Raw genomic sequence first — 109,452 nt, forward strand, 5'->3', positions numbered from 1 at the left:
ACCGCCAGCGACGCCCGCACCAAACTCCGACACCTCTACCCCGAATCTTAGAAGCGACGCTCTACTAGTAGACCGTCGCGGCTATTTCGCGCCCGGCGATGCCCAGGCACGCACCTCGCTGCGTTGGCGACGCTCAACAGACACCCGGTATGCCTTCGCATCGCCGCCTTGCGATGCACGCACCTGGACGCCGCCCGAACCCACGCTTTAGCCGCGACGGCCTACTAGCTAGAAAATGGTCGCACCCGGAAGTAGCTGACGAAAACCGCCAGCACAGAAATCAGCACTGTCAGCCAACGCCTCGTAAAGTGCACTACGCCAGTGATTGTATCCATGCCTGCCGGAACAGGAGTCCCTGATCGTTGCGAGAAAGCCCGCAACAGCTAGAGTTCCACCACTGTCAAATTCGTTGTCAAGCGCAATTGCAAGGTCGCCGATTTCATCGTATGCTTCCTGAACAAAAAACTGCCGCAAGTCCAGCTGAATAAAAGTGAATAGCGCAATGCTAATCATCTCTCGTGGCGCTCCGCATTGCTCGTCAATGAAGTAATCAATATCGACAATATCGTCGATCTTCGTAGTAGCGCGTAGGAGTCGGCGGTCGGGCACTCTGTCATAGTAGGGATGGAAAAACCTGTGGATTGGACTGACGCGCTGCGTACTCGACTTCCTGCGATTGCACCGGTCACAGATCGGCACAAGATTCCTCGCAAGGATTGCAAAGTGCGGCAGTGAGGTTTTAGGCAGATGATGATCTAGGGCTGCCGTCGGCGCGCGATTACAGTAGGGACACCGGTCATTCGAGCCCATCCCGAGTAGCTTTTGCCTCAAATCATGAAGCGGTCGACCAGTATCCAGCAGACGAAAATTATCCTTTAGAGCTTGCGGAGCGTCTTCGACCAATTGGCCAGCAACTCCAGTCCCGAACGCAATGTCTTCGTATCGATCGTATGCATCGTAGACGACCGACTCGCTGGCCCTAAGAAGGTCACTTTCCACGTCCTTACGCCGATCGATGCACTCTCGAAAGTCGGCGCGATCATCCCTACTTGGCTTCGGGAGAGACCGCACCTAAGACGCCCGTTCCCGCTGGATCTTCATAATGTAAGTGCGCGCCTGATTGCTCAGCCGCGTGCCGAACATCTGCTCGATGTCCGCCATTGGAAACTGTGCGAGCCTCCTTAGAATTGCGTGATGATCCGTAGCGCTACTATCCAGATTGAACACCGTGCGGGTCAAGAATCCGACATTCTCCCCGAATGTTTCCGACTCTGGAGACTGCACAATTGTCGCGGTATCATTGCGCTTAAGCACGGAAACATAGCGACTCGGCACCTCCTGAAGCACGACCGGGGAATGTGTTGCCACGACCGCAAAGGAATCGCGCTGATCTAAGGCCTCGCTAACCGATCGGAGAAGTGCAGCAAGGAGGGGTGGGTGCAGATGCGACTCGGGCTCGTCAATCAAAATCAAGGACCGAAGTTGCAGGTTCGCAACCAGTTGTGTCGCAATGTTGAGAACAATCTTGTGACCGGTACTCAACCTGGAAAACTGCAGCCGAATGTCGGATAGACTTGTATCTTCTTCGGCGTGAATGTACTCTGTCAACCCGACTCGGGCGAATGAAGGTTCCTGTTTGAGTCGGTCAAAGACCTGAACTAGGATATCTCTTTGGCGCCCATTGCGGGCATTTTTCAGCGCAGAAAAGAAGTCGTCCGTAATCTCATCCGGACTCTTGAGCGTATAGGCTCCGTCCGGACCGCGCTTGCGCAACCCGCAATATGTGTAACCGAACGAACGGGGATCACCTTTGTCGGGGATCTCAAATATGTCGAATGCGCTATACGAAATCGCAACTACCGCACCGAATGCCGGGTCATATTCAGGGAACCGCCCACTAAACTTGCGCGTCTCAGGTTCAAGCCGACGCTGGGCGTCAGAAGACGCTATCATCGCCAAGTTCGCAAGTAGTCGAGTCTTCCCCGTGCCATTGTAGCCAATGACGGCGTTGATTCGCGAGGGCAGATGCTCCCTATCTGCAAACACGAACTCAATTGTAAAGTCGTCCCCGCCCACGCTGTTCTCAAATGCAAACGCGAGTCGCGTTTTCGATGGGCCGTCCGGTCCATGCTGGTCGGCTAGAAGCGCCGGCGCATCGACGATCGCCCGTTCAGCCGATCCAAACCTCAGAAGTCCCTTTCGATAGGAATTCTCGTTCTTGAAGACCTCTTGAAGTGTTGGATACAGCACTACATCGCGCAGTCCGGCTAGGGTCTGACGCAGGAGCGTATCACCGGATCCCGCAAGCGCTTCATAGTAGGTGTATTCCTGCCCTAGCGAACAGAAACCCTCCGGAAGGGTTTCAAACTCGACTCCAATATCCAGTGGCGCACCGGACTCCAGTCCGAGACTTGTAATCTTGACATTTCCCGCTGCTATTACATCATGATTTTCGAGATGGACCTCAAGCTTATAGAGCACGTTATACCCGTAGTCGTTCCACGTGTCGGCGTACAGCACCGCGAACGGGCGCGACCCGTAGGGCAAGGTCATGCCCACGTTTTGGACGACGAACCTCATCGGTGGGCCCAGGCGTGAGAGGACGTGCTCATGCAGCGCATCATGACAGTAGACGCCTGACTGTGGTCCATTTGGCCGCGAGATCTAGGCGAGCAGGTGACGGGTTCTGCGCCGGCGCCCGGAGTCAGCACACCAGGAAGACGGCGACGGTCAACGGCGCGAGGCCCCCGCCAGGCGCTGACGGCCATCCGCGTCGGCATATCCCGACGTACGGGAGCTACAGTCGGCACACTCCTCATCTCCCGCATCGCTACAGCTGCCGCAAGGCGGTCACAGAGGCTCAAGGCGCCCACCTCCCCCACCGCCCACGAGCCAGGAATGAACACACCCAACATCCCCACGCACCGACCTCCCGATCTAGAGACGTCACAGTGCCGGTGATCCTGGGGAGGATGCGAGATCCGGCCGCCAGGGATGACGTGTGACCGATGAAGATCACGCTACCAGATCGTTCGAACTTATGTTCGAATCTCCGCTCCTGGTTGCTCCGGCCTGCTCCCGTCTGCCATGTGCGTCGTTGCTGACGCGGCGACCCGAGTGGCACTTGCACTCGACGGAGCGGCGGCCATCTGGGAGAGATCGGGGAGACGATCTTGTTGCGGGCAACATCGGCGAGCCACTCTGACCGACGCGTCCCGCGGCTCCGACCAGCGGGGACGAGGTTCGTGGACGTGCGTTCGCGGCACGGACCTAATTCGGGACGAAGAGGTCGCAGGTTCAAATCCTGTCACCCCGACCATGTTTTCGCAGCTCAGGGCCGGTATCCCCCACGGGAGACCGGCCCTTTGTCGTGCCGGGCCCAGCAGTCGCTGACCGCGCCAACCCCGTAGCCACCGCGCCGATGTCGAGACGTCGGCGCCGTGGCCATTTGGTTGGCGCCGTCGGGGCGCCCCGCCAGGGCAGCCGTCCGATCAGTCCGGCAGCACCGAGGTCGTGATGACCCGGACCAGCCACTGCTCGAACACCGCGGCCGGCCAACCACGCTCGAGCACCAGCCGCCGGTAGGCCGAGCCGTCGTTGTGCGCCCAGCACACGTCGGCGGCCGCCTCGGGCGTCACGCCGGCCCGGAGCCCGCCGACCCGTTGCAGGTGCTCGACGAACTCCCGCGCCCCCTGGAGGCGCTCCGCGTCGGCCATCGCAAGCAGTGCCGCGGCATCCGGGTCGACATCGGCCGCGGCCGCGAGCACCCGGCCGATCGGAGCCGAACGGACCTGCACGTCGACGACCATGGCCACCCAGAGCCGGACCGACTCGGCCGGGTCGGTGCTGGCCAGGATCTGGCGGACGGCCGCGCGCTGCGCCATCGGCACCGGTTCGTCGTCGCCGGTCAGCGACCGGTCCCACGCGAGGTGGAGCAGCGCGGACTTGCCACCGACGGCGTTGAAGACGGTCTTGCGGCTCACCCCGGCGGCGGCGGCGACCGCGGCCAGGGTCGTGGCGGCGTAGCCGTGGCGGACGAACAGTGCGGCCGCGGCCTCGACGACCACCTGCCGGGTCTCGCGCGCCTGGCGGGCCCGCAGCTCCGACCGGTACCGGCGCCGACCGGTGTCCGTCTCGCTCATCGTGCTCCTCGCAGGGCTTGACGAACCCCTCTATTTCAGTTGCACTCTGTGGGTAATGAATTTCTCGAGGGTATCTGACGAGGTGACGAGATGCACGTCGCGATCATCGGCTCGGGACCGACCGGCCTGTTCCTCGCCGCAGCACTGGCCCGCCGCGGCCACCGGGTCACCGCCGCCGACCGCGACCCCGGCCCGGACGGCGGGGCCGGCTGGCGCCGCCGCGGCGTGATGCAGTTCCACCACGCGCACGCCTTCCGGCCGCAGGTCGACGAGGCGCTGCGGGCCGAGCTGCCCGAGGCGCACGCCGCCTGGCTGGCCGCAGGCGCCGAGCCGATCACGTTCGAGCTTCCGGGTGGCCAGGTCGTGCCCGGAGGGATGCGGTCGCGGCGGGAGACGTTCGAACGCGCGCTGCGCGCCGCCGTGGCCGGACAGCCCGGGGTGGAGCTGCGGTGCGCTCACGTCGACGGCGTGACCCTGGACCGCTCCGGACGGGCGACCGGTCTGCGGATCGGATCCGAGGTCGTGGCTGCGGACCTGGTCGTCGACGCCTCCGGCCGGAACGGTCGGGCCACCCGCTCCCTGCGCGGGCCGGCCGCCGTGACCGGCGCGACCGGGATCGCCTACGTCGACCGGCAGTACCAGCTCCACCCCGGTGCCGAACTCGGTCCGATGACCAACCAGCTCGCCTGGCAGGCCGACCTCGACGGCTACCAAGTGATCGTCTTCCCGCACGAGCACGGCACCTTCACGGTCCTGATCCTGCGCCCGGTCGACGACCCGGACCTGGTCCTGCTGCGCCACGAGCCCGCGTTCGAGGCGGCCTGCCGGGCGGTGCCCGGGCTGTCGAGCTGGACCGACCCCGGGCGCTCCCGGCCGATCAAGCCGGTACTGGCCGGGGGCGCGATGGTCAACCACTATCAGGGCCAGGCAGATCGGGACGGCGCGATCCGGCCGGGGCTGGTCTTCGTCGGGGACGCGGTGTGCACCACCACGCCGAACTTCGGACGCGGGATCACCACGTCCCTGCTGCAGGCCCGCGAACTGCTCCGCCTGCTCGACGAGCACCGTGTCGACCCCGACCCGGTCCCGGCGAGGTTCGACGCCTGGTGCGAGGCGCACATGCGGCCCTGGGTCGAGGACCACGTACGGATGGACGAGGCGACCCGGCGCCGCTGGGCGGGCCACGACATCGACCTCACCCGCCGCATCCCGTCCGATCTGATCATGGCGGCCGCGGCGGTCGACCCGGAGATCGGGCCCGCGATCGGCAGGTACCAGGGCATGCTGGCCGGGCCGGACAGCCTGGACGCGGTCGAGCCGAAGGCCGCCGCGGTGTACCGGAGCGGGTGGCGGCCCACGCCTGCGGAGGGGCCGGACCGGCGCGAGCTGGCCCGGGTGGTCCGCGGCGCGTTGGCCCCGGCCTGACGGGCGGCTCGGTGGCGGAACCGGCGGGCCGGTGGCGGGTTCAGTCCTGCGACAGATGATCGAAGGGGCGGACCTCGATGCGTCCGCGGCAGGCCTCGGCGCACCTCGCGGCCCAGGCCAGTGCCGCGTCGAGATCGGCGACGCGGATCACCCAGAACCCGCCGAGCTGTTCCTTCGTCTCGGCGAACGGACCGTCGGTCATCGTGGTGGAGCCGTCGTTCACCTCCACGACGGTGGCGCTCCCCGACGGCAGCAGCCCGCCGGCGAAGACCCACACGCCACCGGACCGCATGTCGTCGTTGACGCGTCCGACCCGGTCGTAGGAGGCCTCCCGCTCGGCCTCGCGGGTGGGTGCTGGCACGCTCTCGTCGACCTGGATGGACAGCAGGTACTGCATGATCGATCGCTCCTTCGTTCAACAGCGGGACGAGCACGGCAGGGCGTCAGGCGCGCAGCCTGGCGGCGACCGCCGGGATCACGATCGCCGCAGCGACCAGGTGCGTCCCCATCAGCAGTGCCTTCGTCGAACCGGCGGCATCCGCGAGCAGGTCGGGCACCAGCGAGAGCGCGGTGAGCACCACGGTGGTGCGGATCCACGCCGTGCGGGGGCTGCGGGCGAACCGGCGCAGCACGAGTGCGATGAGCAGGCCGAGCACCGCGAAGACGACGGTCAGCGTCGCGAACCCGGCCGGCGGGATCGGGGCGCCGGAGACGGCCAGGCTGATCCCGACCGCCTGGCCGACGGTGGCGATGACCGTGGTGGCAGCCGCGGCAGCGACGGTGGCGACAGCCCCGCGCCGCAGCAGCGAACCCGCCGAGGGCGCGGTGGTCGTGGTGGCGGGAGCGGCGGTGTAGGTGGTGGCGGACATGGTGACCTCCGGTGGCTGGCCGACCGGCTCGTTGCCGGTCTCTCACCCCCGCTACGAACGGGCACGACACCGTTCGACATGTCCCGGAGAATTTTCTCGAAGATCTTTCAGGGGACCTGTCCGGCGGCCCGGCGGGTGGTCCGCACCACGCCGGGAACGAGACGCGGGGCGCGGGGCAGCTCTGCGCTGTCGCCGGACGCGCGGAACGCATCGATGGCCAGCGCGGCGAACCGCCGCGCCGCCGCAGCCCGGACCGACGGCGGCGCCGCAGCCAGCCCGCGCCCGGTGAGCAGCACGAGGATGAGGTCGTCGATGACGAAATCACGGCGCAGGCCCCCTGCCGCCTGGGCACGCCCGGCCAGCTCGACGAGCATCCGCAGCAGTGCGGCGCGGTGCGCAGCGAACGTGTCGACCTCCGGGCTCGCGGCCATGAACGCGTCCACGAATCCCTGGTTGTGGCTGTTGAGCACGGTGATCCGTTCGATGACCGAGCAGAACCCCCGCCACGGATCGGGATCGGCGCAGCCGTCGTCCACGATCCCGCGACAGCGCCGCAGCTCGTCGGCGAAGGCGTCGTCGACCAACAGCTGTTTCGTCGGGAACCGCCGGTACAGGGTCGCGGGCCCCACCTCGGCACGGCGAGCGATCTCGCGCATCGTGACGACACCGATCCCCCGCTCGGAGAACAGTGCCCGCGCCGCCTCGATGACCCGGTCACGGTTGTCCTGCGCATCGGCGCGCAGCTTCTGAGGCAATCGATCGATCATGTTTCTCACTTCGCAGAAGTGGACGCAGGCGTCCATTACCGTCGCCACGGTAGCGCACCGAACGACGAGAACGAGCAGGTGACGACAGTGCGAGCAGCGGCGATCCAACGGTTCGGCGACCCGGACGGGATAGCGGTGATCGAGGTGCCGGCCCCGGCCCCGGCACCCGGGCAGGTCATCATCGAGACCGAGGCGATCGGGGTCGGCGGCGTCGACGCGGTGATCCGCCGCGGGACGCTGCGCGGCTACGGGTTCAGCGAGGGGCTGATCCCCGGCAGCGAGGTGGCCGGGCGGGTCACGGCGGTCGGGTCGGGCGTCGACGCGTCGTGGGTCGGCCGCCGGGTGTGGGCGTTCACCGGCACGAGTGGTGGCTACGTCGAGCAGGCCGTCGCGCGGATCGAGGACGTCGTCGCCCTGCCCGTCGACCTGTCCTCGATCGATGCCGTGACCCTCGGGAGCGCGGCACCCGTGGCGCACTTCGCGCTCGCCCACGCGCACTTCGTTCCCGGCGAGTCCGTGCTCGTGCGCGGTGCGGCCGGCAGCATCGGGATCGCGACGGTGGAGCTCGCCGCACGTGCCGGGGCGAGCGCTGTCGCCGTCACGACGTCATCGCCGGAGCGCGGCAGGCGCCTGCGCGAGCTCCGGGCAACCCACGTGCTCGACCGCTCCGGAGCGGGTGACCCGGCGGCGCCGGCAGCCTTCGACGTGATCGTCGACATCGTCGGTGGGGCGCAGCTGCCGGCGTTCATCGACCGGTTGGCTCCCAACGGACGGTTCGTCGTCGTCGGCGTGGTGGCCGGCATGCCGCCCGGGGACTTCGGCACGCGGCTCACGGGCGCGTTCCAGCAGTCCCGCTCGTTCGCCACGCTCAGCCTCGACACCGTTCCGGTTCCCGAGCGCGACGCCGTGCGGGCCGCGCAGTTCGCGGCCGCAGCCCGCGGCGAACTGCACGCCGTCGTGCACGAGGTCCTCCCGCTGGACCAGGCCGCCGAGGCCCATCGCCGGATGGACCTCGGCAGCGTGTTCGGGAGGATCGTCCTCACGCCGTGACCCGTCGGTCGGTACCGGTCAGGAATCGAGAAGCACGGCCGAGCCACCGGCCCCTAACGTCATCCACCAGCGGAAACAAGTCCCCGCCCAGGCGGGGTGACCCTGGAGGAGAAGGCAGATGGCAGCGGACCAGCAGACCGGCAGGCGCACGGGGCCCGGGGCGTTCTCGCGGTGGATGCAGCACCGCATGAACGCCCGGATGAACGCGAAGGTGCGACGCGACAAGGGCACCTTCATGGGGATGGACGTGCTGATCCTGCACACCGTCGGGCGGCGCAGCGGGCAGCCGCGGGAATCCCCGCTGGCCTGGTTCCCCGACGGCGCGAACGCCCGGCTGATCATCGCGTCCGGAGGTGGGGAGATCCACCCGGACTGGCACGCCAACCTGACCGCGAGCCCCGACCAGGTGTCGATCGAGCTGCCCGGCCGGGCCGCCGTCGCGGTGACGCCGCAGGTGCTCAGCGGTGCCGAGCGCGAACAGGCCTGGCAGCGCATCTCGGCTGCGCAGCCCCGCATCGCGAAGTACCAGGACAAGTCCGACCGGGAGTACCCGATCGTCCGGCTCACGCCGCGCTGAGCACCACCGCGCCGCTCTCAGCGGCGCACGCGGTAGCGCAGGTGGGTGGCGTCCGGCGTGTCGATCACCCTGGCGATCTCCAGCTCGACCCGCTCCGGGAGCACGTCGAACAGTCGCCTGCCGGAGCCGAACAGCACCGGGATCTGGTGGATCTGCAGCTCGTCCAGCACGCCGGCGGCGAGTGCCTGCTGCGCCGTGTACCCGCCGAGCACCACCACATCCCGGTCGCCGGCCGCCGACCTCGCCTGCGCCATGGCACTGACGATCCCGTCGGAGACGTACGTGACCATCGGGTGGTTCGCCACCGACGGGCCCGGCGGCCGGTGGCTGGGCACGAAGATCGGGACTCCGTGGGCGTCGCCGCTCCAGTGATCCACCTGCTCGACGGTGCGCCGACCCGCGACGAGCGCCCCGGTGGCCATCGTCTCGCGCATGAAGTGCCCGCCCATGCCGTCCAGGTCGGCGATCTCGCCGTCCTGGTCGAACCCGTACCAGTCGTGCAGTCGCATGAAGCCGTCGCCGCCGGGGTTGCCCGGCTCGTCACCGGGTCCTGCGATGAACCCGTCGAGCGACATCGACATGTAGAGCACAGATGTAGCCATTGCGGCCTCCGGTGACGACGACCGGCCCGTTGCCGGTTCCTCACCCCTGCTACGAACGGCGTCGGCCGCCGTCGACATGGCCGGTCAGGAATTCTCCCGGCCCGGTCCCGCCGGGGCGAGCAGGGCGATCACCCTGGCCAGCTGCTCGGCGTAGTGCTCCAGGAAGTCGGCCGTGTCGGCGGCACGACCGAACAGCGCCCGCACGAGCTGCGGGTACACCGCCGGTGCCATGCCGGCGCTCATCATGATCAGCAACACTGCGGCCGGATCGAGTGCGGGATCGAGCTCGCCGGCCTCCTGCTGCCGGCGGATCCGGGCCACCTCCTCGCCCAGCCGGGCGGCGCGCTCGGCCTCCTCCTCCGGATCCGGGTCGCCCCGCGACTCCAGCCCTTGCGACTCCAGCCCTTCCCAGGCCAGCAGCTTCGCGCCCTGGTACATGGCGGGATCCTGCGCCAACGCCATGACCTGCTCCCGGACGTCGTCCTGGAGGGACCCGGCACCCGGCCGCAGCACCGTCTCCTGCGCGCGCCACCGCCTGCCGATCTCCTTGGCCAGCCCGGCCTTGCCGTTGAAGTAGTAGGCGATGAGCTGCTGGTTGACCCCGGCCGCCGCGGCGATGTCCGCCGTGCGCGCACCCGCGTAGCCCTTGCGGGCGAACTCGCCTGCGGCCGCGTCGAGTATGGCCTGCTTGGTGCGCTCGGGGTCGCGCTTGCGCTCGCCCGGCCGCGGAGCTCGGCGTGGTCCGGTCCTCGCAGCGGGCTCGGCCATTCCGACAGCCTACCGATCTCGGGCCTTGACAGTGTCATTCGAGCAATTGATTCATTCACCCGCGAAGCGGGCGCAATACTGAGGCGGTGAGGCAGCGTCCCGGGATCGCCTACGGCGCCAGGTGGCACCCCCAGCAGCGCGCGATCGACGAGCCGCTGCCGGCCGCCGACGCCGAGCGCCGCCACGGCGCGGGCGAGCCCTACGTCGTCCTGCTCGGTCCCGCGGGCCGGCCCCGGCACCTCGTCGAGGTCGACGGGTTGCACGCGCGGCTGCTCGCGTGGAGCTTCGACGAGCTGCAACGGCGCACGTTCCGCGTCGAGTTCCGACAGGCGGATCGCGACCGGATGGCGCTGCTCGAGATGACCGAGTGGCGCTACCCCGACGCGAGCGCGCCGGAGTTCGACACGGACGTACCGCGCTGCCTGACGACGTTCGGCTCGGAGATCACCCGGCCGGGACGGGATGCGCCGATCGTGCAGGCCATCGGCACGCCCACGCCGCCGTTCCGCGCGCTCGGGCCGGACGAGCGGTGGATCGCCGTGCCGCGGTTCGGGAGCTGGTCGGGGCCTGCCGACTTCCTGTCCGGTCTCCCGCAGCCACCGTTCCCCGTTCCGGAGCCCGTCGAGACGCTCCGGGACTTCGGTCCGCTACCCCACCCGCCCGCCCCGCCGCGGGCACCACAACCCCGCCCACCGATCGCGCCGCCCGTGTCGGAACCCGTTCGCGACTGGGCGCCGGGAGCAGCACGACCCGGGCCCGAGATGGTGACGATGTTCGGCCCACCCGCGCGCTACCTCCTCGAGGCCGGCGAATCCGAACCAGGCGAATCCGAACCCGGCGAGGAGGTCGTGGTGCAGGCCCGTGAGGTGGGCAGGCTGCAGCTGCCGACCGGCCGGCTCCTCGTCACCGATCCCGCCTACCTCGGCGCGGACTTGCAACCCCTCACCGTCGCGTTGCCGACCGGGAGCCACCCGGTGACGGTGGCGATCGCCACGTTCCCCGACCGGACCGAGAAACGGGTGGCGGGGTGCCGCATCAGCCTGCGGGAGGAGCCGGTGGCGTACTGGGAGCCGGCACTGCAACCCGGCCAGGACCCGAGCACCCTCGGTGACGGCCAGTACTTCGTGGTCGGTGTCGACTCGGGCGTGCTCGCCTTCACCGACGCGGTGATCCTCCATCACCGGCTCGATCCCAGCAGCGGGTGGTACGAGGTCCGGGGTGTCCGGGACGAGCTGCGGGACGAACTCTGGCGCGAGCGCAGCGTCGTGATGGAGGATCCGGACACCGCGACGAACATGATCGTGTTCCCCAGCGGTTTCGGTGACGGCGGCTATCCCGTCTGGATCGGCCGCTGCGCTGAGCACGATGTCGTGTGCGTCGTCGCCGACACGGAGGTCCTCGCCGGTTCGACGCTGGTCGGGCCCGTCGAGCCTGGGTGACCCCGCGATGCCCACGCCGACCCTGTAATGCGCTGTCGCCGGTCACCCGTGCGTCAGTAGCCTCGCCGGGCATGGACGGACGAGCGGGTTCCTTCGCGGTCAACCGCGCGAACTGGGACGAGCGGGCGCCCGCGCACGCCGCCTCGCCCGGCTACGCGTTCGAGCGGTTCGTGGCCGATCCGGGGTTCCTCAGCGACGTGGTCCGGTTCGACGTCCCCCGGCTCGGCGACATCACCGGGCTGCGCGGGGTGCACCTGCAGTGCCACATCGGCACCGACACGATCTCGCTGTCCCGGCTGGGCGCACGCATGACGGGCCTCGACTTCTCCGCCGCCTCGCTGGCCGAGGCCCGCAGGCTGGCCGCCGCGACGGGTGCGGACGTCGACTTCGTGGAGTCGGATCTGCACGACGCGCTCGCGGTGCTGCCCGCGGCCGGGTTCGACCTGGTCTTCACCGGCATCGGCGCCCTCTGCTGGCTCCCCGACATCCGCAGGTGGGCCGCGATCGTGGCCGCGCTGCTGCGCCCGGGCGGGCGGCTGTTCCTGCGCGAGGGCCATCCGATGCTGTGGGCGATCGACGACCGGGTCACCGACCGTCTCGTCGTCGGCTTCCCGTACTTCGAGACGCCGGAGCCGATCGTGTGGGAGGACGACACCACCTACGTCGAGACCGACGCGCAGTTCGTCCACAACGTCACCCACAGCTGGAACCACGGCCTCGGCGAGATCATCTCGGCGCTGCTCGAGCAGGGGCTGGCGCTGACGCAGTTCGTGGAACACGACAGCGTGCCGTGGGAGGCACTGCCCGGCCAGATGGAGCAGGTCGACCACAAGGAGTGGCGGCTGCGCGGCCGCCCCGAGCTGCTCGCGCACAGCTACACGCTCCAGGCCGTCAAACCCGGCTGACGCACCGCGGAAACAGGCCGTCACATCACGGTTTCAGGTCCGAACGCCCGGGGTATTGGTCCTTATGCGCCACGCCGAACCCCGCGAGCAGGCCGCGCAGGACGTTGCCCGGCTGCTCGACTCCCTGACCGGACTCCGCGCTGCCGTCGACCTCGCCGCCATGGCCGACACCGACGACACCGACACCTTGCGACGCCCGCGTCGCAGGTCACGTCATGATCAGGAAAGCCAGTAGGGCGCCGATCCCGGCCGGATCAGCGGTCACCCACGCCTCTGGCAGCCAGCGCCTCGCCGAGCTCGTCGGCGTAGCGCAGCGTCCGCACGAGGAACGGCACGGCGAAGGCCACCACCGACCGGCTCGCCCCGCGGGCTCGCTGCGCGTCGCGCACCTCCCCCGCGACGCGCGACAGGCCCGCAACGGCCTGCACCGTGAGGCCGACCATCAGGCCGACGCGATCCGGACGCACGCCGAATCTGCACAGCGGGCCCAGCCGGTGCTCGATCGTGGTGACGATGTCGTCGATCCGGGTGGTGAGCGTGAACAGGTTGGCGGCGGCCAGCGCGACGAAGATGCGCAGGCAGACCACGACGGCGCTGTCGCGCCCGATCAGCCACCACTGCAGCAGGAACATGACGACGACCAACGGTCCGATCGTCCGCACGGCCTGGCCGCAGCGGCGCAGCGGCACCCGGGCCACGGCGTAGGCGACCACGACACCGCCGCACATCCCGGCCAGCCACAGCGGCGACACCACGGCGAACGTCGCGGCCGCGAGGAGCAGCAGCGCCACGATCTTCCAGCCGACGCCGATCCGGTGCACCACGCTCGTGCCCGGCTCGTAGAGGCCCAGCGGGTTCATCCGACCAGGTCCCGGTAGAACCGCAGCGCCGGCTCCGGCAGGTCGTCGGCGACGACCCGGCCGCGGTCGAGCACGACGACCCGTTCGAAGCGCTCCAGCAGGTCGAGATCGTGGGTGACGAGCACGACCTGCTGCGGCAGCGCGTCGATCACCTCGGCGAAGTGGCGCTTGTTGCGCAGGTCGAGCAGCGTCGTGGGCTCGTCACAGACCAGCACCTCGGGTTCGAGCACGAGCATCGAGCACAGCGCGAGCAGCTGCTTCTGGCCCCCGGAGAGCTGGTGAGCCGGATGTTCGGCGTAGCCGTCGAGGCCGTGCTCGGCGAGCATCGCAGCGGCTCTGCGGGTGCGCTCGGCCTGCGGGATGCCGCGCCCGCGCAGCGAGAACGCGACGTCCTCACCGGCCGTCGGCATCACGATCTGGCTGTCGGGATCGGTGAACAGGAAGCCGACGCGCTCGCGGACCCGGCGGCCGTCGCGGACCGGGTCGAGCCCGCCGACGAGCACGCGCCCGCTGGTGGGCCGGACCAGTCCGTTGATCATGCGCGCGAGGGTGGACTTGCCGGAGCCGTTGGCGCCGACGAACGCGATGCGGCGCTCGTTCACGGTCAGCGACACGTCCGCGAGCACGACTCGCGAGCCGTACCGGTGTCCGATGGACTCGAACTCGATCACCGGACGACCTCCCACAGCGCGGCGACCCCGAGGCCACCCCCGGCCGAGAGTGCGGACAGGCCGAGCCGCGGCCCCGCCGTGCGCACCATCCGGCTGAACAACCGCACCACCAGTACCGCTCCGGACGCGCCCCACGGGTGGCCGAGCGCGATCGCGCCGCCGTCGGGGCTGACTACCTGCTCGTCGATACCGGCGGCATCGAGGCAGGCGAGCGCCTGCCCGGCGAAGGCCTCGTTGAACTCCACGCCGATCCCGGCGACATCGACCACGCCCGCCGTCAGCACCGCCCGCATCGCGGGCACCGCACCCAGTCCCAGCCGGTTCGGGTCGCAACCCGATGTCCGCGCCGCGACGAGCCGCAGGCCCGGCAGGCCGAGCCGGCTCCGTCGCGACTCGGTCATGAGCAGCACCGCGGCGGCACCGTCGCTGACCCCGCACGAGTTGGCCGCCGTCGCGGTGCCGTCGGGGGTGAACGCCGGCGGGAAGCGGGCCAGCCGCTCGACGGTGAAACCGGCCCGCGGACGCTGGTCGGAGGCGACGTCGTCGATCGGCACGAGCTCGGCGTCGAACCGCCCGGCCCGCTGCGCGGCGACGGCCCGAGCGTGGCTGCGCGCGGCGAACACGTCCTGGCGCTGCCGCGTGATGCCCGCCTCCGCCGCGACGAGGTCGGCAGCGGGTCCCATGTCCGGGTCGCCGATCGAGGCGGGCGCGAACGGCGCCCGCGCATACGGCGTGGTCGGACCGTCGCGCCAGGCCCGCAGCGGCGCCGTCGAGGCGCTCTCGACGCCGCCCGCCAGCACCACGTCGGCCTCGCCCGCGCGGATCATCGACGCCGCGGTCGTGATGGCCGCCAGCCCGCTCGCGCATTGCCGGTCGATCGTCATCCCCCCGACGCCGTCGCCGAGCCCGGCTCGCAGCGCCGCCACCCGCGCCGGGTTGCCGCCGGGCCCGAAGACGTTGCCGAGCAGCACGTCGTCGGCCGTCGCCAGGCCCGCGTCGGCGAGCACCGCGCGCAGCACGGGAGCCGCCAGCGCGTCGACGGTGTGGCGGCGCAACGCACCACGCGCGTTGCCGATCGGCGTGCGCCGCGCCGCGACGACCACGGGTGTGCGGTCCTCGGTCATGCGAGGGTCCGCGCCGGGAACGTGCCGTCGCGCAGCTGGTCGGTGACGACGGCGCGGGCCGGCTTGCCCGACGCCGTGCGGGGCAGGGCGGTGGTGGTGAGCCAGCGCCGCGGCCGCTTGGCCGGTTCCAGTCGCGCGCGGGCACCGGCCCGCAGGTCGCGCAGCGTCGGCGGGGCCGCCGGATCGATCTCGACGACGGCCGTGACGATCGCGCCGAGCGTGCGGTGCGGGCTGCCGGTGACCAGGACGTCCGCGACACCGGGCACGCTGCGCAAGGCCGCCTCCACCTCCTCGGCCGCCACGATCCGGCCGCCGCTGGAGACGGTGGCCCCGCCCCGGCCGTGCACCACGAGCGTGCCGTCGAGCGCGAGGGTGCCGAGGTCGTCGACGGTCGACCAGCCCGGATCGGCGGGGCGCAGCGCACCGCGCTCGAGGCGGCCCAGCACGGTCAGCGCGGAGCGGACCCAGATCCGGCCCTCCCGGACCTCGACGTCGACGCCTGGCACCGGACGCAGCCCGGCGCCGTCGCGCCGGACGGCGATCAGGGAGTGTTCGGCAGCCCCGTAGTACTCGACGAGCGCGCAGCCGGGCAGCAGCTCGGCGAGCCGCGCACGGACACCGTCGGTGAGGTGGGCACCGCCGCAGACGACGGTCCGCAGCGCGCACGCCGCCCGCAGCGCCGGGTCGGCGGCGAGCGCGTCGAGCAGCGTCGACAGCATCGCCGGCACGAGGTGCACGACCTCGGCGCCGTGCCCGGCCCGGGCCGCTTCGGCCGCCCGCCAGCGCGGCAGCAGCACCAGCGGGCGTCCTGCGTGCAGGGCGTGCAGCGCCCCGAACAGGAACAGCGACGAGCTGAGCGGCCCGGGGATCAGCACTGGACCCGTGCCGGGCAGCGGGAGCGCGGCGAAGCTGCGCAACCATGAGTCGCGGCTGCGGATCAGCACGCTCGGCCGGCCGCTGCTGCCCGACGTCGTCGGCAGGTAGAAGGGTGTGTGCCGGTCGCCGGCCGGGGCGATCGGCACCTGTGTCGGGGGCGGGGGCGATCCGTCGACGACCACGTCCGGACGCGCGTCGGCCAGCACGGCGTCGCGTTCCCGGGCCGTCCACGCGGGTTCGATCACGAGCGCCGCGGCACCGATGAGGTCGGCGCCGAGCAGCCACGGCAGGACGTCGGCCGAGTCGATCGCGATGCGCGAGCCCTCGCGCGCACCGCGCGCCGTCAGCTCCCGGGCGCCGCCGTGGGCCTGTCGCAGGAGCTCCGGTGGCAGCCGGGCACCCTCGATGATCGGCGGGGACGCGAGCGTCACGGCGCCTGCGACTCCTCGCGGGTACCGAGGAGCGTGCCGGGAAGCGCGCGGTGCACCACGGCCGCGACGAGCGCTGCCACCACCGCCTTGGCGATGTCACCCGGCACGAACACGAGCGACGACACCGCGGCCGCGCCGAGGTCACCGGTGTAGACGCCCAGCCACGGGATCCCGATCGCGTAGTCGACGAGGATGCCGGCGAGCGTCGCGACCAGCAGCATCGGCAGCTTCGGCCGCACCCGCGCGACGATGAGCCCGACCACCAGCGCCGAGAGGATCCAGCCGAGGATGAAGCCGCCGCTGGGCCCGATGAACGCTCCGATCCCGCCGCGACCACCCGAGAGCAGCGGCAGCCCGATCGCCGTGAGCGCCAGGAAGAGCACCACTGCCGCCACCCCGCGCCGGGCGCCGAGGATGCCACCGGTCAGCAGCGGGCCCATGTTCTGCAGCACGATCGGCACGGCCGAGCCGCCGACGTAGACGCCGGGGAAGATGCCCAGCACCCCGATGAACGCGGCGAAGACCACCGTCCTGGCCAGCTCGGCGGCGGGCAGCGCTGCGCGGGATCCGGACACAGTGGACTCCTCGGAGGACGGGTCGGCGGGCGTCGTCGCCCGCAACACGGTAGCCCGCGGAGGGAGCATCTGATCGAGACCGCGACGTACCCCACTCCCGACCCCGCAACCGGGACCGCGCCCCGATGACCGTCAGCCGCGCCAGCGGGCTCCCGTCACCAGGAGTGCCGGCTTGCCGCCGGCGCCGCACACCTCGGCACGGGCGCTCGCGAACCGCGATCCCGCGTGCTCCAGCTCCGCCCGGGCGGCGACCGCGGCCCCGTCGGTGGGCACCCCGCGCAGGAACGTGACCTCCAGGTCGGTGCCGGACGCGGCGAGCTGCGGGCGTTCGCCGGCGATCGCCGCGTCGACGGCGTGTGCGGCCAGTGCCGCGAGGACCCCGCCCTGCACGGCGTTGCCGGAGTTCCCGAGCGCCGGCAGCGCCGCCATGGTGGCGACCGTGGCGTCGCCTTCGGTGGCGGTCGCGACGCCCATCGCGGCCAGCGGGTCGGGCACGGTGCGGAACGGCTGCCTGGTCTCGCCGCTGTCGGACCGGGCGGTGAACATCGCGGAGCGACAGCTCACGAGCGCCACCGTGGCGCCGTCGTCGTCGTGAACGGTGGCCGTTGCCACGGCGAAGTCGGCACCGGAGTGCTCCACCCGCGCCACCGCCTCGAGCGCCGAGCCCGGCCGGGGGCGGCTGAGGCCGGTGAGGTGCATCGTCAGCGTGGTGATGTGCTGGTGCTCCGTGAGGGTGCTCGCGATGGCCACGCTCAGCGCCATGTCCCCGAGGACGAGCACCGGACCCGCCCCCTGCAGCACCGGCACCGGCAGCGGCTGGATCCGGCCGACCGACCGGCCGCGCTGCACGTCGGCCAGGCTCATGCCGAACGTGGCGGCCACCGGTGCGAGCGGCAGCGCGCCCGCCACGATCGCCTGCAGGCGCTCCATCGTCGAGATGCTCACCCTTCGCACACTACGACGGCGGTGCGACGATCAGGCCATGTTCAGCCGCCTCCACCACGTCCAGCTCGCCATGCCCGCAGGCGCGGAGGACGGCGCGCGGGCGTTCTACGCCGGCCTGCTCGGCCTGACCGAGATCGCCAAACCACCTGTGCTCGCCGCCCGCGGCGGGGCCTGGTTCGGCGCCGGCGGTGTCGAGCTGCACCTCGGGGTCGAGGCCGAGTTCCGGCCGGCCCGCAAGGCGCATCCCGGCATCGTCGTCACCGATCTCGACGCGCTCGGCGAGCGGCTGGCCGCCGGGGGCGTCGCCGCCGAATGGGACGACGGGTTCCCCGGCCACCGCCGGTTCTACGCGAGCGACCCGTTCGGCAACCGGCTCGAGTTCCTGCAGCCGATCGGGCCGTGACCAGCGGCCACGATCATCACGCTCGACGGGAAATCGGCGTTGGGTTACAGTGCGACTACTCCGATCGCGCTTCCCGGAAACTCGCCGCAGAGCGGGAGCGCCGCATCATGACGATGTCCCGGAGGGGCGGCTCGTTTCCTGCCGCCCTGCTGAGGAGTCTCCATGAACGTCGGAATCGGCCTGCCCGTCGCTGCCCCCGAGCAGTTGCTGACGTGGGCCCGGCGCGCGGACGCCGGCCCGTTCCGCACCATCGCCCTGCTCGATCGCGTCGTCTACGACAACCCCGAGCCGCTGATCGCGCTGGCCGCGCTCGCCGGCGTCACCACCCGCGTCCGGCTGCAGACCGAGGTGCTGCTGGCACCGCTGCACCGCACAGTCGTGCTCGCCAAGCAGGCCGCCACCCTCGACCGTCTCTCCGGCGGTCGCTTCACCCTCGGCATCGGTGTCGGCGGCCGGGCCGACGACTTCGACGCCGCCCGGGTCGATCTGAAGACCCGCGGCCGCCGCCTCGACGAGCAGATGCAGCGGATGCGCGGCTACTGGTCGGGCACCGAGGTCGGCCCCGTTCCCACCACCCCCGGCGGACCCGAGGTGCTGTTCGGCGGGTTCGCCCCCGCCGCCGTCGAACGCGTGGCGCGCTGGGGTGACGGCTTCCTCGGCGCAGCCGCGCCCCCGGCAGCGATGGGCGAGAAGTTCGCGGCGGTCGTCGACGCCTGGGAGCGGCACGGCCGGTCGGGCTCGCCACGGCTGGTGGCCCAGTTCAACGCGGTGCTCGGATCCGCGGACGTGATCGCGTCCGCCCGCGCGGAGATCGGGCGCTACTACGCGTTCGCGCCGTTCGTCGACCACATCGTCAACGGCCTGGTCACCACACCCGAGCAGGTGCGCAGCACGATCAGCGCCTTCGGATCCGTCGGAGCCGACGAGGTGATGCTGTACTGCTACGCCCCCGACCCGGACCAGCTCGACCGCATCGGTGACGCCATCACCGGCCGCTGAGGCTCATCTCGGAGGTTCGGGTCGGCCGACCCCGGCGCCGTACAGCACGCCCAGTGCGGCGCCGGGCACGATCAGCCACACCGGCCACGGGTAGATCCACTCGCCTGCTGTGACCATCACGAGCAGCCAGACCAGCAGGTTCACCGCGACGAGGCTGCCCCAGATGATCGTCAGCACGCGCATGGCGGTGCCGCCGCCGGTGTCGGAGAACGCCTGGCGGGAGCCGCCCGGTGCCGGGGCGGGTGCCGCTGCCACCACGGGCAGGTCGGCGGTGGCGCGCTCCAGATCACCGCGGGTCTTCGCCGACCACACGGCCTGCACCCGCTCGTCGAACTCGGAGAGATCGAGCTGCCCGACGTCGTGCGCGCGGCGCAGGTGCTCCTGGACGGTGCTGCGCTCGACGTCGGAGATCCGCATGTCCTGCGGCCGGACGGGCTCGTTCACATCCGCGATGATGGCACGACCGCCAGCGCCACGGGATGGGGCAGGATCATGCGATGTGACCTCGCACCCAGTCGCCCCGGTACCCGAGCGCCTCTTCGACGACGAGCGCGAGCAGCGCTGGCGGGCCCGCTTCACCGCCACCCGCATGTCCCGACCCGGATGGGCCCGCGACGCCCCCGACCGGTCGGTCTACACGTCCAACGCCAGCGGCACCACCGAGGTGTACGCGTGGGACCGGGCCACCGACACCCACCGCCAGGTCACCGAGCGCAAGAGCGGCACCCACTCCGTCACGCTGCCGCCGGACGGCGAGACGATCTGGTGGTTCGCCGACACCGACGGCGACGAGTTCGGCCACTGGGTGACCGAGCCCTTCGGCGGCCTCCCCGCCGGTGACGCGGCCGCACCTGCGGTCCCCGGGGTCGAGGACGGGTACCCCGCCGGGCTCGACATCGGCCGCACGCTGACGGTGGCAGGCACGTCCACCGACGCCGGCACGAGGATCTGGGTGCAGCGCGGCACCGAGGACGCTGCGGTGATCTACGCCCATGCCGAGGACGGCGGTGTCGGCGGCCTGTCCGAGGACGAGACGCTGCTGGCCATCAGCCACTCGGAGCACGGCGACTCCCGCCACCCGGCGGTGCGGGTCGTGCTCGTCGCCGACGGGAGCACCGTCGCGGAGAAGTCCGACGGGCCCGGGAAGGGCCTGTCCCCCATCGCCTTCGCCCCGGTTGCCGGCGACGGGCGGCTGCTGCTCGTGCACGAGCGCCGCGGCCGCGAGGAACTGCTGCTGTGGGACGTGCTGGCCGACACCGAGACCGAGCTCCTGCTGGACCTGCCCGGCGAGATCGCGGCCGACTTCTCCCCCGACGCCAGCTTCCTGCTGGTCTGGCACACCCACGCCGCCCGGACCAGGCTCCACTCCTACGACCTCGCCACCGGCGTGCTCACCGAGCTGCCGGTCGCGCCGGGCTGCGTCGGCTCCGCGGACGTGCGCCCCGACGGCACCGTCGAGTACACCTGCTCGTCGGCGGCCGAGCCCGCAACCGTCCGGGCGCTGCACCCCGACGGCACCGACCGCGTGTTGCTCACCCCGCCCGGCGACCGGGCCCCGGGCTCCGTCGCCGTCGAGGACCTGTGGGTGGAAGGGCCCGGCGGGCGCGTCCACGCGCTGGTGGCCCGCCCGGCCGACGTCACCGGGGCCGCTCCCACCGTCTTCAGCCTGCACGGCGGCCCGCACCACGCCGACGAGGACCGCTTCAGCGCGGTGCGCGCGGCCTGGGTGGAGGCCGGGTTCGTCGTCGTCGAGGTGAACTACCGCGGCTCCACCGGCTACGGCTCCACCTGGCGCGACGCGATCGAGGGCAAGCCCGGCACCACGGAGCTGGCCGACGTCGCCGCGGTGCTCGACCACTGCATCGCGGCCGGCATCGCCGACCCGGACCGCTGCGTCGTCGAGGGCTGGTCGTGGGGCGGTTACCTCGCGCTGCTGGCCGTCGGCACGCAGCCGCAGCGCTGGGCCGCGGGGCTGGCCGGGGTGCCGGTGGCCGACTACCTCACCGCCTACGCCGACGAGATGGAGCAACTGCGCGCGTTCGACCGCGCACTGTTCGGCGGCTCACCGGCGGAGGTGCCCGATGCCTACCGGACCGCGTCGCCGTTGACCTATGTCAGCGACGTCCGGGCACCGGTGCTGGTGCTGGCCGGGGAGAACGACCCGCGCTGCCCGATCCAGCAGGTGGACAACTACCTCGACGCGCTCGCGGCGCGCGGCGACGTGGCCTACGAGGTGAGCCGGTTCGACGCGGGACACGGCAGCCTGGTGGTGGAGGAGACGCTGCGCCACATCGCCACGGAGATCGACTTCGCGCGGCGGGCCGTGGGGTAGCCCGGATGGCACCGCGCTGTCCCCGTTGCAGGAAGGTGGCCTTCCTGCAACGCGAGAGCCTGCCGGGCCGCGCGAGTGATCAACGCCCACAGGTTCCGGTTGGATCATGAGCCAGTGCGCGCTCGACCACCGGCACGAGGAATGGGGTGGCGGCGGCTCAGACCGTCGCCTTCAGGTCCACCACGATGTTGCCGCGGGTGGCCTTCGAGTACGGGCAGACCTGGTGGGCGCCCTCGACCAGCTGGTCGGCGGTCTCCTGGTCCAGGCCCGGCAGGTGGGCGGTGATCACGGCGCTGACGCTGAAGCCGCTGTCGTCGCTGCCGATGCCCACCGCGGCGTCGACGGTGGTGCCCTCGGGAACGGCCACCTTCTTGCCCTTGGCGACCTGGCGCAGCGCGCTGTGGAAGCACGTGGCGTAGGCCGCCGCGAAGAGCTGCTCGGGGTTGGTGGCGCCGCCGGGGCCGCCCAGCGCGGGCGGCATCTTCACGTCCTGGTCGATGATCCCGTCGGACGACCGGACGTGGCCGTTGCGGCCGTCGCCCGCCGACGTCGCCGCTGCCGTGTAGATCGCGTTCGCCATGGGAGTCCCCCTCGATCGATTTATGTTGTGCACAACATATGCTCTTGGACCCCTCGCTGTCACGGCCCGGTAGCAGTGTGGAAACACACGGTGGCGACCATGGAGCCCGTGGCACTGTGGCGCATGCACGTGGAGCTCGAGGACCGGCCGGGCCGACTGGGCGAGTTGGCGATGGCGATCGGCTCCTGCGGCTGCAACATCGTATCGCTGCACGTGGTGGGCGAGCCGGCAGGTGATGGGGCCGTCACCGACGAGCTGCTGGTCAAGGTGCCTCCGACCGCCGACCCCGCCGCGCTCATCGAGGCCGTCCGGCTCGCCGGGATCCCCTGCACGCTCCTGGTGCGCGCCGACGCCACCGAGCTGTCGGACGCCGCCACCACGGCGCTCGCGCTGGCCCGGATGGTCGCTGCCGACCCGGCGAGCGCGCCGCGCGCCGTCGCCACCATGCTGCGCGCGCGCCTCGTCGACCCCGACGCGACCGACCCGCCCGGCCACACGCACACGCTGCGGGTCGGGAGCCAGCGCCTGCGGCTGTTCCGGGCCTGGCCCTTCACCGCCACCGAGCTCTCGCGCGCGGCCGCGCTGATCGAGCTGGCCGCCCAGCTCGAGATGCGCGCGCCCGCCCGGCCCAGCGACAGCGACACCGTGCTCCTGCTGCGCGACGGCTCCCAGGTGCGCCTGCGCGACGTCGAACCGTCCGACGGCCCGCTCGTGGCGGCGCTGCACGCTCGCTGCTCACCGGAGGCGCGCCGGTCGCGGTTCCTCAGCCCCACCCCGCACCTGCCGGAGGAGCAGCTCCGCGCGCTGCTGGGCAGCGATCACGGCCGCACGGTGCTGGCCGTCACGGTCGACGGGGGCAGCGCCGTCGGACTCGCCAACCTCGACCCGGCCGGACCGGCCCGTGCGGGCATCGCCGTGCTGGTGGAGGACGCCTGGCAGGGACGGGGGCTCGGCACGGCGCTGCTGCGCAGGCTCGCCGACATGGCCGCCGAACACGGCGCCGACGAGCTCATCGGCACGGCCCGCGCCGAGGACGTCGGCATCACCCGGCTGCTGCGCCGCGCCGGCCTGCGCCCGTCGGCCGAGCTGCTCGGCGACATGCTGCAGCTGCGGGCCCCGACGAGCACGGCCACGCTCGTCGGCTAGCCGATCCCAGCACGACGAACGGCCCTCTCGTCCGCCCGAGGTGGACGAGAGGGCCGTTCATGGTCTCGGAGTTCTTACGTCTCGATGCGCTCGCCGCTGTCGCCCGCGAACAGGTGCAGCCGCTCGGCGCTGGGCGCCAGGTGCAGCACATCGCCCTTCATCGGGGGCGTGCGGCCGCCGACCCGCGCGATGATGGCCCGGCGCTCGCCGGCGATCTCGGTGCTGCCGTAGACGTAGGCGTCGGCGCCGAGCTCCTCGACGACCTCCACCTCCGTGGCCAGGCCGGCGCCGGAGTCCACGACGATCATGTCCTCGGGGCGGACCCCGACGGTGACCGAGCGGGTGGCCCCGACCTGGTCGACGGCCGAACGCGGCACCCGCACGTCGGCGCCGCCGAAGTGCAGCACGTCGCCGTCGACGTCGACCGGGAGCAGGTTCATGGCGGGCGAGCCGATGAACCCGGCCACGAAGACGTTGGCCGGCTTGTCGTACATGGACCGCGGCGAGTCGACCTGCTGCAGGATGCCGTCCTTGAGCACCGCCACGCGGTCACCCATCGTCATGGCCTCGACCTGGTCGTGGGTGACGTAGACCGTGGTGATGCCCAGGCGGCGCTGCAGCGACGCGATCTGCGTGCGGGTGGACACGCGCAGCTTGGCGTCGAGGTTCGACAGCGGCTCGTCCATGCAGAACACCTGCGGCTGGCGGACGATCGCGCGGCCCATCGCGACGCGCTGGCGCTGGCCACCGGAGAGGGCCTTCGGACGCCGGTCCAGGTAGTCGGTGAGGTCGAGGATCTTCGCGGCCTCCGCGACCCGCTCGCGGATCTTGTCCTTCGACTGGCCGGCGATCTTGAGCGCGAAGCCCATGTTCTCGGCGACCGTCATGTGCGGGTAGAGCGCGTAGTTCTGGAAGACCATCGCGATGTCACGGTCCTTCGGCGGGACCCGCGTGACGTCGCGGCCGCCGATGAAGATCGATCCCTTGTCGATGTCCTCGAGCCCCGCGAGCATGCGGAGCGAGGTGGACTTGCCACATCCGGAGGGGCCGACCAGAACGAGGAACTCCCCGTCGGCGATCTCCAGGTTCAGCGCGTCGACCGCGGGCTTCGTGGAGCCCGGGTAGATCCGACTCGCGTTGTCATAGGTGACACCAGCCATGCGTGAACTCCGTCCATCCCACCGGCAGGAACGTGCCGGACGATCCGAGTGTGAGGGCCGTCGCACTGTGTCATGTTCCACGGGATGAGAACAGCCCTACCACGAGGAGTATCGGCGTCGATACGGAGCGTCATCAGCGAGCCGTAGATCCGGCGTCCCGGACGGAGGCCGTCGTAAGGTCGGTCCGTCCGGATCGCCACGCCCCGAGGACGCCGATGCCGCCGCTCGCCCGCTCCCGCAGAGCCCGGGCCGTCGCGGGCGCGCTGTGGGCGGTCCTGCTGGGGCCCGCCCTGCTGGGCGTCGCCTGCGCCGCACCGAGCCCGGCACCGGCACCGACCCCGGCGTGCGCCGCGTACGTGCGCTACGGCGATCTGCGCGGCACCACCGTGACGGTCCGGGAACCCGCCGGCGCCGATGACCTGCACATCAGCGGCTACGAGGCCTTCGCCTCATGCACGGGAGCGCGGATCCTGCACGAGGGCCACGGCGCGCTCACCGCACCCAACACCCCACCCGACATCGGGTACGTCCCCGACCACGCCACGCTGACCTCGCTCGTGCAGCAGACCGGCACGATCCGGCCGGCCTCGTCACCGGCGGCCGCCGCGATCGCGCAGTCCTTCCCGCCGACCGTCACCGCGGCAGCGGGGGTGAACGGCACGCTGTACGGCGTTCCGCTCGACGCCGACGTGAAGTCGCTGGTCTGGTACTCGCCGAGGCTGTTCACCGAGCGCGGCTACCGGGTGCCGCAGACCTGGGACGAGCTGCTCACGCTCTCCGCCCGGATCGTCGCCGACGGCGGCACACCCTGGTGCGCCGGAGCGTACGACGGCGCCCGCACCGGTGCGGTCCTGTCCGACTTCCTCGAGGACGCAGTCCTGCGCGGGGGCGGCGCCGACGTGTTCGACCAGTGGGTCACCCACCAGATCCCGGCCGACGCCCCGCCGGTGCGGGCCGCGCTGGACCGGGTCGGGACGATCCTGCGCAACCCCACGTTCGTCAACGGCGGCATCGGCAGTGCCGCGAGCATCGCCACCACACCGGTGGCCACCGCCGGACGGCCGATCCTCACGACGTCGTGCTTCCTGCACCGCCAGGCCGCGTCGTACGCGACCACCTGGCCGGCCGGCACCACCGTGGCCCCCGACGGCGACGTCTTCGCGTTCCTGCTGCCGCCGCTGGAGGCGGGCGGTGCGCCCACCGCGCTCGTGAGCGGCGGCTTCGCGGTGGCGTTCGCCGATCGTCGCGAGGTCAACGCCTTCCAGGCCTACCTGGCGAGCCCCGAGTTCGCGGCGGCCCGGACCGACCCGCTGCCGTCCCCCAACACCGGCTCCCGACCCACGTCGGCCACCGGTGCGCTCGCCCGGCTCGCGCTCGACACGCTCCAGGACCCCCGCACCGTGCTGCGCTACGACGGGTCCGACCTCATGCCGCCCGCGGTCGGGTCGGGGAGCCTGCCCGCCGCACTCACGGCCTGGATCGGCGGCACCGGCACAGCGGAGACGTTGGCCGCCGTCGAGGCCTCCCGCCCCCGCAGCTGACCGGGCCGTTCGTCCCGACTCGCGGGTCAATCCGTCCCGACTCGCGGGGCCGTTCGTCCCGACTCGCGGGGCCGGGGGGTGGGCGCGTGGGGTGGGCCCGTGCTCCCCCGGACGACGAGCTGCGTCTCCAGCACGACGTCGACGGGGGCGGGCAGCCGCCCGCCGATCGTGTCCAGCAGCAGCTGAGCGGCGGTGCGGCCCTGCGCCTGCACCGGCTGGGCGATGGTCGTGAGATCCACGACGGACGCCATCTCGTGGTCGTCGACCCCGATCATCGACATCCGGGCAGGTACCGCGACGCTGCTGCGCCGCAGCGTCCGGATGGCACCGATCGCCAACTCGTCGTACTCGGCGATGATCGCCGTCGGAAGGGTCGGCTCCGCCAGCACCGCCGCCATGGTCGACGCTCCGCCCTCGATCCCGGGACCGAGCGCCGCGACCACCTGCTCGTTGCGGGTGAACCCGGCGGCCGACATCGCCTGCCGGTAACCGTCGATGCGGTTGCGGGAGGACACCGAACCGAGATCGTGGTCGTTGTGCGGGCTCGTGACCAGCATGATCCGCTCGTGGCCCTGGTGGAGCAGGTGGTGCACCGCCGCCCGGGCGACGTCGACGTCGTCGATGCGCACCGAGGACGCGCCGCCCACCCGATCGCCGAGCACCACGAGCGGGATGTCCAGGGCCCGCAGGGCGAGCATGTGGTTCTCGCCCAGCGGCATCGCCAGCGTCAGCACGGCGTCCACCCGCCGCGCCAGCGGCATCTGCTCGAAGAACCGTTCGCGGTCGGCGGCGCTGCGCAGGTGGTAGAGCAGCACGTCGTAGGACGCCTCGCGCAGCACGGCGTAGGCGGCCGCCACCACATTGGCGAAGAACCACCGGTTGACGAACGGCACGACGATCCCGACGGTCGACGTGCGCCCCGATGCCAGGCCGGAGGCATGCGGCGAAACCGTGTAACCCAGTTTGCGGGCCGCCTCGAGCACGCGGGAACGCGTGGCGGCGGTGACGTTGTGGTGGCCGCGCAACGATCGCGAGACGGTGGCCGCCGAGACGCCTGCGACCTCGGCGACATCGACGATGCTCGGGTGCCCGGATCGCCGCGCCGCCCGTGGACTGGCCTCATCCACCACCGGTCTCACCTCGATTTCACTCGAACGGACGCTGGCGATGCACACGCTTACATCTATCGATCAGCTGACGGACCGCAGGTAGGAGCCCTGCCAAGGTTACGAATACATAACCAACCGATGACCTCTTCCGGAAGAGTGTAATCAGTGTCACGCTGCGGGCCGCAACGTTTGCATCGCCCGACCGTCGCGGCGGTGCCGGGTCGGGAAGTCGACGAAGGGAGCCGCACATGCGGCGCAGGCCGATAGCGGTCGGAGCCTTGGCAGCTGCCACGACGCTCCTGCTGGCAGCGTGTGGTGGGGGTGGCGGCGGTGCCGCCACCGGGGGCGGCGGCGGCGCTGCGGCCCCCGCGCTGGAGGGCGAGGGCCCGATCACCCTGGTGCAGGGCAAGGACGTCTCCGGGTTCGTGCAGGGCGTGCTCGACGGCTGGAACAGCGGCCACCCCAACGCCAAGGTCACGCTGATCGAGCTCCCCGAGAGCGCCGACTCCCAGCGCACCCAGATGATCCAGAACGCTCAGGCGAAGTCCGACGCGTACGACGTGCTCGTGGTCGACAACGTGTGGACGGCCGAGTTCGCGGCCAACCGCTACGTCGTCGAGCTCCCGCAGGACCAGTTCCCGATCAAGGACTTCCTGCCGCCCGTGATCAGCTCCGCCGAGTACAAGGGCAAGCTCTACGCCGTCCCCAACGCGTCCGACGGCGGGATGCTCTACTACCGCACCGACCTGCTGCAGGCCGCGGGCATCACCAAGCCCCCCGCCACGTGGGCCGAGCTCACCGATGACTGCAAGAAGATCCAGGCGACGCCTGCCGGCACCGGTCTCAACTGCTACGCAGGCCAGTACGAGAAGTACGAGGGCCTGACGGTCAACTTCGCCGAGGCGGTCAACAGCGCCAAGGGCGTGATCACCGACGACAGCGGCAAGCCCAACGTCAACACCCCGGAGGCCAAGGCAGGCCTCGACTTCCTCGCGAACGGCTTCAAGGAGGGGTACATCCCCAAGGAGGCCATCACGTACAAGGAGGAAGAATCGCGCCGGGCGTTCCAGGAAGGCCGGTTGATCTTCGAGCGGCAGTGGCCCTACATGTACGCGCTCGCCTCCAAGACCGATGGCTCTTCCAAGATCGCGGGCAAGTTCGACGTCGCCCCGCTCCCCGGCCTCGCCGGCCCGGGCGTCTCGAGCCTCGGTGGCCACGCGATGGGCATCTCCACGTACTCGAAGAACAAGAAGAGCGCGCTGGACTTCATCAAGTACTACACCAGCAAGGAGAACGCCCAGAAGCAGCTGGAGCTCGCGTCCCAGGCACCCGTCTACACCTCGCTGTACGACGACCCGGCGCTGCTGGCGAAGTTCCCCTACCTCAAGACGCTGAAGGCCTCGATCCTCTCGGCGTCCCCGCGGCCCAAGGTCGTGCGCTACGGCGACGCCACCCTCGCCATCCAGGACGCTGCCTATGCCGCCCTGACCGGACAGATGTCCTCTGAGGACGCGTTGAAGCAGCTGCAGACCAAGCTCGAGGCGCTCAGCGCCGGCTGACGAAGGAGATTCCAGCCGAGGGGGGCGGCGGGCGCTACTCGCCCGCCGCCCCTTTCCTTCGCCGATGGAGGTCGGAATGGCAGTGATCACGGCGCCGCCGAAGGCGCCGAGAACCAAGAAGGAAGAACGCGTCCCTGACATGCGTCGGCAGGGGCGGCTCGCCGCGACACTGCTGACGCCGACGATGGCAGTCCTGCTCATCGTCATCGGCTACCCGATCCTCGCCGCGATCTACCAGTCGCTGTTCACCCAGAGCCAGGGTGTCGACGACTCCGGATTCGTCGTCGAAGGCGACCAGTTCGTCGGGCTGGGCAACTACGGGGCGATCTTCTCCGGCGACGCGGGCGTCCGGTTCTGGAACGCCTTCTACAACACCACGTTCTTCACCGTGATCTGCGTCGTCATCGAGGTCATCCTCGGTGTCGCAATGGCCCTGATCATGAACAAGGCGTTCCGCGCCAAGGGCCTGATCCGGGCGAGCATCCTCGTGCCGTGGGCCATCCCCACGGTCGTGTCGGCGCTGCTGTGGCGCTGGATCTTCGACGCGAACGGCATCGCCAACAACCTCCTCGGCAACCAGATCCTGTGGTCGACCGACGGCTGGCAGGCGAAGCTGGCCGTGATCATCGCCGACACCTGGAAGACGGCCCCGTTCATCGGCCTGCTCGTGCTCGCCGGGCTGCAGGTGATCCCCGGTGACGTCTACGAGGCGGCGAAGCTGGACGGCGCCAACGCGCTGCGCCAGTTCCGCTCCATCACGCTGCCGCTGGTGAAGCCGGCACTGCTGGTGGCCGTGCTGTTCCGCATCCTCGACAACCTGCGGATGTTCGACCTGCCGTTCGTGCTGATCGGCGCCCAGAAGCCCAGCGTCGAGACGGTGTCGATCCTCGCGTTCCTGGAGAACCAGAACGTCCGGTTCGGCCCTGCGGCCGCGTTCGCCGTGATCCTGTTCTTCTACATCGTCGTCGTCGCCTACGCGTTCGTGAAGCTGCTCGGCGCCGACGTCATCGGCGACAACCGGTCCAAGGCCCCCAAGCCGGCCGGGCGGCGCCGGGCCACGGTCGCGAAGGGAGACACCCCGTGAGCAGCGAGACGATCGGCGGCACGGCGGCCGCCAGCGATTCGATCCAGGCACTGCGCGACATCCCGGTGCTGCCGCGCAAGCGGCCGTGGGGCATGTACGCGGGCTACCTCGGCATCGCAGTGATCATCATCTACTGCCTGCTGCCGTTCTACTGGATGGCCGTCACGAGCCTGCGCCGGCCGACCGACACGTTCTCCATCGCGCCGATCCCGGCACCGTTCTCGTTCCAGAACTTCCTGGACGCGTTCGACCCGAAGAACAGCTTCGCGACCGCGCTGATCAACAGCGTGATCGTGGCCGGCGTGGTCACCGCCGTCACGCTCCTCATCGGCACCTTCGCGGCCTACGCGCTGGCCCGGCTGGAGTTCCGCGGCAAGAACATCTCGCTGGCCATCATCATCGCGACGTCGATGTTCCCGGGCATCGCGATGGTCATCCCGCTGTTCAAGCTCTTCACCGACATCGGCTGGATCAACACCTACCAGGCGCTGATCATCCCGGCACTGTCGTTCGGATTGCCGCTGGCGGTGTGGAACCTGACGGCGTTCTTCCGGCAGATGCCCGCCGAGCTCGAGGAAGCGGCCATGATCGACGGCTGCACGCAGGGGCAGGCCTTCCGGCGCGTGATCATCCCGCTGGCGGCGCCGGGCGTGTTCACCACAGCCATCATCGTGTTCGTGGCGGCGTGGAACGAGTACATCATCGCCCTGACCATGACGAACAAGGCCGACTTCCGCACGGCAACGGTGGCGGTCACGTTCTTCACCGGCACCACCGGCCGGGACATCCCCACCGGCACGATCATGGCGGCGGGGATGATCCTCACCATCCCGCTGCTGATCATGGTGCTGGTGTTCCAGCGACGGATCGTTGCCGGCCTGACGGCCGGTGGGGTGAAGTCCTAGTCGGGGGTTCAGTCACGCTGCGGGAGCGGAGTGCTCCGCTCCCGCAGGAACTCCTTCCGGAACCGTCGGCTCACCCGCTGCCCGTGCGCGTCGCGGGCAGCGGCGTCGAAGTCGGCGGCCGGGTTGAGCACCTGCAGGGAACGCCGGCGCTGGTAGATCCACAGGAACAGGTCGGCGTCGGTCTTGTAGCTGTAGGACGCGGGCAGCGACTCGCGCTGCAGCGCTGCCACACCGGGCGCGAACACGGTGTCGTACCAGTCGGCGGCCACCTCGGCGGGTTCCGGCAGCGCCCCCCGGCGCCGGGCGAGGTCGTAGCCATGGGCCTTGATCAGCTCCAGCAGCTCCGGGTAGCCGCCGGTGCGCGAGAACTCGATCACCACATCGGGCCGCGCGGCCGCGAGCCCGCTCTCGGTCAGGAGCCTGCGCTGTTGCTCGGTGTGCACGAGCTGGCGGACGTCGACGTCGGGCGGGATCGTGTAGTTGGTCTCGAGCACCGTGACGTCGGCGTCGATGAAGTCGACGTCGTCCTGGCGCGCGAGCGCGACGCGATGGTGGCCGTCGGACACGAAGAAGGCGCCACCCACCTCGAACGCCTCGATCGGCGGCATCTTGCCTTCCGGGAACGCCTCGCGCAGGCTCGCGAGCCGCTGTTGCGAACGGCGCAGGCGCGGCCGGAAGTCGCGGTCGAAGTCACTGCTGCGGTCCAGCGATCCGACGATGCGTACGACCTCGATGGACCGCAGCCCGTCGTAGGTCTGGCCGACGATCCGCAGCCGGCGGCGGACGTCGTCGAGTGCCAGCAGGTCCATCCGGCCAGCATCCTCGGCCGAGCGGGTGGCGCGCCAGCGGCCGCAGGAGTCGACTATCGCGGTTCGAGCAGCTCGCGGACCCGCTCCGGGGGCCGGGCCACGACCGCGCGGTCCCCAACCATCACGATGGGCCGCTCGATCAGCACCGGGTGCGCGACGAGCGCGTCGAGCAGCGCCTCCCGATCGGCGCCGGCGAGCCCGAGCTCGCGGTACACCGCCTCCCCGGTGCGCATGATCGCGCGCGGATCGGTGGTGCCCAGCATCCGCAGCACGTTCTCCAGCTCGGCGCGGCCGGGCGCGGTGTCGAGGTAGCGCACGACCTGCGGCTGCACCCCGAGCTCACCCAGCTCCGCCAGCGCGCCCCGGCTCTTCGAGCAGCGCGGGTTGTGCCAGATCGTCACATCGCCCGGCGTTGCGTCCTCGGTAGTCACGCGCTCATCGTTGCACCGGGCCGACCGCATCCGGGGCGGGCACCCGGACCGGGACGTCGATCCCGAAGTCGAAGAGGTCGACGGTGACCGTGACCAGGCCCGGCCCGCGCGCGGAGTCGACGACCCGGACCCATACCTGCAGCCTCCGGACCCGGCCCTGCTCGTCGACGTAGAGGTTCACCGGTACGGGATCACCCGCGCGCGTCACGCTCTCGACGACGCTGCCCTGCGCGACCGGCCCCGCCACGGCGGCCAGCCGCCGCGGATCGACCGTGACGGCGAACAGGTGCACCTCGGTGTCGTGCAACCGGTCGGTGCCGACCTCGCGGGTGCCGCCGGACGCGGCCCGCAACAGATCCAACGCTTGCGACGGATCCTGCTCCGCAGCCGAGAACCCGGCCCGCATCCAGCGCTGCCCGCCGGGATCCATCACGAAGACCGCGGAGTGCGTGACGATCGCGTACCCGCCGGCCGGCGTCGAGGTGAACCCGCCGACCTGGGCGCCGAAGTCGTAGCGCCCCGTCACCCGGCTGCTCGTGGTGGGCCCGCCGTCGGCATCGAAGAGGTAGCCGGCCTCGATCCGCGCCGAGCCCGCGGCCCGCGTCAGGTCGGCGGCGTCGCGCACCACGATCGGCCCCGGCTTGCCGGCGATCCAGCTGGTCGCCCGGCCCGGCGCCGGAGGCCCGGAGGACTGACCGGCCGCGATGACCAGCGCGACGGCGAGGACGGACCCCGCGACGCCCGCCGACCGTCGCGGTGCACGCATCACCATCTCCGCCCTCCCCCGGGCACATCCCACACCGGGAGGGCGGACAGACGAACGATCCACGAACGGGTGTGACTCAGCTCACATGACTACCTGGGCAGGTTGAACGGGAGCGGGCCGTCGACGACCTTCGACGCGTCGGGCTCGCGGGTGGAGACGGCCGTGCCGAAGTCGAAGTACTGGATGTCCCAGTGCATGGCACTGCGGCGATCGGCGAGCATCTGCTTGAGCTGTTCGTTCTGGGACTGATCACCCAGGCCCATCGACGCCAGGTCGGCGTTGCGTCCGAGCACCTCGATCGTCACGACGAGCCTGCGGACCCGGCCCTGCTCGTCGACGTAGACGTCGCCCGGGATCGGGGTCACCGACTTCGCGGCGCTCTCGAGCGGGCTGCCCGGCGTGACGACGGTGGTGTTCGCGACCAGCCGCTTCGGGTCGATGGTGATGGCGTAGTGGTGCACGGATGTGCCGCGCAGCTGCTCCGTGCCCAGCTCCCGCACGTCGTCGGAGATGCCGATGAGCAGGTCGAGCTGCTGGGACGGGTCCTGCTGCCCGATGGGCGTGTTCACCAGCTTCGAGTAGTCGGTCCTGGCCCAGCGATCCGCGCCGGGGAACCGCTCGTAGACCACGTTGCGCGCGACGATCGAGTGCATGGTCATCGCCGGGACGGTCCCACCGGCGGTCGTGCCGTCGAACTCCCCGATCTGCGCGGCGAAGTCGTAGACACCGGTCATGTGCCCGTCGAAGCTGTCGTTGAAGCCGGCGCCGGACATGGTGAACGAGAAGTCGCCCTCCATCTTCGACGACCCCGCCGCACGGGTGACGTCGCGCGCGTTCTTGGCCACCGCGGCCGGCGCCTTGCCCGCGATCGCGTCCGCGACCGGACCGGCACCCGGACTGCCACCCCCGCAGCCGGCCAGCAGCAACGCGGCGGCCAGCGTGACACCCGCGAGCGTCCGCGCTCCCCGTGCCGCCTCCGGCAACGTGATCAGCACCATCGTCTCCCACCCTCCATCGACCCCTACCCGTGAGACCCGCGCAGCGGCCGATCGGTTGTGCGATATGACGTAGATCACAGTCAACGAGGTGGCGTGGCCATGGCAGTCTCGGCGCGATCATCGTCGGGGGGCGGGCAGTGCCGGAACTGGATCCATCGCTGACCACTCGGGTCGTCGTCAGGGTGCTCGACCGGGGGAACGAGGCCGTGGGGGCGGGGTTCCTCGTCGGCCCCGACCGGATCGCCACGTGTGCGCACGTGGTCGCCGCCGCACTGGGCACGGATCCCTACGCCGCCGCAGCCCCGACGGGCGAGCTCCGGCTGGACTTCCCGCTGTTCGTGGAGCCCGCCGGACGGCCGGCGACGATCACCGCGGTCGTCGACCGGTGGGAGCCGATCGGCGACGACGGATCCGGGGACATCGCGGTGCTGCGGCTGCACGGCACGGTCCCCGCCGGGGCCCGGATGCCGCCCCTGCGTCGCGTCGAACGGCTGTGGGACCACCCGTTCCGCCTCCTCGGCTTCCCCGCCGGGTTCGCCGACGGCGTCTGGGCCACCGGGCGGATCCGCGGCGAGCAGGGCACCCGCTGGTTCCAGCTGCAGGGCGCCGTCGGCGACCAACCGATCGTCGAGGGCTTCAGCGGGTCACCGGTGTGGGACGACGAGACCGGCGCCGTGGTCGGGATGGCCGTGGCCACCGACGCGAGCGGCGCCACGACCACCGCCTACCTGATCCCCATCGACCAGGTGCTCGGCGTCGACCCGGAACTGCTGCCCTGCCCCTACCGCGGGCTCGAGCCGTTCGACGAGGAGCACGCGCCCTACTTCTTCGGCCGCGACGCCGACATCGCCCACCTCGTCGACGCCGTCGCCCGCCGTCCGCTCGTGGCCGTCGCCGGACCGTCGGGAGCGGGCAAGTCGTCGCTGGTGCGCGCCGGGCTGCTGCCGTTGCTGCGGGCCGCGGGCAACACGGTCACCGAGCTGCGACCGGTTCGCGGCGAACCGGCACTGGCCACCGTCGCGGCGGCAGTGCCCGGCGGCGCCGTCGGCGACGACATCGAGAAGCTGGCCGCCGACGCCGCACGGGCACGCACGGTGCTGGTGCTGGACCAGTTCGAGGAGCTCGCCGCCGCCGAACCCGAGCGCGCCCAGGAGCTCCTGCGAGTGCTCGGCGAACTGGTCAACGCCGCCCCACCCGCCGGTGCCGGAGCGTCGCTGCGCGTGGTACTCACCCTGCGGTCCGCGACGCTCGACGACGTCAACGCCCGCGACCTGGCCGGGCTGCTCGGGGCCGGCACCGTGCTGCTGCCGCCGATGGATCGCAACCAGCTGCGCGACGCCATCGTCGCGCCCGCGGAGCGCGCACCCGGGCTCTCGTTCGAACCGGGTCTCGTCGACCGCATCCTCGACGACGCCGCTGCCGAGCCTGGCCAGCTCCCGCTGGTGGAGTCGCTGCTCACCGAGCTGTGGGAGCGCCGCGACGGCGGCTACCTGACGCTCGCGGCCTACGCTCAGGCGGGCGGCGTCGCCGGGGTGGTGGCCACGCACGCCGAGAACGTCGTGGCCCGCTACACCGACCCGGCCGACGAGCCGCGCCTGCGCAGGCTCTTCACCTCACTCGCCGGCCCCGACCGCGACGGCCGGTTCGTCCGCAGGGCGATGCCGCTGCACGAGCTGCCTGCCGACCTGCTCCCGCTCGTACGGGCGCTCGCTGCCGGGCGACTGATGGTCGTCGAGCGCAGCCCGAACGGCATCGATCACGTCCAGCTGGCCCATCAGGCGCTCATCGCGCACTGGCCACGGCTGCAGGACTGGCTCGCCGAGGACCGCGACTTCCTCTCCTGGCGCGATCAGCTCGACCAGCAACGGAAGCGCTGGGAGGTCGGCGGCCGCGACGACGGCTCGCTGCTGCGGGGCACGGCGCTCGACGCAGCGCAGGAGTGGCTGCCGCAGCGCTCGGCGGACGTCTCGACACCCGGGCTGGAGTACGTGCGGCAGAGCCGGTCGCGCCAGCGCCGGGACGTGCGGCGCTGGCGGATCATCACGGCGGTACTGGCGGTGCTGGGTCTCGCCGCGGCCACGCTCGCGGCCGTCACGATCAGCAGCCGCAACCAGATCAGCGACCAGCTGCGCCGCGCCAACTCCGAGATCGTGGCGCAGGACGCGCTCGCCCGGGCCGGCACCGACCCGGTCACGGCGACGCAGCTGGCGCTCACGGCGTGGAAGCTGAACCCGGCCAACGCCGCGGCCCGCACCGCGCTGGTGAAGCAGTACCTCGCGACGAGGTCGGTGGCAGCGATCTACCCGGCCGTCACGAGCTCGCAGATACTGGCGTTCGCGTCCTCCGCGGACGGATTCCGGATCATGCTCATCGACGGGGCGGGGCTCGTCGTGCTCAGCGGGCTCCCGATGGGCACCGTCGATCGCTGGTCCGTGCCCGATGTGCCTGCCAACTTCATCGTCGGGAGCCTGAGCTCGGACGGCCGCCGGATCCTCATGGTCGACAAGGACGGGGTGACCTGGGCGTGGGACACGGTCACCCGCTCCGGTCCCCGTCGACTCCCGCTCGTCGTCGACAAGGACGCGGAACCCCAGACCGCTGCGTTCAACGATGACCAGACGAAGATCGTCTGGCTGCGCCAGGTCGCTCCGGACGTGCACGCCGTCGAGATCCGCGACGTCGACACGGGTGCGGTGGTACCGCACCGGATCGCCCCCATCACCGGCGCCGGGCTGTCGAACATGGACTTGGCGGGCGCCGACGACAAGCTGGTCGTCCAGCGTTGGAGCTCCGCGAACCCGGACGGCACGTTCGACGTCCTGTCGCTGGCCGACGGTTCGGTGCTGCACACCTTCCCACCGGGCAGCGTTGCCGCTGGTCAGCACAGCGTCGTCACCTGCGAGAACGACGGAACCAACGCCCTCGCGGTGGTACGAGACATCGACAAGGACACGGAGACGCTGCGCTTCCCGCTGATCAGCGCCTGTTCCGGCACGAAGCCGCTCATCGTCTCGAGGGACCACGAGTACCTCGTCGAGCTCGGGCCGATGGGGGACAACAGTGACTACGGCATCGCCCGCGTCACGCGGCTGAGCGACGGCCGACCGTACGAGGTCATCGTCCCGGCCGATGCCCAGGCTCCCCTGAACAAGGCGGGCTGGGGGCCCACCCTGTTCGCGCTGCCCGGCGGCGACGCCGGCATCACCCTCCTGCTGGCGCGTGGCTCGTCGATCCTGCGGATGCGCGGGGAACTGGCGCCCCCAGCGGGCAAGCGGCCGCTCTGGATCACTGATGACCAGCGGTTCTTCCTGGGTGCGATCGGCAGCGGGTACCGGATGTTCGACCCCGGGTTCCGCGAGACGGCGCAGCTACCGGACGCGGCGGGTGGCGGAGCGATCCGGCAGGACCGGGTCACCGATGCCCTCTCGGTGCTGACCCGCGGCCCGGCCGGCTGGTCCACCGCGGAGTACACGGTCCCCGCGCTCGATCGTCGGTACCAGCACGACCTGCCCGAGTCGCAGGCTGCGACCGCGGCCGCTGCTCGGGTCCTCCCGGACCGGATCGCGTCCTTCGCCAACGGCGTCGTCACGGCCTGGGACCGCACCACGGGACGGCCGATCCGCGAACCGCTGCACCTGGCCACGACCCCGACCGCCCAGGAGTGGTACCGCACGCGGGCGATCATCGACTTCCGGCCCGGCCATCCCGACGAGGTGGCGGTGCTCGGTCCGGACAGCACGATCGAGCTCTGGGACACCGCTGCCGGGCGCCGGATCACCACGCTCCCCGCGACGCCGCAACGGCTCCCCGTCACCTTCGCGTTCGACCCGACGGGAGACCGGCTCGCCTCGATCACGGTCGGCGGCAGCATCGACATCTGGGACGTCGACAGCCAGACCGTCGTCGGTCAGCCCTTCCCAGCGCCAGGGACCACGTTGATCGTCGGCTTCACGGCCGACGGCAGCCTCGTGACGAGACGCACGGACGGAACGTCCGGAATGGAGTTCTGGGACGTCGCTTCCGGGCGCAAGAGCGGGGAGGTCGCGATCGCCCAGCAGTACTTCCTCAACGCGGTGAGCCCGGACGGCCGATCGCTGAACCTGGGCGGCGTCGGGCCGCTGCCCTTCAGCATGTCTCTCACCGGGCAGCAGTGGTTCGACCGGCTCTGCTCGTTCTCCGACCGCCCGCTGACCGATGCCGAGCGGGCACTCCTGCCCGCCGGCACCGACGTCGACCGGCCCTGCGCCGAATAACCGTCGAGAACGACGTTATCATGATCAACAGGGCGTTTTGATCATGGCAACGTCGTTCTCGACGGCGGGGATCAGCCCCGGACGGCCTGCTCGATCCGGTCGCCGATCTCCTTGTCGATGCTCTTCCAGTACTCGAAGGCGCGGGCCAGCACCGGCTCGCTCACCCCGGCGGAGAGGTGTCCGGCGACGTTGCCGACGAGCCGGGCGCGCGCCTCGTCGTCGAGCACGTCGCGGACCATCGTGCCCGCCTGGCCGAAGTCGTCGTCCTCGGCGCGGAGCGTGTAGGCGGTGCGCACCATCTCACCGTCGGCGTACCAGAGCCCGGAGTCGTCGGTGAGGGCCGGATCGGCCTTCGGCCCGTCGTAGGAGTTCGGCGCGTAGACCGGGTCCGAGACGTTGTCGACGCGCATCGCGCCGTCCTTGCTGTAGCTGTTGACCGGAACGACCGGCCGGTTCACCGGGATCTGCTTGTAGTTGACACCCAGCCGGGCGCGGTGCGCGTCGGCGTAGGCGAAGCCGCGGCCGAGCAGCATCTTGTCCGGCGAGAGGCCGATCCCGGGCACCAGGTTGTTCGGCTCGAACGCCGCCTGCTCGATCTCGGTGTGGTAGTCGGTGACGTTGCGGGTCAGCGTCAGCTTGCCGACCTTGATCAGCGGGTAGTCGCTGTGCGGCCACACCTTCGTCAGGTCGAACGGGTTGAAGCGGTAGGTCCTGGCGTCCTCGAACGGCATGACCTGCACGTGCAACGTCCAGCTCGGGAACTCGCCCGCCTCGATCGTGTCGTAGAGGTCGCGCTGGTGGTAGTCACCGTCGGAGCCCGCGAGCGTGTCGGCTTCGGCCTGGGGGATGAACTCGATGCCCTGGTCGGTCTTGTAGTGGTACTTGACCCAGAACTTCTCGCCCGCGGCGTTGCTCCACATGTAGGTGTGGCTGGAGTAGCCGTTCATGTGGCGCCAGGACCGCGGGATGCCCCGGTCGCCCATCAGCCAGCTGAGCATGTGTGCGGACTCGGGCTGCAGCGTCCAGAAGTCCCACTGCATGTCGTGGTCGCGCAGGTTGTTGCCGGCCCGGCGCTTCTGCGAGCGGATGAAGTGCTGGAACTTCAGCGGGTCGCGGATGAAGAAGATCGGCACGTTGTTGCCGACCATGTCGTAGTTGCCCTCGGACGTGTAGTGCTTGAGCGCGAACCCGCGCGGGTCGCGCCACGTGTCGGGGCTGCCGCGCTCGCCCGCCACGGTGGAGAACCGGATCAGCGTCTTGACCTTCGCGCCGGGCTGGTAGAGCGCGGCACGGGTGTAGGCGCTGACGTCCTCCGTGGTCTCGAACTCGCCGAACGCGCCGCCGCCCTTGGCGTGGGGCTGCCGCTCCGGGATGCGCTCGCGGTTGAACGTCGCCATCTGCTCGATCAGGTAGTGGTCCTGGAGCAGGATCGGGCCGTTGGCGCCGACGGTGAGCGAGTTCTCGTCGCTCGCGACCGCCGCACCGGCGTCGTTGGTGGTGTGTCGCCGTTCGGTCACGGTGTGTCCTCCATGGCGCTGGGGAATCGATGCTGGGAACTGACGTGGTGAGGGGTGCTGCGTCGGGTATGCCCGGGCACTCAAGCTTTCAGTCTTTCTGGATTGAGTCAAGTTTAGGGCTAACCCGGTCGTGTCCGATCGGGGCCGCGGGTGAAGATGACGACCGTGACGGAACGGGACGCTTCGGGGATCGCGGCGTACCGCGCCGTCTTCGGGCTGCGCGGGGTGGCCACGCTGATCGGCGTCTCGTTCGTCGCACGCATCCCGGCGTCCGCGGCCGCCATCACGCTGACGCTGCACGTGGTCCTCACGCTCGGGCTCGGCTACGGCGCGGCCGGGCTGGTCGGCGCCGCGTCCACCATCGGCATGGCGATCGGCGCTCCGCTGCTCGGCCGGTTCGTCGACCGGCGCGGCCTGCGCACGATGGTGGTGGCCACCACCGCCGCGGAGGCCGTGTTCTGGACGGTCGCGCCGTGGCTGCCCTACCCGGCACTGCTGGTGGGAGCCGTGCTGGGCGGCCTGCTCGGACTGCCCGTCTACTCGGTGGTGCGCCAGTCGCTGGCCGTGATGGTGCCGCTGCACCGGCGCCGTCCGGCCTTCGCCATCGACTCCATGTCCGTGGACCTGTCCTACATCATCGGTCCCGCACTCGGCGCGCTGCTGGCCCTGCAGGTGTCCTCGAGCATCGCGATGTGGCTGGTCGGCGCGGGATGGGTCGCCGCGGGCGTCGCGCTCTGGGCACTCGACCCGCCCACCCGGGCTCCCGTGGACCGGTCCGCACCTCTGCCGGCGCCGTCGCGGGCCCGGGAGTGGTTCACCACGCGCCTGACCGCGGCCCTGCTGGCCACGACCGTGGCCGTCGCACTGGTCTACGGCACCGAGCTGTCGATGATCGCCGGGCTGCAGTCGAGCGGTCAGGCGTCATCCATCGCGCTCGTCAACGCGCTGTGGTGCGTCGCTTCGGTCACCGGCGGATTCCTCTACGGCGCCGCGCGACGCTCGGCCGGGCTCTTCGTGCTCGTCGCCTGCCTCGGGCTCGCGACGCTGCCGATCGGGCTCGCCGGCCCGTGGTGGTCCTACGTCCTGCTGCTGATCCCGGCCGGGTTGCTCACCGCCCCGTCGCTGGCCGCCAGCTCGGAGACGGTCAGCGCGCTGGCGCCGGAGCACGCCCGCGGTGTCGTGACCGGGTTGCACGGCTCGGCGATCACGATCGGTGCCGCGATCGCAACGCCGATCACCGGGTTGCTGATCGACATCGCATCACCGTCCACCGCCGTCGTCGCGGTGGGCTCGGCAGGGGTCGTCGCAGCGGCGGCGGCCGCGCTGCTCGCTCGGCGCGGCAACCGGTCCGCCCGTGCGACGGTCGCCACCTCCTCAGCCGCCTCTCAACGAATCTGAGGCAGACTCGCGGGCGATGACTGCCCCGCCCGGCCGGCTCGACGATGCGGCCGCACCCCAGCCTGTGCCCGGCGCCGGACGGCGACGTCCGGTGCTGCGCTTCCTCGCAGCAGCGGTGTTCACCGGGCTCATCGCGCTCACCGTGCTGCCCGATCGGCTGTTCGGGCTGGATCGGCGCAGCCCGTGGGCGCAGCTCATCGCCTTCCGCTGGCAACTGCTCGCCCTGCTGCTGGTGCTGTGCGTGCTGCTCGGCGTCCTCACGCGCTTCAAGCGGGCCGCCTGGCCGTTCATGGCAGGCGCCGTGGCCATGCTCGTCATCGGCACCGTGCTCGTCGTGCCCCGGTTCGTCGCGGATCCGGTCCCGACCACCGGGATGCCGCTGAAGGTGCTGGCGTTCAACGTCTACGAGGGGCGGGCCGACGTCACCGCGATCGCCGCAGCGGTCCGCGACCAGCAGCCCGACATCGTCTCGCTCGAGGAGGCAGGCGACCGGTTCCGACAGAAGATCACTCCGCTCGCGGAGCCGCTGGGCTACGAGGTGATCACCTCCACCGGTCGCGGGCACCCCGACGTCGGCGGTGTCACCGTCCTCGTGTCGGATCGGCTGGGCGCCGTTGAGCACCGGATCGGCAGCGAGACCTCCGCGTTCCCCTACATCGAGGTCACGGGCGGCACGCTCGGCGCGCTGCGGTTCGTCGCGTTCCACTCGGTGGCGCCCACCGTCGGGGAGGTCGGCGAGTGGAAGCACGACCTCGGCCTGCTGTCGCAGTGGTGCTCCGGGCCGACGCCCGCGGTGATCGCAGGCGACTTCAACGCCACGCTGGACCACTCGCCACTGCGCGCCGGCATCCAAGGCTGCTCCGACGCGGCCGACCAGCGCGGTGACGGCCTGATCCCGACCTGGGGCCCGGTGCAGTGGATGCGCGACATCGGACCACAGATCGACCACATCTTCGAGACGCCCGGCATCGAGGCCGCCACCTTCGACGTGCTGCCGCTGCCCGGAAGCGACCACCGGGCCATCCTGTCGACGGTGCGGATCCCGACGTAGCGCTCCTCTGCGCCCTCGCCGGGCCGGCAGATCAACAGCAGAGGGTCGCGCCCTCCCGCCGAGCACCAGAGGGCCCGGCGCGGGCCGTCGGGTGCGGTTCGATGATCAACGCCCACTGGTTCGGTGTTGACCATGACCCACTGGGCGTTGATCTTCGTGCCGGTGGCCGAGCGCGCACTGGCTCATGATCCAACCGGAACCTGTAGGCGTTGATCACCGGCCCCGCGCGCCAGGCTCTCGTGTTGCAGGAAGGCCACCTTGCCGCAGGATTCTTGCGGGAAGGCCACGCCACCTTCCTGCAACGGGGACAGGGCGGGCCGTGGGGTGCGCGTCCCAGTTGGTCTCCGCTGGCCGGCCGCCTTCGCGCGGCGATGGACGGGTCTCCACAGGATCTTCACCCACCGGGCGCGCCGGCTCGGGCACAGTGGACGGAGATGACCGCGACCGTGCCCCGCACCGACCCACCGCCCGCTTCGCCACCCCGGCGGCCGCGACGGGCGTTGCGCTTCGTGTCCGCGGCGCTGCTGACCGCAGCCGCGGCCGCCGGTGGCGTGCCGGACCTGCTGTTCGGCCTCGACCAGCACTCACCGTTCGCCCAGCTGGTGGCCTACCGCCCGGTGGTGCTGGTCGCGCTCGCCGGGTGGGCGCTCCTGCTGATCGGCATCACCTGCTTCCGGCGCCGGGCCTGGCCCTTCGCCGCGGGCGCGCTCGCCGTGGTGCTCGCCGGCGCCGCGATGATCTTGCCCCGCACGCTGGCCGACCCGGTGCCCACCACCGGCTCGCCGCTCACCGTCCTGTCGTTCAACGTGAAGGAAGGCGGGGCCGACGTCGCCGCGCTCGCCGGACTGATCGGCGCCGAGCACCCGGACCTCGTCTCGCTCCCGGAGGCAGGCGAGCGCTACCGCGCCCGCCTCGCACCACTGGTCGAGCGGCTCGGCTACCGGATCCGGTCCGCGGTGCCGCCGGGCCAGCCCGACGTCTCGGGCGTGACGGTCCTCATGGCAGCCGGGCTGGGCGACCTCACCGTGCGGGAGGGCTACGACACCACCCGCTTTCCCCACCTGGAGGTGACGGGCGGCGCGCTCGGATCGCTGCGGTTCGTGGCGTTCCACGCTGCCGCCCCGGTGCCGTGGCTCATCCCGCAGTGGCGCAGTGACCTCGGGCTGCTGGCCCGGTGGTGCGCCGGGCCGACGCCCGCGATCGTCGCAGGCGACTTCAACGCCACCCTGGATCACTCGGCGCTGCGCGCCGGGATGGCGGGCTGCACCGATGCCGCAGACCAGCGCGGTGCCGGTCTCGAACCCACCTGGGGGCCGAACCCCGCGCTGAGCGCGGTGGGGCCGCAGATCGATCATGTGACCGCCACCGGTGGCATCGCTGCCGCGACGTTCTCGGTGCACGACCTGCCGGGCAGCGATCACCGGGCCATCCTCACCAGGATGCGGCTACCGGCGTAGCGGTCGCCGCCACCTCGCGGGCCCACACGGCGAACGTCCGGGCCGCACGTCCGGTGACCCGCTCCACGGCATCGCTCACCGGGGTCGGCACGCCGTCGGTCGCGCACCAGAAGGACAGGAACGACTCGACGAGCGGCGCGGGCCACATCGCGGCCATGTCCGCGCGGGCCTCCTCGGCGTCGAGCCCGACGATCCGGGCCTCCCTTCCGAGCTCGGCGGCGAGGGTCTCGACCATCTCCCGACGGGTCATCGACGCGGGACCGGTGAGGTCCAGCGCGACGCCGTCGTAGCCGCCACCCGGCCCGGCCAGCAGGATCGCGACGGCGACGGCGGCGATGTCGCGCTCGTCGATCGGGGCGTCGGTCGAGCCGGGGATCGCGAGCCGGACGGTGTCTCCGGCACTGATCGGGCCCAGCCAGGACTTCAGCGCGTTGCCGGCGAACCCGCCGGGGCGCAGGAACGTGGAGCCGAAGGTCGCTGCGGACAACGCCTGCTCCACGAGGAGATGACGCTGCGCGATCGCCCCCTCGCCGTGGACCGCGATCGACGACAGCAGCACCACCTGTTGGACGCCGGCCGCCGTGGCCGCCTCGACGAACCCGCTGATGCCCGCGGGTTCGGCGTAGAGGAACACGCGGTCGACACCCTCGAGCGCGGCCGGGAGCGTCTCGGGGCGGGTGAGGTCGGCGAGCACCACGTCGACTCCCTCGGGAGCCGTGAGCTCACCCGGCTCGCGGCCGCCGACGCGGACCGGCACGCCCGCGTCGACCAGACCGCGCACGACCGCCGCCGCCACCGTGCCGCGACCACCTGTAACCAGAACCATCATGGGAGAACCTCTCATTTATGTAGTGACTACAAGATTAGACTACATCCATGAACGGGCGGTAGGTTGATCCCATGAGCAGCAGCGAGCCGGGCCGTCGGGAGCGCAAGAAGCAGCAGACCCGCAAGGCGATCTCCGACATCGCGACGCACCTGTTCCTCGAGCGCGGGTTCGACGCGGTGACCGTCGCCGACGTCGCCGCGGCAGCCGACGTCGCCGTGCAGACGGTCTTCAACCACTTCCCCGCGAAGGAAGACCTGTTCTTCGACGACGTCGACTGGATCGAGGGGCCCGCCCGGGCCGTGCGGGCCGCAGGAGCCGGAGCGGCCCTGCCCGCGGTACTGGCCGCCCACTACCGGGCCGCGCTCGAGGAGCTGCGCCCGGCCACCTACCTGGCCGGGATCGTCCGGTTCACCCGCACGCTCGAGGCCAGCCCGGCGCTGCGTGCCCGCCGCTCCCGCTACGCGGAGGAGATGGAGCGCCACCTCGCCGAGGCGATCGCGGGCGGCCCGCCCGGCTGGCGCAGCCGGTTGCTCGCGGCACAGTACGGAGCCGTGCAGAAGGTGCTGACCGAAGAGCTCGTCCGCCGGCTCGAAGCGGGAACCGAGGATCCGGACGCGGCGCTGACCGCCGTCGCCGCCGATGCGGACGAGGCCTTCGGCGCGCTGCGCGGATCCACGCCAGACTCATGATCAGCCGGACTCATGATCACTGGTGACCGGTCGTGCAGATCCAGGTGATGATCCGGGCCCCCTTGCCGGGGGTCGCGGAGATCGCCTTGTTCTGCGCGGCCGCCTTCGACGCCGCGTACGCCCAGCCCCACGCCCGGTTCGGGGCCTGCGCCACCGCCGCGCAACCGTTGGCGACCCGGACCACCTCCTGGCAGTCCGACGCGCCGCACTTGCTGACGGCGGCCTTCGACGCGGCGGCGGCGGTGGAGTAGTCGTTGCCGTAACCGGTACGGCCGGTGCGCACCGAGATCGCGATCGCGCCCCAGTGGTTGGCCGTGGTGGTGGCGGCGACCGTGGTGGTGGGGACGATCGTGGTGGCACCGGCCGGGCCGGCACCGAGAACGAGTGCGGAGCCGGCGAGCACCGAAGCGACGGCGGCGCGGGCGACGAGCGAGCGGACGGCGATCATGGCTTCTCCCCTGGGTGGTGACTGCTTCCTCGAAGGGGATGACCACGGGCACCGGCGATCGGTTGGGGCCCGGCCGAAAAATCTCTGTGGGGTGCTACCGCGACGCTGCGACCGTCTCGGCGATCTCGTAGGTGTTGAGCGCGGCACCCTTGCGCAGGTTGTCGCCGCAGACGAACAGCTCGAGCGTGTTGGGGAAGTCCAGGGCCTGGCGGATGCGCCCGACCCAGGTCGGGTCGCCACCGACGGTGTCGGCCGGGGTCGGCCACTCGCCCGCTGCCGGGTCGTCGCGCAACACGATCGACGGCTGCGCGGCGAGCACCTTGCGCGCCGCCTCCACCGACACCTCGTGCGCGAACGTGGCGTGGACGACGAGCGAGTGGGTGGTGACGACCGGCACCCGAACGCAGGTGGCCGACACCTTCAGCTCCGGGATGCCGAGGATCTTGCGGGACTCGTTGCGGACCTTGAGCTCCTCGGAGCTCCAGCCGTCGTCCTTGACCGACCCCGCCCACGGCACGACGTTGAGCGCCAGCGGCGCCGGGAACGGCGACGTGGCCGCGTCCAGCCCCGCGGCGGCCAGCACCTCCGCGATGTCGCCGCCGCGCTCGCCGACACCCTTGCCGGCAACAGCCGCGAGCTCGGCCTGGAGCCGGTCGATCCCGACCTGCCCGGCACCCGACGCTGCCTGGTAGGAGGCCACGACCAGCGCTCGGAGCTCGAACTCGCGGTGCAGCGCACCCATCGCCGCCATCATCGACAGCGTGGTGCAGTTGGGGTTGGCGATGATCCCCTTGGGGCGCACGGCCGCCTGCTCGGCATTGACCTCGGGCACCACGAGCGGCACGTCGGGGTCCATCCGGAAGGCACCGGAGTTGTCGACGGCCACCGCGCCGCGCGCCGCGGCGATCGGTGCCCACTCGGCACTCACCTCGTCGGGTACGTCGAACATCGCGATGTCGACGCCGTCGAAGACCTCGGGCACGAGCGCTCGGACCGTGACGTCCGCGCCGCGCACGCGCAGCACCTTGCCTGCCGAGCGGGCCGAGGCGATCAACCGGATCTCCGACCACGGCACCGACTCCCGGCCGTTGATGATCTCGATCATCGTGGTGCCGACGGCACCGGTGGCCCCGACGATCGCGACGACGGGCCCGCCCGGTGTCAGCGCTTCGGGGCTCGACCCCACCGGGCTCATCGCCCGCTACCGGCGTGGACGACGGCCTGCTCGTCGCCCCCGAGGTCGAACGCCTGGTGCAGCGCCCGCACGGCGTCGTCGAGCTGGTCGACCCGGCAGATCACGGAGATCCGGATCTCGGAGGTGTTCATCGTCTCGATGTTGATGCCGGCCGTGGAGAGCGCCTCGCAGAACGTGGCCGTGACGCCGGGGTGGTTGCGCATGCCGGCTCCGACGAGCGAGACCTTCCCGACCTCCTCGTCGTGCAGCACCGCGGCGAAACCGATCTCGGCCTGCGCCGCGCCGAGCGCGGCCACCGCACGCGGCCCGTCGACACGCGGCAGCGTGAACGTGATGTCGGTGCGCCGGTCGGACGTGCGGGAGATGTTCTGCAGCACCATGTCGATGTTGATGTCGGAGTCGGCGATGGTGCGGAAGATGCGGGCGGCCATGCCGGGGGTGTCCGGCACGTCGGTCACGGTGATCTTGGCCTCGGACCGGTCGTGCGCGACCCCGGTGATGATCGCGTTCTCCACGGGAATCTCCTCGATAGAGCCGGTGACGAGCGAGCCCGGCTTGTCGTTGTACGAGCTGCGCACCCGCAGCGGGACGTTGTAGCGGCGCGCGTACTCCACCGCGCGCAGGTGCAGCACCTTCGCGCCGCACGCCGCCATCTCCAGCATCTCCTCATAGGTGATCTGGTCGACGCGCTGGGCGTCGGGGACGATGCGCGGGTCGGCGGTGAAGATGCCGTCGACGTCGGTGTAGATCTCGCAGACGTCGGCGTGCAGGGCCGCGGCCAGTGCCACCGCCGTGGTGTCGGAGCCGCCGCGCCCGAGCGTGGTGACGTCCTTGGAATCCTGGCTGACTCCCTGGAAGCCGGCGACCAGCACGATCGAGCCCTCGCTGATGGCCTCCTGGAGGCGCTGCGGGTTGACCTGGAGGATGCGCGCGTCCCCGTGCTTGGACGTGGTGATCATCCCGGCCTGCGACCCGGTGAACGAGCGCGCCTGCGCTCCCAGCGAGTGGATGGCCATCGCGACGAGCGCGTTGGAGATCCGCTCGCCCGCGGTGAGGAGCATGTCCATCTCGCGGGGCGGCGGCGCCTGTCCGAACTCGTTGGCGGAGACCTGTTCGGCGAGGTCGAGCAGGTCGTCGGTGGTGTCGCCCATGGCCGACACCACCACGACGACGTCGTGCCCCTCTTTGTGCGTCCGGACGATCCGCTCGGCGACCTTCTTGATGCGATCCGCATCCTGGACCGAGGAACCGCCGTACTTCTGCACGACGAGGGCCACCGCCGACCTCCTGTACTGGCACGGCGCACGGGGCGCGGTGCCGCTCTGGCTCACCGCCCGGGCGGCGCCGCAGCCGGAGCACGCGGCGCTCCGCGCGGGCGCTGGTCAGGGGATCACCCTACCGGCGCCCGGCCCTCGTGCAGGTCCGAATGACCCAGCCCACAGGCGAAGCCCGCTCGGCTGCGTGTCGATCTTCAACCGAACGGGTGAAGTTCGCCGCTGGGAGGGTTCTACGACGACAAGGCGTAGAACGTCACGACCACCCGGTCGCTGCCGCAGGCACGGATCCGATCATTCAACTTCTCCGCAGAATCGGAGATGTCCTACATCCGGCCCAGCACCCGTACGCCCGGACAGCCGAGTAACGCTGCGCATCCGCAGGTCAGGGGCGTCGTTGTCGGATCAACCGCCGCGGACGCCATCGCACGTCGTCCGATCTGGCACGACGAGAGGAACTGTCGATGCCCGCTCTCCACCGAGCGTCCCCACGGCCGAAAGGGGCCCCGACCGACCCCGGTCGGCGTCGCTTCCTGGGGTACATGATCGCCGCCCCGACACTCCTCGTCGCCGCAGGCGGCACGTGGGCGGCGATCGACCAGGGCACCGCGTCGGCCGCGATCCCGTCGATCCCGCAGGTACCCGACGCCTTCGATCTCGGCGACCTGCAGAACCTCGCCGCGGCACCGACGTCGCACCTCATCGCGATCCAGATCAACGCCGACGGCACCGCGTCGTTCGCCGTGCCGCGCGCCGAGGTCGGCCAGGGCATGACCACCACCATCGCGATGATGATCGCGGAGGAGCTGGACCTGCCGCTCGACATGGTCGACGTCACGCTCGCGGACGCCCGCCCCGAACTGGTCTACAACCAGCTCACCGGTGGTTCGAACTCGATCCGCAGCCTCTACATCCCCGTCCGCACCGCGGCGGCCATCGCCCGGCTGCAGCTGATGCTGACCGCAGGAAAGCTCTGGAACCTCCCGGTCGAGCAGCTCAGCACGGTCGCCGGCGCGGTCAAGTCCGCCAGCGGGCTCACGGCGAGCTACGCCTCGCTCGCGGTGCCCGCCGCCGTCTCCACGCTGACCTCGACGTCGGTACTGCTCAAGCCGGCCTCGAAGTTCACGATGCTCGGCACCCCGCAGAGCCGCATCGACGCGCACGACATCGTCACCGGCCAGAAGAAGTTCGCGATGGACCTCGACGTCGTCCCGGGCGCGATGCCGACGATGGTCGCCCGCCCGCCGACGATCAACGGCAAGCCGAAGTCGATCGAGAACCTCGCCGAGGTGCTCGCCCTGCCCGGCGTCACCGACGTCGCGAAGATCACCTACGGCGTCGCCATCCGCGCCGAGACGTTCGGTCAGTGCATCGACGCGATCCGCACGATCCGGGTGACCTGGACCGGCGGCACCGTCGACGGCGAGTCCGACGCGTCGGTCGAGAAGAAGCTCAAGGCCGCGGCCCTGCCGCTGGTCGTGCCGAACATCCTGACCAAGTCGGTGGACGCCGAGATCACGTTCGCGTTCGCGAGCAACGCGCCGCTGGAACCCGACTGCGCGATCGCCGACATCCGCGGCGGCAGCGGCGAGATCTGGTCGAGCCTCAAGATCCCGATCATCGCCCAGGAGGAGATCGCCCTCAAGCTCGGCATGCTCCCGACCGCGCTGAAGGTGCACGTCACGCAGGGCGGCGGCTCGTTCGGCCGCCACCTGTTCTACGACGTGGCGATGGAGGCGGCCGAGGCGTCGCAGAAGATGGGCAAGCCGGTCAAGCTCAGCTGGACGCGCACCGACGACTTCCGCCAGGGCCGCACGCACCCCATGTCGGTCTCGCGGGTGCGCGCGACGTACGCGATCGGCAACGTCGTCAGCTACGAGCAGCGCCACACCAGCGTCCGCACGGACTTCACCCACGGCCTCGGCGAGATCATCACCGCCACCGCGGCCAAGGCGCCGATCGCCGGCAACCTGACCTTCGCCGAGTCGATCTTCACGCTCAGCCAGGCCTCGCCGTACAACTTCGGCGCCACCACGCAGCTGCTCAACGAGGTCGACCTCGGCTTCAACACCGGCAGCATGCGCAACATCTACTCGCCCAACGTCGTGGCGGCCCGCGAGCTGGTCGTCGACGAGCTCGCCAAGCGGTTCGGCAAGGACCGGCTCGCGTTCCGGCGGGAGTTCCTCAAGGACGACCGCATCCGCAAGGTCCTGGACAAGGCCGCCGAGGTCGGCGAGTGGGGCCGGTCGCTGCCCAGCGGTGTCACGCAGGGCATCGGCGTGCACAACGAGTACCGATCGGCCTGCGCGATCATCGTCGAGCTGGACTGCCGCCCCGAGACGGTGAACCGCCAGATCAAGGACGCCGTGACCGGCCCCCGCGTCACGCGGGCCACGATCGTCGTCGACGCCGGCCTCGCGCTCAACCCGCGCGGGCTCGAGGCCCAGATGATCGGTGCCATGAACGACGGCATCGCGCTGGCGCTCACGTCGAGCCTGCACATGAAGGACGGCATCCCGCTCGAGGGCAGCTGGGACAACTACTTCTACACCCGGCAGTGGAACACGCCGCTGGAGATGAAGGTCGTCGTCATGCCGCCAACCAACGGGGAGCCCGGCGGGGCGGGCGAGCTCGCCACCGCGCCCTCCTTCGCCGCTGTGGCCTGCGCCTACGGCGCCTTCCTCGGGAAGATCCCCACCTACTTCCCGATCAACCACGGCACGTTGAGCTTCGAGCCCTACCCGCTCCAGCCCTCGTCCCCGCAGTCGCCGACCGACGGCCTCGAGAACCCGCTCTAGGAGCCCCCCGTGTCCACACACACCTTCACCGTCAACGGCAAGCGCGTCTCGGTCGAGTGCGACGACGACGTGCGCCTGCTCTGGGTGCTGCGCGACCTGCTCGGCATCCACGGCCCGAAGTACGGCTGCGGCCTGCAGGTCTGCAAGTCGTGCACGAGCCACCTCAACGGGCAGAAGTTCAACCCGTGCTCCGTGCCGGTCTCGAAGATCGGGCCCGACGACGAGATCACCACCATCGAGGGCCTCGCCGACACCGTCCCCGGCAAGGGCCTGCACCCGATGCAGGAGGCCTGGCTCGAGTTCGACGTGGCGCAGTGCGGCTACTGCCAGCCCGGCCAGATCATGGCGGCCGCTGCGCTCGTCAACGAGGTCAAGGGTGACGGTCGCGAGATCACCGACGACGACCTCGACGAGATCCGCAACATCTGCCGCTGCGGCACCTACTCCCGCATCCGCGAGGCGATCAAGGCAGGCGCCGAGCACATGTGACACCCGAACAGCGACGAAGGGCCCCGCAGTGTGCGGGGCCCTTCGTCGTGTTTGCCGTGTCAGCCGATGCGCCGGACCAGCCGGACTCAGCCGATGCGCCGGACCAGCCGGACTCAGCCGATGCGCCGGACCAGCCGGACGGCCACCACCGTGATCGCGTACCAGATGATGGCCGCCACGCCGTAGTTCAGCGTGACGCCGATCTTCGGGTTCGCCGGCACGAACAGGTTGGCCAGTCCGAGGTTGAAGTACTCGGCGAGATCACGGATCCACATCGCGAACGTGTTGGCCGGATTCGCGTCCAGCAGCACGAGCACGATGTACACGACCAGGATCGCGACGATCACGGTGCCGACGATCCGCAGGACGCTCGCCACCACGTTCGCGCCCCGGCGGGCTGTTGTTCCCATCGCCACGACAGTTCCTCCCCGAGCTCGCAGGCCGCCATAGTGGCATGTCGGACAGGTCGGGCCCATCGGAAGCTTTCACCCGATCGGGTGGCGTCCGGACGGACCGGGGTTGCAGAGCCCCCCGGGTGTCGGGCTAGTGTCTTCCACGTGGTGCGCCTGCTCCTTCGCCGCCGCGGCGGGGTCTGACCGACCGGCCCCTCGTCGCGGGTTTCGGCACGCGCCGGTCGTCCTTGATGGTCGACCCCCTTTGGAGCACCTCCCGTGACCACGTCTCCTGACGCCTTCATCAACGCCGCCGCCAGCAGGCTGCGCACCCCGTCGGGCCCCGTTCCCGACAACCAGGCGCCCTGGAACCCGCAGCGCACCTCGCACCTGCCGGTGCACCGTTACCGCCCGTTCCACGAGATGGTGGAGCCCGTAGCGCTGCCCGACCGCACCTGGCCCGACAAGCGGATCACGAAGGCGCCGCTGTGGTGTGCCGTCGACCTGCGTGACGGCAACCAGGCCCTGATCGACCCCATGAGCCCCGCCCGCAAGCGCCGCATGTTCGACCTGCTGGTGCGCATGGGCTACAAGGAGATCGAGGTCGGCTTCCCGGCCGCGAGCCAGACCGACTTCGACTTCGTCCGCGAGATCATCGAGCAGGACCTGATCCCGGAGGACGTCACCATCCAGGTGCTGACGCAGGCCCGTTCCGAGCTGATCGAGCGCACCTACGAGGCCTGCGAGGGTGCGCCCCGCGCGATCGTCCACCTGTACAACTCCACGTCGATCCTGCAGCGACGGGTCGTGTTCCGCTCCGACCGCGCCGGCATCGCGAAGATCGCCACCGACGGCGCGGAGGAGGTGGCCCGGTTCGCCGAGAAGTACCCGGCCACCGACTGGCGCTTCGAGTACTCGCCGGAGTCCTACACCGGCACCGAACTCCAGTACGCCGTTGACGTGTGCAACGCCGTGAGCGAGATCTGGCAGCCGACACCCGAGTCACCGATGGTCGTGAACCTGCCGGCGACGGTGGAGATGGCCACCCCCAACGTCTACGCCGACTCCATCGAGTGGATGCACCGCAACCTCGCCCGCCGCGAGGGCATCGTGCTGAGCCTGCACCCGCACAACGACCGCGGCACCGGTGTCGCGGCAGCGGAGCTGGGCTACCAGGCAGGCGCCGACCGCATCGAGGGCTGCCTGTTCGGCAACGGCGAGCGCACCGGCAACGTCGACCTGGTGACGCTGGGGATGAACCTGTTCACCCAGGGCATCGACCCCCAGATCGACTTCTCCGACATCGACGAGATCCGTCGCACCGTCGAGTACTGCAACCAGCTGCCCGTCGCGGAGCGCCACCCGTGGGGCGGCGACCTCGTCTACACGGCGTTCTCCGGCAGCCACCAGGACGCCATCAACAAGGGCTTCGACGCGATGGCTGCTGGCGCGGCCGAGGCCGGCGTCCCGGTGGCCGACTACCGCTGGGAGGTGCCCTACCTGCCCGTCGACCCCAAGGACATCGGGCGCAGCTACGAGGCCGTGATCCGGGTCAACTCGCAGTCCGGCAAGGGCGGCGTCGCCTACATCATGAAGGCCGAGCACCAGCTGGACCTGCCGCGGCGGCTGCAGATGGAGTTCGCCCGCGTCATCCAGAACGTCACCGACACCGAGGGCGGCGAGGTCTCCCCCAAGGAGATGATCGACGCCTTCCAGATCGAGTACCTGGACCGTGTCACGCCGCTGAAGCTGATCCGCCACCGCCTCACCAGCGACGGCGAGGGACGCGACGAGATCGTGGCCACCGTCCGCGTCGAGAACGACCTGCACGAGATCAGCGGCAGCGGCAACGGACCGCTCGCGGCGTTCGTCGACGCGCTCGCGGGCATCGGCTTCGACGTGCGGGTGCTCGACTACCAGGAGCACGCCATGTCGGCCGGCGACGACGCCCGCGCCGCCGCGTACGTCGAGTGCTCCATCGAGGACACCGTGTACTGGGGCGTCGGCGTCGACAGCTCGATCGTGAGCGCGAGCCTTAAGGCCGTCGTGTCGGCGATCAACCGCGCGATGCGCTGACGCCACCCCTGCCCGCTCTCGCCGTCGAGAACGACGTTGCCATGATCATCCAGCCCTGTTGATCATGGCAACGTCGTTCTCGACGGTCAGGCGAGGCGGCGGCCCTCCGCGAAGAACGCCTCCACGGCCGCGGCGTCGGGGAGTTCGGCGCTCTCCCGCAGCGCGCCGAACGAGGCGTTCCAGAACTCGCCCTCCCGCGGCGTCCACGGCCCCACGTAGGCGTACGGGAGCGGGTGGCCCGCGTCGCCGGGCGACACGCCGTAGTTGACCTCGTCGAGCGTGACGGCGAGGTCGAAGTGCTCCGGCCAGATCACCGGCTCGACGCCGGGCGCCAGCGCGCGCAGCGCCGTGTCACCGTTGGCGAACCAGGCGGCGAGCACACCGGCCGCCTCCGCGTCGACGGCGATCGTCTCGTCGGGATCGACGCCGGACGTGTCGCTGTAGAGGCCCTCCGGCACTCCGACGTCGACGCCGGCGGCCGCGCCGAGCTGGCGGTAGGTGCCGGCCAGCGGGACCTGCCCGCCATCTCGCACCAGGTCGGTCCCCGACACCCGCAGCGAGGACTTCACACCGCCGAAACCCCCCGGGGTGACCGCCAGCCGGATCGTGCCTTCCGTCCGGTACTGCGGGCCGGCGATCACCAGCTCGGCCACGCCGTGCAACGACCGCCGCGTCGCGACCAGCACCTGCTCGTCCACTCGTCCTCCTCGGAGTTGGCGTGCGCCACGGTCTCACAGTGGCGTTCCCGGCGACCGATGTGTCGAGACCGTCGGACGGGGTCGGTAGGTTCCGACCACACGATCGGGGGGTCGCGATGGCAGTGGTGCATCTGGAGTTCGTCTCGGGTGGCTCGGCCAAGTTCTGGACGGCCGAGGTCCATGGCGTCGAGGTCCGTGGCGCCGAGGTCGTCATCGACTGGGGGCCCATCGGTGGCCGGAGCCAGCAGACCGTGAAGACGTTCGACGACGAACCGACCGCCGTCGCGTTCGTCGAGAAGGCGGCACGCGCCAAGGAACGGAAGGGGTACGTCCGCGCATCCCGGGCTCCGCTTCCGCCCCGCCCACCAGGCATCCACACACCGGAGCCGTTGCCCCTGCCGCCCTTCTCGCGGGCCGGCGCCGTGCCGCGGCGGGATCGGAACCCGGAGCCGGCCCGGCCACCGATCCGGTGGGCGGCATCAACCCTGCACACCAGCGTGGAGCGCATGCGGGGGCTCATCGGCACCGCGCTCGCGGGCGACGACGCCGACGCCGCGCTCGTCGCGGCCGCACAGGCCCATCTCGACGGGGTGCCCTCGCCGCTCGGAGCCGCGGTGGTGCACCACATCGTCTGCCTGGCCGCCTGGCAGAACGGCGAACCGGAGCTCGCGGCCACCGCCGATGCGTGGATGGCCGATCACGGAGTCGCGTTCGCTGCAGCAGCCACCGCGGAGCTGGCCGGGATCACCACGGCGGCCGGCTCCACACCGTTCGCGCCCCAACGCGCGCCGTCGGATCAGCCACTCACGACCGACTGGCCGGGTCGCCTGTTCCTCAGGCGGGTCCGGCACGTGCTCGCGGTGGCTGCCGAGGAGCACTACGAGGCGGCGGTCCGCGGCCTCGGCGCCACCCGCCACAGCTACGCGCAACGCGCCGTCGCCGCGTTCCTCGTCCCGACCGAGCAGGAGTGGGTGGAGAGCGCCTGCGGCGAGGCAGCGGCGCACGGGCCGGGCGCCGAGGACCCACTCGTGGCGCTGCTGCTGATGTCGGTCAGCACCGTCGCCCAGTTCGACCGGCTCCACTCCGTGATCCCCGGCTGGTTCCCCTCCGGCCGGCCGGGCATGCTGGCCAGCCTGCTCGACGGCGCCGGTCCCGACATCGCGCCACGACTGCGGCCGTGGCTGTCCACACTGTCCACCGACTGCGCCGGCGGCCTGCTCGGCCTGCTGGTCGGCCTACCCACCGACGACGCCTTCCGGGCGGTGATCGAACTCGCCGGCTCACCATGGGCACCCGCAGCGCTGCGCGCGGCCACGCAGCACCATCCCGAGCGCGCGGTGCGGCTGCTGGCGGAGGCGATCGCCAACGATGCCCGGGGGCACGAGCGCCTCACCCCCGTGCTGCGATCGGTGCTGTACCGGCAACCGGAAGCCATGCGCGCGGTCGTTCCGGGCCTGCCGCTCCGGTCTCGTGCGGTGGTGCTCGCGCTGGCGGCACGCGGTGGCTCGGCGGTGCCCGACGCCACCGCGGAGCATCTCCCCCGCGTCCTCGTCCACCCGCCATGGTCGCGCCCACACCGCAAGCGGCCACTGGTCGTCCGCGGGTTGGTCGCCGCCGTGCCGCACGTCGAGGTGTGGGCGGCCGGCGAACGCGCGGAGTGGGCTCACACCCTGCTGGAACGCGGGCACTACCCCGATTCGACCGACTGGCCGCTGGAGCTGCACCGGCTGCGCGCGGGCGAACTGGCGGCCGACGACGCGTTCGAGCTCCTCGCGTCGGCACCGGTCGAACTGCTCCGTCCGCTGCTACCCGCCGTGCGGTGGACACCGGGAGTAGCACCGGGCGGCGCCGTGTCGAGGCGGGTGGCAGCCCGCCTCGGTCTCGATGCCGTGCCGGTGCTCGAGGCCGCGGCGCACCAGCAGCCCGGCGCCGCCGCTGCGGGGCTGGTCCCGTTCCTGACGCGCGAGATCGCGCTGCTGATGGCCGACTGGCTGGTCCGGACCCCCGCGTTGCGCCCGACGGCCACCCGCTACTTCGCACGCCACGGGCCCGACACGGCACGGGCGCTGGTACCCCCGGCGCTGGAACGGGCCGTCGCCGAGCGTCGCAGCGCTGAGGCCGCATTGCGGGTCGTCGCTGCGCACCGGGGCGCAGACGCGGTGATCGCGATCGCCGCGGAGTTCGGGCCCACGGCAGCAGCCGGCATCGCGGCGATGCTCGCAACCGACCCGATCGACGTGCTGCCGGCGACGGTCCCCGCCGTCGCCGGATGGGCCGATCCCGCAGAACTTCCGCGGCTGCCCCTGCGCGACGGGTCGGGCCAGGTACCCGTCGAGGTGGTCGAGCACCTCATCACGGCCTTCGCGCTGTGCCTGCCCGGATCGCCGTACGCGGGCGCCGAACAGATCCGCGCAGCCTGTGACCCGGCAGCGCTGGCCGAGCTGGGTTGGGCGTTGTTCCTCCAGTGGTCCGCCGCCGGGATGGCGGCCGACGATGCCTGGGTGCTCACCGCACTCGAGGTGATCGGCAACGACGACACCGTGCGGCGCCTGGCTCCCCTGGTCAACACCTGGACCGGGAAAGGTGGGCACACCCGGGCCGCGGCGGGTATCGAGGTGCTGGCCGCCATCGGCTCGGACGCCGCGCTCCAGGAGCTGGGTCGGCTGGCGAGCACGGCAAGCTCCACGGCACTGCGGACGCGAGCCGCGGAGCGGATCACCCAGATCACCGCGGAGCGGGCACTCGCCGCCGAGCAGCTCGGCTGACCGCGCCTACAACCGCACCCGGGCCGTCTCGACCGCGGTGCCATCGGGGAGCCGGCAGTGCAGGCTGACGAGGCTGCGCTGGGCCGGGAGCGCGAGCGTGAAGGCGCCGTCGGCATCGGACCGGGCTATGGCGGTGATCTCGCCGTCGGTACCGATCTCGCCTGCGTGCATCTCGATCGCCACATCGGCAGGCGGCTTCACCCTGCCGAGCAGCCGTCGCGACGGCGCAGCGTCGATCTGCACCTCGATCACCGTGGTGCCAACCTCGAAGAGCAGGACGCGGACCCGCCCGGGAGCGGGAACGGCACCGACGAGCGAGTCGTGCGTGAGCCGCGCCAGCTCGGCGCCGTCCCGGTCGATCCGCTCCACCATGTCAGCGGCCCCCGTCACGTCGAGGACACCGGCTGAGGCACCCTGCCGCCTCGCAGTGCTTCACCCCACCTGCCCACGGATCGGCCCGTCGCGCCGGTCGCGGACGGGGCGCCGGCAACGCCGACGGTGATGGTGCACCGCGGAGCTCCGGCCCATGGGGTGAAGCTTGACACACCGCAAGTGCATAGCGTGATCAACACGCGGAGATGACACGAAGGACACCCACGGCCGGGACCTGCGTCAATGTGCTATCGACGGTCCACCCGGCACCGGGATCCGGGGCTGACGCCAGTATTCGCGACCGATCTCCTCCGCGTGGTGGCACGCCACCCGGTGCTCGGCACCCGTCCCCACCAGGGTGCGCAGTGGTGGCCGCTCGGCAGCGCAGCGGGCCGGCCGGCTCCACGGACAGAGCGGTTGGAACCGGCAGCCGGCCACCGCCGTGTCCGCTCCGTCCGGATCGGCGCGCAGCACGATCCGCTCTCGACGATCGGCCAGGTCCGGGTCCGCAACGGCGGCGGCAGCGAGCAACGCGCGCGTGTACGGATGCAGCGGGCGATGCAGCAGCTCCGCCGTGGGGCCCTCCTCGACGAGCCCACCGCGGTAGAGCACCCCGATCCGGTCGCTCACCTGTGCGGCGACAGCGAGATCGCGCGAGATCACCAGCAGGGTCAGCGCATGCTCGGCGCGCAACTGCGCCAGCAGGTTCAGCACCTGTGCCTGCCCCGAGACGTCGAGCGCCGCGACCGGCTCCTCGGCCACCAGCAGTTCCGGCTCTACGCTCAGCGCCGCAGCGATGCCGACCCGACGGCACTGCAGGTCGGTGAGCTCGTGCGGGTAGCGATCCAGCGCCGCCACCGGGAGCCCCACTGCATCGGCCCATGCGCAGGAGCGGAGGCGTTCGTCCGCCACGCCGTCGACGAGGTCGTGGGCCCGCATGGCCTCTGCCAGCAGCGCCCCCACCGGCCGGCGCGGATCGAGCCCGGAACGGGGGTCCGGGAACACCATCTGGAACCGGCGGCGCATGGCTCGCAACCGCTTGCCGTGCAGCTGCGCCACGTCGACCCCGTCGATCAGGACCCGACCGCCGTCGGGCTCCACCAGCCGCAGGACGGCCCGGCCGACCCGCGACGCGCCGGATCCCGACTCCCCGACCAGCCCGTACGCCCCGCCGCGGGTGATCTGCAGCGACACGCCGTCGACGACGCGCCGATGGTCCACGACCCGGTCGCGCAGCACGCCGCCGGTGATCGGGGCATGGACGGCGAGCAGCCGGACATCGAGCAGCGGGTTCACTCGGCACTCGCCGGGACGGGGTTGTGGCAGCGCAGCAACCGGCCGCCGCTGACGTCGGCCGCCGGGGTGGCGGATCGGCACGGGTCGACCGCGCGCCCGCAACGGTCCACGAAGGCGCAGCCACCGTCCCAGCGCCGGTTGGCCGCGGGATCACCGCGCAGCGCGACCAGCTCACCGGGCGGGGTGTCCAGGCGCGGTGTGGCCCGCAGCAGCCCGTGGGTGTAGGGGTGGCGAGGCGTCCCGAACAGGCGATGGCGGCCCGCGCCTTCCACGATCCGGCCGCCGAACAGCACGTTCACCGTCTCGCACGTCCCGGCTGCGATCCCGATGTCGGACGTGCACAGCAGCAGCGCCGCACCCGTCTCGCGCACGAGCTCCCCGAGCAGCGCGAGGATCTGCGCGGCCACCGTCGGGTCGAGCCCCGCGGTCGGCTCGTCGGCGACCAGCAGCCGCGGCCGCCCGGCCATCGCCGCAGCCAGTGCCACCCGGTGACGGGTGCCCGCAGGCAGCACGTGCGGGCAGGTGTCGAACAGCGCGCGGGGATCGGCCACGCCGACCTTGGCGATCAGCTCCAGCGCTGCCCGCCGCGCCGCCGACCGATCGAGGCCGTGGCGGCGCCGCAGTGCCGCGGCGAGCTGCGGCCCGACCGGGATGATCGGGTGCAGCGCTCGCACCGGATCACCGGCGAGCAGGGCGATGTCACGTCCACGCCGCCCCGACCGCTGCGGGCCGCCCGGTGCCAGCAGATCGGGGCCGTGGAGGACGACTCCGTCGAAGGCCACGCTGCCCGTGGCCAGCACGCCCCGCGACGGCAGCAGCCGCAGCAGCGCCAGCGCCGCCACGGTCTTGCCTGAACCCGCCTCGCCGACGAGTCCGGCCACCTGGCCTGCGGCCACTTCGAGGCACAACCCGTCCAGCACCACCGCTGCAGGCTCGCTCTCGAACCCGACACGGAGGTCGTGCACGCGCAGCAGGGGTGGGCCCGTCACCCGCGGCCCCGCGGCCGCAGCCCCGACCGCAGCGACTCCCCCAGCAGCGTGCACCCGAGCACGACCACGACGAGCGCGATCGCGGGTCCGGCGGCCAGCATCGGCCGGACGTCGAGATAGGGCTGCGCCTGGGCGAGCATCAGACCCCACTCGGCCCGGCCGGGCGCGGTGTCACCGATGCCGAGGAACGCCAGCGCGGCCACGTCGAGTACCGCGGTCGCCAGCGTCAGCGGTGCCTGCACGAGCACCGGCCCGAGCACGCCCGGCAGCAGGTGCCGCACGAACACGGTGACCGGCGCGACGCCGCGCACCGTCGCCGCGATGACGTGGTCACTCCCGCGCTGCGCGACCACGGCACCGCACATCAGCCGGGCGAACACCGGCACGCCGACGACCCCGACCGCGATGATCGTCGAGGCGGCCGTCGGACGCGCCGCCAGCAGCGCGAGCGCCACGGCCATCAACAGCCCGGGGATCGCCAGCACGGTGTCCGTACCGCGCATCAGCAGCGTGCTGCTCCGCCCGCCGCACGCACCGGCGACGGCGCCGAGTGCACCGCCGAGCACGAGCGACACCAGCATGGCGCCGGTGCCCACCGCGAGCGTCTGCCGCGCACCCAGCAGCATGCGGGACAGGAGATCGCGCCCGAGCTGGTCGGAGCCCAGCAGGAAGCCCGGTTGCGGTCCCGGGATCCGGTCAGGACGCAACTGCGCCTGCAGCTGCGGGATCAGCTCGCCGGACCCGTGGGGAGCGAGGACCGGTGCGAGCAGCGCGACCAACGCGACGACGGCGACGACGGCGGCACCGGCGATCGCGGCCGGGTTGCGGCGCAGCGCCTGCCACGCCTCGACGCCGATGCCGTGTCCGGCGCACAGCTGGTCGATCCGGGCGCGGCGGCGCTCGACCCAGATCATCGTCACGACGTGCGCACCCGCCGGTCGAGCAGTGCGGTCGACAGGTCGGCGAGCAGGCCGAGCAGCACGTAACCGACGGCACCGAGCAGGAGCAGGGCCTCGAGGCGCGGGTAGTCGCGAGCGGTGATCGCGTCGGCCACCAGCATGCCGACGCCGCCCCACCCGAACACCTTCTCGACGAGCAGGGCACCGACCAGCACCGTTCCCGCCGGCAGCCCGGTACCGCCGCAGAGCGGTTGGACCAGCGTCCGCAGCAGATGGTGACGGGACGGGCGCACCAGGCCGTTCGCGATGCACGTGCTCACTGCGGCGCAGCCGTGCCGGTCGAACCCTGCGGCGGAGCGCTGGTCGAGCAGCACACCTCGGATGGCGCGCGCGATCAGGGCGAGCGGGGCGACCGCCAGCGCGACCGCCGGCAGCACCACCGCCGGCAGCCACGAGGGCCGGGCCGCGAGGGCGGGCCGCAGCAGGTCGCCGAGCACGAACACGGGCGTCGCGACGACGACCAGCGCCGCACCGGCCAGCACGTGATCGAGCCGGCGGCTGCGGCGCCCGGCGGCCAGGTGGCCGAGCGGGACGCCGAGCCCGGCCGCGAGCACCAGCGCCGCGAGGACGAGTTCGGCGGTGGCCGGCAGCGCCGATCCGATCTCCGCTGCCACCGGACGTCCGGTGCTGAGCGACCGGCCGAGGTCACCGCGAAGCAGGCCGGCGACGAAGCGGGCGTACTGCACGGGCACCGGCCGGCCGGGGTCGAGCTGCGTGGCAGATCCGCCGGGGACGCCGTGGCGCCACCCGAACGCGAGCAGTGACAGCACGAGCAACGTGAAGGTCACCTGCAGCAGGCGACGCGACACGTACCGCAGCATCGTCCCCCCTACTCGACCGATGACGGTCCCGGTCAGGTGCGAGGGTGGCATCGCGCGGCGCGGCGGTCCCATCGGGGGCCGCTCCGGACGCACCGCTCGGAGAGCCGCCTGACCTGCACCGATGGCTCCACACACGGCCGCCCCATCGCGCGACCGCGCGAGCCGGACCGGCACGGTCCACTCCAACAGGTGGTGGTCGTACCGGATCGGTGGATCGTCCTTGTGCCAGGTCGCCTGCCCGGCCGGGTGTCAGGCCGGGTCGAACTCGCCGTTCTTGACACCTGCGACGAACGCGGCCCACTCCGCCGCGGTGAACTCGAGGGCCGTGGCCCGGTCCTTGGTGTCGCGGACGGCGAAACCGCCGCCGGGGAGCCGGCCGACCTCGACGCAGTCGCCGCAGCTGCAGAAGCTGCTGACCCGGAACTCAGTCATTGCGGGGAGCCTTTCGGGGAAGCGTGAATGCTCAGCCAACGACTGATCAGGCCACGCGATGCGTCGGGGTTCAGCGCGCGACGGGTGACGTCGGCGAAGACGCCTTTATACAGGTCCACATCGGACGGGGTTTCGAGGTAGGCATCACCCGCGTGACCCTCGATGTAGACCACGTCCGCGCCCACCCCGGTGGGGAACTCGAGCACCACGAACGGGCCGTTGAGTGCGCGGTGCACGCCCACCTCGAAGGGAAGCACGCGGATGTCGATGTTGCGTCGGCCGGACAGCTCCAGTAGGTACTGCAACTGCTCGACCATGAGCTCGCGGGACCCGACGACGCGGTGCAACGTCGACTCGTCGATCACGATGAAGACGGCGAGCAGCGGATCCCGGTCGTTGAGTGCCTCCTGGCGCCGGATGCGCAGCTCCACGAGCTGGTCCAGCTCCTGCGGATCGCGCTCGGAGAGGAACGCCTCCAACGTGGCGCGCGCGTACTCGGGCGTCTGCACCAGCCCGTGCAGCACCGCCACCTCGAAGGCGCGCACCGCGGAGGCCTCGGTCTCGAGCGAGGCGTAGCGGGCCGGGTGGTCCATCACGAACCGGTCCGGCGTCACGCCCTCGGTCAGGGGCTCCCACCAGCCGTGCTCGCGGCCGTCGTGCACCAGGCGCAGGAGCATGTCCTGCTCCGTGTCGCCGGTGACGCCGTAGATCCGCATCAGCTCGCGGACGTCCGGGATCTTCGGCACCCCCTTGCCCGTCTCCAGCCGCGAGATCTTCGACGTGGAGCACGTCATCAGGTCGGCGACCTCGTCGAGCGTGAGGTGCGCCTTGTTGCGGAGCCGCCTGAGCTCGGCTCCCAGCCTGCGACGGGAGCCGATCGGACTCTGCGGTGCTGCCATGGGGTTCCGAACTCCATCACGTTCTGCAGCGAGGTTGCTACGGGCGGGTGATTGTGCGACTTCCGACTACTTTGCAATTGCATCAGGCACTGTCTTCAGGCAATCTAAGCATCAGCAAGCGGTGTGATGGAAGTCACCACGCCAGGCGTGCTGCAACCGAGGGGTGATCGACGAACCGAAAGGGATCCGATGACGGTGTTCGCCGCAGGGAAGATCAACTTGATCCTCGACCTCACCACGTCGCCCGCAGCGGGCGCCCCGTCCCGGAGGTGGTCCCCTTGATCGCACTCGTCATCGCAGGCATCGGTTTCATCGCCGTCGTCGCGGTCGTCGTCGGCATAGTCGACGCGGCAAGGGCATCGGCCTGGCGTCGGATCGCGGCAGAACGCCGCCGGACGAACTGGGAAGCCCGCCGGCCCGAGTACCACGGCATCGACGGCATCGACCCGTACGACCCGGACGACGACGACTGACGCACCCCGTCCGGCCGCCCGCGCTACAGCACGCGGCGGCCGGACAGGGCCCGGCCCAGCGTCAGCTCGTCGGCGAACTCCAGGTCGCCGCCCATCGGCAGGCCCGACGCCAGCCGCGTGACCGAGAGCCCCGGGAAGTCGCGCAGCAACCGCACCAGGTACGTGGCCGTGGCCTCGCCCTCGGTGTTGGGATCCGTGGCGATGATGACCTCGGCGATGTCGGTCTCGTCGGTGGCCGGGCCGGTGCCACCCAGCCGGGCCAGCAGCTCACGGATCCGCAACGAGTCCGGCCCGACGCCCGCCAGTGGGTCCAGCGCCCCGCCGAGCACGTGGTAGCGGCCCTTGAACTCGCGCGTCCGCTCCACCGCGAGCACGTCCTTGGGCTCCTCCACCACGCAGACGATGGTGGCGTCGCGCCGCGCGTCGGAGCAGTAGCGGCAGCGCTGCTTCTCCGACACGTTGCTGCAGACCTCGCAGAACATCACGCCCTGCTTGACCTTCTGCAACACGTCCTGGAGCCGCGAGACGTCGACGGGGTCGGCCGCGAGCAGGTGGAACGCGATCCGCTGCGCGCTCTTGGGCCCGACGCCCGGCAGCCGGCCCAGCTCGTCGATCAGATCCTGGACCGGTCCCTCGAACACTCCGGCCTAGCCGATGCCGGGGATACCGAGGCCACCGGCGGCGCCGCCGAGACCACCCGCGAGCGGACCCATCTTCTGGGCCTGCAGCTCCTGCGCGGCGCGCGTGGCGTCGTGCAGGGCGCCGACCACGAGGTCCTGCAGCGTCTCGACGTCATCGGCGTCGACGACCTTGGGGTCGATCTTGACCGAGCGAACCTCGAGCGCGGCCGTCATCGTGACCTGCACGAGCCCGTTGCCCGCCTGGCCGATGACCTCGGCGGAGGCCAGCTCGGCCTGCGCGTTCATCAGCTGTTCCTGCATCTTCTGCGCCTGCTGCAGGATCATCTGCATGTCGGGCTGACCCGGTTGCACCAGCGGTCTCCTCGCACGTCGTCACCCGGTGGCGGCTCGCGTCGCACTTCCGGCTCGGTTTCCAGCGTAGTCCAGGCACCGATCCCGCGGCCGCATGCCAGGCTGCGCGGGTGCACACCAGCTCCCGCATCCTGATCGGGCCCGTGGTGGTCGGTGCCGCGCTCCTCGCCGCCGGGTTGAGCGCAGCGCTCGGCACCGGCGCCTCGGCAGGCGGCAGCGGCGCACCCGTGCTCACGACCGCCTCGGCTCCTCCCCAGCCACCGGCGGCGACGGCTCCGAGGACGGTGCTGCTCGACCCGGGACACGCGGGGCGCACCGACGCCACCGGCACGCTCGTACCGGACGGGCGGGGTGGCGAGAAGGCCTGCAACACCACCGGCACCGAGACGAACGCCGGATACGCCGAGCACGCGTTCACGTTCGACGTGGCGCAGCGGGTGGCCGCTCGCCTGCGGGCCGACGGGGTCGTGGTGGTGCTCACCCGCGCCGACGACAGCGGTACGGGGCCCTGCGTGGACGAGCGCGGCCGCGCGGGTGAGGCGGCCGGCGCCGACGCGGTCGTCTCGATCCATGGTGACGGCGCCCCGGCCGACGGCCACGGCTTCCACGTCGCGTTCTCCGACCCGCCGCTCAACCCCGCGCAGGAAGGCCCCGCCCACGCGCTGGCGGTGGCCGTGCGCGATGCGATGCGAGGCGGCGGCTTCGTCGACTCGACCTACCTCGGCCACGACGGGCTCTCGCCGCGCAACGACCTCGCGGGCCTCAACCTCGCGACGCGACCGAGCGTGCTCGTGGAGTGCGCCAACATGCGCAACGCCGCCGATGCGGCGGTGATGTCCACCCCGGAAGGCCGCGAGAGCTATGCGGCCGCCATCACCACCGGCATCCAGGCGTTCCTGGCGCGCGCCTAAGCGGTCTCGGGGGCCTTGTTGCGGGAGGTCGCGGTCGGCTCCTCGTGCGCCTGCTCCTTCGCGATCTCCTCGGCGATGTCGTGCGCGACCTCCTGCGCGACGACGCCGTCGATGCCGTCTTCCTTCGCGTACTGCTCGGCCAGCTTGTGGGTCTTGCGCTTGATGAGGAAGCCGATGGTGAGGCCGACGACCACGGCTGCGCCCAGCCCGATGTAGCTGAATCGGCTCAGCCACTTCTCCGCGACGATGCCGAGGAAGTACACCGCTGCCGTGGTGCCGCCGGCCCAGCAGATGCCGCCCAGCACGTTGGCAGCCAGGAACTTCGGGTACGGCATCTTGAGCGCGCCGGCCAGCGGACCCGCGAAGATCCGCAGCAGGGCGATGAACCGGCCGAAGAACACCGCGTACACGCCCCACCGCGTGAAGACGTGCTCGGCGAAGTTCACCTGCGTCGGCCCGAAGTGCTTGGGCAGCTTCCGGCCGAGCCAGTCGAACAGCGGCCTGCCGTAGCGGCGGCCGATGAAGTAGCCGATCGAATCGCCGATCACAGCGCCCGCGATGGCGGCGACCCCGATCCACACCGGCGAGACGTCGAGCTCGTGGCGCGAGGACAGCAATGCGGCGCTGACCAGCACGATCTCGCCGGGAAGGGGAATCCCGAGGCTCTCGAGACCGACCACCCCACCGACGATCAGGTACACGAGCAGCGGCGGTATCGCCTGCAGCAGATGATCGACCGACATGGTTCTCCCCCTGTACATGGCCGCGTGGCCGGGGGCGAGTGTATCGGGATGCCCGATTCAGGCGGTTGGTTCAGCGCCTGGGTCGGTTCAGCGCTGGTCGATGGCCTTGGCCCCGAGGGTGGCGGTGAGCAGTTCGATCGCGGCCTCCTCCGGATCGCGCTCCACGGGCGGCGCGGGCCGGTCCGGGGCGGGAGCGGCCGGGGCAGGCCGGGCCGGGCCGGGCGACTCCCCGAGGGCCTCGGCGCCCACGGGCTCGTCGAAATCGGGCGGCGGCTCGTCGTCGGGCGGCTCCGGCGGCAGCGGCTCGCCGTCGTCGGGGGCGGTGGAACGGCGCACCGGCACCTGCCGCGACGGGCGTTGCGGCGGCGCCGGCGCGGCGGCCGGTGCCGCGGCACGGGCAGCAGGCGCCGCCGGCGCGGCGGCATCGCCGTGCTCGCAACGCACCCGCCACTGGACGCCCAGCACGGCGTGCAGCGCTTCGGCGATGACGTCGGTGTTGCTCTGCTCCGACAGCAGCCGCGCCAGCGGCGCGGTGCCGATGCTCAGCACGAGCGTGTCGCCGTCGACGGCGCGGACGGTGGCACTGACCAGCAGCGCCGCAGTGCGCTTCTTGCGCTCCTTGGCGTTGGCGAGCACCTCGGGCCAGACGCGGCGCACGGCGGCTGCGTCGAGAACGCCGCTGCCACGGGCCGGCGCGGCTGCCGCCGGCTCGGGCCGTTGCGGTGCGGCGACGGCCGGGGGCCGCTCGGCCTCGCGGGTGGGCGGTGGCGGCTGTTCGGCATCGGCCGGGCCGCGACCGCTGGGCCGCTGGAACCGGGGACGCTCGGCGGCCGCCGACGCAGGCGCAGCGGCCGGGGCGGCAGCCGGCGCGGCAGCCACCGGATCGGCAGCAGCCGGAGCAGGAGCCATGGCGATGGGGGCAGCGGCCTCTGGAGCGGGCGCGGGATCGGGAGCGGCCGCCGGGGTGATGACCGCCGGGGCCGCTGCCGGGGTGCGAGCAGGCGCCGAGGACGGTGTCGCTGGGCCGGCCGCGATGTCGTTGCGCCGCTCGAGCCGCTCGAGGCGCTCCAGCAGGCCGGGTTCGGCGGTGGTGGCCGCGGGCAGCAGCATCCGCGAGCAGAGGAGCTCCAGCAGGAGCCGGGGGGCGGTGGCCCCACGCATCTCGGTGAGCCCGGTGTGCACGATCTCGCTGTAGCGCGTGAGCGTGGCGGGGCCGAGCCGATCGGCCTGCTCGAGCATGTGTGCCAGCTCGTCGTCGGCCGCCTCGACGAGTCCACGACCGACCGCCTCGGGGACCGCCTGCAGCAGCGTGACGTCGCGGAGCCGCTGCAGCAGGTCGGTGGCGAACCGGCGGGGGTCGTGGCCGGCCTCGACGAGCCGGTCGACCGTCTCGAAGACCGCGGCGCGATCGCCTGCGGCCAGCGCGTCGACCATGTCGTCGATCAGGGCGACGTCGGTGACGCCGAGCAGCGCGACGGCCCGCTCGTAGGTGACGCCCTCCGGTCCGGCACCGGCGAGCAGCTGGTCGAGCACCGACAGCGAATCGCGGGCCGACCCGCCACCGGCCCTGATGACCAGCGGGTACACCGCGGGCGCCACGACGGCACCCTCCTCGGCGCAGATGCGTTCCATCAGCTTGCGCAGCGTGCCGGGCGGGATCAGCCGGAACGGGTAGTGGTGCGTGCGCGACCGGATGGTGGGCAGCACCTTCTCCGGCTCGGTGGTGGCGAACACGAAGACGAGGTGCTCCGGGGGCTCCTCGACGATCTTGAGCAGGGCGTTGAAGCCCTGCGTGGTGATCATGTGCGCCTCGTCGACGATGAACACGCGGTAGCGCGATTCGGCCGGCGCGAAGAAGGCGCGGTCGCGCAGCTCGCGGGTGTCGTCGACCCCGCCGTGCGACGCCGCGTCGAGCTCGGTGACGTCGATGTTGCCCGGGCCGCCGGGGGCCAGCGAGACGCACGACTGGCAGACGCCGCACGGATCGGGTGTGGGCCCCTGCACGCAGTTGAGCGAACGGGCGAGGATCCGCGCGCTGGACGTCTTGCCGCAGCCACGCGGCCCGGAGAACAGGTACGCGTGGTTGATGCGGCCGGCCGCGAGCGCGATGCTCAGCGGCTCGGTGACGTGTTCCTGCCCGACCACCTCGCCGAACTTCGCCGGGCGGTACTTGCGGTACAGAGCCAGCGCCACGCCGCGAGGCTACCCACCGGCACCGACAGTTCGACGGGTCGGGTGCCGCGGGGCGATCGAGCCGCGCACCTCGCACACCCTGACCCGTCCTCGCACATGCTGGACGGCGTGCGACGACGGGAGAACGTATGCGACGTCGGGATGGCCGTGCGAGGTCGCCGCGAGCCAGGCGAGCGCACTCCGCGCGCATGCGCAGCCACGAGTGAGTGGACCCCGCGCACCCGCCAGAGCCCGTTGACCCTTGCTGCCTTCCGGCCCTGGGGGAGTTCACAGGATGGACGCCGCGCGGGGTCCGGGGATGAGTGTAGTCCGGTGGTCGGCGGCCCGAACGACCCGGCTATGCTTCGTCACGGAGGATTCGCCTAGTGGCCTATGGCGCACGCTTGGAAAGCGTGTTGGGTGCAAGCCCTCAGGGGTTCGAATCCCCTATCCTCCGCCAGCGTCACCAGCACGAACGCCGGGTCGGTCCAGATGGCCGCCCGGCGTTCGTCGTTCGGTCCCGTTCCGGTCCGCAAGCCCGGCTCCGTTCACAGGCGCACCAGCACCGGGCAAGGTGGACGACGCCCACAACAGGCCGACGGAAGAGAACAGATGGCATCGCCCAACGGATCTGCGCAGACGGTCGGAGCATCGGGTCCAACGCCGCAGGACGATGCCGAGGACTTCGGTCTCGTGCTCCGTGAAGCACGCCAGGCCCAGGGCATCAGCGCCTGACCGTGTAGTGGAGGTGCATGACCCGGTCGCCCTGCACCACCCGGTCGGGGTCGTCGAGGAGCACCGTGCCGGCGTGGCTGCCGAAGAAGCGCACCCCCTCGCCGAGCACCACCGGGACGACGTCCATCGCCACCTCGTCCACCAGCCCGGCCGCGAAGGCCTGCCCGCCGAGGTCGCCCGCTGTCACGCAGACGAGCCCGTCGCCTGCGAGCTCCTTGGCGAGGGTGATGCCCTCCTCCAGCGAGCCCGCGGGGTGGAACGGTGCGTCCGGATGCTCGGCGACCCACCCGTCGGGCAACGGCCGGTGGGTGATGACGACCAGCTCGTCGCCCGCTGCCGGCTTGCCGTCCCAGCCGTTGGTGGTGTCGAACAGGTGCCGGCCGATCACCGTGACCTCGATGGCGTCCCAGAAGGGCTGGACGTAGTCGGCGGACGTCCGCGAGACGTGGAACGTCCAGCCGTGCGCCGTGGCCAGCTCCGTGTCGCCGTTGCCGTACCAGTCGAACAGCGGTCCGACCGAGTCGTCGGGACGGGCGATGAAGCCGTCCACGGATACGACCGCCTGCATCACTACCGTGGCCATCTCGCTCCTCAGCCGAACGTCGGGATGATCACGTGCGTGGGCTCGACGAGGTACGCCTCGCGCGCCTCGCCGCGCGGATACGGGCCGCCCGTGTACTTGGCGAAGATGCGATCGACGATCTCCCAGCCCGCGTCGCCGCCGATCCGCTCCACGACGCGGCCGCGGACGAGCACGCTGCGGACGAGGTTGTCGCGGTCGGCCACGGAGATCGCGATGCGGTCGTCCGCGCCGACGTTGCGGCCCTTGCGGGAGGTGGGCGAGGTGAAGAAGGCCAGCCGGTCACCCTCGATGTCGATCATCACCGGCACCGAGTGCGGCCCACCGTCGGGCAGGATCGTGGCGAGGTGGGCGACGTTCGTGCCGGCGAGCAGGTCGCGGGCCTCGTCGTTGAGTGCGGTCATCCTGAGTTCTCCCTGGGTGTCGAGGTCTCCGCGCTGCGGTTCAGCGGTCATGGCTGCGCAGCCAGGCGACGAGCGCCCCTCCTTCCGCAGCGGCTGATGTCCGGGCCGGGGATTCGACCAGCTGATGTGATGATCGAGACGCTAGGCCGGTAGCCGGCGCCGCTCTTGTACGAAACGGCCATCCCCCGCCGCCCGGAGCATCGGCAGGTAGGACGCCCCGTGGTCGTGTCCGCAGGTGCACGCGACGCTGTACTGCAGCAGGAACTCGCCGGGCGTCGCACCAGCGAGCCGGCGGCACTCGCGGCTGAGGTGCGCTTGGTCGTGGTACCCGGACTCGACGGCCCAGCGCGCGAGATCGACGTCGGTGGCACCCTGCTCGGCGACGGATGCCTGGACGAGGGCGGTGAAGCCCTGGAAGCGCAGGATGCGGTGCAGCTCCTTCGGGCCCACGCCCACGGCGGCCCGGCACCGGCGCCGCAACTGGCGTTCGGAGATCGACAGCAACGCGGGCAGGACGGCCGGTCCACCGCCACGCCACGGCATGAGGTTGCGGACGGCCTCGTTGACCAGGTGGTCCGGCTCGCCCGCGGAGTGCGCGACGAACGACTGGAGCCGATCGAGCGCGACCTGAGGTGTGGGGGCCTCCCCGAGCAGATCCGTCAGCCTGGCCACGTCGCGCCAGAGGTCGGCACCCGCGACGTCCTGATCGACCAGCTCGTCGGCCGGCATCCCGGCGAGACCGCCGAGCACACCCGGACGCAGCCGCACCCCGACGACAGTGCCTCCGGCCGGGATCTCCTGATAGGTCGAGGTGGTCAGGGCCCCGAGCAGGCGGGGAGTCTCCCCGAGCACGACGCGCACCTCGGCGCCGCCGTGCGGAACGTGCCGCTGCGACACGGGCGCGTCGCCCACCTGCTGGATCCAGACCGACGAGGCCAGCGCGGCGAGCGGCGGCGCGGGCGCGCGCTCCACGTAGGTCGATTCCCCGGCCACCGGGCCATCATGGAGGAAACGGGGAATCAGGGTGAACCCGGAAGCACAACAGCGCGCGGCAGTGCAGGCTGGGCGCGTACCACCGAGCCGGGGGGCCCAGACATGTTGGATCAGGCGGCCGAGACGCCGATGACGCCCTACATCGCCATCCTGCTGTCGGAATCGTCGGGCAGTGTGGGCAGCGCCGGGCGCAGCCCGCTGTACTGCGAGGACATCATGCTGGTGCACGCCACGTCGATCGAGGACGCCCGGGATCGGGCCCGGCGGCGCGGGGAGCAGGCCAGCACCACCTACGCCACCGCCGACGGTGGCCAGGTGCGCTGGTCGTTCGTGCAGGTCGTGGACGTCGCGCCGATCCTCGACAACGACCTGACGCGCGACGCCGACCTCTACGCCCGCTTCTTCCGCAACCATCAGGCCTACCGCGCCTTCGAGCCGCTGCTGGACGCCGCTCCGCTGTAGGGCCGGCGGTCAGATCGATCACCATGCGCTGCTCCGCGCTGCCGGGGTGGGTACGTTGACCTCGAACCCGCACACAGCGGCTCTCCCGGACGAGCGCGTCGTACCCGGCACGACAAGACGGCGCAACGGGAGGTGTGCCATGGCGTGGATCGTGCTCGTGGTCTCGGGGGTGCTGGAGACGGTCTGGGCGGTGGCGCTGAGCCGGTCGGAGGGCTTCAGCAGGCCGCTGCCGTCGGTGGTGTTCGGGGTCGCGCTGCTGCTGAGCATGGCGGGACTGGCGTACGCGCTGCGCACGCTGCCGGTCGGCACCGGCTACGCGGTCTGGGTCGGCATCGGCGCGGTCGGCACCGCTGCGTACGGCATGGCCGTGCTCGGCGAGCCCGTCACGACCGCCCGGCTCCTGTGCCTGGTCGCGATCGTCGGCGGCGTCGTCGGGTTGAAGTTCCTCCACTGAGCCTGCCGAACCGGGCATAGTGGCCGGGGTGAGCGACCGCATCGACGGCACCGGCAACCACGCAGCCGCCACGCCGCCACCCACCTTCGCCGACGTCCGGGCGGCCGCGGAGCGGATCCGCGGCCACGCCCATCGCACCCCGGTGCTCACCTCGCGGCGGGTGGACGACGAGCTGGGCGTCCAGCTGTTCTTCAAGGCCGAGAACCTGCAGCGGATGGGCGCGTTCAAGTTCCGCGGGGCGTTCAACGCGCTCTCCCGCTTCGACGACGCGCAGCGGCGGGCCGGCGTGGTGGCGTACTCGTCGGGCAACCACGCCCAGGCGATCGCGCTCTCGGCGCGGCTGCTGGGCATCCCCGCCACGATCGTGATGCCGCACGACGCGCCCGCGGCGAAGGTGGCGGCGACGAAGGGCTACGGCGCCCACGTCGTGGTCTACGACCGCTACACCGGGGACCGGGAGGCGATCGGCAACGCGCTCGCCGCCGAGCAGGGCCTCACGCTCGTCCCGCCCTACGACCATCCCGACGTGATCGCCGGGCAGGGCACCGCGACGATGGAGCTGATCGAGGACGTCGGCGAGCTCGACGCGATGTTCTTCCCGGTCGGCGGCGGCGGGCTCAGCTCGGGTGGCGCCCTCGCCGCGAGGGCGCTCTCCCCTGGCTGCGAGATCGTCGGCGTCGAGCCGGAGGCGGGCAACGACGCTCAGCAGTCGCTGCGGGCCGGCTCGATCGTGCACATCGACACCCCGCTGACCATCGCCGACGGCGCCCAGACCCAGCACCTCGGCGCGCTGACGTTCCCGATCCTGCAACGGGAGCTGGCCGCCATCCACACCGCGACCGACGACGAGCTGGTGGCGGCGATGCGTGTCTTCGCGGCCACGCTCAAGATCGTCGTGGAACCCACGGGCTGCCTGGGCTTCGCCGCGGTGCGCCGCCTCGCGCCGCAGCTGCAGGGCAAGCGCGTCGGCGTCCTGATCAGCGGCGGCAACATCGACCTCGACCGCTACGCCGCGCTGCTGGGCGGCTGACGCTCACCGGCCGGTGGCGCCGTCCAGGCGTTCCCGCAGCAGGTCGGCGTGGCCGTCGTGGCGCGCGTACTCGGTGATCATGTGCAGCACGATGCGCCGCAGCGAGATCGGCTGCCCGCTGGACAGCTGCACCCCGGTCTCGTCCAGCGATGCGGCCTCCGCGACGATCCGCCGCGACGTCGCGCACTCGGCCCGCCACACCGCGAGCGCCTCGCCAGGATCTCCCTCGAGCCCCTCGAAGTCCAGGTCGGGCGCGTCGTCGGTGTAGTAGAGGTGCGGCACGTCCGCGCTGCGGAACTGCTGCTGGAACCACCACCGCTCGGTGCCCGCCAGGTGGCGGGCGAGCCCGTGCAGGCTCAGCGCCGACGGTGCCACCGCACGTTCGGAGAGCTGCGCGGCGTTCAGGTCGCGGCACTTGAGCTCGAACGTCTCCCGGTAGTGGTCGAGGTAGGCGACGAGCAGTTCGCGCTCACCCGCGATGGGAGGAAGCGCGGCACGGGTGTCGTCGGCGAGGGTCTGCGCGTAGTTCTCCGGCGGGATCGCGGTCACGCGGCCAGCCTGTCATCCGGTTGCCGCGGCAGCAGCAGGGCCGGGACGACCGCGAGCGCGGCGAACGCCACCGCCCACCAGAACGCGTGGCCGAACGCCACGGCGACGACGGGCTGGGCGAGCAGCTCGCGCTGCAGGATGACCGCCAGCACCGCGGTGCCGAGCGAGGCGCCGATCTGCTGCATGATCCGCGTGGTGCTGCTGGCGTGCGGGATCTGCTCGCGGTCCAGGCCCCGGTAGGCGCCGACCATGACGGCGAGGTTGGCGGCGCTGAGTCCGATGCCGCGCAGGACCAGGCCCGCTCCCAGCAGCCAGTAGCTCGTGTCCGCGGTGCCGAGCGCGAACGGCACGGTGCCCAGCGTGCTCAGCGCGATGGCGCCGAGCACCACCGGCCGGGGCCCGATGCGGTCGGTCAGCGTGCCGGCCATCCGGGCCAGGAGGCTGCCGAGCCCCTGGGGCACCAGCATCAGCGCGGCGGCGATGACGCCGAGACCGCGGGCGTCCTGGTAGTAGATCGGCAGCAGGAGCATCGGTCCGAACAGCGACAGTCCCGAGAGGAACAGCAACGCGGACGAGGCGGCGAACGAGCGGTTGCCGAACAGCGTCAGATCGATCAGCGGACCCGGCACCCGCACCGCCCTGACGACGAACGTCACGAGCAGGAGCGCGCCGACGAGGACGGGAACGAGCACTTCGGGGGCGTCGAACCGGCCCTGCACACCCACCTGGGACAGCCCGTAGAGCAGCGCCGCGAAGGAGGGTGACAGCAGCAGCAGGCCGACCAGGTCGAGCCGCTGGACCCGGCCGCGGGAGTCGGCCGGCAGCGCCCACCACGCCAGCGCGACCGCCGCGATGCCGAGCGGGAGGTTGACGTAGAAGATCCAGCGCCAGCTCAGGTTGCCCACGATCAGCCCGCCGATGACCGGCCCCAGAATCGGTCCGACCAGCACCGGCAGCGTCACCACCGACATGAGCTTGCCCAGCTGTCGCCCGCCGGCAGCACGCAGCAGCAGCGTCTGCAGGATCGGCAGCATCAGCCCGCCGCCCACCCCCTGCACGGCTCGGAACGCGATCAGCGAGCCGACGTCCCACGCCATCCCGCACAGCGCCGAACCCACCAGGAACAGCAGCAGCGCCGCGATCCACATGCGCTTGGCCCCGAACCGCTCCACCGCCCACCCGGTGATCGGGATGGCTGCGGCGAGGCCGAGCAGGTACGCCGTGCTCACCCACTGGATCACCGACACCGTGGTGTCCAGCTCCACCGCCAGCGTGTGGATCGCGATGTTGACGATCGTGCTGTCGAGCAGCGGGGCCAGCACGCCCAGCACGAGGATCCCGGCCAACCTGAGCACGGCGGGATCCAGCCGCGCCGTCGGCGTCTCCGTCATCACCAGCACCTCTCGTTCAATAAGAGACGCTACGTCTCTAATCTGTACGATAGGCTCACCCCCTCAAGAGACGCAACGTCTCTTCTGAGGAGTTGCTGTGACGCACGGAGTGGCTCGCAGACGGCGGGGTGTCGAGCTCGAGGAGACGATCCTCGAGGCCGCCTGGCAGGAACTGGCCGACGTCGGCTACGCCCGGCTGACCATGGACGGCATCGCAGCCCGCGCCCGCACCGGCAAGCAGGTGCTCTACCGGCGGTGGCGCAACCGCGCCGAGCTCATCGTCGCCGCGATGCGGCACAACACCGGCTCGATCGTCGAGCAGATACCCGACACCGGGACCCTCCGCGGCGACGTGCTCGCGATGCTGGCGCGCATGGCCGACCGGTACGCGGAGATCGGTCCCGACCTCGTCCACGGGCTGGTGGCCGAGATCGCCGAACTGGATCCGGCGATGTTCGACGTGATGGCCACCGCGATGACCGCCGTGCTCGCGCAGGCCGCGGAGCGCGGCGAGATCGACCTCTCGACGATCAGCCCGCGGGTGGCCACGGTGCCCACCAACCTGCTGCGCCTCGAGATCCTGATGGCCAGCGCACCCATCGCCGAGCACGTGCTCATCGAGATCGTCGACGAGGTGTTCCTGCCGCTCGTCAGCGCACGACGCTGAGCCACGTGGCCCAAGCTCACGGGCCCGGCCGCGGCCGGATGACGTATTCGCAGGTCAAGACCGGATTCCAGGCGTTGATTCCGAGTACGTTGCGCGACGCCGCCCTCCGTCAGATCAGCACATCGCTGTGCGAACCGCGGCCGCGCCGGGCGAGCGGAGGGATCACCCGTGCCCCGTCACCTCATGATCGCCGCGGTGGTTCTCGCCACCGCTCTGGCACCCACCGGAGCCGCAGCAGCCGCCCATGACCCGCAGTCCCGATCCCGGGCTACGGCGACGTCGAGACCTTCGGCTACGGCGCGGACGACGCCGTGATGCGGGCAGCACTCGCGAAGCAGCCGTTGCGGCCGATACCGCTGGCCGTCCTCTCTCACGGCAAGCCGTTCGACGTGCCGGCGGACTCGGGATTCGGGCCCGGCGAGCTGGAGGCGCTGCTGCAGAAGGCGAACGAGACCCAGGCCACCCTGGTGCCGGACGCGCGCTACTACGTGGCCCACCAGAGCCGCCACGACATCCACCAGGACCAGCCGGACCTCGTGGTCGAGGCGATCCGGGAAGTGCTCGCGGGCGTCCGGCACCCGGACACCTGGTACGGGCTGACCTCGTGCTGCGCGAACTGACCTGCGGGCGCGACACGACATGCAGGCCCGCGTGCGGCCGGCAGCAACCATCCGGACCGAAGTCCCGGGCGGGGAAGCGCGGGATCGGCTTGCCCGATCCACTGGTGGCACTCCTGCGGCGTCACAGGATCAAGCAGCAGGAGGAGCGGGAAGCCGCCTGCGACCTCTGGCAGGAATCGGGCTACGTCTTCACCACGCCAACAGGCGGCCCGCTGAATCCCCGGACCGACTACACGGATTGGAAGCGACTGCCCGGCAGGGCCGGCGTTCCGGAACGCCGGCTGCACGATGCGCGGCACACCGCCGCGACGGTTCCACTCCTGCTCGGGGTCACCGAGCGGACGGTCATGTCGGTGATGGGTTGGTCGAGCACCGCGATGGCTGCTCGCTACCAGCACGTCATCGCATCCATCCGACGCGACGTCGCGACCCGAGTGGGCGGGCTGCTCCGGACGCCACCGGTCGATCCGACGACCGGCCCCGGCGAGGCTGGAGGGTCGCCAACAGCCGCCTGAACGGGGCGAATGCAACCAGAAATGCAACCAGACGCAGAAACGCCGGGTGCCCCCTCGCGGGAGTCCCGGCGTTTCTGCTGTTCAGGCTGGCGGTAGCGGTGGGATTTGAACCCACGGAGGCTTGCACCTCACACGCTTTCGAGGTCTGCCGTCAGGCGTCCGGTTCAAGCCGCGTCCGTCCCGACCTGCGGCGCCACTCTCCCGCGACGGCGTCCCGGACGTGGTCGGACGGTGGCGAATGCGACTACAACTGAGTCTGACGACGATCATCCGGCAAGCCCAGTTCCTCGGCGGTCACGATGGAGGTGACATGTGCCAAGGTGGCGCGGACATCAATGCTGAGCTGGTCGACGATGATCGACACACCAACGAAGGTCGCTCCGCATGCATCGACCAGTTGGGCGGCCGCGCGCGCTTGACTGCCTCGCTCCGCCCAGTCGTCGACCAGCAGCACCCGATCGGACGGTCCGACGGCACGCTGCATGCGCAGGTTGTGCCGTTGTCGTCGGTAGTCCTCGTCCGACCACGCTGTCACCTTCGGCCCAGGCAGGAGCCCGCGTTCCTTCCTGATCGCCACGAAGCCGACGTCGAGTGCCACCGCGCACGCTCCGCCGAGCAGAAACCCGCGCGACTCGATCCCGACGACCCGCGTCACGCCCGACGTCGTCCAAGGAGCGACAAGCCCCTCAACGACGGACCGCAGGCCCACGGCATCTGCGAAGACACGCCAGACGTCCGCGTGACCATCTTCCCACTGGAAATGACGGAGGACGGCAGTCCGCGCGGCCGATGACACGGATCGACCGTAGTGCCACGGCGGACCGCTGCGACGTCGGATTCACAGTGGGCTGTCAACCTGCCCTTGACCTGTGGCGATGCCGCGTCCGCCACCGCCGCGACCGCGCATAGTCCGCGCGGGTCGTTCTTCCTGCCCACGCCGGGAGCTGGTGGTGATCTCCTCGCGGCGCGGGTGGAATCCTGCCGGGTCGAGGGGTGGCAGCCCTCGGGCGTGCCGTGAGGAGATCACCACCCCGCCGCACTCCCCCCCGATCTCCGAGCGATGTCGGGTTCGGGCGGAGCCTGATCTTTCTACTTCCGGGGATGACGTCCGAGATGCTTGTCGATCTCGGGCGGGCTCGGCTGGCTGGTCGGGCCTCATCCGGCGCGAAGCGTGGATATCTGCTCAGTGTCGTAACGGGCCCGAACGGCTGCGATGGCGTCGGCGTCGGGTGGGCCGTCAACGGCCAACACTTCGGCGAGGTCCTGGAAGTAGCGCTCGTGACCGGGCGGGGAGGTGAAGAAGATGAAGGTGGCCGGCGCGGGACTGCGGTTGGCGATCGAGTGGGCCACGCCCTTGGGCACAAACACGAAGGTGCCGGGGCCGCCGACCACGGTGCGCTCCCCTGCTCTGGCTTCGATCTCGCCGTCGACGACGTAGAAGTACTCCTCGATGCTGCTGTGACGATGGGCTCCGGTGTCGAAGCCGGGAGCGGCGCGCATCTCGAACGCCGAGCCGCCTTCGCCATCCTCAGCCCCGCTGAGGAACAACACCTGTGTCCCGCGCAGCCATACGCCGTTGGCCTCGCCCGATTGGCGGATGATTCCCTCGCTGGCCATCTGAACTCCTCTCGTCGGACAGTGGTCCTAGCTTCCGGCCCTGGGGTGGCGCTGTCGCGCGTCGCGGCGACGCTCTGAGTGTCACGGTGGTGACAGAGAGCCTCTCGGGGCGTGTGTCGCCGCCCAGGCGAGGGCCTCGGGGTCGGCGACGAAGACGGCTGATCGTCGACGCTCGACGATGTTCGCTTCCTCGAGCCCCTTGAGGACCTTGCTGACACTGGCTCTGGAGGTTCCGGCCAGACCGGCGAGTCCCTCCTGGGTGAGCGGGATGACCGTGCCGGCCTCACCGTGGCCGTAGAGGTGGGCCAGGGCCGTCAGACGGCGCAGCACCCGGACCTCGACAGGCACGAAGAGCGCTTCGACCAGCGCCGCGGCGAAGGCCCGGACCTCGGTGGCGAGCAGGTCGATCAGGACTTGCCCCATGGCCGCGTTACCCAGACACCGCGACCTCAGGTGCTCAGCGTCGATCACCAGAGTCACCACCTCGTCCAGGGCGATGGTGGTCCCGTACCGGCGGGCCACACCAGACTGCAGCGCGAGAAGCCCGAAGGTGTCGCCCGGGCCAAACACCCGATACGTGACGGTCTCACCGGTCTCGATGAACGCGCAGGAGGCGACATGTCCGCGCTCGATCAGATGGACTGAATCGGCCCGGTCAGCCTCGTGGAAGATCACCTCATCACGCCGGTACCGGCGACGGCGCCCCATCCCGAGCAACTCGTTCCGGTCGTGCTCGGTGAGCCCCCGGATCAGCGGCCAGACGGGAACATCTCGGTCATCCACGTGCTCTCTCCCCGAATCGCGAGGGCCTCGCCAGATCTTCATCGCCCGGTTGGACGCCTGAACCAGGACTGCACACGGTAACCAACCCATGTCGGCGAGGAATGTCCAGCGCGAACGAGGTCGACGGTGCACGCGGCGAGGTAGTCGTCGGGCTGGACGCGACTGCGCGGCGTGGCCAACCTGGCTTGTGGATCAGTGATGCTTCCGAGGCGAGGGGCCGGGTAGGACGGACCGACGGCCGCGCCCGGGCCGGAGGTAGAGGGGGTGGACGGCGGGCCGGCATAGCCGGCCCCCGCCGCCGAAGGCGGCGTCTTGACGGACGGAACGGGGCACGCTGGGCCGTAGCTCTCGCGCTCGGGCTGCGGCAGGGGGAAGCGCTCGGGTTGAAGTGGTCCGACGTCGACCTCGACGCCGGGTCGATGTTCGTCCGGCGTGGCCGGCTGCGTCCTCGGTGGCGTCACGGGTGCGGTGGCACCTGCGGTCGGAAGTACGCCGGCCACTGTCCGAAGCGTCAACCGGAGCGTGACGAGACGGCGGAGACCAAGTCCCGCGCGGGCCGGCGTGGCATCGGGTTACCGGCTGAGCTGGTGGAGCTCCTGCGGGCTCATCGGGTCGAGCAGGACCGGGAACGGGAGAAGGCGGCGCAGCTCTGGGTGGACGGCGGGTGGATGTTCACCACTCCGACCGGAGGCCCGTTGAACCCGCGCACGGACTGGGACGACTGGAAGAAGCTGCTCGTCCGGGCCGGCGTACGGGATGGCCGGCTGCACGATGTCCGACACACCGCGGCGACCGTGCTGCTCCTGCTCGGCGTCCCGGAACGCGCGGTCATGGGCATCATGGGGTGGTCGCACACGGCGATGGCGGCTCGCTACCAGCACGTCACGTCGGCGATCCAACGTGACATCGCGTCGCGCGTCGGAGACTGATCTGGCAGGCCAGCGACGGGTCCGCGGACGACGAATGAGACTACAACTGAGACTAGAAGCAGAAACGCCGGTCGGGTCCGTGTGGACCGTTCCGGCGTTTGTGCTGTTCAGGTTGGCGGTAGCGGTGGGATTTGAACCCACGGAGGCTTGCACCTCACACGCTTTCGAGGCGTGCTCCTTCGGCCGCTCGGACACGCTACCGCGGACGAGCTTACAAGAGCCCTCCGCCAGCACTCGCCACCCCCTCACCCGAGGAAGTCGGCGGCGCTGCCACCGGTTCAGGCCAGTCCCGCCGCCGCCATACCCGCGGTCAGCACCGTGGAACGATCGCGCGTCCGGACATCGGGCAGCGCCGCCCACTCGGCGCGGTCGGTGCTGCCCCGGAGCTCGTTGCGCAGTGCACCGCCCACCACCTGCCCGGTGTAGACCAGCTGCAGGGCATGGATGTCGGCACCGGGCTCGGGGCGGGCCCAGACCGCCGAGTCGACGCCGATGAGCTTGCCGAGCTCCACGCGGTACCCGGTCTCCTCGGCCACCTCACGCACGGCAGCCGCCTCGGGACGCTCCCCGTGGTCGAGCCCGCCACCCGGCAGCGTCCAGAGCCGCATCCTGGCCAGCCGCACGACCAGCAACGCACCGTCCCGCACGCAGACGACGTACGCGCCCACCCTCGTCGGACGAGGTTGCTCCATCAACGAAGGGTAGTCGGTGCCCGGTGCCCGACGAAGAACGATTCGAGCAACGCCGCACATTCGGCTTCCAGCACGCCGCCGACGACCTCGGGACGGTGGTTGAGCCGCCGGTCGCGCAGCACGTCCCAGATCGACCCGGCGGCACCCGTGCGCGGTTCCCAGGCGCCGAACACGACGCGGTCGACCCGGGCGAGGCTCAACGCGCCTGCGCACATCGTGCAGGGCTCGACGGTGATCGCGACCGTGCAGCCGTCGAGGCGCCACTCCCCCCGCACGGCGGCCGCGGCGCGCAGCGCGAGCACCTCGGCGTGCGCGGTGGGGTCGCCGAGCGCCTCGCGGGCGTTGCAGGCCACAGCGAGCTCGGCGCCTGCGGCGTCGACGACAACGGCACCGATCGGGACGTCACCCGTGCGCACGGCGGTGCCGGCGACCTCCAGCGCGCGCCGGACCAGCGCCTCGTCGGAGGCGGTGGACCGGGTCAGCGGAGGTCCGCGACGGCCTCGGCGAGCGCGTCGCCGAAGCCGCAGCGCCTGCTGATGGCGGCGAGCTGCTCGTCGGGATAGAGCTCGAGCTCGCCCGCGAGCACCTCGAGCTCGTCGGCGGGCAGGCCCAGGTCGGCGAAGATCCCGAGATCGCCCTCCGGCCACGGGTCGTCGAGCGCGTCCTCGTCGGGCGGGAGCTCGACGCGCAGCAGGTCGAGCACGTCTGCAGCGACGTCGTAGTCGAGCGCGGCAGCGGCATCCGACACCATCAGCGAGACGCCGCCGGGTGTGGGGCGCAGCAGGACGAAGAACTCGTCGTCGACGTCGAGCAGGCCGAGCACCGCTCCCGTGGAGCGCAGCTCCCGCAGCTCGGTGATGGCGGTGTCGAGATCGACGAGCGCCTCCGAGGTCAATCGGGTGCAGCGCCAACGACCGTCCTCCCGGACTGCCGCAACGGCAAATCCGGCGAGGGCCTGTTCCCGCACGTCCGCGGGCGCTTCGACGCTCTGCACCGCCATGACACTACGGTAGGCCCGAAATCGACTGTGGTCCAAACCACAACCGGAAGTTGACCCGCACGACACCTTCCGTAGGTGCCAGGATCGGCATCATGTCACCGGCCGCAGCCCGCCTCCGCGATCTCTCCGCCAGGGCCCGCGCGGTGCAGCCCCGCACCGTCGCGCTGCGCCGGCAGCTGCACCGCCACCCCGAGCTCGGCCTCGACCTCCCGCGCACCCGCGACGCCGTCGTGACGGCGCTGGCCGACCTCCCGCTGCAGGTGCACCTCGGGCGCGCGGTCTCATCGGTGGTGGCGGTGCTGGAGGGCACCCGCCCCGGACCGACCGTGCTGCTGCGCGGTGACATGGACGCGCTGCCGCTGTCGGAGGACACCGGGCTCGACTTCGCCTCCCGGGTCGACGGCACGATGCACGCCTGCGGGCACGACACCCACGTGGCGATGCTGGCCTCTGCCGCCCGCGTGCTCTGTGATCGTCGCAGCGACCTGCGCGGGCGTGTCCTGTTCATGTTCCAGCCGGGTGAGGAGGGCTTCCACGGCGCCCGGCACATGATCGACGAGGGGCTGCTCGACCACGGTGGCCCCGGCGGGCGCCCCGACGCGGCCTACGCGCTGCACATCAGCGCCACGGTGCCGACCGGCGAGATCCACACCCGGTCCGGTCCGCTGATGGCCGCGGCCGACGCGCTCACCGTCAACGTCACCGGGCGGGGCGGCCACGCCTCGGCCCCGCACGACGCGCTCGACCCCGTGCCGGCCGCCGCAGCGATGGTGGGCGCGCTGCAGACCATGCTCACCCGGCGTGTCGACACCCACCAGCCCGCCGTGCTGACCATCGCGCACATCTCGGCGGGCACCACCAACAACGTCATCCCCGAGACCGCGGTCATGGAGGGCACGCTGCGCACGCTGTCGGAACCGACGCGGGCGCTGCTGCACGAGGAGATCCACCGCGTCTGCACCCACATCGCGCTGGCCCACGGCTGCACCGCAGAGGTGGTGATCGGCGCCGGGTACCCCGTCACGGTCAACGACCCCGACGCGGTGCAGCGCCTCGAGACGCTCAGCGCGAGCATGTTCGGCAACGGGCGCGTGGCCACCATGCCGTCGCCGATCATGGGCGCGGAGGACTTCTCCTACGTCCTCAACGAGATCCCGGGGGCGCTGGCGTTCCTCGGGGCCTGCCCGCCGAGCGTCGATCCCGGCATAGCGCCGCCCAACCACTCCAACCGGGTCGTGTTCGACGAGTCCGCCATGGCCGCGGGCGTGGCCGTCTACGCGGGGCTCGCACTCGACACCCTGCGCTAGCGGCCGCGATCACAGCTCGCCCAGCACCTCCTTCGTCGTGGCGATGCGGGCGAAGCCGCCGCCGTGCAGGTTGGTGGCGGTGGCCGCGGTCAGCTGGTCGGCGGTGAGCACCCTGCCGTCGGGCCCCGCGAGGTCGAACGTGTGCGTGGCGTCGAGCGCCACGGTGACCCGGTGGCCGAGGTTGCCGCCGACGCGCGCCGTGGTCTCCACGCACATGTTCGTCTGGATCCCGGCGAGCACGATCGCCTCGATCCCCTCCCGGTGCAGCCAGGCGTCGAGGTCGATGTCGCCGTGGAACGCGGAGTTGACGGTCTTGCTGATCAGCAGGGCGGGTGCCACGCCGTCGAGCTCTGGCTTGAAGGCGTTGCCGGTCGTTCCGGGTGCGAGCGGGGAACCCACCTGCACGGAGTCGTGGCGGACGAGGACGACCGGCTGACCGGTGTCTGCCCACCCGGCCAGCAGCGCGGCGATGTTGGCCTCGGCGCCGGGGTTGTTGCGCGGGCCCCAGAACGGGTCGTCGAAGCCGCGCTGGACGTCGATCACGATGAGTGCGGTGGTCATGCGGACGAGACTGCCGTCCCGATCCGGCTTCGGGTAGTGGCAGGGTTGTCCCGATCAGATACTTTCCTGCCATGCGTGTTGTCGGACTGCTGCTGCTTCCCGGTACCCGCTCGTTCGACGTGGCCGTGGCCGCCGAGGTCTGGGGCATCGACCGCACCGACTCGGGCATCGGCCCGTTCGAGCTGCGGATCTGCGCCGCCGGGGCGGGCACCGTCGCGCTCTCACCGGTCGGGCAGCTCGTGGCCTCGCACGACCTGGACGCGCTCGTCCAGTGCGACCTCGTGGTCGTGCCCGGCCGGGCCGACCCGCACGCACCGGTGCCGGCCGCCGCGATCGCCGCGCTGCTCGCCGCGCACGCCGACGGCGTCGCGATCGCGGCGCTCTGCTCCGGCGCCTTCACGCTCGCAGCGGCCGGGCTGCTCGACGGACGCGCCGCCACCACCCACTGGCGCCTGCTCGACGAGCTGGCCGCCGCCGCCCCGGCGGCGCAGGTCCACCGCGACGTCCTGTTCACCGGCGACGGCGGCGCCGGCGCGCCCGTGCACACCTCGGCAGGCGTGGTCGGGGGCCTCGACCTGTGCCTGCACCTGGTGCGCGACGCGTTCGGTGCGGACGTCGCGGCCGCGCTCGCCCGGCGGCTGGTCATGCCCCCCACCCGCGAGGGCGGGCAGCGGCAGTTCGTCGAAGCGCCGGTGCCGGTGCGGCCCGCCGCGCCCGGGATCGCGGCCACGGTCGACTGGGCGGTGGCGCGCCTCGCCGAGCCGATCGGCGTCGACGGCATGGCCGCGCACGCCGGGATGAGCGGGCGCAACTTCCACCGCACCTTCGCCGCCGCCACCGGGGCCACGCCGGGGCGCTGGCTCACCGTGCAGCGGGTGCTGCTCGCCCGCCGGCTGCTGGAGACCACCGACCTGCCCGTGCACCGGGTCGCCGAGCGGTCCGGGCTGGGCACGCCTGCCAACCTCCGACGCCGGTTGCGCGACGCCGTCGGAGTCTCCCCGGACGCCTACCGCCGCACCTTCGCCCAGCCGGCTCCCGCCGCCGGCAGCCATGCAGGATGAACCCGTGACTTCCTCAGACATGCCGTCATTGCTGGAGCTCGGCATGGCGATCCGCTCCGGCGAGCTCTCCCCCACCGAGCACGTCGACGACGTGCTGCAGCGCCTCGCCGCCGATACCCACAACGCCGTGATCAGCGTCGATGCCGAAGGCGCCCGGGCACAGGCCCGCGCGCTCGCCGACGAGCTGGCACGCGGGCAGTGGCGCGGGCCGCTGCACGGCGTCGCGGTCGGCGTCAAGGACCTGATCGACGTGGCCGGTCTCCCCACCCGCGCCGGCTCGCTCGTGCTCGCCGACGCCCCGCCTGCCGCGGCCGACGCCGCGGTGGTCGCCCGGCTGCGCGCCGCGGGAGCGATCCCCATCGCGAAGCTGCACACCCACGAGTTCGCCTACGGCCCAACCGGCGACATCGCCGCCACCGGTCCCGCCCGCAACCCGCACGACCCCACCCTGATCACCGGCGGATCGTCGTCCGGCCCGGCCGCCGCGATCGCCGCCGGGCTGGTGCCGCTCGCGCTGGGCACCGACACCGGCGTGAGCGTGCGCGGCCCCGCCGCGCTGTGCGGGGTCGTCGGGCTCAAGCCGCACCGGGGGCACCTGTCCACCGAGGGTGTCTTCCCGCTGTCGGAGACCTGCGACCACGTCGGCCTGCTCACCGCCGACGTGCACGGCGCCTCGGTGGCGTGGGACGTGCTGGAGCGTGCTGAGGGCACCGGCGGCGGCATCCAGCTGCCCGGGGTGTCCGGCGTGCGGATCGGGGTGCCGGTCGACGACTACTGGCGCGCCGCGGATCCCGCGATCGCCCCGGTGGTGGCGGCGGCTGTCGAGCGCCTGCGCGCGGCGGGCGCCGAGATCACCGAGGTGCGCACGCCGATGATCGACGAGCTGGCCGCCACCTACGCCACCATCGTCGGCGCCGAGGCCATCACCACGCACGAGGCCTGGATCGCCGAGCGCCCGCAGGACTACCAGGAGGCCACCCGCACGCGGATGGCCTCGTTCGCGTCGCTGCCCGCCACCGCCTACGTCGCGGCACAACGCACCCGGGTGCGCCTGGTCGCCGCGATGCGCGCGGCACTCGGCGACGTCGACGCGCTGGTGCTGCCCACCACCCGGCTGCGGGCCACGCCGATCGGGCAGGAGGAGGTCGAGATCGGCGGGGTGGCGGTGGCGGTCCGGCCGTCCCTGCTCGCGCTGACCCTGCCGTTCAACCTCGCCGGCTGGGCCGCGGTCTCGGTCCCGGGAGCGGTGCCGGCAGGCGACCTCCCGGTCGGTGTGCAGGTCGTCGGTGTCCGGCTGGAGGAGCGCGGGGTGCTCCGGGTGGCCGGCGCACTGGCCCGTGAGAGTGCCGCGTACGGTCTCAAGCCGTGACCGAGCAGACCGTGATCGGCCGTGCCATCTGCGTGATCGGGACCGGCCTCATCGGCGGCTCGCTCATGCGGGCCGCGGAGAAGGCCGGGCGCACGGTGTGGGGCACCAGCGCCTCCGCCGAGACCGCGGCCGAGGCCCGCGCCGACGGGTTCGACGTCACCACAGACACCGACACCGCACTGCGCCGAGCCGCCGAGGCCGACGCGCTGGTGGTGCTGGCCGTCCCGCTGCCCGCGCTGCCCGGCGTGCTGCGGCGCGTCGACGCGGTGGCACCGACGTGCCGGCTCACCGACGCCGTGAGCGTCAAGGTGGCCGTGGCCGACGACGTGGCCCGGTTCGCGCCGCGGGCGCGCTACGTCGGCGGGCACCCGATGGCAGGCACCTCCACGTCGGGCTGGTCGGCGGGCACCGCGGTGCTGTTCGTCGACGCGGCCTGGGTCGTCGCCGCCGACGACGGGCTCGACACGGACGTCTGGGCCGACGTCGCCGAGCTGGCCTGGGCCTGTGGGGCGCGGGTCGTGCCGGCCGCCGCCGACGAGCACGACCTCGCCGTGGCCCGGATCTCCCACCTCCCGCACCTGCTCGCCGCCGTACTGGCGGCCGTGGGTGCCGCGGGCGACGACGATCTGACGCTGGCGCTGGCCGCGGGATCCTTCCGCGACGGCACGCGGGTGGCCGGTACCAACCCCGACCTCGTGCTCGCCATGTGCGAGGGCAACCGGGACGCGCTGCTCGCCGCCGTGGACGACGCGCTGGGCAGGCTCGGGGCGATGCGGGGAGCGCTCGCGTCCACCGGTGGGCTCGCCGCCACCGTGCGCGCCGGCTACGCCGGGCGGCAGCGCTGGGCCGCTACCCGCGACCCCCAGGGCGTGCAGGTACGGCGCGGTGGCCGCACGTCGCTCGCGGCGCTGCGCGAGATCGGCAGGCGCGGTGACGTGGTGACCGGGTGGTCGAGCTGATCCGACCGGCTCAGGTGGCGGCGGGCGCCGCCGGCTGAGCAGCGTGACGGCGGGCGATGCCGGGGTAGTCGAGCACGACACCGTCGGCGTCGACGGTGAGATCCGCGCTGAAGTCACCCGACCGGAAGTTGACGACCGCGGTGCCGTTCTCGTCGAGAGTGGACACCGTGCGGTAGGTCTGCTCGACGAGTTCGACGTCGAGCGCAGGCAGCGACACGAACACCATCGGGACGGTGTGCTCGCCGGCCTCGCGGTGCAGACCGAGCCTGCGGATCGGCAGCGTGTTGAACATCGCGCTGTAGGCGAGGTCGACGTCGACCGCTCCTCCGAACTCGGTGCGCGTGCCGCCCGAACCCGTGTCGAGCAGCCAGTACCCGTCCTCGGTGCGGTTGATCGTGAGGTGGCGTTCACGGGCCGCGGTCGCGCACGTCACCGACAGTCGTTCGACGGTGCCGCCCTCGGCCACGATCAGGCGATAGGAAGCCGTGAAATCGCCGTCCGGATCGGCCTGAACGCTGCGTCCGAGTGCTCGGAAGGCGCCGTCGACTCCGAGGAGTAGTCGGGTGCCCTCGAACCCGTGACCGTCCTCGTGTTGCCAGGTGAGCATCGTCGTCACCGGAGCCACCGTAGCCGACGCCGGCGACGAACCCCCTCCTGCAGAGGGGGTTCGTCACACGATGTGAGATCCACTCACTGGCCGGCGGGCTCGGCGGGCTTGTCGGCGCCCTCGCCGCCGGGGATCAGGTCCTTGAGCTTGTCGACGGCCGCGTCGACCTGATCGGCATGGCCGAACTTGTCCTTGACCATGTCGCCGACCTTCTCGGCCGCGGCCTCGACCTTGTCGCCGTGCTCGTTGAGCAGTTCGCCCGCCTTGCCGGCAAGTGCGTTGAAATCGACCATGATGCTGACTCCTTCTCGAGCGGTGACGGGCCACATCCTGCACCCCCACCGGCCGCCCCGACCAGGTTCATCGGAGATCCACACCCGATGTCCACCTAACCGTGGCCGGGATCGTCACGGACGCGCCGGAAGACCGGTTGGCGCAGGCGGCCGTTGCCGGACCAGCCGCGATGGGTGATCTCGACGGCCACCTTCGGTTCGCACCACCGGACCCCGGCCGTCTCCGTCGGCGTCAGGCGTTCGCCGAACGGCGACACCGGGGCCGCCACGAGCTTCGCGCCCAGCAACCGCTCCGCCGTCGCTCCCGCGAACATGACCTTGCCGGCGTAGCGCAGCCGGTCACCGTCGGGCACGCCGAGCAGCAGCGTCCCGATCCGCGTGCCACCCGTCCGACGCGGCCGCCAGCCGCCGACGACGCAGGTCAGCGTCTCGCGGCGGGTCACGGTGACCCAGTCCGCGCTCGGCTCACCCGGCCGGTAGGCACCGTCGCGGCGCTTGGCCACGATCCCCTCCATGCCCCGGTGCACGGTGGCGTCCAGCAATGCCTGGCCGTCGGTGTAGACGGGTGACAGCGTCACGGCGGCCGTGTCGGCGATCGCCATCCGCTCCAGCGTGGCGCGGCGCTCGTGCCACGGCCGCGCCAGCAGGTCGACGCCGTAGAGCCGCAGCACGTCGAAGGCCATGAGGGTGACCGGCTTCGCAGCGGCCACGCGGGGTTCCGGCGGGGCGGCCACTCGTTCGGCGAGCGCGGCGAAGCTCGGCACGCCGCCCTCGAGCAGCACCACCTCGCCGTCGATCAGGACGTCCGGCGCGAGCCCGATGAGCCCGGCCAGCTCCGGGAAGCTCGCCGTGACGTCGCCATCGGCGCCGGTGATGCGCAGCGCGCCGTCGACGACGTCGACGAGCACGCGCACGCCGTCCCACTTCACCTCGAACATCCACTCCGGGCCCTCCGGGAGGGTTCCAGGGGTGGCGAGCATGGGCTGCACGCCGTCATGCTGGCACCCATGCGCGCGATGTGGAGTGGAGCGGTCTCTTTCGGGCTGGTCAGTGTGCCGGTCAAGCTCTACTCGGCCACCACCAACCACGACATCAGGTTCCACCAGGTCCACGCGGCCGACGGAGGGCGGATCAAGTACAAGCGCACCTGCGCGATCGACGGCGAGGAGGTGGAGTACGCCGACATCATCAAGGGTTTCGAGACCGAGGACGGCGAGCTCATCACCCTCTCGGAGGAAGATCTCGACTCGCTGCCGGCCGCGTCCGGGCACGAGATCGACGTGATCGAGTTCGTTCCTGCCGACCAGATCGACCCCCTGCTGTTCGACAAGAGCTACTTCCTCGAGCCCGAGGCGAAGGCCGCGAAGCCCTACGCGCTGCTGCGTGAGGCGCTCGTGCAGACCGATCGGATGGCCGTGGTCAAGGTGGCGCTGCGCCAGCGCGAGAGCATCGCGCTGCTGCGGGTGCGGGGCAAGGCCATCGTCCTGCAGACGATGCTGTGGCCCGACGAGGTGCGCGAGCCCGAGTTCGACATCCTCGACGCCGAGGTGGAGCTGCGCCCGCAGGAGCTGCAGATGGCGGCCTCGCTCGTCGAGAGCCTGGGAGCGGAGTTCGACGCCACCCAGTTCCACGACGACTACCGCGACGCCGTCGAGGCGCTGATCGAGCAGAAGCGCACCACCGGCGACACGCGGCCGGCCCCCGTCGCGGAGAAGCCCAGCGACGAGGGCGACAGCATGACCGACCTGCTCTCGGCGCTGCAGCGGAGCGTCGAGGCGGCGCGGGCCGCGTCGGGCAAACCACCGGAGCCCGCCGCAGAGGAGGCCCCGCCCGCGAAGAAGGCAGCGTCGCGCAAGAAGGCCGAGCCCACGGCGGACGCCGAGGACGAGGACGAGAAGCCGGCCCGCAAGCGCACCCGCAAGCCCGCCTGACCACCATCAGGGGCCCAGTGCGCGTCAGGGGCCCAGTGCGCTGTCGGGTGGACGGACGTCGTTGGCGAGCGCGTCGAACAGGGCGCTCGCGCGCTTCTTGTCCCAGTTCACCTGGCCGTCGGCGGCCGGGACCGTGGTGGAGATACCGCTCGAGATCCCCTTCATGGCGAGGCCGAGCTGGGCGAGGTTCCACAGGTGGTCGCCCTTGTCCACGGTGATCGTCTTGGACAGGCCGGTGGCCAGCGGCACGATCTTGAACGGGTTGAGCAGCGTGGCCGGGCTGGTGACCTTGCTCAGCAGCGCCGAGAGGAACGCGCGCTGGCGCTCGACGCGGCCGAAGTCGGAGCTGGCCGTGGCACGCGTGCGCACGTAGCCGAGCGCGGTGGCCTTGTCGAGCGTCTGGCAGCCTGCCTTGATGTCGAGCGCGGCCTTGGGGTCCTTGATGGCTTCCGGCACGCACAGGTCGACGCCGCCCACCGCGTCGACGACGTTGACGATGCCGAGGAACCCGATCTCGGCGTAGTGGTCGATGCGCAGGCCCGTGGCCTGCTCGACGGTGTTGATGAGCAGCTCCGGGCCGCCGCCGTCGGGACCGCCGCCGTACGCGTACGCCGCGTTGATCTTCGACCGGCCATGGCCGGGGATGTTGACCTGCGAGTCGCGCGGGATGCTGACGAGCGTGGAGGGCCCGCTGCCGGTGTGCAGCAGCATGATCGTGTCGGTGAGCTGCGACGTCTCGTCACCGGTGGCGTAGAGCTGCTTCTCCGCCTCCGTCAGCTGCTGGCGACTGTCGGAGCCGACGATCAGCCAGTTGGTGCCCTTCGACGTGGCGGTGCTGTCGGCCGGCAGCGCGACGGTGCGGCTGAGCGTGGTGTCGATGTAGACGCCGAACCCCACGACCACCAGCACGAGCACCAGCAGCGTGATGCCGATCCGCCGCCACCACCGGGGACGTCGACGCCCGGTGCGCACGCGTGCGGGGCGTCGCGGTGGTGGCCCCATCGGACGTCCACCCTGGCGCGGCAGCCCGCGCTCGGGCGGCAGCACCCGGGTGTCCTGCAGCGGGGGGCCCTGCTGGGGACGCCGGCCCTGCTGGCCCCATGACGGCCCCGGCCCCCGCCGCGGGGGCGGGCCGGGTGGCGGCGGACTCCCGCCTCGGTACGGACCGTTCATGTTCCCCACCATCCCCGTCGCGAGACGCCGTGTGCTGCCCCGTCCGGCGGACGGTCACGATACGCAGGACGTCCGTCGTCCCCTCCACGAGGACGAACGAACCGCCGACCGGGTTCCGTGACCGTGCCGGACGCTCAGCAACGGCTCAGTAAGGCAGCAGCGGCTCGCCCTCGAAGAGGCCCAGCTCCTCGACGTAGAACTCGATGCCGACACCGTTGGGGTCGCGGATGTAGATGCTGTTCTCGATGCCGCGGTCGGGTCCGATGTAGTCGACGCCGGCCTCCTCGAGCCGCTTCTTCGTGGCGTCGAACGACTCCTGCGTGGTGGACAGCGCGAGGTGCTGCACCGCGCCGATCGTCTCGGAGTAGTCGGGGTGGTCGTGGCCCGGGAAGTCGAAGAATCCCAGCAGGTTGTGGTTGCCGATGTCGAAGAAGAAGTGGCTCGACCCGCGGTAGTCCCGGTTCTCCACGAGCTCCACCAGCGGGAACCCGAGCAGGTCCTGGTAGAACCGGACCGTCTCCTCGACGTCGCGCGCGACCAGCGCCAGGTGGTGCACGCCACGCACCGTCGTGGGCGGCCGCTCCCCCATGGGACGCAGGTACTTCTCCTTGAGCGCAGCGCGGCGCGCCCGGACTGCCTCGAGTTCGGCGCCTTCTGGCTGTGGCATCGCAGCTTCCTCTCTCATCGGGTACCGGCAGCAACGGTAGTTGCATCTACAACATTCCGTGGTCGATCCACGGGAAGATCGCTCCCGTGGATCTGCCCCTGCTCGAGAACGACCTAACCACCGACGGCCTCATCCAGCCCGCCCTCGTCACCCGGAAGCTGCAGGCGGACATTCCGGCGGTGGTGGTGCTGTGCTTCTTCCCCGAGGTCGTCGCCGCACTGGGCGGGGCCGGCGGCAGCCAGGTCTGCCGGCTGTCCTCCGAGCGCGGCCACACACCGGTCTGGGAGATCGAACTGGGCGGCACCCGACTGGCCGTCATGCAGCCCGGCGTCGGTGCTCCGCTCTCTGCCATGTCCTTCGAGGAGCTGATCGCCCTCGGTGGGCGGCGGTTCGTGGCGGTCGGCGGTGCCGGGGCGCTGGTGCCCGAGCTGGTGCTGGGCCACGCCGTGATCGTCGAGAGCGCCGTCCGCGACGAGGGAACGTCGTTCCACTACCTGCCGCCCGGCCGTGTCGTCGACGCCGATCCGCACGGGGTGGCCGTGCTCGAGGCGACCCTCGACGCCGCCGGGGTGCCCTACCGCACGGCCCGCACCTGGACGACCGACGCGGTGTACCGCGAGACCCGCTCGCGCGTGGATCGCCGCGTCGCCGAGGGCTGCATCGTCGTGGAGATGGAGGCCTCCGCGTTCATCGCCGTCGCGCGCTACCGCGACGTGCGGTTCGCCCAGCTCCTGCTCGCCGCCGACTCGCTGGCCGGCCCGGCGTGGGAGCACCGCGGCTGGACGACCGCACGCGAGGCCCGCGAAGGCATGTTCCGGCTCGCTGCGACGGCCGCAACGCTCCTCTGAAGCGGCCTGCCGACCGTTGCGGTCGCAACCGGGCGGCAACGCTCCTACTATCGAGGTGATCCTCGACATCGGGAGACGGAATTGGCGCAACGCGGCGCACGACCGCACGCTGCACCACCGGACGCTGCACCACCGGATGTCGGGCCCGCGGCCGTGCAGCGTCCGGAGATCGCGCTGTCGTGGCATCGCGCGCAGCTGGCCGGCCTGCAGCCGTCGCTGTCGTTCCACGGCATCAGCCACCAGGAGGTCGATCGCCGCAGCCGGTTGATCCGCGCCGCGACGCCCGTGCTCGACTCGATCGCCGAGAACCTCGCCGGCACCACCTTCTCGGTGGTGCTCGCCGATCGGGACGCCCGGATCGTCGACCGCAGGGTCGGGCAGTCGGGCATCGCCGACTTCTTCGACGCGCTCGGCATCACGCTCGGGCGCCAGTTCACCGAGGACCAGACCGGCACCAATGCGATCGCCACCGTGCACGAGCTGCGCCACGGCGTCACCGTCTACGGCGATGAGCACTACGCCGACGTGCTCAAGGGGTTCTCCTGCTACGGGCACCCGATCTTCCATCCGGCCACCGGCCGCCTGGACGGGATCCTCGACATCACCTGCCCCGTCGACCAGGCCACCGAGCTGCTGGCCCCGTTCCTGACCCGCGGCGTCCGCGACATCGAGCGGATGCTGCTCGAGGGGGCCAGGGAGGCCGAGCAGCGGCTGATGCACGCGTTCCAGATCGAGTCGGCGCGCCGGCGCGCGCCGGTGCTGGTGCTGGGCGAGGACGTGGTGCTCGCCAACCCGGGAGCGATGGAGCTGCTCGACGCCGCCGACCACGCCGCGTTGCGGGGAATCGCCACCGACCTGCCGCAGGGGTCGCTCACCCACCGCCTGACGCTGTCATCCGGGCGTGCCGCCACCGTGCGGATCGAGCCGGTCGCGGGCACCGGGGGCGTGCTGTTCGCGTTCGAGCCCGCGGCCGAGCGTCGCGTGGTGCCCCGCGGCGCCCCCGACGACACCGGCACCCGCATGCGCCGGACGTTCGCCGAGCAGCGCACCCGCCGTGAGCGCGTGCTGATCAGCGGCGAGCCCGGCACCGGGCGCAGCACGGCAGCGCGCGAGCTCGCCGGCGGCGCGCCGGTCGCGGTGCTCGACGCCGCCACCGTCGAACGCACCGGGCCGATGGCGTTCGAGTCGGCGCTGGCCGAACTGCTCGCCACGCACACCGGGTTGCTGATCCTCGAGGACGTCCACCGGCTGCCGGCCACCGTTGCCGGCCGCGTGATGCGCGCGGTGGCCGAGACCACCTGCTGGATCGCGGCCACGTGCGACCCGCCCGCCCACCTGCCCGCCGAGCACGCGTCGCTGCTGGCCTGCTTCCCAGCGCGGGTCGAGCTGCCGGCGCTGCGGTCCCGTCGCGAGGAGCTGCCGGCGCTCATCAGCGCGATGGTCACCCACATCGACCCGGACGCGGCGGTCCGCTGCACCCCGCGCGCGCTGCAGGTGCTGGCGGCGCACCCGTGGCCGGGCAACCTGCACGAGCTGCACCTCGTCGTCGAGGCGCTGCTGGACCGGCGCTCGGCGGGCGACATCACCCCTGAGGACATCCCGGCCGCCTACCGGGGCAGCACCGCGGCCAGGCGCTTGGCCCCGATCGAGCAGATCGAGCACGACGCGATCGCGCGGGCACTGCTGGCGTGCGGCGGCAACAAGGTGCAGGCGGCCGAGCAGCTCGGGATGAGCCGCTCCACGTTCTACCGGCGGCTCCGGACGCTGGGCGTCACGGAGTAGCCGCTCAGATGAGCCCGCGCTCGCGTCCGACGTAGACGGCGCCGGCCCGGCGTGAGACCCCCAGCTTGCGCATCACGTTGCCCAGATAGGACTTCACGGTGGTGCACGAGAGCTCCAACCGAGCGGCGATCTCCGGCGTGCTCATGCCCTCACCGGCGAGTCGCAGCACCTCCAGCTCGCGCGGGGTGAGCCGGTCGTCACGCACCTCCTGCACGGCCAGCGCCCGGCGCACCGCCGCGGCGGCGGCCGCGTCGAACGCCGTGCGCCCGCGGGCGACGGCACGCACGGCGGCCGGGTAAGCGGCCGAGCCTGCGGTGGTGCGCAGGTATCCCCGGGCGCCGGCGCGCACCGACCCGACCACGGCGACGTCGTCGTCGGGCGGGCCGAGCACGACGGTGCGGCAGCGCGGGAAGCGCTCGACCAACGACCGGCACAGGGACAGGCCCCCGGTGTGCAGCTCCACGATCGCGACGTCGGGCCGGTAGCGGGCGACCACGTCGTACAGCTCGGCAGGGGACCCGATCTCGGCGACGACCGAGATGCCGGGATCGGCGTGCAGCGCGGCGCGCACCCCGGCGCGGTAGACGGGCCGGGAGTCGACCACCACCACCCGCACCACGGTACTGGGCAGGCGGGTCGGTTGGCGGTACTGGCGCGACACTGCGGGCAGGACGTTGACCGTCACCGCGTGAGCATCGGCGCCCGCCACCCCCGCCAACTGTGCCAAGTTGGCACAGAGTTTCGGCACGCCCGTCCCAACTCGCAGGCACATCCGTCCCAACTCGCGGGCACATCCGTCCCAACTCGCGGGCAGGGCTGGTCCCGCTCACGCGCGAGTTGCGGTGGAACGTCCCGCGAGTTGGGGTGGAACGTCCCGCGAGTTGGGGTGGAACGTCCCGCGAGTTGGGGTGGAACGTCCCGCGAGTTGCGGTGGAACGTCCCGCGACGTGGGGTGAAAGGGCCGTCTGCGCTAGAGCCAGCGGGGTGGGGTCGGGACCTCGACGCTCGCGCCTGCCGAGCTCGTGGCGGTGAGCCCGACCGGGCCGGTACGTCCGACCAGCCACGACAGGAGGTCGGCACCGGCGCCGCGGACCCGGACGGGTTCGGCATCGGAGCCGAGCACCCACGTCTCATCGCGGTCGGTGGCCTCGAGCACCGCAGCCACGCAGCCGTCCTTGGTGGAGAGGGTGCGTGCGGCGTCGGCGATCACCGCGTCGACGACGTCGGCGGGGATGTCGGCGACCGTGGCACCGGTGCCGAGGTCGACCGTGTGCAGCCAGACCTCGCGGGTGCGCATCCAGGGCACCTCGAGCGCGGGCATCGGGCGGCCCTGCGCGCTGCGCAGCGTGGCGTTCCAGGTGGTGTCGTCGAGCGCGCCGAGTGCCGCGGTGAGGGTCTCCGCCGTGCTCACGAGCTCGCCGCGCAGGGTGGTGGCGGAGCCGGTCGCGGTGGCCTCGATGTCGGCGTTGCGCTGCTCGGGTCCCGAGTACATCGGCGTCTCGACGCCGGTGCGGGCCCAGTTCGCCAGCCGGGTGAGCGCCTCGGCGTTGCGCGCCATGTGCGCGACGACGTGCGCCCGGCTCCACCCGTCGAGCGCGCTGGCCGCGCGCAACTCGTCGTCGGAGAGAGCGTCGACGGCCGCGGTGAAGAACGCCGTGCCCGCCGTCATCCACGCCGTTGTGACCACTGTGTCCCGAGGATTCGTTCCCTGATCCGCCACGGGACGAGCCTAGCTCCGCACCCTGCGGCTGCTCTCCACGAGTGCGAGGCCCGCGCGCAGCGCGCTGGCCGCGTCGAGGGTGGCGTCGCGGGCCTTCGCGCTGACGGCGGTGAAGCTGGCGTATCCGTGCACGAGCCCGTTGAACCGGCGGGCCACCACCGGCACACCCTCGGCGCGCAGCCGGGCTGCGAGCTCCTCGCCCTCGTCGCGCAGCGGGTCGAAACCGGCAGTGGCGAGGTAGACCGGGGGCATGGCCGACAGGTCGGCGGCGCGCAGGATCGCACCGCGAACGTCGTCGACCGGCACGCCGTCGGGCAGGTAGAAGCGCTCGAGCTCGGCGAGATCGGCCGCGGTGAGCCCGAACCCGGTGGCGAACAGCTCCCGCGAGCCGCCGACGCGCTCGACGTCGGTGACCGGGTACAGCGCGAGGACGAAGGCGGGCACCGGGTCACCGAGCTCGGCGGCCTGGTGCGCCACGACGAGGGCGAGGTTGGCACCCGCGGAGTCACCGCCGACGGCGACGAGCCCGGGGTCGGCCCCGAACTCGGCGGCACGGGCCGCCGCGGCGCGGTAGGCCGCGATCGAGTCGTCGAGCCCGGCCGGGTAGGGGTGCTCCGGGGCCAGCCGGTAGTCCACCGACAGCACCCGGACTCCACTCTGCGCGGCGATCAGCCGGCACAGCGGGTCGGACGAGGTGAGGCTGCCCAGCACGAACCCGCCACCGTGGAAGAACACCAGCAGTGCGGAGCGCTCCGGCGCCGACGGCGGGACGTAGAGCCGGGCGGGCACCGGTCCGGCGGCACCCGGCAGCTCCAGATCGCGGGTCTCGACGTCGGCCAGGCCCGGTTCCGCGGTGACCTCGGCCGCGGTGTCGGCCTGCCGCCGCTGCTCCGCGAGGGCGGCCAGCCGCATGTCGTCCGCGTCGGGTCCGCCTGCGCCTCCGCCCGGGCTCGGCATGGCGGCAGCCAGCCTGCCGAGCAGCTGCAGGTCGAGGTCGAGCACCTGGCCGTCCCGCTCGATGGGACGGCCTGCCAGTTGTCGTTTGAGTGCCCTGGGGAGTCCGAAGAGAGCACGAAGGAACCATCGCATCGCCCGCAGGCGCAGCCACGCGCCGATCATGCTTCGACGTTACGCCGCGTAACGCCGCTGACGTGGGCTTTCCGTGGTGAGCGCCATAGCGATCAGCCGGTCGCGCGGCACGCCCGACCGACCGCTTCGGGCGAAAAGCAACCCGACTTCCCCAAATGGCCTAATCTTGATACTCTCAGCAACAGGTCAGTAACTTTCCGTCACAGAGCGCGTGTCGCAGTCCTCGGCCAAAAGGGGTTGCCATGACCAGTTCCGAGAGTGCCCTCGCAGATTTCGACTTCACTCTGCAGCCGATCGGCTTTGCGCTGGCACAGGAGTTCCTGGCCACGCCGGACGAGCGGGCCCAGTCGGTGGTGGTGCGGCTGTCGATGTCGCCCGCCGACCCGGCGTCCCCGATCGACTGGTTCGCGCCTGCCGAGCCGGTTGCCGAGATCGACGAGCCCGAGGCGGAGATCCTCAGGGCGAGCTGACGGCGACCCGCGCCACCGGTCGCAGCGGCACCCTTGCCAGCAGGGCTGCCGACCGGCCGGCGATGACGGGCTGCCCGAGAACCAGCACCGCGAACCCGACGCTGACGGCTCCGAGCAGGACGACCTGCCCGCCCGCGACCCCGCGCACGAGCAGTGCTGCCGACCACTCGTCGGCGCCGATCGGCACGATCACCATGATCAGTAGTGCGGTGCCGAGCAGATGTGCCAGCCACCGCGCTCCGGCGTGCCGGGTGGCAGCGGCCACGAGCGCGCTCGGGAGTGCGGCACAGGCGAACGTGACGGCGATGAAGAGCGATCCGGTCCAGGAGAATCCCGGAGCGGCGTCGCTCACGAGCGCGAAGAGGCGCATACCGCCCCTGGCCAGCGCCCCGCTGACAGCACCGACGACCGTGGCGGCCGCCAGCCCGCACAGCAGCACGCGCAGCACGCGGACCAGAACGTTCATGAGCCACCTCGCCAGGGATCGGATCGACCCACCCACCGTCGCGTCGACACGTTCCCGGGCGCCAGGGAACGCCGGCCCGATCCGCGGGAACCGGTCCCGGCCTACGGCGACGGGCGACCCAACCCCGCTGCCCTCGCCTGCGCGGCTGCGGCGGCGCGGTCAGGCACCCCGAGCTTGGTGAGCACCAGCGAGACGGTGTTGGCGACGGTTTTCGGACTCAGTCCCAGCACGGCGCCGATGGACGCGTTGGCCAGTCCCGCGGCGACCCGGTCGAGCACCTCCCGCTCACGCCCGCTGAGCTGCGGGAACGGTGGCGGTTGCCGCACCGGTGGCGCCTGCAGCAACGCGAGCACGGCCGCGGCCACGCCGGGCCCGAACACGGCCTGCCCGGCGGTGACGGCATGGATCGCGGCCACGACGTCGGCGCCGTCGGCCTCCTTGAGCAGGTACCCGCGAGCGCCGGCCCGCACCGCCGCCAGCAACGACGCGTCATCGTCCGACATGGTCAGCACGATCACCGCAGGCGGGTCCGTTGCGGCGACGATCCGCCGGGTGGCCTCGATGCCGTCCATGCGGGGCATCGCCAGATCCATCAGCACGGCCTGGGGGCGGCAGTCCCTGGCCACATGCACCGCCTCGACGCCGTCGGCGGCGACGCCCACCACCTCGATGTCGGGTCTCGTGGCGAGGAGTGCTCGCAGCCCGTCGCGGACCACGGCGTGATCGTCGACCAGCAGCACCCGGACGGGCCCGGTCACGGCGGGCCCGCCGGGAGGTGCGCATGCACGCGGGTGCCGCCGAGCTCCGACGCGGCCACGTCGCACCAGCCGCCGAGCTCCGCCGCACGCTCGGCCATCGACGTCCGTCCGAAACCCGCTGCGGCCCCCGCCGTCCCGATCCCGTCGTCGTCGACCTGCACGTCGAGGCCCCCGAACCGGCGGGTCAGCGTGATCGTGCAGCGGGAGGCCGCCGAGTGGCGGGCCACGTTGGTCAGCGCCTCCGCGACGATCGCGTGCGCCGCACCCTCGCGCGCGGCGTCGAGCTCCCCGAGATCACCGGCGTCGACCCGCACGGCCAGCCCCGGGCCGTCGTGGCGGGCCGCCAGCTCGCGCAGTGCCCCCACCAGCCCGAACGGCTCGACGGGGGCCGGTCGCAACGTGCTGGCCACCCGGCGGACCAGCTGCACCGCCTCCCGGACCTGCGCCCGCGCCTGCGCGATCACGTCGGTGTCACCCGCCGCGGCCCCCACCGCGTCGAGGGTGAACCCCAGTCCGGACAGGACCGGACCGACGCCGTCGTGCAGGTCACGGGCGATCCGGCGCCGCTCCTGCTCCCGCGCCGCCAGCAGCTCGGTGTGGGCGGCCAGCAGCTGCGACGCACGGTGGGCGGCCGCCACCGCGGCACCGGCACTCGCGGCGAGGTCGGTCAGCAGCGACCGATCCCCCGCGTCGAGAACGCCACGCGCGGCCACCTCGATGCTGCCCAGCACGGCGCCCTGGAACTGCAGTGCCACCCGCTCGGTGGTCGTACCCCCGGCGGCACCGGCGATCGCATGGCGCAGCGGCGTGCCCGCGGACGCGAGCTCGACCCGGACGGAGGTGACCGGGAGCGCCGCGTGCACGACGGTGGCCACGGCGGCCAGCACGTCGTCGGGTCCGGACGCGCCGGCCAGCCGGTGCGCGAGCCCGGCCAGCGCCTGGGCCGGGCTGCCGCGCCGTCCGTGCAGCAGCCTGCTGACCCGGCCGCCCAGCCACCGGTGCACCAGCGGCGTGAGCAGTCCCAGCCCCACCGCGACGGCGACGGTCGGCACCGGACCGGTACCGAGCAGTGCGCGCAGCCCGAGCACCGCAGCCGTCAGCGCCGTCGCGAGCACGACCGCGGACAGCAACCGCCGCAGCAGCCCGTCGAGCGCGAGGAGGTCGTGGCGCAGGATCGCGATGCTGCAGGCCAGCGGCAACGCCAGCGATGCCCCGAACCCGACCACGGTGGCGGCCGCTGCCGGCAGCCACGGCTCCACGATGCGCCCGATCGCGAAGATCCACATCCCGAGCGCGACCCACGCCACCTGGGCCCGCTGCTGCCCGCCGGCCAGCACGAACCGGTGTACCAGGCTCAGCAGAGCCACCGCACAGCAGACCACCCAGGCGACCGCGGCGACGTCGCTCCAGCCCGTGACCGGGCCCAGCGCCGCCACCGCCGCGATGTTCGGCGGCTCACCCGGAGCAGCCGGGGCCAGCGCCACCGCGACCGGGAGCGCGACCACCACGACCGCGACCAGCCACGCGATCGGCCGCCACCCCGGATGCGGCAACCGGCCGTCGGGCAGCACCATCGGGAGCAGCGTCAGCACCGGGGCCAGCCCCACGAGCCAGATCCAGCGGGTGGCCCACAGCGCCCACTCGGCGCCCGGCAACCCGGCCGAACCGGCCAGCAACGCGTAGTTGCCGCAGACGGCCGAGACAGCGATCAGCGCGGGTGTGAGGCACAGCAGTCCCGCACGATTGCCCGGTTGGCGTGCGAGCACGAGCGCGCCGAGGCCGGTGAAGCCGAGCACGAACACGGCATCGCCTGCCAGGTAGTCGCTGCGGCCGGTGAGGTCGGTGACGCCGAGCCCGGTGAACGCCCCGACCACGACCCAGGCGCAGCAGGCGCCGAACACCGCCCAGCCCGCAACCCCGCGGATCCGGCGGCGGGCGGTGGTGGCCACCGGAACATGGTGCCGCCCGACGGGTCCCGGTGTCCCGGGAAAGTGCTCCCGATCCGTCGGGATCAGCGCGATCGGACCACGGCGTCGTCCTCGAACATTTCGAGGTCCAGCAGGCTCCGCAGCCCCGCGGCCCCGGCTTCGGTGAGCCGGACCGCCCGCCCGTCACCGCGCCGCCGGGTCCAGCCGCGTTCCTGCAGCACCGTGCGGATGTGCGCGCCGGCCTGACCACCGAGATGGGTGCGCCGCTCGGTCCAGTCCAGACAGTCACGTGCCACCGGTCGCCGCGACCGCGCCGGCTCGAACCCCAGCTCGGAGCGCATCCAGGCGAGCCCGGCGGCGCTGAGGGCGAACCCGCCGTCACGCACCAGCAGCCTGCGGTCGACGAGCGCGTCGGTGATCCCGACGCCGAGCCGCCCGGCGAGGTGGTCGTAACACGTACGGCCGCCGGCGAGCGCGGCCGACGCATGCACCGCGCGCAGTCCGACCGGCCGCTCCGCCTGCGGAGCCGCGTGCGCGGCGAGCGCCTCGACGAGGTGCGCCACCTCCGCGGAGGCGAGCCGGACGTAGCGGTGCCTGCCCTGCCGCTCCTCGGCCAGCAACCCGCCGGCCACGAGCTTGCCGAGGTGCTCGCTCGCGGTGGGGGGCCGCACCCCGGCCAGGTCGGCGAGCTCCCCCGCCGTCCACGCGCGGCCGTCGAGCAGGGCGAGGCAGAACCGGGCCCGCGTGCGGTCGGCGAGCAGCGACGCGAGGTCCGCGAGTGCAGTGGCTGCGCTCATGTCCCCCATCGTGGCACCGGGACGGTTCGGTGCCCACCGAACCGACACCGCCCTACCGTCGCAACATGGATCCCACCATCACCGGCTGCGCGGTGCCGGCCGCGCTCGACTCCCCCGTCCCGGCCGTGCCGGCCGCGACCGCGGGCGTCGCCTGGCTGCGCGCGCACGTCGCCCGGTTCAGCAGCGGTGCCACCCACCGGCGGCGGCGCGAACTGGTTGCCGCCCTGCTCGCCGACATCGACCCGGCCGGGCTGCAGCAGCGGGCGGCCCGCGACGGCGGCCATCCCGCGGCGGTGCTGGCTGCGGCGCTGGGCGTGCCCGCCGCGGTGGCCGACATCCGTGCCGTCGCGGCCTGCTACCAGCCGCACGTCCGCACCACCCCCACGGCCGACGCGGCGCTGGCCCGGCTCGTCGACGCCTGCGGTGGTCGCTGGGACGAACCGACCGCGGCCCGCATCGGCCTGCTGGTGCAGGCCTGCGACGCCACCGCGACGCTGGTCCGGACGGCCCGCGAGCGCGGTGTCGGCGCCGCCACCGTGCTGCGTGACGACCCGCCGGTGCGCTTGACCCGGCGCGTGGGCATGCTGGTCGACCTCGCCTCGGCCGGGCTGCCGTTCGGGGCCGGACCCCACGGATGTCCCGGACGCGAGCACGCACTCGCTCTGGCCGACGCTCTGATCGGGAGGACCGACGCATGACGCCCTACCGCACCTTCGCCGCCCTGCATGCCGCCGCCGAGCCCCTGCTGCTGCCCAACGCCTGGGACGTCGCTTCCGCGCTCGCGCTCAGCGAGGCCGGCTTCCCCGCCATCGGGACGACGAGCCTCGGCGTCGCCGCCGCAGCCGGCGTGCCCGACGCCGCCGGGCTGGCGCGCGACGCCACCGCGGCGCTCGGCCGGACACTGGCCAGGTTGCCGGTGCCGATCACGGTCGACATCGAGTCGGGGTTCAGCACCGATCCCGGCGCGGTCGTGGCGCTGGCCGTCGAGCTGGCCGAGCACGGGGTGGCGGGTGTCAACCTGGAGGACTCCCCCGGCGGCGCGCTCGCCGACGTCGGCGAGCGCGCCCGCCTGGTGCGCGCGATCAAGGACGCCGTTCCGGAGCTGTTCCTCAACGCGCGCACAGACACGCACTGGCTGGACGCGACCGCTCCCGTCGCCGACGCGGTCGCACGGATCCGGGCCTACGCCGACGCCGGCGCCGACGGGGTGTTCGTGCCCGCGATCGCGGAACCGGCGGATGTCGAGGCCGTGGTCGGCGCCGTCGACGTGCCGGTCAACGTGCTGTTCCTACCCGGCCGCACCACGGTCGCCGGGCTGGCCGAGCTCGGCGTGCGGCGGATCAGCACCGGCTCCTACCTGTTCCGCGCGACGCTGGGTGCACTGCTCCACACGGCCGCAGCCGTCCGCTCCGGCACACCGTTGCCCGCCGAGGTGCCGCCATACGCCGAGATCGAGCGGCGGACGGCCACCCTCGACGCCTGACGGCCAGTAGAGTTCGCCGTCCGCCGTCGGCCTGGCCCGTGGAGGGACCGTGGACGTCACCGAGATCAATCCGAGCATCATCGAGCAGTTCCGTGCCGGAGGCGAGATCGACGGCATGCACCGGGAACGGCTGCTGCTGCTCACCACCGTCGGGCGGCGCAGTGGCCGTTCCGTCACCACGCCGATGATGTTCCACCGCGACGGGGAGCGGCTGCTCGTCATCGCCTCCAACATGGGGGCACCGCGCGATCCGGACTGGTACCGCAACCTCGTCGCCGACCCGAACGTCACGGTGGAGGTGGGCGACGAGTCCTACGCAGCGGCCGCCAGCACCGTCGAGGGGGCCGACCGCGACGCCATGTGGACCATGCTCAAGCAGCACTACCCGTTCTTCGCCGACCACGAGCGGGCCACCGAGCGCACGATCCCCGTGGTCGCGCTCAGCCGGAGCTGATCGCCCGGCATCACGGCCGCAGGTACCAGGCGAAGAAGTCGCGGCTCGACGGCGCGAAGTAGTGGTCCGGCGGCACCTTCTCGGCCGGGAAGAGCCGGAAACCCTGCGGGGTGCCGTGCTCGGCCCCGGTGAAGTAGGCGCCGCTGACCCAGTCCGGGTTGATGTCGAGCTCCATGCCGCGCGTCACGCCCGCGTCCCGCAGCACGGCGCCCAGGCTGCACACCGACAGTGCCGGTCCTCCGACGTACACGAGCAGCCCACCTGCGGTGATCCCGAACGCGGAGCGCTGGATGAACGCCGCCTGCCCCAGCGTGTTGCCCCACTGGGCCTGCCCGCCGGTGGCGCAGCTCGGGGCGACCTGCCCGCCGTCGACGAGCAGCTGCAGGTTCTGCCGAACGCTCGCGACCTGCGGGGTCATCCGCACCTCCCGGCCCCACGAACCCACGTCGGCCCGGCCGTCGGTGTAGATCACCAGGCTGGCCGCGCCCGGGACGAGCGGTGCCACCGTGCGGCCCTCGCTGAGGTAGCCGTTGTGGCTGGGGTCGTTGAGCCGGAAGCCGCCGTTGAACACCGCCGCGAGGTTCGTGCCCGCGGCCCCGGCCAGCGACGTGGCCGCCTGCCACGTGCCACCGGGATCGCGGGTGCCGGGATGCAGTTCTCCGCGGACCAGTGCAGGGTCCATCCGCATGACGCCCACGACGAAGGACGTGTGCTGCGGATCGGGGCGCAGCTCTGCCACCTGGACGGCGGGCTTGCCACCGGCGGCCACCACGGTCGTCCAGACGCCCTCGCCGGGCAGCCGCGGACCGTCGGCGAGCGGGACCAGCGGTTCGGGCAGGCGCTCCAGTGCCGAGTCGCCGGGCCGGGTGGCAGGAACGGCGCCGGCAGCGAGCGGGATGCCGCCTGCCGGGACTCCGCCGAGCCGGGGCGGATCGCGGTCGTACTGCAGCGCCTCGAGCCAGCTGACCAGCCCGTTCATGCCGTGGTCGCGACCCCACTCCGCGAGCTTCGCCGCGGAGCTGTCGGACCCGGGCACGCCGAGTGCGTCGGCCGTGGCGGCGGCAACCACGATCTGGAGCACCACCGCGAGCGCGAGGACGACCGCACGCCGATCGACGCGTGCCAGATCCCGCTCGCTCCGCTTCACCCCATCGTTGGTACAGCATCGGCGAAACGCGGTGCCGGGTGCCTGTCGATCCGGCCCGATCCCGTTCGTGTGGAGCGTGGAAGGTCGATCGGTCCGCAAGGAGGAAGCCATGAAGTACTACCTGCTCAGCATCTACCAGCCCGACACCGAACCCCCGGCGCCCGAGGTGCTGGACCCGATCATGCGTGATCTCGACGCCCTGAACGGCGAGATGCGCGACGCCGGCGTCTGGGTGTTCGCGGGCGGCCTGTTCCCGCCGAGCACCGCCACCGTCCTGCAGCCGCGGGCCGGCGAGGTGATCACCACGGACGGGCCCTTCACCGAGGGCAAGGAACACCTCGGTGGCTTCACCGTGATCAAGGTCGAGGACCTCGACGAGGCACTCCGCTGGGGCCGGAAGCTGACGGCGGTGCTCGGCGGGCTCACCGTCGAGGTCCGGCCGTTCGCGGGTGTCGTCGACTGATGCCCGTCTCCCCGGCCGATATCGATCGGGTGTTCCGCCAGGAGCACGGGCGGGCGGTCGCGGTGCTGGTGCGCGTCTTCGGTGACATCGACATCGCCGAGGACGCGGTCCAGGAGGCGTTCGTGGCTGCCGTGCAGCGGTGGCCGTCCGACGAGCTGCCGCCCAGCCCGGCCGGCTGGATCATCACGACGGCCCGCAACCGGGCGATCGACCGGCTGCGCCGGGAGAGCACCCGCGACCACCGGCAGGTCCAGGCCGCGCTGCTGCATGCGCACGACGACGAGATCGACCCAGCGGAGGAGAGCGCCGTGCAGGACGACCGGCTGCGCCTGATCTTCACCTGCTGTCACCCCGCACTGGCCGACAGCGCCCGGGTCGCACTGACGCTGCGGCTGCTCGGCGGGCTGACCACCACCGAGATCGCCCACGCGTTCCTCGTACCGGAGCCGACGATGGCGCAACGGCTCGTACGGGCGAAGGGCAAGATCCGCGACGCCGGCATCCCGTACCGCGTGCCGTACGAGGCCGATCTCCCGGAGCGGCTGCGCGCCGTGCTCGCCGTCGTCTACCTGATCTTCAACGAGGGCTACACGGCGAGCTCGGGCGAGCGGCTCGGCCGCGAGGACCTGTGCCGCGAGGCCATCCGCCTCGGCAGGCTGCTCGCCGAGCTGATGCCCGACGAACCCGAGGTCTGGGGCCTGCTGGCACTGATGCTGCTCATCGAGTCCCGGCGACCCGCGCGCACCGCGGCCGGCGGCGAGATCGTGCTGCTGGCCGACCAGGACCGCGCTCGCTGGGACCGCGCCATGATCGCGGAAGGGCAGGCCGTGGTGCGCGCCTGCCTGCGCCGCAACATGCCGGGTCCCTACCAGATCCAGGCCGCGATCAACGCGGTGCACAGCGATGCGACCAGCACCGCCACCACGGACTGGCGGCAGATCGTGGCGCTCTACGACCAGCTCATGGCGGTGGCCCCGACACCGGTCGCGGCGCTCAACCGGGCGGTCGCGGTGGCCGAGGTGGACGGTCCGGAGGTCGCGCTGGAACTCGTGGACGCGCTGCGCGTCGACCTGGATCGCCTCCACGTCCTGCACGCGGTCCGCGCCGACCTGCTGCGCCGGGTGGGGCGCCGTGCCGAGGCGTCCGACGCCTATGCAGCGGCCGAAACCCGCACGGCGAACGAGACCGAGCAGGCGTTCCTGCGGCGCAGGCGGGCGGAGCTGGACGCCTGACGCTCACCCCGCGCCCGCCCGGCGCGGTGGCCATCGGGTTGGCGCGGTGCGTTGCCGTCACTACCCGCGCAGGAAGGCCGCCAGGTGCGGCTGCACCGCGTCGGCATGGGTGAGGCTGAGGAAGTGGGCGCCGCCGTCGATGGCCACGTACTGGCCCTTCGGGACTCCCGCCGCCAGCTCCTGGCCGCGCTCGACGGGGTAGGCCGCGTCCGCGGTGCCGTGCAGCACCAGCACCGGGCACGTCACCTCACCGAGCCGCTCGAGCACGCTGTCGCGCTCGACCAGCGCCGTGAGCGTGCGGTCGAAGCGGTCGCCGTCGACGGTGCGCCACTTGGCCTTCCAGTCGGTGGCGTCGTAGTCACCCAGGCAGATCGCGGCCACGGTGTCGACGAGCTGGTCGGCCGGACCGTTGGCCACCCAGGCCTCGGCGAGCTGCCGGTAGGCGGCCGCGACCTGCGGATCCTCGGCGGCGGCCGACGTGCCCAGCGCGACGATGCCGGTGACCCGGTCCGGGTCGGTGAGCGCCATTCGCAGCGCGACGAACCCGCCCTGGCTGGTGCCGATGACCGTGGCGCGGTCGATGCGGAGGTGATCGAGCAGGCCGAGCACGTCGCGGGCGACGTCCCAGTAGTCGAACGGCGCGGTGGCGGGGGTGCCGCCGTGGCCGCGCTCGTCGACGGCGATGAGCCGGTGGTCCGCGCCGAACGCCGCCACCTGCGGGGCGAACATCTCGACGTCCATCAGGAAGCTGTGCAGCAGCACCACGACCGGCCCGTCGCCACCGTGGTCGGTGTAGCTCAGCTGCTGCCCGCCGTTGACCGTCGTCATTGCCGATCCCATGACCGCTCCCGTTCCCGAGTGAGACACCAAAGGAATTTGTCTCACAGATCGGCGTCGTTGACAATGAGCGGGTGAGTCCCACCGCCGACGACGTCGTGCGTGCCGCCACCCGGCACTACCTCGCCGGCACGGCCATCGACATGTCGTCGCTGGCCGCCGAGCTCGGGCTCGGCCGCGCCACGCTGTACCGGCGCGTCGGCAACCGCGAGCAGCTCATCTCCCGGGTGCTGGCCGAGCGGACGGCCCACACCTTCGGCGAGGTCGACCGGAGGGTCGGCGGGGCCGGGCTGCCACGCATCCTCGCCGTGCTCGAACAGTTCATGAACGCGGTGATCGCCGCCAGGCCGCTGCGGACGCTCACCGCGCGGGATCCGCTGCTGTTCATCGGCGTCGTCATGGCGCCCGGGCCGGTGGAGGCGTGCGCCACCGACCTGATCACGGGCCTGTTGGACGAGCAGGTGCGGGCCGGAGCGCTGACGTTGCGGATCGCGAGCGACGTGCTCGCGCAGGCAGTGGTCCGCATCGCCGACTCCTACATGTACTCGCACCTGCTCGGCGGCCGGGAACCCGAGCTCCACAAGGCACTGGCCGTGATCACGCTGATGCTGGAGTCGGCGCAGGAGCGCTGACCACCCGTGCGGGACGGTCGGCCGGAAGTACGAGGCGGGCCGGCCGGCTTCTGACCTGCGGGGGAGGTCCAGCTGGGCGGTGCGGGCGATCGTTGCGGCATGGACTTCCCCTCCCCGCCGTCGCGGTGCTCCGCATGATCGGCCCCGCGGCATCGGCTCTGCTCGCCGAGACCCGGCGCCGGCCCGGCCGGCTGTTCCTGACCGGGCTGGCGATCCTGGTGGCGACGACCTTCGCGGCCGGGACGCTGCTGCTCAATGACAGCCTGCGCGGGTTCGTCGGCGCGAGCACCCAGGAAACCCCCGGCGGCGCCGCTGCCGTGGTGCGCACCGACCTGCTGCCCACACCGCCGGTCGACCCCGCCCGGCTGGTCGCGACCGTCGCCGCCGCGCCGGGGGCCGCGGGTGCCGTCGGGTTCTGGACGGCGGCGCTGCCGGTCAGCGGTGCGGGCCCGACCACCGAGTGGGAGGTGTCCTCGGATCCGATGACCGGCCCACTGACCCGGCTGACCGCGCCGCCGGTGACCGGCACCCTCCCCACCGAGCCGGACCAGGTGGTGGTCGGCAAGGCGACGGCGGGACGGGCGGGACTCGCCCCCGGCTCGATGCTCACGGTCGCGTCGAGCACCGGGACACCACGCACGGTCGTCGTCACCGCCGTCGTGGACGTCGCGATCGACGGTGTCAACACCTTCCTCGGCTTCCCCGCCACCATCGCGGCACTGGGAGCGGGCCTGGAGCAGATCGACGTGGCCCCGGCACCGGGCATCGACGACACCACGCTGGTCGAGCGCATCGGGTCCGCGATCCACGCCCCCGCCGCGGTCCGCACCGCGTCGGACCAGCGCGTGACCGAGGCGCAGCAGGCATCGAGCGCCGCCACCGCAGTGCTCGTCGGGGTCGGGGCGTTCGCGGGGCTCGCCGTGGTCGCGGCAGCGGTCGTCGTCGCGTCGACGTTCCGGATCGTGCTCGCCCAGCGCCGCACCCAGCTCGCGCTGCTGCGCTGCGTCGGCGCCCGGCGGCGGCAGGTGATCGGGGCGGTGCTCGCGGAGGCGGTGGTGTCGGGCCTGGTCGCGGGCGTGATCGGGGTGGCGGTCGCCGTGCTCGGCGGGTACGGGCTGGTGGGCGGCGCGCACGCGCTGGGCATCGACGCGGTGCCTGCGCTCGTGGTGTCGTGGCCCGGCATGGCCGGCTGCCTGCTCGGTGCGGTGCTCGCGACGGTGCTCGCCGCGCTGGCGCCCGCGCTGGCGGCGTCACGGATCCCGCCGGTCGCGGCGCTGAGCGCCGCCGCGGCGGGTGAGTCCGGCTCACCACCGCCCGGTCGGCGACTGCTGGCGGCGGGCGCGCCGGCCGCCGTGGCCATCGCGGGCGCCGTGGCCGCGCTGGGGATCGGGCGGGGGCCCGACACGATGGTCGTCGCCACCATCACGCTCGCCGCCTCCGGGATGACGGCCTTCGCCGCGCTCGTCGCGGCCGGTCCGGTGCTGGTACGCGCGCTCGCGGCCACGCTGGGCCGGGCGGTGGCGGCCGTCGGTCGCGGCCCCGGCAGGCTCGCCGTCGCCAACGCGACGCAGGTGCCCCGCCGCACCGCGGCGACCATCGCGGTGCTCGCGCTCGGGGTCGGGCTGACCTCGGCGCTGCTCGTGGCGCTCGCCTCGGCCGAGGCGGCGTCGGAGCGCAGCGTCGCCGCGCTGTTCCCCGGCGACATCGCGATCAGCGCCACCGACCTGCCGGGGATGGCGCAACGCCTGGCCGCCGACCCCG

The 109,452-nt window shown here is 71.9% G+C and carries 113 protein-coding genes, 2 tRNA genes, 1 other RNA gene and 1 riboswitch (1 of these 117 only partly in view); of the genes, 48 read left to right on the forward strand and 68 right to left on the reverse strand.

Annotated elements, in window-relative coordinates; all coding sequences use genetic code 11:
• Nucleotides 1-228: 228 nt before the first annotated feature.
• The 3 genes from ACFPFQ_RS14040 to ACFPFQ_RS14050 form a co-directional block, all read right to left on the reverse strand.
• Nucleotides 229-609, reverse strand: a complete 381-nt coding sequence (locus ACFPFQ_RS14040) for a hypothetical protein (RefSeq protein ID WP_379618684.1) — start codon at nt 607-609, stop codon at nt 229-231.
• A gap of 462 nt (nt 610-1,071) precedes the next feature.
• Complete coding sequence (locus tag ACFPFQ_RS14045; protein WP_379618686.1) at nt 1,072-2,553, reverse strand: AAA family ATPase; 1,482 nt, start codon at nt 2,551-2,553, stop codon at nt 1,072-1,074.
• 938 nt (nt 2,554-3,491) lie between these two features.
• Complete coding sequence (locus ACFPFQ_RS14050) at nt 3,492-4,142, reverse strand: TetR/AcrR family transcriptional regulator (RefSeq protein WP_379618688.1); 651 nt, start codon at nt 4,140-4,142, stop codon at nt 3,492-3,494.
• 90 nt (nt 4,143-4,232) lie between these two features.
• Between ACFPFQ_RS14050 and ACFPFQ_RS14055 the strand changes: the two genes are divergently transcribed.
• Nucleotides 4,233-5,567, forward strand: a complete 1,335-nt coding sequence (locus ACFPFQ_RS14055; RefSeq protein WP_379618690.1) for an FAD-dependent oxidoreductase — start codon at nt 4,233-4,235, stop codon at nt 5,565-5,567.
• Between the two features lie 40 nt (nt 5,568-5,607).
• Here ACFPFQ_RS14055 and ACFPFQ_RS14060 read toward each other — a convergent pair whose 3' ends face one another.
• The 3 genes from ACFPFQ_RS14060 to ACFPFQ_RS14070 all read right to left on the reverse strand — a co-directional run bounded on the left by ACFPFQ_RS14060 (nt 5,608) and on the right by ACFPFQ_RS14070 (nt 7,203).
• Nucleotides 5,608-5,964, reverse strand: coding sequence for a YciI family protein (locus ACFPFQ_RS14060; RefSeq protein ID WP_379618692.1), 357 nt, complete (start codon nt 5,962-5,964; stop codon nt 5,608-5,610).
• Between the two features lie 46 nt (nt 5,965-6,010).
• Nucleotides 6,011-6,436, reverse strand: coding sequence for a DUF6069 family protein (locus ACFPFQ_RS14065; RefSeq protein ID WP_379618694.1), 426 nt, complete (start codon nt 6,434-6,436; stop codon nt 6,011-6,013).
• A 107-nt stretch (nt 6,437-6,543) separates the two neighbouring features.
• Nucleotides 6,544-7,203, reverse strand: a complete 660-nt coding sequence (locus ACFPFQ_RS14070) for a TetR/AcrR family transcriptional regulator (RefSeq protein WP_379618696.1) — start codon at nt 7,201-7,203, stop codon at nt 6,544-6,546.
• An 87-nt stretch (nt 7,204-7,290) separates the two neighbouring features.
• Here ACFPFQ_RS14070 and ACFPFQ_RS14075 point away from each other — a divergent pair, with 87 nt between their 5' ends.
• Nucleotides 7,291-8,253 (forward strand): zinc-binding dehydrogenase, encoded by a 963-nt coding sequence (locus tag ACFPFQ_RS14075; RefSeq protein WP_379619250.1) that lies wholly within the window; start codon nt 7,291-7,293, stop codon nt 8,251-8,253.
• Nucleotides 8,254-8,371: 118 nt separating this feature from the next.
• Entirely contained in the window at nt 8,372-8,830 is a 459-nt protein-coding gene (locus ACFPFQ_RS14080) for a nitroreductase family deazaflavin-dependent oxidoreductase (protein WP_379618698.1), read from the forward strand.
• 17 nt (nt 8,831-8,847) lie between these two features.
• Here the strand turns inward: ACFPFQ_RS14080 and ACFPFQ_RS14085 are convergent, their stop codons facing one another.
• A complete protein-coding gene (locus tag ACFPFQ_RS14085; protein WP_379618700.1) occupies nt 8,848-9,432 on the reverse strand; it encodes a dihydrofolate reductase family protein in 585 nt (194 codons plus the stop codon).
• An 84-nt stretch (nt 9,433-9,516) separates the two neighbouring features.
• A complete protein-coding gene (locus tag ACFPFQ_RS14090; protein ID WP_379618701.1) occupies nt 9,517-10,200 on the reverse strand; it encodes a TetR family transcriptional regulator in 684 nt (227 codons plus the stop codon).
• A gap of 86 nt (nt 10,201-10,286) precedes the next feature.
• Here ACFPFQ_RS14090 and ACFPFQ_RS14095 point away from each other — a divergent pair, with 86 nt between their 5' ends.
• From ACFPFQ_RS14095 to ACFPFQ_RS14105, 3 genes are all read left to right on the forward strand, one after another.
• Entirely contained in the window at nt 10,287-11,639 is a 1,353-nt protein-coding gene (locus ACFPFQ_RS14095) for a DUF4241 domain-containing protein (RefSeq protein WP_379618702.1), read from the forward strand.
• A 71-nt stretch (nt 11,640-11,710) separates the two neighbouring features.
• Complete coding sequence (locus ACFPFQ_RS14100; protein WP_379618704.1) at nt 11,711-12,544, forward strand: class I SAM-dependent methyltransferase; 834 nt, start codon at nt 11,711-11,713, stop codon at nt 12,542-12,544.
• A 64-nt stretch (nt 12,545-12,608) separates the two neighbouring features.
• The gene (locus tag ACFPFQ_RS14105; RefSeq protein ID WP_379618705.1) at nt 12,609-12,779 is read left to right on the forward strand and encodes a hypothetical protein; all 171 of its coding nucleotides are present in this window, start codon (nt 12,609-12,611) and stop codon (nt 12,777-12,779) included.
• A gap of 19 nt (nt 12,780-12,798) precedes the next feature.
• Here ACFPFQ_RS14105 and ACFPFQ_RS14110 read toward each other — a convergent pair whose 3' ends face one another.
• The 6 genes from ACFPFQ_RS14110 to ACFPFQ_RS14135 all read right to left on the reverse strand — a co-directional run bounded on the left by ACFPFQ_RS14110 (nt 12,799) and on the right by ACFPFQ_RS14135 (nt 18,026).
• Nucleotides 12,799-13,404: an energy-coupling factor transporter transmembrane component T family protein gene (locus ACFPFQ_RS14110; protein ID WP_379618707.1), complete on the reverse strand. Its 606-nt coding sequence runs from the start codon at nt 13,402-13,404 to the stop codon at nt 12,799-12,801.
• On the reverse strand, nt 13,401-14,075 hold the full coding sequence (locus ACFPFQ_RS14115) for an energy-coupling factor ABC transporter ATP-binding protein (RefSeq protein WP_379618709.1): 675 nt from the start codon (nt 14,073-14,075) through the stop codon (nt 13,401-13,403). The genes ACFPFQ_RS14110 and ACFPFQ_RS14115 overlap by 4 nt, the downstream gene beginning before the upstream one ends.
• The gene (locus ACFPFQ_RS14120) at nt 14,072-15,199 is read right to left on the reverse strand and encodes a thiolase family protein (protein ID WP_379618711.1); all 1,128 of its coding nucleotides are present in this window, start codon (nt 15,197-15,199) and stop codon (nt 14,072-14,074) included. The genes ACFPFQ_RS14115 and ACFPFQ_RS14120 overlap by 4 nt, the downstream gene beginning before the upstream one ends.
• Nucleotides 15,196-16,506, reverse strand: coding sequence for a class I adenylate-forming enzyme family protein (locus ACFPFQ_RS14125; RefSeq protein WP_379618713.1), 1,311 nt, complete (start codon nt 16,504-16,506; stop codon nt 15,196-15,198). Before ACFPFQ_RS14125 ends, ACFPFQ_RS14120 begins: the two co-directional genes overlap by 4 nt.
• A complete protein-coding gene (locus tag ACFPFQ_RS14130; RefSeq protein ID WP_379618715.1) occupies nt 16,503-17,081 on the reverse strand; it encodes a biotin transporter BioY in 579 nt (192 codons plus the stop codon). The genes ACFPFQ_RS14125 and ACFPFQ_RS14130 overlap by 4 nt, the downstream gene beginning before the upstream one ends.
• Before the next feature lie 132 nt (nt 17,082-17,213).
• Nucleotides 17,214-18,026 carry a PaaI family thioesterase gene (locus ACFPFQ_RS14135; protein ID WP_379618717.1) on the reverse strand — a complete coding sequence of 271 codons (813 nt, stop codon included), beginning with the start codon at nt 18,024-18,026 and terminating at the stop codon, nt 17,214-17,216.
• 37 nt (nt 18,027-18,063) lie between these two features.
• Here ACFPFQ_RS14135 and ACFPFQ_RS14140 point away from each other — a divergent pair, with 37 nt between their 5' ends.
• Both ACFPFQ_RS14140 and ACFPFQ_RS14145 read left to right on the forward strand, forming a co-directional pair.
• Complete coding sequence (locus tag ACFPFQ_RS14140) at nt 18,064-18,429, forward strand: VOC family protein (RefSeq protein ID WP_379618718.1); 366 nt, start codon at nt 18,064-18,066, stop codon at nt 18,427-18,429.
• Between the two features lie 162 nt (nt 18,430-18,591).
• Entirely contained in the window at nt 18,592-19,428 is an 837-nt protein-coding gene (locus ACFPFQ_RS14145) for an LLM class flavin-dependent oxidoreductase (protein ID WP_379618719.1), read from the forward strand.
• A 3-nt stretch (nt 19,429-19,431) separates the two neighbouring features.
• Here the strand turns inward: ACFPFQ_RS14145 and ACFPFQ_RS14150 are convergent, their stop codons facing one another.
• On the reverse strand, nt 19,432-19,872 hold the full coding sequence (locus ACFPFQ_RS14150) for a DUF1707 SHOCT-like domain-containing protein (protein WP_379618721.1): 441 nt from the start codon (nt 19,870-19,872) through the stop codon (nt 19,432-19,434).
• A 55-nt stretch (nt 19,873-19,927) separates the two neighbouring features.
• On the opposite strand from ACFPFQ_RS14150, the gene ACFPFQ_RS14155 reads away from it, so the two are divergent.
• The gene (locus tag ACFPFQ_RS14155) at nt 19,928-21,760 is read left to right on the forward strand and encodes a prolyl oligopeptidase family serine peptidase (protein WP_379618723.1); all 1,833 of its coding nucleotides are present in this window, start codon (nt 19,928-19,930) and stop codon (nt 21,758-21,760) included.
• Nucleotides 21,761-21,917: 157 nt separating this feature from the next.
• Here ACFPFQ_RS14155 and ACFPFQ_RS14160 read toward each other — a convergent pair whose 3' ends face one another.
• Entirely contained in the window at nt 21,918-22,340 is a 423-nt protein-coding gene (locus ACFPFQ_RS14160; protein WP_379618725.1) for an organic hydroperoxide resistance protein, read from the reverse strand.
• A gap of 99 nt (nt 22,341-22,439) precedes the next feature.
• Between ACFPFQ_RS14160 and ACFPFQ_RS14165 the strand changes: the two genes are divergently transcribed.
• Nucleotides 22,440-23,486, forward strand: a complete 1,047-nt coding sequence (locus tag ACFPFQ_RS14165) for a GNAT family N-acetyltransferase (RefSeq protein ID WP_379618727.1) — start codon at nt 22,440-22,442, stop codon at nt 23,484-23,486.
• A gap of 74 nt (nt 23,487-23,560) precedes the next feature.
• Here the strand turns inward: ACFPFQ_RS14165 and ACFPFQ_RS14170 are convergent, their stop codons facing one another.
• A complete protein-coding gene (locus tag ACFPFQ_RS14170) occupies nt 23,561-24,646 on the reverse strand; it encodes an ABC transporter ATP-binding protein (RefSeq protein WP_379618729.1) in 1,086 nt (361 codons plus the stop codon).
• Between the two features lie 215 nt (nt 24,647-24,861).
• Between ACFPFQ_RS14170 and ACFPFQ_RS14175 the strand changes: the two genes are divergently transcribed.
• On the forward strand, nt 24,862-26,187 hold the full coding sequence (locus ACFPFQ_RS14175; protein WP_379618731.1) for an ABC transporter substrate-binding protein: 1,326 nt from the start codon (nt 24,862-24,864) through the stop codon (nt 26,185-26,187).
• A gap of 26 nt (nt 26,188-26,213) precedes the next feature.
• On the opposite strand, the gene ACFPFQ_RS14180 is transcribed toward ACFPFQ_RS14175, so the two are convergent.
• Complete coding sequence (locus ACFPFQ_RS14180) at nt 26,214-27,317, reverse strand: LacI family DNA-binding transcriptional regulator (RefSeq protein ID WP_379618733.1); 1,104 nt, start codon at nt 27,315-27,317, stop codon at nt 26,214-26,216.
• A gap of 257 nt (nt 27,318-27,574) precedes the next feature.
• Between ACFPFQ_RS14180 and ACFPFQ_RS14185 the strand changes: the two genes are divergently transcribed.
• From ACFPFQ_RS14185 to ACFPFQ_RS14195, 3 genes are all read left to right on the forward strand, one after another.
• Nucleotides 27,575-28,855 carry an ABC transporter substrate-binding protein gene (locus ACFPFQ_RS14185; protein ID WP_379618735.1) on the forward strand — a complete coding sequence of 427 codons (1,281 nt, stop codon included), beginning with the start codon at nt 27,575-27,577 and terminating at the stop codon, nt 28,853-28,855.
• Nucleotides 28,856-28,931: 76 nt separating this feature from the next.
• Nucleotides 28,932-29,939, forward strand: a complete 1,008-nt coding sequence (locus tag ACFPFQ_RS14190) for a carbohydrate ABC transporter permease (protein ID WP_379618737.1) — start codon at nt 28,932-28,934, stop codon at nt 29,937-29,939.
• On the forward strand, nt 29,936-30,844 hold the full coding sequence (locus tag ACFPFQ_RS14195) for a carbohydrate ABC transporter permease (RefSeq protein ID WP_379618739.1): 909 nt from the start codon (nt 29,936-29,938) through the stop codon (nt 30,842-30,844). Before ACFPFQ_RS14190 ends, ACFPFQ_RS14195 begins: the two co-directional genes overlap by 4 nt.
• An 8-nt stretch (nt 30,845-30,852) precedes the next feature.
• Here the strand turns inward: ACFPFQ_RS14195 and ACFPFQ_RS14200 are convergent, their stop codons facing one another.
• The 4 genes from ACFPFQ_RS14200 to ACFPFQ_RS14215 form a co-directional block, all read right to left on the reverse strand.
• Nucleotides 30,853-31,653: a hypothetical protein gene (locus ACFPFQ_RS14200; protein WP_379618741.1), complete on the reverse strand. Its 801-nt coding sequence runs from the start codon at nt 31,651-31,653 to the stop codon at nt 30,853-30,855.
• Nucleotides 31,654-31,706: 53 nt separating this feature from the next.
• Nucleotides 31,707-32,084 carry an arsenate reductase (glutaredoxin) gene (gene arsC, locus ACFPFQ_RS14205; protein ID WP_379618743.1) on the reverse strand — a complete coding sequence of 126 codons (378 nt, stop codon included), beginning with the start codon at nt 32,082-32,084 and terminating at the stop codon, nt 31,707-31,709.
• Between the two features lie 4 nt (nt 32,085-32,088).
• Nucleotides 32,089-32,850 carry a hypothetical protein gene (locus ACFPFQ_RS14210; protein ID WP_379618745.1) on the reverse strand — a complete coding sequence of 254 codons (762 nt, stop codon included), beginning with the start codon at nt 32,848-32,850 and terminating at the stop codon, nt 32,089-32,091.
• 89 nt (nt 32,851-32,939) lie between these two features.
• Nucleotides 32,940-33,848: a DUF7537 family lipoprotein gene (locus ACFPFQ_RS14215; protein WP_379618747.1), complete on the reverse strand. Its 909-nt coding sequence runs from the start codon at nt 33,846-33,848 to the stop codon at nt 32,940-32,942.
• Nucleotides 33,849-34,030: 182 nt separating this feature from the next.
• Here ACFPFQ_RS14215 and ACFPFQ_RS14220 point away from each other — a divergent pair, with 182 nt between their 5' ends.
• Nucleotides 34,031-38,101: a trypsin-like peptidase domain-containing protein gene (locus tag ACFPFQ_RS14220; protein ID WP_379618749.1), complete on the forward strand. Its 4,071-nt coding sequence runs from the start codon at nt 34,031-34,033 to the stop codon at nt 38,099-38,101.
• A gap of 71 nt (nt 38,102-38,172) precedes the next feature.
• Here ACFPFQ_RS14220 and ACFPFQ_RS14225 read toward each other — a convergent pair whose 3' ends face one another.
• Nucleotides 38,173-39,618, reverse strand: coding sequence for a catalase (locus ACFPFQ_RS14225; RefSeq protein WP_379618751.1), 1,446 nt, complete (start codon nt 39,616-39,618; stop codon nt 38,173-38,175).
• Between the two features lie 165 nt (nt 39,619-39,783).
• On the opposite strand from ACFPFQ_RS14225, the gene ACFPFQ_RS14230 reads away from it, so the two are divergent.
• The 3 genes from ACFPFQ_RS14230 (at nt 39,784) to ACFPFQ_RS14240 (ending at nt 43,524) form a co-directional block, all read left to right on the forward strand.
• A complete protein-coding gene (locus ACFPFQ_RS14230; RefSeq protein ID WP_379618753.1) occupies nt 39,784-41,016 on the forward strand; it encodes an MFS transporter in 1,233 nt (410 codons plus the stop codon).
• 16 nt (nt 41,017-41,032) lie between these two features.
• The gene (locus ACFPFQ_RS14235) at nt 41,033-42,067 is read left to right on the forward strand and encodes an endonuclease/exonuclease/phosphatase family protein (protein WP_379618755.1); all 1,035 of its coding nucleotides are present in this window, start codon (nt 41,033-41,035) and stop codon (nt 42,065-42,067) included.
• A gap of 434 nt (nt 42,068-42,501) precedes the next feature.
• Nucleotides 42,502-43,524, forward strand: a complete 1,023-nt coding sequence (locus ACFPFQ_RS14240) for an endonuclease/exonuclease/phosphatase family protein (RefSeq protein WP_379618757.1) — start codon at nt 42,502-42,504, stop codon at nt 43,522-43,524.
• On the opposite strand, the gene ACFPFQ_RS14245 is transcribed toward ACFPFQ_RS14240, so the two are convergent.
• Complete coding sequence (locus tag ACFPFQ_RS14245; RefSeq protein WP_379618759.1) at nt 43,499-44,353, reverse strand: SDR family oxidoreductase; 855 nt, start codon at nt 44,351-44,353, stop codon at nt 43,499-43,501. The two genes, ACFPFQ_RS14240 and ACFPFQ_RS14245, sit on opposite strands and share 26 nt — an antisense overlap.
• Before the next feature lie 71 nt (nt 44,354-44,424).
• Here ACFPFQ_RS14245 and ACFPFQ_RS14250 point away from each other — a divergent pair, with 71 nt between their 5' ends.
• Nucleotides 44,425-45,042 (forward strand): TetR family transcriptional regulator, encoded by a 618-nt coding sequence (locus ACFPFQ_RS14250; protein WP_379618761.1) that lies wholly within the window; start codon nt 44,425-44,427, stop codon nt 45,040-45,042.
• Between the two features lie 16 nt (nt 45,043-45,058).
• Here ACFPFQ_RS14250 and ACFPFQ_RS14255 read toward each other — a convergent pair whose 3' ends face one another.
• The 3 genes from ACFPFQ_RS14255 to ACFPFQ_RS14265 form a co-directional block, all read right to left on the reverse strand.
• Complete coding sequence (locus ACFPFQ_RS14255) at nt 45,059-45,490, reverse strand: DUF4189 domain-containing protein (RefSeq protein ID WP_379618762.1); 432 nt, start codon at nt 45,488-45,490, stop codon at nt 45,059-45,061.
• Between the two features lie 94 nt (nt 45,491-45,584).
• Nucleotides 45,585-46,685: an aspartate-semialdehyde dehydrogenase gene (locus tag ACFPFQ_RS14260; protein ID WP_379618764.1), complete on the reverse strand. Its 1,101-nt coding sequence runs from the start codon at nt 46,683-46,685 to the stop codon at nt 45,585-45,587.
• The gene (locus ACFPFQ_RS14265; protein WP_379618766.1) at nt 46,682-47,962 is read right to left on the reverse strand and encodes an aspartate kinase; all 1,281 of its coding nucleotides are present in this window, start codon (nt 47,960-47,962) and stop codon (nt 46,682-46,684) included. Before ACFPFQ_RS14265 ends, ACFPFQ_RS14260 begins: the two co-directional genes overlap by 4 nt.
• 539 nt (nt 47,963-48,501) lie before the next feature.
• On the opposite strand from ACFPFQ_RS14265, the gene ACFPFQ_RS14270 reads away from it, so the two are divergent.
• The gene (locus ACFPFQ_RS14270; protein ID WP_379618768.1) at nt 48,502-50,757 is read left to right on the forward strand and encodes a molybdopterin cofactor-binding domain-containing protein; all 2,256 of its coding nucleotides are present in this window, start codon (nt 48,502-48,504) and stop codon (nt 50,755-50,757) included.
• A 9-nt stretch (nt 50,758-50,766) separates the two neighbouring features.
• Nucleotides 50,767-51,246 (forward strand): (2Fe-2S)-binding protein, encoded by a 480-nt coding sequence (locus ACFPFQ_RS14275; RefSeq protein ID WP_379618770.1) that lies wholly within the window; start codon nt 50,767-50,769, stop codon nt 51,244-51,246.
• 113 nt (nt 51,247-51,359) lie between these two features.
• Here the strand turns inward: ACFPFQ_RS14275 and ACFPFQ_RS14280 are convergent, their stop codons facing one another.
• Nucleotides 51,360-51,656, reverse strand: a complete 297-nt coding sequence (locus tag ACFPFQ_RS14280) for a hypothetical protein (protein WP_379618772.1) — start codon at nt 51,654-51,656, stop codon at nt 51,360-51,362.
• A gap of 261 nt (nt 51,657-51,917) precedes the next feature.
• On the opposite strand from ACFPFQ_RS14280, the gene leuA reads away from it, so the two are divergent.
• A complete protein-coding gene (leuA, locus tag ACFPFQ_RS14285) occupies nt 51,918-53,714 on the forward strand; it encodes a 2-isopropylmalate synthase (protein ID WP_379618774.1) in 1,797 nt (598 codons plus the stop codon).
• Between the two features lie 86 nt (nt 53,715-53,800).
• Here leuA and ACFPFQ_RS14290 read toward each other — a convergent pair whose 3' ends face one another.
• Complete coding sequence (locus ACFPFQ_RS14290; RefSeq protein WP_379618776.1) at nt 53,801-54,412, reverse strand: hypothetical protein; 612 nt, start codon at nt 54,410-54,412, stop codon at nt 53,801-53,803.
• A gap of 116 nt (nt 54,413-54,528) precedes the next feature.
• Between ACFPFQ_RS14290 and ACFPFQ_RS14295 the strand changes: the two genes are divergently transcribed.
• A complete protein-coding gene (locus ACFPFQ_RS14295; RefSeq protein ID WP_379618778.1) occupies nt 54,529-57,177 on the forward strand; it encodes a WGR domain-containing protein in 2,649 nt (882 codons plus the stop codon).
• Nucleotides 57,178-57,183: 6 nt separating this feature from the next.
• On the opposite strand, the gene ACFPFQ_RS14300 is transcribed toward ACFPFQ_RS14295, so the two are convergent.
• The 7 genes from ACFPFQ_RS14300 to ACFPFQ_RS14330 form a co-directional block, all read right to left on the reverse strand.
• Nucleotides 57,184-57,567 (reverse strand): hypothetical protein, encoded by a 384-nt coding sequence (locus tag ACFPFQ_RS14300; RefSeq protein ID WP_379618780.1) that lies wholly within the window; start codon nt 57,565-57,567, stop codon nt 57,184-57,186.
• Between the two features lie 222 nt (nt 57,568-57,789).
• The gene (locus ACFPFQ_RS14305; protein WP_379618782.1) at nt 57,790-58,845 is read right to left on the reverse strand and encodes an oligopeptide/dipeptide ABC transporter ATP-binding protein; all 1,056 of its coding nucleotides are present in this window, start codon (nt 58,843-58,845) and stop codon (nt 57,790-57,792) included.
• On the reverse strand, nt 58,842-59,834 hold the full coding sequence (locus ACFPFQ_RS14310; protein WP_379618784.1) for an oligopeptide/dipeptide ABC transporter ATP-binding protein: 993 nt from the start codon (nt 59,832-59,834) through the stop codon (nt 58,842-58,844). The genes ACFPFQ_RS14305 and ACFPFQ_RS14310 overlap by 4 nt, the downstream gene beginning before the upstream one ends.
• The gene (locus ACFPFQ_RS14315) at nt 59,831-60,748 is read right to left on the reverse strand and encodes an ABC transporter permease (protein ID WP_379619252.1); all 918 of its coding nucleotides are present in this window, start codon (nt 60,746-60,748) and stop codon (nt 59,831-59,833) included. Before ACFPFQ_RS14315 ends, ACFPFQ_RS14310 begins: the two co-directional genes overlap by 4 nt.
• A 2-nt stretch (nt 60,749-60,750) precedes the next feature.
• The gene (locus ACFPFQ_RS14320; protein ID WP_379618786.1) at nt 60,751-61,602 is read right to left on the reverse strand and encodes an ABC transporter permease; all 852 of its coding nucleotides are present in this window, start codon (nt 61,600-61,602) and stop codon (nt 60,751-60,753) included.
• A gap of 261 nt (nt 61,603-61,863) precedes the next feature.
• Nucleotides 61,864-62,046: a DUF397 domain-containing protein gene (locus ACFPFQ_RS14325; RefSeq protein ID WP_379618788.1), complete on the reverse strand. Its 183-nt coding sequence runs from the start codon at nt 62,044-62,046 to the stop codon at nt 61,864-61,866.
• Nucleotides 62,043-62,945, reverse strand: a complete 903-nt coding sequence (locus ACFPFQ_RS14330; RefSeq protein ID WP_379618790.1) for a helix-turn-helix domain-containing protein — start codon at nt 62,943-62,945, stop codon at nt 62,043-62,045. Before ACFPFQ_RS14330 ends, ACFPFQ_RS14325 begins: the two co-directional genes overlap by 4 nt.
• A gap of 278 nt (nt 62,946-63,223) precedes the next feature.
• On the opposite strand from ACFPFQ_RS14330, the gene ACFPFQ_RS14335 reads away from it, so the two are divergent.
• Nucleotides 63,224-63,418, forward strand: coding sequence for a hypothetical protein (locus ACFPFQ_RS14335; protein ID WP_379618792.1), 195 nt, complete (start codon nt 63,224-63,226; stop codon nt 63,416-63,418).
• 23 nt (nt 63,419-63,441) lie between these two features.
• Here the strand turns inward: ACFPFQ_RS14335 and recR are convergent, their stop codons facing one another.
• Both recR and ACFPFQ_RS14345 read right to left on the reverse strand, forming a co-directional pair.
• Complete coding sequence (gene recR / locus ACFPFQ_RS14340; protein WP_379618794.1) at nt 63,442-64,059, reverse strand: recombination mediator RecR; 618 nt, start codon at nt 64,057-64,059, stop codon at nt 63,442-63,444.
• Nucleotides 64,060-64,065: 6 nt separating this feature from the next.
• Nucleotides 64,066-64,413 carry a YbaB/EbfC family nucleoid-associated protein gene (locus ACFPFQ_RS14345; protein WP_379619254.1) on the reverse strand — a complete coding sequence of 116 codons (348 nt, stop codon included), beginning with the start codon at nt 64,411-64,413 and terminating at the stop codon, nt 64,066-64,068.
• Between the two features lie 107 nt (nt 64,414-64,520).
• On the opposite strand from ACFPFQ_RS14345, the gene ACFPFQ_RS14350 reads away from it, so the two are divergent.
• Nucleotides 64,521-65,321 carry an N-acetylmuramoyl-L-alanine amidase gene (locus tag ACFPFQ_RS14350; protein WP_379618796.1) on the forward strand — a complete coding sequence of 267 codons (801 nt, stop codon included), beginning with the start codon at nt 64,521-64,523 and terminating at the stop codon, nt 65,319-65,321.
• On the opposite strand, the gene ACFPFQ_RS14355 is transcribed toward ACFPFQ_RS14350, so the two are convergent.
• From ACFPFQ_RS14355 to ffs, 3 genes are all read right to left on the reverse strand, one after another.
• Nucleotides 65,318-66,064 carry a DedA family protein gene (locus ACFPFQ_RS14355; RefSeq protein WP_379618798.1) on the reverse strand — a complete coding sequence of 249 codons (747 nt, stop codon included), beginning with the start codon at nt 66,062-66,064 and terminating at the stop codon, nt 65,318-65,320. The two genes, ACFPFQ_RS14350 and ACFPFQ_RS14355, sit on opposite strands and share 4 nt — an antisense overlap.
• Nucleotides 66,065-66,151: 87 nt before the next feature.
• Nucleotides 66,152-68,257: a DNA polymerase III subunit gamma and tau gene (locus ACFPFQ_RS14360; RefSeq protein WP_379618800.1), complete on the reverse strand. Its 2,106-nt coding sequence runs from the start codon at nt 68,255-68,257 to the stop codon at nt 66,152-66,154.
• A gap of 201 nt (nt 68,258-68,458) precedes the next feature.
• Nucleotides 68,459-68,555, reverse strand: an RNA gene (gene ffs / locus ACFPFQ_RS14365) — signal recognition particle sRNA small type.
• Nucleotides 68,556-68,608: 53 nt separating this feature from the next.
• Between ffs and ACFPFQ_RS14370 the strand changes: the two genes are divergently transcribed.
• Nucleotides 68,609-68,696 (forward strand) — tRNA-Ser (locus tag ACFPFQ_RS14370).
• A gap of 264 nt (nt 68,697-68,960) precedes the next feature.
• Here ACFPFQ_RS14370 and ACFPFQ_RS14375 read toward each other — a convergent pair.
• The 3 genes from ACFPFQ_RS14375 to ACFPFQ_RS14385 all read right to left on the reverse strand — a co-directional run bounded on the left by ACFPFQ_RS14375 (nt 68,961) and on the right by ACFPFQ_RS14385 (nt 70,948).
• Nucleotides 68,961-69,554: a dihydrofolate reductase family protein gene (locus ACFPFQ_RS14375; RefSeq protein WP_379618802.1), complete on the reverse strand. Its 594-nt coding sequence runs from the start codon at nt 69,552-69,554 to the stop codon at nt 68,961-68,963.
• Nucleotides 69,555-69,562: 8 nt separating this feature from the next.
• Complete coding sequence (locus ACFPFQ_RS14380) at nt 69,563-69,955, reverse strand: pyridoxamine 5'-phosphate oxidase family protein (RefSeq protein ID WP_379618804.1); 393 nt, start codon at nt 69,953-69,955, stop codon at nt 69,563-69,565.
• A 141-nt stretch (nt 69,956-70,096) separates the two neighbouring features.
• Nucleotides 70,097-70,948 (reverse strand): AraC family transcriptional regulator, encoded by an 852-nt coding sequence (locus tag ACFPFQ_RS14385; protein WP_379618806.1) that lies wholly within the window; start codon nt 70,946-70,948, stop codon nt 70,097-70,099.
• Between the two features lie 102 nt (nt 70,949-71,050).
• Here ACFPFQ_RS14385 and ACFPFQ_RS14390 point away from each other — a divergent pair, with 102 nt between their 5' ends.
• The 3 genes from ACFPFQ_RS14390 to ACFPFQ_RS14400 all read left to right on the forward strand — a co-directional run bounded on the left by ACFPFQ_RS14390 (nt 71,051) and on the right by ACFPFQ_RS14400 (nt 72,894).
• On the forward strand, nt 71,051-71,410 hold the full coding sequence (locus ACFPFQ_RS14390) for a DUF4288 domain-containing protein (protein ID WP_379618808.1): 360 nt from the start codon (nt 71,051-71,053) through the stop codon (nt 71,408-71,410).
• Between the two features lie 61 nt (nt 71,411-71,471).
• Nucleotides 71,472-71,537, forward strand: a riboswitch (guanidine-III (ykkC-III) riboswitch).
• 12 nt (nt 71,538-71,549) lie between these two features.
• Nucleotides 71,550-71,864, forward strand: a complete 315-nt coding sequence (locus ACFPFQ_RS14395; protein ID WP_379618810.1) for a DMT family transporter — start codon at nt 71,550-71,552, stop codon at nt 71,862-71,864.
• A 28-nt stretch (nt 71,865-71,892) separates the two neighbouring features.
• Nucleotides 71,893-72,894 (forward strand): threo-3-hydroxy-L-aspartate ammonia-lyase, encoded by a 1,002-nt coding sequence (locus ACFPFQ_RS14400; RefSeq protein WP_379618812.1) that lies wholly within the window; start codon nt 71,893-71,895, stop codon nt 72,892-72,894.
• A 3-nt stretch (nt 72,895-72,897) separates the two neighbouring features.
• On the opposite strand, the gene ACFPFQ_RS14405 is transcribed toward ACFPFQ_RS14400, so the two are convergent.
• Entirely contained in the window at nt 72,898-73,443 is a 546-nt protein-coding gene (locus tag ACFPFQ_RS14405) for a DinB family protein (protein WP_379618814.1), read from the reverse strand.
• A complete protein-coding gene (locus ACFPFQ_RS14410; protein WP_379618816.1) occupies nt 73,440-74,834 on the reverse strand; it encodes a DHA2 family efflux MFS transporter permease subunit in 1,395 nt (464 codons plus the stop codon). The genes ACFPFQ_RS14405 and ACFPFQ_RS14410 overlap by 4 nt, the downstream gene beginning before the upstream one ends.
• Before the next feature lie 97 nt (nt 74,835-74,931).
• On the opposite strand from ACFPFQ_RS14410, the gene ACFPFQ_RS14415 reads away from it, so the two are divergent.
• The 3 genes from ACFPFQ_RS14415 to ACFPFQ_RS14425 all read left to right on the forward strand — a co-directional run bounded on the left by ACFPFQ_RS14415 (nt 74,932) and on the right by ACFPFQ_RS14425 (nt 76,636).
• The gene (locus ACFPFQ_RS14415) at nt 74,932-75,501 is read left to right on the forward strand and encodes a TetR/AcrR family transcriptional regulator (RefSeq protein WP_379618818.1); all 570 of its coding nucleotides are present in this window, start codon (nt 74,932-74,934) and stop codon (nt 75,499-75,501) included.
• 311 nt (nt 75,502-75,812) lie between these two features.
• Nucleotides 75,813-76,121, forward strand: a complete 309-nt coding sequence (locus tag ACFPFQ_RS14420) for a hypothetical protein (RefSeq protein WP_379618820.1) — start codon at nt 75,813-75,815, stop codon at nt 76,119-76,121.
• On the forward strand, nt 76,106-76,636 hold the full coding sequence (locus ACFPFQ_RS14425; RefSeq protein WP_379618822.1) for a tyrosine-type recombinase/integrase: 531 nt from the start codon (nt 76,106-76,108) through the stop codon (nt 76,634-76,636). Before ACFPFQ_RS14420 ends, ACFPFQ_RS14425 begins: the two co-directional genes overlap by 16 nt.
• A gap of 244 nt (nt 76,637-76,880) precedes the next feature.
• Here ACFPFQ_RS14425 and ACFPFQ_RS14430 read toward each other — a convergent pair whose 3' ends face one another.
• The 3 genes from ACFPFQ_RS14430 to ACFPFQ_RS14440 form a co-directional block, all read right to left on the reverse strand.
• The gene (locus ACFPFQ_RS14430) at nt 76,881-77,432 is read right to left on the reverse strand and encodes a phosphoribosyltransferase (protein ID WP_379618824.1); all 552 of its coding nucleotides are present in this window, start codon (nt 77,430-77,432) and stop codon (nt 76,881-76,883) included.
• Nucleotides 77,433-77,791: 359 nt separating this feature from the next.
• Entirely contained in the window at nt 77,792-78,253 is a 462-nt protein-coding gene (locus ACFPFQ_RS14435; RefSeq protein ID WP_379618826.1) for a cupin domain-containing protein, read from the reverse strand.
• Nucleotides 78,254-78,334: 81 nt separating this feature from the next.
• Nucleotides 78,335-79,036 (reverse strand): Crp/Fnr family transcriptional regulator, encoded by a 702-nt coding sequence (locus ACFPFQ_RS14440; protein WP_379618828.1) that lies wholly within the window; start codon nt 79,034-79,036, stop codon nt 78,335-78,337.
• A gap of 101 nt (nt 79,037-79,137) precedes the next feature.
• On the opposite strand from ACFPFQ_RS14440, the gene ACFPFQ_RS14445 reads away from it, so the two are divergent.
• Nucleotides 79,138-79,965 carry a tyrosine-type recombinase/integrase gene (locus ACFPFQ_RS14445; RefSeq protein ID WP_379618830.1) on the forward strand — a complete coding sequence of 276 codons (828 nt, stop codon included), beginning with the start codon at nt 79,138-79,140 and terminating at the stop codon, nt 79,963-79,965.
• Nucleotides 79,966-80,078: 113 nt separating this feature from the next.
• On the opposite strand, the gene ACFPFQ_RS14450 is transcribed toward ACFPFQ_RS14445, so the two are convergent.
• From ACFPFQ_RS14450 to ACFPFQ_RS14465, 4 genes are all read right to left on the reverse strand, one after another.
• Nucleotides 80,079-80,166, reverse strand: a tRNA-Ser gene (locus ACFPFQ_RS14450).
• A gap of 77 nt (nt 80,167-80,243) precedes the next feature.
• A complete protein-coding gene (locus tag ACFPFQ_RS14455) occupies nt 80,244-80,657 on the reverse strand; it encodes an NUDIX hydrolase (protein WP_379618832.1) in 414 nt (137 codons plus the stop codon).
• Nucleotides 80,657-81,139, reverse strand: a complete 483-nt coding sequence (locus ACFPFQ_RS14460) for a nucleoside deaminase (protein WP_379619256.1) — start codon at nt 81,137-81,139, stop codon at nt 80,657-80,659. The genes ACFPFQ_RS14455 and ACFPFQ_RS14460 overlap by 1 nt, the downstream gene beginning before the upstream one ends.
• Nucleotides 81,136-81,657, reverse strand: a complete 522-nt coding sequence (locus ACFPFQ_RS14465) for a tRNA adenosine deaminase-associated protein (RefSeq protein ID WP_379618834.1) — start codon at nt 81,655-81,657, stop codon at nt 81,136-81,138. Before ACFPFQ_RS14465 ends, ACFPFQ_RS14460 begins: the two co-directional genes overlap by 4 nt.
• Nucleotides 81,658-81,749: 92 nt before the next feature.
• On the opposite strand from ACFPFQ_RS14465, the gene ACFPFQ_RS14470 reads away from it, so the two are divergent.
• Nucleotides 81,750-82,964 carry a M20 metallopeptidase family protein gene (locus tag ACFPFQ_RS14470; RefSeq protein WP_379618836.1) on the forward strand — a complete coding sequence of 405 codons (1,215 nt, stop codon included), beginning with the start codon at nt 81,750-81,752 and terminating at the stop codon, nt 82,962-82,964.
• Between the two features lie 9 nt (nt 82,965-82,973).
• Here the strand turns inward: ACFPFQ_RS14470 and ACFPFQ_RS14475 are convergent, their stop codons facing one another.
• Nucleotides 82,974-83,525: a cysteine hydrolase family protein gene (locus ACFPFQ_RS14475; RefSeq protein WP_379618838.1), complete on the reverse strand. Its 552-nt coding sequence runs from the start codon at nt 83,523-83,525 to the stop codon at nt 82,974-82,976.
• Nucleotides 83,526-83,596: 71 nt separating this feature from the next.
• Between ACFPFQ_RS14475 and ACFPFQ_RS14480 the strand changes: the two genes are divergently transcribed.
• The 3 genes from ACFPFQ_RS14480 to ACFPFQ_RS14490 all read left to right on the forward strand — a co-directional run bounded on the left by ACFPFQ_RS14480 (nt 83,597) and on the right by ACFPFQ_RS14490 (nt 86,914).
• Nucleotides 83,597-84,586, forward strand: a complete 990-nt coding sequence (locus ACFPFQ_RS14480; protein WP_379618840.1) for a GlxA family transcriptional regulator — start codon at nt 83,597-83,599, stop codon at nt 84,584-84,586.
• Nucleotides 84,587-84,590: 4 nt separating this feature from the next.
• Nucleotides 84,591-85,955 (forward strand): amidase, encoded by a 1,365-nt coding sequence (locus ACFPFQ_RS14485; RefSeq protein WP_379618842.1) that lies wholly within the window; start codon nt 84,591-84,593, stop codon nt 85,953-85,955.
• Between the two features lie 65 nt (nt 85,956-86,020).
• Nucleotides 86,021-86,914, forward strand: a complete 894-nt coding sequence (locus ACFPFQ_RS14490; protein WP_379619258.1) for a prephenate dehydrogenase — start codon at nt 86,021-86,023, stop codon at nt 86,912-86,914.
• 10 nt (nt 86,915-86,924) lie between these two features.
• On the opposite strand, the gene ACFPFQ_RS14495 is transcribed toward ACFPFQ_RS14490, so the two are convergent.
• The 3 genes from ACFPFQ_RS14495 to ACFPFQ_RS14505 all read right to left on the reverse strand — a co-directional run bounded on the left by ACFPFQ_RS14495 (nt 86,925) and on the right by ACFPFQ_RS14505 (nt 88,794).
• Complete coding sequence (locus tag ACFPFQ_RS14495) at nt 86,925-87,521, reverse strand: putative glycolipid-binding domain-containing protein (protein ID WP_379619260.1); 597 nt, start codon at nt 87,519-87,521, stop codon at nt 86,925-86,927.
• A gap of 83 nt (nt 87,522-87,604) precedes the next feature.
• Nucleotides 87,605-87,814 carry an antitoxin gene (locus ACFPFQ_RS14500; RefSeq protein ID WP_379618844.1) on the reverse strand — a complete coding sequence of 70 codons (210 nt, stop codon included), beginning with the start codon at nt 87,812-87,814 and terminating at the stop codon, nt 87,605-87,607.
• A 95-nt stretch (nt 87,815-87,909) separates the two neighbouring features.
• Nucleotides 87,910-88,794 carry a DNA ligase gene (locus tag ACFPFQ_RS14505; RefSeq protein ID WP_379619262.1) on the reverse strand — a complete coding sequence of 295 codons (885 nt, stop codon included), beginning with the start codon at nt 88,792-88,794 and terminating at the stop codon, nt 87,910-87,912.
• 27 nt (nt 88,795-88,821) lie between these two features.
• Between ACFPFQ_RS14505 and ACFPFQ_RS14510 the strand changes: the two genes are divergently transcribed.
• On the forward strand, nt 88,822-89,745 hold the full coding sequence (locus ACFPFQ_RS14510; RefSeq protein WP_379618846.1) for a Ku protein: 924 nt from the start codon (nt 88,822-88,824) through the stop codon (nt 89,743-89,745).
• A 24-nt stretch (nt 89,746-89,769) separates the two neighbouring features.
• Here ACFPFQ_RS14510 and ACFPFQ_RS14515 read toward each other — a convergent pair whose 3' ends face one another.
• Entirely contained in the window at nt 89,770-90,918 is a 1,149-nt protein-coding gene (locus ACFPFQ_RS14515) for an LCP family protein (protein ID WP_379618848.1), read from the reverse strand.
• Between the two features lie 145 nt (nt 90,919-91,063).
• Complete coding sequence (locus ACFPFQ_RS14520; RefSeq protein ID WP_379618850.1) at nt 91,064-91,585, reverse strand: VOC family protein; 522 nt, start codon at nt 91,583-91,585, stop codon at nt 91,064-91,066.
• Nucleotides 91,586-91,671: 86 nt separating this feature from the next.
• Between ACFPFQ_RS14520 and ACFPFQ_RS14525 the strand changes: the two genes are divergently transcribed.
• Both ACFPFQ_RS14525 and ACFPFQ_RS14530 read left to right on the forward strand, forming a co-directional pair.
• Entirely contained in the window at nt 91,672-92,433 is a 762-nt protein-coding gene (locus ACFPFQ_RS14525) for a nucleoside phosphorylase (protein ID WP_379618852.1), read from the forward strand.
• A 153-nt stretch (nt 92,434-92,586) separates the two neighbouring features.
• A complete protein-coding gene (locus tag ACFPFQ_RS14530) occupies nt 92,587-94,215 on the forward strand; it encodes a sigma-54-dependent Fis family transcriptional regulator (protein WP_379618854.1) in 1,629 nt (542 codons plus the stop codon).
• 4 nt (nt 94,216-94,219) lie between these two features.
• Here ACFPFQ_RS14530 and ACFPFQ_RS14535 read toward each other — a convergent pair whose 3' ends face one another.
• The 3 genes from ACFPFQ_RS14535 to ACFPFQ_RS14545 form a co-directional block, all read right to left on the reverse strand.
• On the reverse strand, nt 94,220-94,900 hold the full coding sequence (locus ACFPFQ_RS14535) for a LuxR C-terminal-related transcriptional regulator (RefSeq protein ID WP_379618856.1): 681 nt from the start codon (nt 94,898-94,900) through the stop codon (nt 94,220-94,222).
• A gap of 285 nt (nt 94,901-95,185) precedes the next feature.
• On the reverse strand, nt 95,186-95,884 hold the full coding sequence (locus ACFPFQ_RS14540) for a maleylpyruvate isomerase family mycothiol-dependent enzyme (RefSeq protein ID WP_379618858.1): 699 nt from the start codon (nt 95,882-95,884) through the stop codon (nt 95,186-95,188).
• 60 nt (nt 95,885-95,944) lie between these two features.
• Nucleotides 95,945-97,054 (reverse strand): alpha/beta hydrolase, encoded by a 1,110-nt coding sequence (locus ACFPFQ_RS14545; protein WP_379618860.1) that lies wholly within the window; start codon nt 97,052-97,054, stop codon nt 95,945-95,947.
• A gap of 212 nt (nt 97,055-97,266) precedes the next feature.
• On the opposite strand from ACFPFQ_RS14545, the gene ACFPFQ_RS14550 reads away from it, so the two are divergent.
• Entirely contained in the window at nt 97,267-97,494 is a 228-nt protein-coding gene (locus ACFPFQ_RS14550; protein ID WP_379618862.1) for a hypothetical protein, read from the forward strand.
• Here the strand turns inward: ACFPFQ_RS14550 and ACFPFQ_RS14555 are convergent.
• The 4 genes from ACFPFQ_RS14555 to ACFPFQ_RS14570 all read right to left on the reverse strand — a co-directional run bounded on the left by ACFPFQ_RS14555 (nt 97,481) and on the right by ACFPFQ_RS14570 (nt 101,443).
• Nucleotides 97,481-97,960, reverse strand: coding sequence for a hypothetical protein (locus ACFPFQ_RS14555; RefSeq protein ID WP_379618864.1), 480 nt, complete (start codon nt 97,958-97,960; stop codon nt 97,481-97,483). The two genes, ACFPFQ_RS14550 and ACFPFQ_RS14555, sit on opposite strands and share 14 nt — an antisense overlap.
• Before the next feature lie 101 nt (nt 97,961-98,061).
• On the reverse strand, nt 98,062-98,718 hold the full coding sequence (locus ACFPFQ_RS14560; protein ID WP_379618866.1) for a response regulator transcription factor: 657 nt from the start codon (nt 98,716-98,718) through the stop codon (nt 98,062-98,064).
• Entirely contained in the window at nt 98,715-100,667 is a 1,953-nt protein-coding gene (locus ACFPFQ_RS14565; protein WP_379618868.1) for a sensor histidine kinase, read from the reverse strand. Before ACFPFQ_RS14565 ends, ACFPFQ_RS14560 begins: the two co-directional genes overlap by 4 nt.
• Before the next feature lie 62 nt (nt 100,668-100,729).
• A complete protein-coding gene (locus ACFPFQ_RS14570; protein WP_379618870.1) occupies nt 100,730-101,443 on the reverse strand; it encodes an ArsR/SmtB family transcription factor in 714 nt (237 codons plus the stop codon).
• A gap of 65 nt (nt 101,444-101,508) precedes the next feature.
• Between ACFPFQ_RS14570 and ACFPFQ_RS14575 the strand changes: the two genes are divergently transcribed.
• From ACFPFQ_RS14575 to ACFPFQ_RS14585, 3 genes are read left to right on the forward strand one after another with little or no spacing between them, the layout of a single operon-like run.
• Complete coding sequence (locus ACFPFQ_RS14575) at nt 101,509-102,141, forward strand: hypothetical protein (protein WP_379618872.1); 633 nt, start codon at nt 101,509-101,511, stop codon at nt 102,139-102,141.
• The gene (locus tag ACFPFQ_RS14580) at nt 102,138-102,926 is read left to right on the forward strand and encodes an isocitrate lyase/PEP mutase family protein (protein ID WP_379618874.1); all 789 of its coding nucleotides are present in this window, start codon (nt 102,138-102,140) and stop codon (nt 102,924-102,926) included. Before ACFPFQ_RS14575 ends, ACFPFQ_RS14580 begins: the two co-directional genes overlap by 4 nt.
• Nucleotides 102,927-102,975: 49 nt before the next feature.
• Nucleotides 102,976-103,380 (forward strand): nitroreductase/quinone reductase family protein, encoded by a 405-nt coding sequence (locus tag ACFPFQ_RS14585; protein ID WP_379618876.1) that lies wholly within the window; start codon nt 102,976-102,978, stop codon nt 103,378-103,380.
• A gap of 10 nt (nt 103,381-103,390) precedes the next feature.
• On the opposite strand, the gene ACFPFQ_RS14590 is transcribed toward ACFPFQ_RS14585, so the two are convergent.
• Nucleotides 103,391-104,527, reverse strand: a complete 1,137-nt coding sequence (locus ACFPFQ_RS14590; protein ID WP_379618878.1) for a hypothetical protein — start codon at nt 104,525-104,527, stop codon at nt 103,391-103,393.
• 109 nt (nt 104,528-104,636) lie between these two features.
• Between ACFPFQ_RS14590 and ACFPFQ_RS14595 the strand changes: the two genes are divergently transcribed.
• Together ACFPFQ_RS14595 and ACFPFQ_RS14600 are read left to right on the forward strand one after the other, a co-directional pair.
• On the forward strand, nt 104,637-104,990 hold the full coding sequence (locus ACFPFQ_RS14595; protein ID WP_379618880.1) for a YciI family protein: 354 nt from the start codon (nt 104,637-104,639) through the stop codon (nt 104,988-104,990).
• Nucleotides 104,990-106,222, forward strand: coding sequence for an RNA polymerase sigma factor (locus ACFPFQ_RS14600; RefSeq protein WP_379618882.1), 1,233 nt, complete (start codon nt 104,990-104,992; stop codon nt 106,220-106,222). The genes ACFPFQ_RS14595 and ACFPFQ_RS14600 overlap by 1 nt, the downstream gene beginning before the upstream one ends.
• A gap of 60 nt (nt 106,223-106,282) precedes the next feature.
• On the opposite strand, the gene ACFPFQ_RS14605 is transcribed toward ACFPFQ_RS14600, so the two are convergent.
• Nucleotides 106,283-107,062 carry an alpha/beta fold hydrolase gene (locus tag ACFPFQ_RS14605; RefSeq protein ID WP_379618884.1) on the reverse strand — a complete coding sequence of 260 codons (780 nt, stop codon included), beginning with the start codon at nt 107,060-107,062 and terminating at the stop codon, nt 106,283-106,285.
• A 71-nt stretch (nt 107,063-107,133) separates the two neighbouring features.
• Here ACFPFQ_RS14605 and ACFPFQ_RS14610 point away from each other — a divergent pair, with 71 nt between their 5' ends.
• Together ACFPFQ_RS14610 and ACFPFQ_RS14615 are read left to right on the forward strand one after the other, a co-directional pair.
• Nucleotides 107,134-107,691 (forward strand): QsdR family transcriptional regulator, encoded by a 558-nt coding sequence (locus ACFPFQ_RS14610; RefSeq protein WP_379618886.1) that lies wholly within the window; start codon nt 107,134-107,136, stop codon nt 107,689-107,691.
• 134 nt (nt 107,692-107,825) lie between these two features.
• Nucleotides 107,826-109,452, forward strand: partial view of an FtsX-like permease family protein gene (locus ACFPFQ_RS14615; protein WP_379618888.1) — the 5' portion only. Its footprint extends 560 nt past the window's final position; the window shows 1,627 of its 2,187 coding nt (coding positions 1-1,627); its start codon is at nt 107,826-107,828; the stop codon falls past the right edge of the window.

This window comes from Pseudonocardia sp. GCM10023141, from assembly GCF_042653605.1.

What these genes read in the sequence shown, in the direction of transcription:
- ACFPFQ_RS14270 (WP_379618768.1), top strand. Translation starts at nt 48,502, where the DNA reads ATGATCGCCGCCCCGACACTCCTCGTCGCCGCAGGCGGCACGTGGGCG.
- ACFPFQ_RS14395 (WP_379618810.1), top strand. Translation starts at nt 71,550, where the DNA reads ATGGCGTGGATCGTGCTCGTGGTCTCGGGGGTGCTGGAGACGGTCTGG.
- ACFPFQ_RS14410 (WP_379618816.1), bottom strand. Translation starts at nt 74,834, where the DNA reads ATGACGGAGACGCCGACGGCGCGGCTGGATCCCGCCGTGCTCAGGTTG.
- ACFPFQ_RS14505 (WP_379619262.1), bottom strand. Translation starts at nt 88,794, where the DNA reads ATGCTCGCCACCCCTGGAACCCTCCCGGAGGGCCCGGAGTGGATGTTC.
- ACFPFQ_RS14510 (WP_379618846.1), top strand. Translation starts at nt 88,822, where the DNA reads ATGCGCGCGATGTGGAGTGGAGCGGTCTCTTTCGGGCTGGTCAGTGTG.
- ACFPFQ_RS14250 (WP_379618761.1), top strand. Translation starts at nt 44,425, where the DNA reads ATGAGCAGCAGCGAGCCGGGCCGTCGGGAGCGCAAGAAGCAGCAGACC.
- ACFPFQ_RS14280 (WP_379618772.1), bottom strand. Translation starts at nt 51,656, where the DNA reads ATGGGAACAACAGCCCGCCGGGGCGCGAACGTGGTGGCGAGCGTCCTG.
- ACFPFQ_RS14085 (WP_379618700.1), bottom strand. Translation starts at nt 9,432, where the DNA reads ATGGCTACATCTGTGCTCTACATGTCGATGTCGCTCGACGGGTTCATC.
- ACFPFQ_RS14495 (WP_379619260.1), bottom strand. Translation starts at nt 87,521, where the DNA reads ATGCTCACCTGGCAACACGAGGACGGTCACGGGTTCGAGGGCACCCGA.
- ACFPFQ_RS14080 (WP_379618698.1), top strand. Translation starts at nt 8,372, where the DNA reads ATGGCAGCGGACCAGCAGACCGGCAGGCGCACGGGGCCCGGGGCGTTC.
- ACFPFQ_RS14555 (WP_379618864.1), bottom strand. Translation starts at nt 97,960, where the DNA reads ATGAACGTTCTGGTCCGCGTGCTGCGCGTGCTGCTGTGCGGGCTGGCG.
- ACFPFQ_RS14390 (WP_379618808.1), top strand. Translation starts at nt 71,051, where the DNA reads ATGTTGGATCAGGCGGCCGAGACGCCGATGACGCCCTACATCGCCATC.
- ACFPFQ_RS14550 (WP_379618862.1), top strand. Translation starts at nt 97,267, where the DNA reads ATGACCAGTTCCGAGAGTGCCCTCGCAGATTTCGACTTCACTCTGCAG.
- ACFPFQ_RS14540 (WP_379618858.1), bottom strand. Translation starts at nt 95,884, where the DNA reads ATGACGGCGGGCACGGCGTTCTTCACCGCGGCCGTCGACGCTCTCTCC.
- ACFPFQ_RS14520 (WP_379618850.1), bottom strand. Translation starts at nt 91,585, where the DNA reads ATGCCACAGCCAGAAGGCGCCGAACTCGAGGCAGTCCGGGCGCGCCGC.
- ACFPFQ_RS14105 (WP_379618705.1), top strand. Translation starts at nt 12,609, where the DNA reads ATGCGCCACGCCGAACCCCGCGAGCAGGCCGCGCAGGACGTTGCCCGG.
- ACFPFQ_RS14445 (WP_379618830.1), top strand. Translation starts at nt 79,138, where the DNA reads ATGTCCAGCGCGAACGAGGTCGACGGTGCACGCGGCGAGGTAGTCGTC.
- ACFPFQ_RS14215 (WP_379618747.1), bottom strand. Translation starts at nt 33,848, where the DNA reads ATGGTGCTGATCACGTTGCCGGAGGCGGCACGGGGAGCGCGGACGCTC.
- ACFPFQ_RS14145 (WP_379618719.1), top strand. Translation starts at nt 18,592, where the DNA reads ATGAACGTCGGAATCGGCCTGCCCGTCGCTGCCCCCGAGCAGTTGCTG.
- ACFPFQ_RS14045 (WP_379618686.1), bottom strand. Translation starts at nt 2,553, where the DNA reads ATGACCTTGCCCTACGGGTCGCGCCCGTTCGCGGTGCTGTACGCCGAC.
- ACFPFQ_RS14065 (WP_379618694.1), bottom strand. Translation starts at nt 6,436, where the DNA reads ATGTCCGCCACCACCTACACCGCCGCTCCCGCCACCACGACCACCGCG.
- ACFPFQ_RS14260 (WP_379618764.1), bottom strand. Translation starts at nt 46,685, where the DNA reads ATGAGCCCGGTGGGGTCGAGCCCCGAAGCGCTGACACCGGGCGGGCCC.
- ACFPFQ_RS14060 (WP_379618692.1), bottom strand. Translation starts at nt 5,964, where the DNA reads ATGCAGTACCTGCTGTCCATCCAGGTCGACGAGAGCGTGCCAGCACCC.
- ACFPFQ_RS14480 (WP_379618840.1), top strand. Translation starts at nt 83,597, where the DNA reads ATGCGTGTTGTCGGACTGCTGCTGCTTCCCGGTACCCGCTCGTTCGAC.
- ACFPFQ_RS14325 (WP_379618788.1), bottom strand. Translation starts at nt 62,046, where the DNA reads ATGACTGAGTTCCGGGTCAGCAGCTTCTGCAGCTGCGGCGACTGCGTC.
- ACFPFQ_RS14140 (WP_379618718.1), top strand. Translation starts at nt 18,064, where the DNA reads ATGTTCAGCCGCCTCCACCACGTCCAGCTCGCCATGCCCGCAGGCGCG.
- ACFPFQ_RS14210 (WP_379618745.1), bottom strand. Translation starts at nt 32,850, where the DNA reads ATGCGTGCACCGCGACGGTCGGCGGGCGTCGCGGGGTCCGTCCTCGCC.
- ACFPFQ_RS14600 (WP_379618882.1), top strand. Translation starts at nt 104,990, where the DNA reads ATGCCCGTCTCCCCGGCCGATATCGATCGGGTGTTCCGCCAGGAGCAC.
- ACFPFQ_RS14090 (WP_379618701.1), bottom strand. Translation starts at nt 10,200, where the DNA reads ATGGCCGAGCCCGCTGCGAGGACCGGACCACGCCGAGCTCCGCGGCCG.
- ACFPFQ_RS14245 (WP_379618759.1), bottom strand. Translation starts at nt 44,353, where the DNA reads ATGATGGTTCTGGTTACAGGTGGTCGCGGCACGGTGGCGGCGGCGGTC.
- ACFPFQ_RS14500 (WP_379618844.1), bottom strand. Translation starts at nt 87,814, where the DNA reads ATGGTCGATTTCAACGCACTTGCCGGCAAGGCGGGCGAACTGCTCAAC.
- ACFPFQ_RS14315 (WP_379619252.1), bottom strand. Translation starts at nt 60,748, where the DNA reads ATGATCTGGGTCGAGCGCCGCCGCGCCCGGATCGACCAGCTGTGCGCC.
- ACFPFQ_RS14110 (WP_379618707.1), bottom strand. Translation starts at nt 13,404, where the DNA reads ATGAACCCGCTGGGCCTCTACGAGCCGGGCACGAGCGTGGTGCACCGG.
- ACFPFQ_RS14240 (WP_379618757.1), top strand. Translation starts at nt 42,502, where the DNA reads ATGACCGCGACCGTGCCCCGCACCGACCCACCGCCCGCTTCGCCACCC.
- ACFPFQ_RS14595 (WP_379618880.1), top strand. Translation starts at nt 104,637, where the DNA reads ATGAAGTACTACCTGCTCAGCATCTACCAGCCCGACACCGAACCCCCG.
- ACFPFQ_RS14255 (WP_379618762.1), bottom strand. Translation starts at nt 45,490, where the DNA reads ATGATCGCCGTCCGCTCGCTCGTCGCCCGCGCCGCCGTCGCTTCGGTG.
- ACFPFQ_RS14470 (WP_379618836.1), top strand. Translation starts at nt 81,750, where the DNA reads ATGTCACCGGCCGCAGCCCGCCTCCGCGATCTCTCCGCCAGGGCCCGC.
- ACFPFQ_RS14190 (WP_379618737.1), top strand. Translation starts at nt 28,932, where the DNA reads ATGGCAGTGATCACGGCGCCGCCGAAGGCGCCGAGAACCAAGAAGGAA.
- ACFPFQ_RS14200 (WP_379618741.1), bottom strand. Translation starts at nt 31,653, where the DNA reads ATGGACCTGCTGGCACTCGACGACGTCCGCCGCCGGCTGCGGATCGTC.
- ACFPFQ_RS14050 (WP_379618688.1), bottom strand. Translation starts at nt 4,142, where the DNA reads ATGAGCGAGACGGACACCGGTCGGCGCCGGTACCGGTCGGAGCTGCGG.
- ACFPFQ_RS14465 (WP_379618834.1), bottom strand. Translation starts at nt 81,657, where the DNA reads ATGGCGGTGCAGAGCGTCGAAGCGCCCGCGGACGTGCGGGAACAGGCC.
- ACFPFQ_RS14455 (WP_379618832.1), bottom strand. Translation starts at nt 80,657, where the DNA reads ATGGAGCAACCTCGTCCGACGAGGGTGGGCGCGTACGTCGTCTGCGTG.
- ACFPFQ_RS14100 (WP_379618704.1), top strand. Translation starts at nt 11,711, where the DNA reads ATGGACGGACGAGCGGGTTCCTTCGCGGTCAACCGCGCGAACTGGGAC.
- ACFPFQ_RS14475 (WP_379618838.1), bottom strand. Translation starts at nt 83,525, where the DNA reads ATGACCACCGCACTCATCGTGATCGACGTCCAGCGCGGCTTCGACGAC.
- ACFPFQ_RS14580 (WP_379618874.1), top strand. Translation starts at nt 102,138, where the DNA reads ATGACGCCCTACCGCACCTTCGCCGCCCTGCATGCCGCCGCCGAGCCC.
- ACFPFQ_RS14605 (WP_379618884.1), bottom strand. Translation starts at nt 107,062, where the DNA reads ATGGGATCGGCAATGACGACGGTCAACGGCGGGCAGCAGCTGAGCTAC.
- ACFPFQ_RS14055 (WP_379618690.1), top strand. Translation starts at nt 4,233, where the DNA reads ATGCACGTCGCGATCATCGGCTCGGGACCGACCGGCCTGTTCCTCGCC.
- ACFPFQ_RS14165 (WP_379618727.1), top strand. Translation starts at nt 22,440, where the DNA reads ATGGAGCCCGTGGCACTGTGGCGCATGCACGTGGAGCTCGAGGACCGG.
- ACFPFQ_RS14235 (WP_379618755.1), top strand. Translation starts at nt 41,033, where the DNA reads ATGACTGCCCCGCCCGGCCGGCTCGACGATGCGGCCGCACCCCAGCCT.
- ACFPFQ_RS14545 (WP_379618860.1), bottom strand. Translation starts at nt 97,054, where the DNA reads ATGATCGGCGCGTGGCTGCGCCTGCGGGCGATGCGATGGTTCCTTCGT.
- ACFPFQ_RS14120 (WP_379618711.1), bottom strand. Translation starts at nt 15,199, where the DNA reads ATGACCGAGGACCGCACACCCGTGGTCGTCGCGGCGCGGCGCACGCCG.
- ACFPFQ_RS14160 (WP_379618725.1), bottom strand. Translation starts at nt 22,340, where the DNA reads ATGGCGAACGCGATCTACACGGCAGCGGCGACGTCGGCGGGCGACGGC.
- ACFPFQ_RS14375 (WP_379618802.1), bottom strand. Translation starts at nt 69,554, where the DNA reads ATGGCCACGGTAGTGATGCAGGCGGTCGTATCCGTGGACGGCTTCATC.
- ACFPFQ_RS14435 (WP_379618826.1), bottom strand. Translation starts at nt 78,253, where the DNA reads ATGGCCAGCGAGGGAATCATCCGCCAATCGGGCGAGGCCAACGGCGTA.
- ACFPFQ_RS14295 (WP_379618778.1), top strand. Translation starts at nt 54,529, where the DNA reads ATGGCAGTGGTGCATCTGGAGTTCGTCTCGGGTGGCTCGGCCAAGTTC.
- ACFPFQ_RS14380 (WP_379618804.1), bottom strand. Translation starts at nt 69,955, where the DNA reads ATGACCGCACTCAACGACGAGGCCCGCGACCTGCTCGCCGGCACGAAC.
- ACFPFQ_RS14355 (WP_379618798.1), bottom strand. Translation starts at nt 66,064, where the DNA reads ATGTCGGTCGATCATCTGCTGCAGGCGATACCGCCGCTGCTCGTGTAC.
- ACFPFQ_RS14170 (WP_379618729.1), bottom strand. Translation starts at nt 24,646, where the DNA reads ATGGCTGGTGTCACCTATGACAACGCGAGTCGGATCTACCCGGGCTCC.
- ACFPFQ_RS14575 (WP_379618872.1), top strand. Translation starts at nt 101,509, where the DNA reads ATGGATCCCACCATCACCGGCTGCGCGGTGCCGGCCGCGCTCGACTCC.
- ACFPFQ_RS14330 (WP_379618790.1), bottom strand. Translation starts at nt 62,945, where the DNA reads ATGGCAGCACCGCAGAGTCCGATCGGCTCCCGTCGCAGGCTGGGAGCC.
- ACFPFQ_RS14515 (WP_379618848.1), bottom strand. Translation starts at nt 90,918, where the DNA reads ATGAACGGTCCGTACCGAGGCGGGAGTCCGCCGCCACCCGGCCCGCCC.
- ACFPFQ_RS14070 (WP_379618696.1), bottom strand. Translation starts at nt 7,203, where the DNA reads ATGATCGATCGATTGCCTCAGAAGCTGCGCGCCGATGCGCAGGACAAC.
- ACFPFQ_RS14490 (WP_379619258.1), top strand. Translation starts at nt 86,021, where the DNA reads ATGCGGGCCGCGGAGAAGGCCGGGCGCACGGTGTGGGGCACCAGCGCC.
- ACFPFQ_RS14175 (WP_379618731.1), top strand. Translation starts at nt 24,862, where the DNA reads ATGCCGCCGCTCGCCCGCTCCCGCAGAGCCCGGGCCGTCGCGGGCGCG.
- ACFPFQ_RS14570 (WP_379618870.1), bottom strand. Translation starts at nt 101,443, where the DNA reads ATGAGCGCAGCCACTGCACTCGCGGACCTCGCGTCGCTGCTCGCCGAC.